The organism is Streptomyces sp. NPDC058231 (assembly GCF_042882275.1).
Lineage (GTDB): Bacteria > Actinomycetota > Actinomycetes > Streptomycetales > Streptomycetaceae > Streptomyces.
Map to the genome: position 1 here is coordinate 1 of NZ_JBHVWN010000021.1, position 97,550 is coordinate 97,550.

A 97,550-nucleotide genomic window follows, 5' to 3' on the forward strand; every position below is an offset into this window, starting at 1 on the left:
TACTGCAGGGGGGACCCTGTGGGAGAGTAGGACGCCGCCGAACAATTATTCCGGGAAAGCCCCGCACCTCTGGTGCGGGGCTTTTCTGCGTTCACGGGCCGTTAACCACCCGGGACTCCTCGTAGAGTGTGTGGTGGGGTTCATCGTTTCAGAGCCGACCGGCTGCTTTGAGAGCAAGATAGGCGTCGGCCAGAGCCGGAGAGAGATTGTCAGGTGTGGCATCGACAACCACCACGCCTTGGCGCTGGAGCTGTTCTGCGGTGCGGAACCGCTGAGCCCGGGTCTGGCTCGCCGCCGCAGCCTCGTAGACCGCGTCCACGGTGCCGCGGGCGTCGGCCATCTTCTCGATGTGTGGATCGGCGACCGCAGCCACCAGCACCGTGTGGCGGTGGGTGAGCTGCGGCAGGACGGGGAGCAGCCCCTCTTCTACCGGGGCCGCGTCCAGACTGGTGAGAAGAACGATCAGAGAGCTCCGAGGGGCGCCGGCCAGGGCGGCGGCGCTGAGACCGCGGGCATCGGTCTCCACCAATTCGGAATCGAGCGGGGCCAGCGCAGCCACCATGGCGGACAGCACCTCACGCGAACCGCGCCCCTGGACCCGGGCTCGGACTCGGCGATCGTAGGCGAGCAGATCCACACGGTCGCCGGCGCGTGTCGCAAGAGCCGTGAGGAGCAGCGTCGCATCCATCGCGGCATCGAGACGGGGTACATCGCCGACCCGGCCCGCTGAGGTGCGTCCGGTGTCGAGAACGACGAGGATGTGGCGATCCCGCTCGGGACGCCACGTACGGACCGCGACGGCCGACTGTCGCGCTGTCGCCCGCCAGTCGATGGAACGGGTGTCGTCACCGGGGACGTAAGGACGCAGACTGTCGAACTCCGTGCCCTCGCCCCGCGTCAGCATGCTGGTACGACCGTCGAGTTCACGGAGCCGGGCAAGCCGCGACGGCAGGTGCTTGCGGCTGGTGAACGGCGGCAGCACCCGCACGGTCCACGGGACCGAGTGATTCCCCTGCCGGGCCGCCAGGCCCAGCGGACCGTACGAGCGGACGGTGACCCGTTCGGCCCGGCGATCGCCGCGGCGGCTGGGACGCAGGAGCGTGGTGAGACGCCGCCGTTCCCCGGCCGGGACGTCCAGCGGGTGGCGGGACGCCGCCTGTTCCGTGCCGGCGGACCAGCTGCTGGGCGGCCAGGCATCGCGGAGTTGCGCACGCAGGCGACGACGAGAGGGATTGGTTACGGTCAGTTGTACCTGTGCCCCTTCGCCGAGTCGAACGGTTGTGTCACCGGATCGAGTGAACTGGAGCTTTCGGACTGGCGCAGCCAGCGCGTAGTCGCACAGAATTGCTAGAGAGAGCGGGGCGTTGACCGCAAGGATCCCTGTCCAGCTCGGGGCCAGGGTGGCTACGGGGAGTGATCCCAGAGCCGCGATGAGCGCTGCTCGTCCGGTGAGAGCCATGGTCGGCTCCTATCGGGGAACGGGGACGTGGGCGAGGACCGCGGTGATGACGGAGTCGGGTGTGACTCCCTCCATCTCCGCCTCGGGCCGCAGTTGGATGCGATGACGGAGCGTGGGAAGGGCCAGCGCTTTCACGTCGTCCGGGATGACGTAGTCACGGCCGGTGAGCCAGGCCCAGGCCCGCGCCGTGGACAGCAGGGCGGTAGCGCCTCGGGGGGAGACACCGAGGGAGAGCGAGGGGGATTCACGCGTGGCACGACAGATATCGACTACGTAGCCGGCGATCGCGGGGGAGACCGTGGTCTTGGCGACGGCGGCGCGCGCGGCCTCCAGGTCGTCAGGTCCGGCAACCGGTCGTACGCCTGCTGACAGCAGATCACGGGGATTGAAGCCGTCCGCGTGGCGGGTCAGGACATCGATCTCCTCGTCGCGCGACGGCAGAGGCACCGTCAGTTTGAGTAGGAACCGGTCCAGTTGGGCCTCGGGGAGCGGGTACGTGCCTTCGTACTCGACGGGATTCTGCGTGGCGGCGACCAGGAAGGGCTCCGGCAGGAGCCGAGGGGTTCCGTCAACGGTGACCTGACGTTCCTCCATCGCTTCGAGGAGAGAGGACTGTGTCTTGGGGGGCGTGCGGTTGATCTCGTCGGCAAGAAGGAGGTTGGTGAAGACCGGGCCGGGCTGGAAGGAGAACTCGGCGGTACGGGCGTCGTAGACCAAGGATCCGGTGACGTCGCTCGGCATCAGGTCGGGGGTGAACTGGACACGTTTGGTGTCGAGTTCGAGTGAGGCGGCGAGAGCGCGGACCAACAGGGTCTTGGCCACTCCGGGGACGCCTTCCAGGAGGACGTGGCCTCGGCAGAGCAGTGCGACGACGAGACCGGTGACGGCCGGGTCCTGACCGACCACTGCCTTGGCGATCTCGGAGCGCAGAGCTTCCAGGGATGCGCGGGCGGCGTCGTCGCTCCCGACGGTCTCGGTTGTCCCGGCGGGCACTGGGGGCGGGGCGCTCATGAAGTGCGTACCTCTCTTTCGAGGATGTCGAGTTGGTCTGCCAGGCGGACGAGGGCGGCGTCATCGGCGGGAGCCGGGCCGAAGAGCAGGGTGCCTGGACTGCCGTCGGTGGTGTTGAGGTGCGTGGCGACGGCGGGCAGGAGCACCGAAGAGACATGGGCGTCGCGGAGGGAGACGCCGACGAGGGGCGCGACACGGGTGCGGGTGGCGGATCGCAATGAGGACGCGGCTCGGTCGCGGGCGTTCGCCCGGCGGTAGAGGCGGGCGCGGCCCTCGGTGGATTCGGAGGCGCGAATGGCCACGGGCAGCTGCTCGGTGACCAGAGGGCCGAGCCGGCGGGCACGCCAGACGGCGGCGAGCACGGCGGCGACGAAGAGCTGCAGAGTTCCCCACAGCCAGCCCGGGGGGATCAGATCGGCGAAGCTCCGGTCGTTGCCCGTTCCGGGCCCACCGGCTTCGCCGTCGCGGGCGGCGGAGGGGTCGTCGAACGAGGGGAGGTACCAGATCAGATGCGGGCGGGAACCGAGGAGTTGCAGGGCCAGCGAAGCGTTGCCCCAGCTGTCGAGCCGGTCGTTGTAGAGGAAGTCGGCGGAGCCCAGGAGGGCCGTGTCACCGGCGCCCTGCTCCCGGATCAGGAGCAGGGTGGGGAGGCCTTCTGCGGGGTAGCAGGCGATGCTGTCGAGGCCGTCCGAGATGTAGCGGAAGCCGCCTGTGTCGGCGTTGCCTGCGCCACGGGCGGCAGCCAGCGAACACCGTGGGGCGCGGGCGGAAACCGGGCCGGGGGACACGGCTCGGACTCCGGGAGCCAGGCGGCCGACGGACGTGGGGCCTGCCGAGAGAAGGACGGTGCGGCCGGCCGAACCGGCGGTCGCGGCGCGGAGCTCACCTTGCTGATGCGGGGTCAGCAGGTCGGGAGAGGTGACGAGCAGAGTGGTGTCGGAACCCGCTGCGGCCCCGGCCTCGTCGAGTGTGGTGACCACCCGTACCGAGACACCGCGGTCCTCGAGGAGTTGCGCGACGGCTCGGCTGCCGTGCTGATCGGCGGAGCGGGGGTCGAGCCGGCCGTGCTGCGCACCGGAGTGGAAGGCGGCCAGAGCGATACCGGCGCCCACGAGAAGGAGCAGGGCGAGCAGCAGACCGCGGATGCGGGTCCAGACCTGGCGACGGGTGAGAGACAGCGAAGCGGGCGACGTCGAGGTGACGGACCCCGGAGGGGAGGTGGCGGTGGGCGTAGTCATTCGGCGGCCGCCCGGACCGAGGTGGTCGGCAGGGGCTTGGCGCTCTCGAGATCGAGGTCGAGCTCCCGCAGGGTCAGATACGCCTGCCGGTCGGCGTTCCGGCCGCCGTATGTGATGCCGTCGAACTCCCTGGCGGCGGCGCGGAGAGGTATTGCGTGTCCGGGCAGCGATCGGCCTGCCTCGGCGGCGGCCTCGTCGGCGGTGCGGCCGGGCCGGGGATCGAGCAGGGCGCGTTCCTCCAGGGAGCGGACGATGGCGCGCATGCGTTCCTGGACGGCGTCGTTCCACCGTTGGGCGGCGGCGTGCGCCTCGGCGGCGGTCCGGTGCTCCGCCGCGCCGCGCGGGCTGTCGTCGAAGAGAGTGCCCGGGGGGCGGGGACTGCGTTGCGGCGTGCCCAGCCGCCACCGGAGTGCGACAGCCAGGCCGATGGCCACCAGCACGAGGACGATCAGCCCGACCGGTCCGCCGGGTGCGGCGTCCGAGGCCGTCGCGAAGAGATCGTCGAGCCATTCCCAGAGCCGGTCGAGGCCGCGCTGGAGCAGGTTCGGGTCGTGCTCGTGGTACATCGGTTTGGACAACTCGTGCTTCGCCGCCTCACGGGCAGGATCGCGTGGAGTGCCCACCGGTATGTCGCCGCCCACGCGGATCATCAGTCGTGCTGCCGGCGTGCCCCCCGCCCCCGACACGGCATCAGCCCCTGGTGTCGTCGTAGCCGGGCAGACCGGCCGCCCGGGCGAGTTCGAGGTCGAGTGCCTCCCGGCGGATGCGCTGGTCCACATAGAGCAGGGCCATCACACCGGCGGAGAGCGGGTAGGTGATCGTCGAGGTGATCACTTCGCCGATACCGGAGACGATCAGGAACGGCCAGCCGAGGTCGGTGGACTCGCCGGAGACGAACGCACCGAGGTCGGCGCCGTCCACGACCATGCCGATGATGCCGAACGGGATCGCGACGATCAGGGTCACGATGAGCGTCAGCAGTCCGGTGAGGAGCAGGATGCCGAACACTCGCCACCAGGCGCCCCGGACCAGCTTGGCGGAGCGGCGCATCGAGGCGGTGATCGACTGCCGTTCCAGCATCAGCGCCGGAGAGGCGAGGCAGAAACGGACCATCAGCCAGACGATCACGACGCAGGCCGCCATGAATCCCAAGAGGGAGAGGGCGACTCCGGCGGCCGATCCGATCAGCGCGCCCGGGAGCACGCCGACGGCCATGATCGCGGCGGTCATCAGCGCCATCAGGAGAGTCAGGCCCAGCAGCCGGAGAAGCCTGGGCCGTGCCTCGGCCCAGGCTTCGGAGAGCGTCACGGGGCGACCCAGTACCGAGCGGCTGATCACAACGGTGAGTACGGAAGTGGTGAAGAGCGTCGCGATCAGGGTGACGAGCGTCGACGGCGCACTGTAGACCGCGCTGGACTGCAGGGAGTCGGCTGTCTGGCGGAGCGCTTCAGTACCGGTCGCGGCCGGATCGACGGCGGCGGGCTCCGGCAGCAGGTAGCGCTGCACGAGGATGATCGCCAGCTGGGCGATCACGGAGACGGCGAGCGTGACACCGAGGACCGTGCGCCAGTGCGCGCGCATCGTGGAGACGGCACCGTCGAGGATCTCGCCCACGCCGAGCGGGCGGAGCGGGATGACACCGGGCTTCGCAGCTGCGGGCGGACGCCCCCAACCGGATACCTGCGGCCCGCCGCCCCAGCCGGGGGCCGGTGGTGGTGCGCCGGGGCCGGGACTGTTCGGTGCGGACCACTGCCCGGCGGGCGGCTGCGCGGAGGACCAGTTGCCCGCCGGCCCGCTGCCGTCGATGGGCTCGGAAGGCCGGGGGATGCCCGTCTCCTGGCCGTCGGAGGGGGCAGATCCGGGCGAGGCCCAGCCCGGAGTGTCGTTCATTGTCGCTCCTTCACGGTCCTGTCCGCTGATCGGGGCGGCAGGTTGGCAGCCATCGTGCCACGCGTTGCCCTGGTACGGGCCGGGTGCTCCATCTCCTTCGTACCTTCATTTGTGGACGGTTCACCGGGCAGACTGGGCGGATGGCTGATCAGGACGCGCAATCGCCGGTGGGCATCGAGCCTTCCGCGCTTCCCTCCATCCGCTGGGCCGAGCCTCCGGAAGGTCCCGCGGTGGTGCTTCTCGACCAGACGCGGCTGCCGGCCGAGGAGGTGGCGCTGGTGTGTACGGATGTGCCCGGGCTGGTGCGGGCGATCCGGACGCTGGCCGTGCGCGGGGCGCCGTTGCTGGGCATCGCAGGGGCGTACGGGGTGGCATTGGCCGCGGCCCGGGGCCACGACGTCGCGGAGGCCGCGGGTCTGCTGGAAGGGGCGCGGCCCACCGCGGTGAACCTCGGGTACGGGGTGCGGCGCGCGGCGGGGGCGTACTGGGCGGCACTGGACAAGGGGGCGGACCCGCGGCAGGCCGCCGCGGTGGCGCTGGCGGAGGCCGAGGCGCTGCATGAGGAGGATGCCGAGGCCAGCCGGCGCATGGCGGGGTACGGTCTCGCGCTGCTGGAGGAACTGCTGCCCGGCGGCGGGCACCAGCTTCTGACCCACTGCAACTCCGGCGCACTCGTCTCGGGCGGCGAGGGAACGGCCTTCGCGGTGGCGCTGGGCGCCCACCGGGCGGGACAGCTGCGACGGCTCTGGGTGGACGAGACCCGTCCGTTGCTGCAGGGGGCCCGGCTGACCGCGTACGAGGCGGCGCGCAACGGGATGGCGTACAGCCTGCTCACGGACAACGCCGCCGGTTCGCTGTTTGCCGCAGGGGAGGTCGATGCCGTGCTGATCGGGGCCGATCGCATCGCTGCGGACGGGTCCGTGGCCAATAAGGTCGGGAGTTATCCGCTGGCGGTGCTGGCGAAGTACCACCACGTACCGTTCATCGTGGTGGCGCCGACCACGACCGTGGACTTGGCGACCGCGGACGGGGCGTCGATCATTGTGGAGCAGCGCTCCGAGAGGGAAGTGACGGAGCTCACACCGCCGCCGCGGGGTGGGGCGGTCGGAGAGGTGGGCGGAGTCCCCGTCGCGCCGCCGGGAACCCAGGCGTACAACCCCGCATTCGACATCACGCCGCCGGAACTGATCACGGCGATCGTCACGGAGGAGGGGGCAGTTTCCCCGGTCACGGGGGTCGGACTGGCAGAGCTGTGTGCCAGGTCATCGCAGATAACGATTAGCTAATGGGATGATGTCGATTATGAAGGGACGCGTCCTTGTCGTCGACGACGACACCGCACTGGCCGAGATGCTCGGGATTGTGCTGCGTGGTGAAGGGTTCGAGCCGTCGTTCGTAGCGGACGGCGACAAGGCACTTGCTGCATTTCGTGAGGCCAAGCCGGACCTGGTCCTGCTGGATCTCATGCTTCCCGGACGGGACGGCATCGAGGTCTGCAGACTGATCAGGGCCGAGTCCGGTGTGCCGATCGTCATGCTCACTGCCAAGAGCGACACGGTCGATGTGGTGGTTGGTCTGGAGTCCGGGGCCGACGACTACATCGTCAAGCCGTTCAAACCTAAGGAGTTGGTTGCCCGGATCAGGGCACGTCTGCGCAGGTCGGAAGAGCCGGCACCGGAGCAGCTGACCATCGGTGACCTGGTCATCGATGTGGCTGGTCACTCGGTGAAGCGGGAGGGGCAGTCGATCGCCCTGACCCCGCTGGAGTTCGACCTGCTGGTCGCGCTCGCCCGCAAGCCGTGGCAGGTCTTCACCCGTGAGGTGTTGCTCGAGCAGGTGTGGGGATACCGCCACGCCGCTGACACCCGGCTGGTGAATGTGCACGTCCAGCGGCTGCGTTCCAAGGTCGAGAAGGACCCGGAGCGGCCGGAGATCGTGGTGACCGTCCGAGGCGTCGGTTACAAGGCCGGACCGAGCTGACATGTCCCTGGGTAGCGCTGCTCCGAAGCCCGGGGAGCCGGGAGTCCACGCGGGGCGGGCTACCGGTCCGGAAAGCATGACGTCCGTGTTCGGGCGTCTTCTGGCGGGCGGCCGGTTGTTCCACGACCGGGCGCCCGGCGGCCCTGTGCCGCGACTGCTGATGCGCTGGGTGCGGCGTCCGCTGCTGCCCGCCGTGCGGCTGTGGCGGCGCAACCTCCAGCTGCGTGTCGTGGCCGGCACGCTGCTCATGTCGCTCGGTGTGGTGCTGCTGCTCGGCCTGGTCGTGATCGGGCAGGTGCGCAACGGCCTGCTCGATGCGAAGGGCAAGGCCGCCCAGACACAGGCCGCCGGTGGTTTCGCGGCGGCTCAGGAGAAGGCGACCCCGCTCACCCCCGGTGGGCAGGGCGGTGACGCCGGGGACGGCACGACCGCCAACAACTCGTGGCGGACCGAGCTCGTCGATCAGCTCGCCAGCGGTGGCAAGAACGCCTTCAACGTCGTGGCGCTCAGTGCCGACGACGGCACCCGTGCGCCGCGCGGCTCGGGCAGCGTGGAGGCGGCCAGCGTCCCGCAGAGCCTGCGGAAGGCGGTGGACAAGGGGCCGGGCGCGTTCCAGACGTACTCCCTGATCCGGTACGCGAACGGGCAGGAGTCGCAGCCCGGACTCGTCGTGGGCAAGCGCCTGTACGACATCGACCACAATCCGTACCAGCTCTACTACCTCTTCCCGCTGACGCAGGAGGAGAAGTCCCTGACCCTGGTCAAGGGCACGCTGGCGACCGCGGGACTCTTCGTGGTCGTGCTGCTCGGGGCCATCGCCTGGTTCGTCGTGCGGCAGGTCGTCACACCCGTACGGATGGCTGCCGGGATCGCCGAACGGCTCTCCGCGGGCAGGCTCCAGGAGCGGATGAAGGTCACCGGCGAGGACGACATCGCCCGGCTCGGTGAAGCCTTCAACAAGATGGCGCAGAGCCTGCAGCTGAAGATCCAGCAGCTGGAGGAGCTCTCCCGGATGCAGCGCCGCTTCGTCTCGGACGTCTCGCACGAGCTGCGCACACCTCTCACCACCGTTCGGATGGCCGCCGATGTCATCCATGAGGCGCGTGTCGACTTCGATCCCGTGACTGCGCGCTCCGCGGAGCTCCTCGGTGATCAGCTCGACCGTTTCGAGTCGCTGCTCTCCGATCTGCTGGAGATCAGCCGCTTCGACGCGGGCGCGGCGGCGCTGGAGGCCGAACCGATCGATCTGCGGCAGGTCGTGCGACGGGTGATCGGCGGCGCCGAACCGCTCGCCGAACGCAAGGGCACCCGGATCCGGGTCGTCGGTGACGAACAGCCGGTGATCGCGGAGGTCGACGCGCGACGGGTCGAGCGTGTTCTGCGCAACCTCGTCGTCAACGCCGTCGAGCACGGCGAGGGCCGGGACGTCGTGGTGCGGATGGGGGTGGCCGGAGGCGCGGTCGCCATAGCCGTCCGGGACTACGGCGTCGGACTCAAGCCCGGTGAGGCGACCCGGGTCTTCAACCGGTTCTGGCGGGCCGACCCGGCGCGGGCGCGAACGACCGGGGGCACCGGCCTCGGGCTGTCGATCGCCGTGGAGGACGCCCGGCTGCACGGCGGCTGGCTGCAGGCGTGGGGCGAGCCGGGGGGCGGGTCGCAGTTCCGGCTCACGCTGCCGCGTACGGCGGACGAACCGCTGCGCGGATCACCGATACCGCTGGAGCCCGAGGACTCACGGCGTAACCGGGAGAGCCGGGATCGGCCCGCGGACACCGGCCGGAGCGGGAGCGAGCACCGGCTGACCACGGTGCCCACCCAGCCGGGCGGCCCGGACCGTCCGACGCTGCCCGTACCGCCGCGAACCTCCGCGGCGCCCCGTACGGCGCCGGCCTCGGTGCATCCGGCGGCTCTGCCGGGCAACGGGGCGCGCGTGGTCGCCCGCCCCGCCGAGGGCCGGTCCGGCGGCGACATCGACCCTGCGACGCAGGACCCGGAGCGGGAGGACACGACTCGTGGGCGCTGACCGCCGACAGGACGGCCGAGGACGTGCGGTGGGGCTGGCCGCGCTGGTGGGATGCGGAGCCGTGCTGCTGTCCGCGTGCGGCTCGATGCCCGTCACCGGCGACGTCAAGGCGGTCGACGCCTCGCAGCCCGGCGACTCCCAGGTGCAGGTGTACGCGGTCGCGCCGCGTGAGAACGCCACCCCCCAGGAGGTGGTCGACGGCTTCCTGGAGTCCATGACCAGTGACGACCCCGAGTTCCGGACGACCCGTAAGTACCTGACGAAGGAAGCGTCGCGTACCTGGAGGCCGAGCGCGTTCACCACGGTGCTCTCCAAGGCGCCGAACCGGAGCGACCGCCCGATCCGCGACAGCGACCGGAACAGCACGGGGCTGAGCTACACACTGACGGGTGAGAAGGTGGCGACGGTCGACGGGCAGAGCGCCTATCAGCCGGTCGCGCCGATGGATTACAGCCGCACCCTGCACCTGGTCCGACAGAACGGCGCCGACGGCAAGGAGTGGCGCATCGACGCCGTGCCGGACGGTCTCCTGCTCGGCCAGTCCGACTTCAAGCGTCTCTACCGCTCCGTCAACAAGTACTACTTCGCCAGCGGGCCGACAGCAGGTCAGTCGACCCTGGTCACCGATCCCGTCTACGTCCGCAACCGGACGGATCCGATCACGGGGATGGACACCGTGACGCAGACGGTCCGCAGTCTCATCAAGGGCCCGACCAACTGGCTGCGCCCGGTGGTCGACTCCCGCTTCCCCACCGGTACGGCCCTGCGCAAGGGCGTCAGCACGCTGGTGCCCGACGACCGCAACGTGCTGAAGGTCCCGCTGAACAAGAAGTCGGACGAAGTGGGGCAGCGGTCCTGCCGCATGATGGCCTCTCAAGTGTTCTACACCGTGCGCGACCTGACGTCCGCCCGCGTCGAGCAGGTCGAACTGCAGCGGTCCGACGGTTCGCCGTTGTGCGTACTGGACGCGGACCAGGCGGAGGAGTTCGCCCCGGACGGTTCGTCGGGCGGACCCGACAGCCAGTACTTCGTCGATGCCAAGGGGCACGTCCAGCGCATCCCCGGCAGTACCAGGGGCAGCGGTGAACCTGAGCCGGTGACCGGCCCGCTGGGCGACGGCCCGGTGCGGATGAGCACGGTCGGCGTGGCCCGTGACGAACAGTCGGCCGCCGCGGTCTCGCAGAACGGCGCGTCCCTCTACGTCTCCTCCATCGCCTCCGAGGACGAGCTGCCGGCGCCCTCCGTGACCAGCAAGGCGAAGAACCCGGAAAACCGCCTCTCGGCGCCCAGCTGGGACGGCCGGGGCGACCTCTGGGTGGCCGACCGGGATCCGGACGACGCCCGGCTCCTGCGGTTCACCGGCGGAACCGGCCAGCCGCTGGAGGTCATGGTGCCGGGACTGGACGGCGCGCGGATCGAGGCGCTGCGGCTGTCCGCCGACGGGGTGCGGATCGCGCTGCTGCTGACGGACGACGGACACACCACGCTGAAGATCGGCCGGATCGAGCGTCAGGGAGCGGGGGAGAAGCAGGAGGTCTCCGTCGTCGAGCTGAGGCAGGCCGCGCCGCAGCTGACCGATGTCACCGCGATGTCCTGGTCGGGCCGGAGCCGCCTCGTGGTGGTCGGTAAGGAGCAGGGCGGTGTGCAGCAGGTGCGTTACGTCCAGGCGGACGGTTCGGCACCGGCATCGGGCGTGCTGCCCGGGGCGAACCAGGTCTCGTCGGTCGCGGCGGCGGACGACGAGCAGCTGCCGCTGATGGCGGACACCGAGGGCGACGGGATAGTGAAGCTGTCGCCGGGGGACAACTGGCAGACGGTGCTCAAGGAGGGCTCGTCGCTGGTCTACCCGGGCTGAGACGCGGCCGGTCCACCTGACGTGCTGAGACCCGACCCGACCCGGAGCCGTTGCCCGGACAGGCCCGGGCTGCCGGGCCTGCCGCGGCAGGTGTCCCGGCCCTGCCCCGGCATGGCCCTGGACCGAGGCTGAGGGGCGTACCGCCTGGTCGCGGGCGCTGCGGCCGGTCCGGGCGTCCGGGTTTTCCACAGGGGTGGCCGGGCGCGCGCGGCAGGGGCACAGTGGAGTCATGCGGGGGTGGTGGCAAGAGATCGCCGGACTGGTCCTGCCGGTGTCCTGCGGTGGCTGCGGCAGGCCGCGGAGCGAGCTGTGCGAGGAGTGCCGGGCGGCGCTGTACGGCGCGGTCCCTCGCCGGGTGAGACCCGAGCCGGAGCCGGCCGGGCTGCCGGTGGTGCATGCCGCCGCCCCGTACGAGAACGCGGTACGGGCGGTGCTCCTGGCCCACAAGGAGCGTGGGGCACTCGGTCTCTCGCGGGGGCTCGGCAGAGCGTTGGCGGGTGCGGTACGGGCCGGGACGGGGCGGACCGGCGGTACGGCACCACTGCTGCTCGTACCCGTGCCGTCGGCCCGGCGGGCGGTGGCGGCACGCGGGCACGACCCGACACGCCGGATCGCGCTGGCCACCGCTGCGGAGTTGCGGCGGACCGGGATGCCGGCCCGGGTGGCCGCGGTGCTGCGGCAACGCCGCCCGGTTGCCGACCAGTCGGGGCTGGGCGCCCGGGAGCGGCAGGAGAATCTGGCGGGCGCGCTGGAGGTGGTGTCCGGTGGTGAACGGCTGGTTGCGGCCGAACGGGTAGTGCTTGTGGACGATCTTCTGACGACCGGGGCCTCACTGGCGGAGGCGGCACGCGCGATCGGCGCCGCGGGACCGCGCGCAGGGAGCGGCTCCGGAACGGGCCAGGCAGCCGTTGTTGCAGCATCTCCGTCCGCCTTCGAAATAAACCGGAACGGGTAGTGAACTTGCATCGCTGCAGGTGGTGGAGGGGTGAAGTCCCCCGAACGGAGGTACGTGCGAGTAGCGGGTGCCGACAGCAGGCCGGGCAGGCTATGTTCGGTTGTGAGGGAAGGTGAATGCCGTACCTCGATGAATGCACCACCAGGTTTCGGGCAGGTAACTCACCGATGGTCCAGAACCCGAAAAGTCGGTGGGGTGGAGTCCTCTCCGATGGGGGAGGAGGAGGTGGAAGTCACCGAGTCCGCGGCTCCGGCGACCACCGGAGCCTGGTGCAAAAGGGAGATGCTCCGCCGCTGAGCGGAGCGATCCGGGAACGGAGTTCTGCGTGGACATCGTCGTCAAGGGCCGCAAAACCGAGGTGCCCGAGCGGTTCCGCAAGCACGTGGCCGAGAAGCTGAAGCTGGACAAGATCCAGAAGATCGACGGCAAGGTGATCAGCCTCGACGTCGAGGTGTCCAAGGAGCCAAACCCCCGTCAGGCCGACCGTTCCGACCGGGTGGAGATCACGCTCCGCTCGCGTGGACCGGTCATTCGTGCGGAAGCGGCCGCAGCCGACCCCTACGCAGCGTTGGACCTGGCCACCGGCAAGCTGGAGGCGAGGCTGCGCAAGCAGCACGACAAGCGCCACAGCCGTCGGGGCAACGGCCGGATTCCCGCCGCCGAAGTCGCTGAGACCGTGGCGGGCGCTGCGTCGTTCAACAGCGAGGGCGACCTGACCGCCGACAGTGCGACACCTTCCGTACCCACCACCAGGATCGGTTCGCTCGAGGTCCAGGGCGAAGGACCGCTGGTGATGCGCGAGAAGACGCACGTCGCCGCACCCATGCTGCTCGACCAGGCGCTCTACGAGATGGAGCTGGTCGGGCACGACTTCTATCTGTTCGTCGACGCCGAGACGAAGGAACCCAGTGTCGTCTACCGGCGGCACGCCTACGACTACGGTGTCATTCACCTGAGGACCGACCCGCTGGCCGCCGACGAGGCGGGCGGCGCGGGCGGTGCACTCGGCGGCTGACGCCTCGCATCGGTGGTGCCCCTGGGAGCGTAATTGCGCCACCAGGGGCACCCGTGTGCGACCACAGGACCACCGCTCTCTCGTCCAGGCATGAAAGCATGGCGGACCAAGCCAATCGGTGCTCTGTGAAATGCCGTTGGCGGACAGTTGTGAACTTCAGGCCATGGCCTTCAGGGGGAGGAACGATGGCGGACACCTTCGGGCCCGTGCGCGACGCGAGTGATGCCTATGACGCTGCCTGTGCCGATACCGGCGCGGACGCGGAGAGCGGTTCCCGGAAGGAGCCGATCCGCGTCCTGGTGGTGGATGACCATGCGCTCTTCCGCAGGGGTCTGGAAATCGTCCTTGCCCAGGAGGAGGACATCCAGGTCGTCGGCGAGGCGGGTGACGGGGCGGAGGCGGTCGACAAAGCGGCCGATCTGCTGCCCGACATCGTGCTGATGGACGTGCGGATGCCGAAGCGCGGCGGCATCGAGGCCTGTACCTCGATCAAGGAGGTGGCCCCGAGTGCGAAGATCATCATGCTGACGATCAGCGACGAGGAGGCCGACCTCTACGACGCGATCAAAGCGGGTGCCACCGGCTATCTCCTCAAGGAGATCTCGACGGACGAGGTGGCCACGGCGATCCGTGCGGTCGCCGACGGACAGTCTCAGATCAGTCCGTCCATGGCGTCCAAACTGCTCACCGAATTCAAGTCGATGATCCAGCGGACCGACGAGCGCAGGCTGGTGCCGGCGCCGCGGCTCACCGACCGGGAGCTCGAAGTCCTCAAACTGGTTGCCACGGGCATGAACAATCGCGATATCGCGAAGGAACTGTTCATTTCCGAGAACACGGTGAAGAACCACGTCCGCAACATTCTGGAGAAGCTCCAGCTGCACTCCAGGATGGAAGCAGTGGTCTATGCCATGCGGGAGAAGATCCTGGAGATCCGGTAAACGGGGATCAGATACACCGCGCAGTGGGTCAGGCGAGTGCGCGGGCGATTTCCCGGGTGAGCGGCTCGCGCAGCTCCGGTGCGTCCACCCTCTCCAGTCGTACGGTGGTGCAGCCGACCCAGGACGCCGCTTCCACCAGCGCCTCGGCCATCGGTACGACGGCCTTCGCGCCCGCCAGGGTCACCTGCCGTGCGACCAGAGTGCTGCCCTCGCGGGCCGGATCGACCCGGCCCTCCAGTTTTCCGCCGGCCAGCAGTGGCATCGCGAAATAGCCGTGCACCCGCTTGGGTTTGGGGACGTAAGCCTCCAGGCGGTGGGTGAAGCCGAAGATCCGCTCCGTGCGGGCCCGCTCCCAGATCAGTGAGTCGAACGGCGACAGCAGCGTCGTCCGGTGCCGTCCGCGCGGTTCCGATCCCAGCGCCGCCGGGTCGGCCCAGGCGGGCTTCGCCCAGCCCTGCACCGTCACCGGCACCAGTCCGGAGTCCGCCACCACCGCGTCGAACTGTTCGGCCTTCAGCCGGTGGTAGTCCGCGATGTCCGCGCGGGTGCCGACCCCCAGGGACCGGCCGGCGAGCGCGACCAGTCGGCGCAGACACTCCGTGTCGTCCAGGTCGTCGTGGAGCACGGCATCGGGCAGCGCCCGCTCCGCGAGGTCGTACACCCGCTTCCAGCCGCGCCGCTCGGTGCACACCACCTCGCCGTACATCAGCGCCCGCTCGACGGCGACCTTCGACGCGGACCAGTCCCACCATTCCCCGCCGTTCTTCGCGCCGCCCAGCTCCGTCGCCGTCAGCGGGCCCTCGGTGCGCAGCTGCTTGATCACGGTGTCGTACGCGCCGTCCGGCAGGTCGTGGTGCCAGTGCGGGCGCGAGCGGTAGGCGCGGCGGCGGAACGCGAAGTGCGGCCACTCCTCGACCGGCAGGATGCACGCCGCGTGCGACCAGTACTCGAAGGCGCGGCCACCCGACCAGTACGCGTCCTCCACCGTGCGACGGCCGACGGCGCCCAGGCGTGCGTACGGGATCAGTTCGTGCGACCGGGCCAGCACCGAGATCGTGTCGAGCTGTACGGCACCGAGGTGCCGCAGTACGCCGGGCACTCCGGCCCGGCGGTCCGGCGCCCCGAGGAAGCCCTGGGCACGCAGGGCGATCCTGCGCGCCTGGTCGGCGGAGAGTTCGGCGGCGGCAGGCGGCACAGGCGTCATGGAGCGAACCCTAGAGGGCGGCACTGACATCGGTCACGGGGCCGTGGGCAGGTCCGTTCGGCCGGCGCCGGGGGCCGTCGCGGCGAGATAGGGGCTGGTCCCCGGCAGGCCGAGGTCGGACGGGAGCAGCGCGCCGACCCAGGTGTCACGCCGCACGCCCTTGTTGAGCAGCCCCGACCGCTGGTCGCCCTCCATGTGGAAGCCCGCCCGCCGCGCCACCGCCCTCGACGGCTCGTTGCCGGCCTCGGCCCGCCATTCCAGCCGGTCCCCGCCGAGCGAGGTGAACGTCCAGTGGGCCGCGGCCCGTACCGCCTCCGTCATGAAGCCGAGACCGCGGTGCTCCTTCGCGGTCCAGAACCCCACCTCGTACGTCCCCGGCAGGCTTCGGCGGTTGATGCCGAGCGCGCCGGTCAGCGCCCCGCTGTCGCGCCGGACCACCGCGAAGTTGTACATCGAGTCGTCCTGCCAGCCACCGGGGGACAGTTTCTCCGTGAAGAGTTCGGCGTCGGCGAGGCCGTACGGGGAGGGGACCACCGTCCAGCGCTGGATGTCGGGGTCCTGGCAGGCGGCGTACACGTCCTCCGCGTCGCCCCGGGCGAAGGGACGCAGCAGCAGGCGTTCGGTGGTGAGTGCGATCGGCTCCATGTACGGATTCTGGTGAGGTGCCGGCCCCGATGCGAGTACTTTTCGGGCTTCCCGGCACCTTCGGAGCCCTCCATCCGTTGATTCGTAAGGGCACAGCGGGTTCAACGCGGCGGCAGCCCTCCCGACGCGGCGGGGTCCTCGCTTACGATGGCCGTTGCGGTGGGGCCCACCTGCCGTGCCCGCGCCAGCGTCCGTAAAACGAACCAGTGCCAGGCCCGACCGGCAAGGAGACCAGCCTCAGTGTCCGTCTTCAACAAGCTCATGCGTGCAGGCGAAGGCAAGATCCTGCGCAAACTGCACCGCATCGCGGACCAGGTCAGCTCCATCGAAGAGGACTTTGTCAACCTCTCCGACGCCGAGCTGCGGGCGCTCACCGACGAGTACAAGGAACGGTACGCGGACGGCGAGAGCCTGGACGACCTGCTCCCCGAGGCATTCGCCACGGTCCGTGAGGCCGCCAAGCGCGTCCTCGGACAGCGCCACTACGACGTCCAGATGATGGGCGGAGCGGCTCTGCACCTCGGCTACGTGGCCGAGATGAAGACCGGTGAGGGGAAGACCCTCGTCGGCACCCTGCCCACGTATCTCAACGCGCTCTCCGGCAAGGGCGTGCACCTGATCACGGTCAACGACTATCTGGCCGAGCGCGACTCCGAGATGATGGGCCGCGTCCACAAGTTCCTGGGCCTGACCGTCGGCTGCATCCTCGCCAACATGACGCCGGCCCAGCGCCGTGAGCAGTACGCCTGCGACATCACGTACGGCACGAACAACGAGTTCGGCTTCGACTACCTCCGCGACAACATGGCGTGGTCCGCGGACGAGCTCGTCCAGCGCGGCCACAACTTCGCGGTGGTCGACGAGGTCGACTCGATCCTCGTCGACGAGGCCCGTACGCCGCTGATCATCTCCGGCCCGGCGGACCAGGCCACGAAGTGGTACGGCGACTTCGCCAAGCTCGTCACGCGCCTCAAGAAGGGCGAGGCGGGCAACCCGCTCAAGGGCATCGAGGAGACCGGCGACTACGAGGTCGACGAGAAGAAGCGGACCGTGGCCATCCACGAGCCCGGCGTCTCGAAGGTCGAGGACTGGCTCGGCATCGACAACCTGTACGAGTCGGTGAACACCCCGCTCGTCGGCTACCTCAACAACGCCATCAAGGCCAAGGAACTCTTCAAGAAGGACAAGGACTACGTCGTCATCGACGGCGAAGTCATGATCGTCGACGAGCACACCGGCCGTATCCTCGCCGGCCGCCGCTACAACGAGGGCATGCACCAGGCGATCGAGGCGAAGGAAGGGGTGGACATCAAGGACGAGAACCAGACCCTCGCCACGATCACCCTGCAGAACTTCTTCCGTCTCTACGGCAAGCTCTCCGGCATGACCGGTACGGCGATGACCGAGGCCGCCGAGTTCCACCAGATCTACAAGCTGGGCGTCGTGCCGATCCCGACGAACCGGCCGATGGTCCGGGCCGACCAGTCGGACCTGATCTACCGCACCGAGGTCGCCAAGTTCGCCGCGGTCGTCGACGACATCGCCGAGAAGCACGAGAAGGGCCAGCCGATCCTGGTCGGCACCACTTCGGTCGAGAAGTCCGAGTACCTCTCGCAGCAGCTCTCCAAGCGCGGCGTGCAGCATGAGGTCCTCAACGCCAAGCAGCACGACCGTGAGGCGACGATCGTCGCCCAGGCCGGACGCAAGGGCGCGGTCACGGTCGCCACGAACATGGCCGGCCGTGGTACGGACATCAAGCTCGGCGGCAACCCCGACGACCTCGCCGAGGCGGAGCTGCGCCAGCGCGGCCTCGACCCGGTCGAGCACGTCGAGGAGTGGGCCGCCGCGCTGCCGGCCGCCCTGGAGAAGGCCGAGCTGGCCGTCAAGGCGGAGTTCGAAGAGGTCAAGGAGCTCGGCGGGCTGTACGTCCTCGGCACCGAGCGGCACGAGTCGCGGCGCATCGACAACCAGCTGCGCGGTCGTTCCGGCCGTCAGGGCGACCCGGGCGAGTCCCGTTTCTACCTGTCGCTCGGCGACGACCTGATGCGGCTGTTCAAGGCGCAGATGGTCGAGCGCGTGATGTCGATGGCGAATGTGCCGGACGACGTGCCGATCGAGAACAAGATGGTGACGCGGGCGATCGCGTCGGCGCAGTCGCAGGTCGAGCAGCAGAACTTCGAGACGCGTAAGAACGTCCTGAAGTACGACGAGGTGCTCAACCGGCAGCGCGAGGTCATCTACGGGGAGCGTCGTCGCGTCCTGGAGGGCGAGGACCTGCAGGAGCAGATCCGCCACTTCATGGACGACACGATCGACGACTACATCCGGCAGGAGACCGCCGAGGGCTTCGCCGAGGAGTGGGACCTCGACCGGCTGTGGGGCGCGTTCAAGCAGCTCTACCCGGTGAAGGTCACCGTCGATGAGCTGGAGGAGGCCGCCGGGGACCGTGCCGGCATCACGGCCGAGTTCATCGGTGAGTCCATCAAGGACGACATCCACGAGCAGTACGACGAGCGTGAGAAGCAGCTCGGCTCGGACATCATGCGTGAGCTGGAGCGACGTGTGGTGCTGTCCGTCCTGGACCGCAAGTGGCGTGAGCACCTCTACGAGATGGACTACCTCCAGGAGGGCATCGGTCTGCGGGCCATGGCGCAGAAGGACCCGCTGGTCGAGTACCAGCGCGAGGGCTTCGACATGTTCAACGCCATGATGGAGGGCATCAAGGAGGAGTCCGTCGGCTACCTGTTCAACCTGGAGGTCCAGGTCGAGCAGCAGGTCGAGGAGGTTCCGGTCCAGGACGGCGCCGAGCAGACGTCCCTGGTCAAGGAGGATGCCGCGGTGTCGGCCTCCCCGCGTCCGGAGATCCGGGCGAAGGGGCTCGACGCTCCGCAGCGCCCGGACCGGCTGCACTTCTCCGCTCCGACCGTGGACGGTGAGGGCGGTGTCGTCGAGGGCGACTTCGCCAACGGTGACGGCGGGGCCGGTCTGGAGTCGGACGGGCTCACCCGCGCGGAGCGGCGCAAGGCGCAGAAGAACGGCGGCGGCGGGCGTCGCCGCAAGAAGTAGCGGGTCCGCTCGCGCCCGGTGGGCGCGGAGGGGCAAGTGAGGCGGCTGGGGCCGGGCACCGACAGGTGTCCGGCCCCAGCCGTGTACGGGGCGGATGCGGCGGGGTTCTTCTCTCCCCGGCCCCTCGGGGCCAGGTGGTGGAGCCCTCCTCAGCCGACGGGCCTGCCCGACGTGGCGCCGCCGAGTTCCACCGCCGCGCAGCGCCAGCGGAGATCGGGGCCCTGTTCCAGGCGGAAGGCCATCGCGCGCACCTGCTCCCCGGCCGCGATGCTCGCGCAGGCCTCCACGACTCCCGGGGCCGGCTGGGCGCCGTGGCACTGGCGCACCACCGGGCGGGCGCCGCGGGCCCTGAGCGGGGTCCCGGGGGCCAGCTCGGCGAGCTGGTCGTACGCCTCACCGATCGTGTGGCCGAGCATCCAGTGCACCGGCCGCTGGCCGCTGAGGACCGCGAGGAGGCGTTCGGCGAACCACTGGTGCGGGCGCATCCGCTGCGGTGTCCGCATCCGCTGCGGCGGCACCGTGCCGGGCCCTCGCCGGTCGTGACGGCCGGCCGGCCGGGTCCTGTTCACGCTCATCGTTCATCGCCCCCGTGGATCCGGGCCCGGTTTTATACCGGGCGGTAACTTCTGTTGTGGATCTTCTACGGCGCCGCGGGGCGAGGCCGCAAGCACCGCCGGGGCACCGGGCGTGGTCGGCGGAGTTCACCTATCCGGGTGACGGAACCGGTGCGGTGGGGCCTGCGGGGAAGGTGCGAGGAGGGTGAATCGTGGTCACCGGGTGGACGGACCGGGGGCCGCACCCGTAACCCCGAAGGGGGACGCCGCACGTATCCTGAGGGCGTCTCCGACTACGAAAGCGGCCAGCCATGCGCGTGTACGTCCCCCTGACCCTCTCCGGTCTCGCAGCGGCGCACGGGGTGGGCGAAGTCGGCCCCGGTCCGCTGACCGCGTACGCGGTCACCCCCGGGCTGCGCGAGTGGTACGTCTCCGACGACCTCGAGGAGCTGGAGTACGCGGCGCTGAGCCGGGCCGCGTCCGCCTCGCTGCGGATGATCGCCGGAAACCCGGACGAGGCGCGCAGGCGTGTGGTCGTCGCCGTCGACGTACCGGACGGGGAAGCCGTAGCCGACCCCGACCACAGCCTCGACCCGTCGTCGCTCGGCGAGGTGCGGATCGCGTCCGCGGTGGCGCTGAGGAAGGCAGCCGCGGTGCACGTGGACGCGGACGAGGCGGAGAAGGACGTCGCGGCCGCCGCGGCGGCGCTCGGCGCGGCGGACCTCGGTGACGACGACGCGCAGTTCACCGTGGACGGAGCCGAGGACCACGAGCTGCTCTGGTTCGGGGTGCAGGAGATCCCCGGCCTGATCGGCTGACCCGGTTGTCGGACCCACCGGGTATTTTTCTCTGCATGGGGACGCACGGGAAACACCGCACGCATCTGGTCTGGGACTGGAACGGCACACTGCTCGACGACAACACCGCGGTCATCGGCGCGACCAACGCCGCGTTCGTCGAGGTCGGCCTGGAGCCGATCACGCTGGAGCAGTACCGCGAGATGTACTGCGTCCCGATCCCCCGCTTCTACGAGCGGCTGATGGGCCGGCTGCCCACCGAGGCCGAGTGGGAGCGGATGGACGGAATCTTCCACCGGTACTACGCAGAGCAGCGGGTCGTCTGCGGACTGACCGAGGGGGCCGCGGATCTGCTGGCGCAGTGGCAGCTCGCCGGGCACAGCCAGTCGCTCCTGAGCATGTACGTCCACGAACAGCTGGTCCCGGTGGTGCGGGGGTACGGGATCGAGCGGCACTTCACCCGGGTCGACGGCCGCACCGGCCCGTCCGGCGGCAGCAAGGCGCTGCACATGGCGCGGCACCTTGCCGCCCTGGACGGCATATCACCGGAGCGCACGGTGGTCATCGGTGACGCGGTGGACGACGCGCTGGCCGCGGCGCACGTCGGCGCCGGAGCGGTGCTCTACACCGGGGGGTCGCACAGCCGGGCCAGCCTGGAGGCGGCCGGGGTGCCGGTCGTGGACAGCCTCTCCGAGGCCGTGGAGCTTGCCGAACAGATGACCGGCTGAGGCCTCCCGACCGGCGGCCCAGGGTTCCTCACCGCCGGCCGGGTGACGAGCGGCTTCAGCTCACCGGGGCCTTGGTGCGCAGGACCTTCAGGAATTCGCGCATCCAGGCCGAGTGGTCCGGCCAGGCGCGGGACGAGACCAGGGTGCCGTCGACGACCGCTTCGGCGTCCTCGAAGGTGGCGCCGGCCGCCTGCATGTCGAGTTCCAGCGCGGGGTACGCCGTGACGCGGCGGCCGCCCAGTTCGCCGATGGCCGCCGTCAGCAGGGGGCCGTGGCAGATCTGGGCCACCGGCCTGTCCGAGTCGAAGAAGGCCTTGAGGAGCTTGCGGAGCTCGGCGTCGTTGCGCAGATACTCCGGCGCGCGCCCGCCGGGGATCACCAGCGCGACGTAGTCACCGGGATCGACCTCGGAGAACGCCAGATCGGCCGGCCACGTGTAGCCCGGCTTCTCGGTGTACGTGTCGAAGCCCGGCTCGAAGTCGTGGACCACGAAGCGGAGCGTCTTGCGGGTGGGAGCCGCGATGTGGACGTCGTACCCCTCCTCGCGCAGCCGCTGGTAGGGGTAGAGGACCTCCAGGGACTCTGCTGCGTCGCCGGTGACGATCAGGATCTTCGGTGCCATGGTGCGGGCTCCCCTCGCGCGGACGTCTCCGGTAAGCGTGCATCCGCCCGTCGCGCGCTGTCCAGAGTGTCAAAGTTCGGGGTCTTCTTTTGTACACATACGGCTCATGACGGTACCGGGTGTGGGGGAGATAGCCTGGACCCGTGATCAGCGCGATATGCCTCGGGGGCAGCGAAGCCCCCGGCCTGCGCCCGGAGTGCCACCGTGCCCGGGCGATGACTGATCCCCTCATCCCGGACCGACTGCCAAAAATGGCCAATATGGTCCCGGGTATCTCTCATAGCGGCATAGCGTCGTCTCGGACCGGAAACCCCGTGTCGTGGCGGTACGCCGTCTTTCTCACCTACGTCACGCAACGGCGCGCGACAGGAGTCAGAGGACATGCAGACCAAGCTGGACGAAGCCAAGGCCGAGCTGCTCGCAAGGGCGGCGAAGGTAGCTGACAACAGTTCGGGCGGTGGTGTAGGCGGCCCGGGCGGAACCTCCCGGGTGAACTTCGCCGTCACCGGGGCCGGCAGCACCGAGGCCGGGCAGGACGGGCGTCCGGACGAGGACGTGCTCCTCTCGTACCTCCAGCGCTACTACTTCCACACCGCCCCCGAGGACCTCGTCGGCCGCGACCCGGTCGATGTCTTCGGTGCCGCGTCCTCGCACTACCGGCTCGCGGAGAACCGTCCGCAGGGCACGGCGAACGTCAGGGTGCACACCCCGACCGTCGAGGAGAACGGCTGGACGAGCAGCCACTCCGTCGTCGAGGTCGTCACCGACGACATGCCGTTCCTGGTCGACTCCGTCACCAATGAGCTGTCCCGGCAGGGCCGCGGCATCCACGTGGTGATCCACCCGCAGGTCGTGGTCCGCCGTGACGTCACCGGCAAGCTCATCGAGGTGCTCGCCGAGGGCAACGGCATCTCGACGGGACCGCAGGGCCACAAGGCCGTGGGCGGGACCAAGGCCGAGCGCGCCCTGCCGCACGACGCGCTCATCGAGTCGTGGATCCACGTCGAGATCGACCGCGAGACCGACCGTTCCGACCTGAAGCAGATCTCCGCGGACCTGCTCCGGGTGCTGTCCGACGTGCGGGAGACCGTCGAGGACTGGGACAAGATGCGCGACGCCGCGCTGCGCATCGCCGACGACCTGCCCGGCGAGCCGCTCGACGAGCTCGCCGACGAAGAGGTGAACGAGGCGCGGGAGCTGCTGCGCTGGCTCGCCGCCGACCACTTCACCTTCCTCGGCTACCGCGAGTACGAGCTGAAGGACAGCGACGCGCTGGCCGCCGTGCCCGGCACCGGCCTCGGCATCCTGCGCTCGGACCCGCACCACAGCGAGGACGAGGCGCACCCGGTCAGCCCGTCCTTCGACCGGCTGCCCGCCGACGCCCGCGCCAAGGCCCGTGAGCACAAGCTGCTCATCCTCACCAAGGCGAACAGCCGGTCGACGGTGCACCGCCCCAGCTACCTCGACTACGTCGGCGTGAAGAAGTTCGACGCCGAGGGCAACGTCATCGGTGAGCGCCGCTTCCTCGGACTGTTCTCGTCCGCCGCCTACACCGAGTCCGTGCGCCGGGTGCCCGTCATCCGCCGCAAGGTCGCCGAGGTGCTGGAGGGCGCAGGCTTCTCGCCGAACAGCCACGACGGCCGCGATCTGGTGCAGATCCTGGAGACGTACCCGCGCGACGAGCTGTTCCAGACGCCCGTCGACCAGCTGCGCTCCATCGTCACCTCGGTGCTGTACCTCCAGGAGCGGCGCAGGCTCCGCCTCTACCTGCGCCAGGACGAGTACGGGCGCTACTACTCCGCGATCGTCTACCTCCCCCGCGACCGCTACACCACCGGTGTGCGGCTCCGGCTGATCGACATCCTCAAGGAGGAGCTCAACGGCACCAGCGTCGACTTCACGGCCTGGAACACCGAGTCGATCCTGTCCCGGCTGCACTTCGTCGTCCGGGTCGCACCCGGCACCGTGCTGCCCTCCCTGACCGACGCCGAGGCGGACCGCATCGAGGCACGTCTCGTCGAGGCCGCCCGCTCCTGGGCCGACGGCTTCCAGGAGGCGCTGAACGCCGAGTGCGGCGAGGAACGCGCCGCCGAGCTGCTGCGTCACTACGGTCACTCGTTCCCCGAGGGCTACAAGGCCGACCACTCGCCGCGCGCCGCCGTCGCCGACCTGGTCCACCTCGAAGCGCTCAAGAAGAACGAGCGGGACTTCGCGCTCAGCCTGTACGAGCCGGTCGGCGCGGCCCCCGGCGAGCGCCGCTTCAAGATCTACCGGACCGGTGAGCAGGTCTCCCTCTCCGCCGTCCTCCCGGCGCTCCAGCGGCTCGGTGTGGAGGTCGTCGACGAGCGTCCCTACGAGCTGCGCTGCGTGGACCGCACGCAAGCCTGGGTCTACGACTTCGGGCTGCGGATGCCGCAGGTCAACGGCAGTGGCACCTACCTCGCCGACGACGCCCGGGACCGCTTCCAGGACGCGTTCGCCGCAGTGTGGACCGGCGAAGCCGAGAACGACGGCTTCAACTCGCTGGTGCTGGGCGCCGGTCTGAACTGGCGGCAGGCGATGGTGCTGCGCGCCTACGCGAAGTACCTCCGGCAGGCCGGTTCGACCTTCAGCCAGGACTACATGGAGGACACCCTCCGTAACAACGTCCACACCACCCGGCTGCTGATCTCCCTCTTCGAGGCGCGGATGTCGCCCAGCCGGCAGAGCGCCGGCACCGAGCTGACCGACGGGCTCCTCGAAGAGCTCGACGGGGCGCTCGACCAGGTGGCCTCGCTCGACGAGGACCGCATCCTGCGATCCTTCCTCACCGTCATCAAGGCGACCCTGCGCACCAACTTCTTCCAGCAGTCGGACAGCGGCAAGCCGCACTCCTACGTCTCGATGAAGTTCGACCCGCAGGCCATCCCGGACCTTCCGGCGCCCCGCCCGGCGTTCGAGATCTGGGTGTACTCGCCGCGCGTCGAGGGCGTCCACCTGCGTTTCGGCAAGGTCGCACGCGGCGGTCTGCGCTGGTCGGACCGGCGGGAGGACTTCCGCACGGAGATCCTCGGCCTGGTCAAGGCGCAGATGGTGAAGAACACCGTGATCGTGCCGGTCGGCGCCAAGGGCGGCTTCGTCGCCAAGCAGCTGCCGGACCCGGCCGCCGACCGTGACGCCTGGATGGCCGAGGGCATCGCCGCCTACCGGACGTTCATCTCGGCGCTGCTCGACATCACCGACAACATGGTGGCCGGCGAGGTCGTGCCGCCCGCCGACGTCGTCCGTCACGACGAGGACGACACGTACCTCGTCGTCGCCGCCGACAAGGGCACCGCGAGCTTCTCCGACATCGCCAACGAGGTCGCCGTCGCGTACGGCTTCTGGCTCGGCGACGCGTTCGCCTCCGGCGGCTCCGCCGGATACGACCACAAGGGCATGGGCATCACCGCCCGCGGCGCCTGGGAGTCCGTGAAGCGGCACTTCCGCGAGCTCGGCCACGACACCCAGACCGAGGACTTCACGGTCGTCGGTGTCGGCGACATGTCCGGTGACGTGTTCGGCAACGGCATGCTGCTCTCCGAGCACATCCGGCTCGTCGCCGCCTTCGACCACCGGCACATCTTCATCGACCCGAATCCGGACGCCGCCACCTCGTACGCCGAGCGGCGCCGCCTCTTCGACCTGCCGCGCAGCTCCTGGGCCGACTACAACAAGGACCTGCTCTCCGCGGGCGGCGGCATCCACCCCCGTACGGCGAAGTCGATCCCGGTCAACGCGCACGTCCGCGAGGCGCTCGGCATCGAGTCGGGTGTCACCAAGATGACCCCCGCCGACCTGATGCAGAGCATCCTGAAGGCCCACGTCGACCTGGTGTGGAACGGCGGTATCGGCACGTACATCAAGTCCACCGCCGAGTCGAACGCGGACGTCGGCGACAAGGCCAACGACGCGATCCGCGTCAACGGCGAGGACCTGCGGGCCAAGGTCGTCGGCGAGGGCGGCAACCTCGGTGCCACCCAGCTCGGCCGGATCGAGTTCGCCCGGACCGGCGGCCGGATCAACACCGACGCGATCGACAACAGCGCCGGTGTGGACACCTCCGACCACGAGGTGAACATCAAGATCCTGCTCAACGGCCTGGTGCGGGACGGTGACATGACCGTCAAGCAGCGCAACAAACTGCTTGCCGAGATGACCGACGAGATCGGCCATCTGGTGCTGCGCAACAACTACGCGCAGAACACCGCTCTGGCCAACTCCGTCGCCCAGTCGGCCTCCCTGCTCCACGCCCAGCAGCGCTTCATGCGCCGTCTCGGCCGCGACGGGCACCTGGACCGGGCGCTGGAGTTCCTGCCCACCGACCGGCAGATCCGCGAGCTGCTGAACAGCAGCAAGGGACTCACCCAGCCCGAACTGGCCGTGCTGATCGCCTACACGAAGATCACCACGTCCGACGAGCTGATCCGGACCAGCCTGCCGGACGACCCGTACCTGCAGAGGCTGCTGTACGCGTACTTCCCCGCACAGCTGCGCGCGCAGTTCCCCGAAGCGGTCGACGGGCACGCGCTGCGCCGCGAGATCATCACCACGGTCCTGGTCAACGACACGGTGAACTCCGGTGGTTCGACCTTCCTGCACCGGATGCGGGAGGAGACCGGCGCCTCCATCGAGGAGATCGTGCGGGCGCAGGCCGCGGCCCGCGAGATCTTCGGCCTGGGCCAGGTGTGGGACGCCGTCGAGGCGCTCGACAACCAGGTCGCCGCCGACGTGCAGACCCGTATCCGGCTGCACTCGCGCCGGCTCGTCGAGCGTGGCTCGCGCTGGCTGCTCGGCAACCGGCCGCAGCCGCTGGAGATCGCCGAGACGATCGACTTCTTCAAGGACGGCGTCGAACAGGTCTGGGCCGAGCTGCCCAAGATGCTGAAGGGTGCCGACCAGGAGTGGTACCAGTCCATCCTGGACGAGCTCACCGAGGCGGGCGTCCCGGACGAACTGGCGCAGCGCGTCGCCGGGTTCTCGTCCGCCTTCCCGGCGCTCGACATCGTGGCCATCGCCGAGCGCACCGGCAAGGACCCGCTCGCCGTGGCCGAGGTCTACTACGACCTCGCGGACCGGCTCGGCGTCACCCAGCTGATGGACCGGATCATCGAGCTGCCGCGGAACGACCGTTGGCAGTCGATGGCCCGTGCCTCCATCCGTGAGGACCTGTACGCCGCGCATGCCGCCCTCACCGCGGACGTGCTGAGCGTGGGCAACGGGGCCTCGACGCCGCAGGAGAGGTTCGCGGCGTGGGAGGAGAAGAACATGGCGATCCTGACCCGTTCGCGCTCCACGCTGGAGGAGATCCAGGGGTCGGACGCGTTCGACCTGGCGAACCTGTCGGTGGCGATGCGGACGATGCGGACGCTGCTGCGCACCCACGGCTGATTCCGAGCCGCCGCACGCGACGGGGCGCCCCGGGACTCGGTTCCCGGGGCGCCCCGCCGCATGTGCGTGTGCGTGACGGGCACGGCGGGCGGGACCGCCGGTGGCGGGCCCACCGCCCGCCGCGGTCCCGGGGCCCGGTGTCAGTACATCCGGGTCTCGGCCGCCGCGCCCGGTGGCGGCGGACGTCGGCGCTGCCATTCCTGGGCGAGCTCGGTCGGGAAGCGGCGGCCGCTGCGGGCCAGGACCACTCCCTCGACGAGCTGGAGTTCGTCCCCGCCGCGGTACTGGCGTTCCGCCCCGCCGAGCTCCTGCCACGGGCCGGGGCCCGACCTGCCGGTGGTGGGCCGCCAGCGCGTCCCGTACGTGCTGCGGTCGCGGACCCGGACGATCCCGCCGGTCACCCGCAGCTCCACGTGCGTGCGGCTGATTCCGGCCATCCGCTCCTTCGGCACGAGACCGAGCAGGGCGATCCCACCCTCGCCCGGCGCCCTCCCCACATTCACCGTCGAGCCGTCCTCCAGCGTGAACCTGCCCCGCAGCTCGCCCTGTACCAGCAGCTTGAGCTGAACCGTCGCCGTCCGCGGACCGTCGTCGATCAGGTGACTCCCGTGGCTCTGGCAGCGGGGCACTCCCGCGATGACGCGGGGGAGCAGGGCAGCGGTGCCCCGGCGGGTGTCGTAGAGGGTGCAACGGTCGTCCGGACAGTGCCAGTTGCGGCTGACCACGTCGAATCGCGGGGTGCGCCGGGGGCCCAGCAGCCCCATCTTCTTGAGTACGTCCTCCTCCGCCTTCCGGGAGATGTCGAGCGCGCTCGGCACTCCCAGGTCGGCCGGGACCAGCTCCACCGTGCCGTGCGCGCCGGGGACGGGTTCGAGGAAGTCGTCGGTGTTGCCCTGGAGCCAGGGGTGTTCGTCGCGGTGGCCGCGGAAGCGGTCGCCCGTGATGACCGGGATGCCGGTGTGCTTGCACAGTTCCAGGAGGCGGTCGTCCGCGTCGGCCAGCTCCTCGACCAGTCCCGCCTCCACCCATCGGCCCAGCAGCCGGACATCGGCCGGATCGGTGAACTCCCGCCGTCCGCCCAGACGCAGGCTGCGGTCGGCGACCAGGTACAGCTGTACGCCGGGGTCGCGGGCGAACCTCTTCGCCGCGTCCACGACGAGCGCCAGCCGGCGCAGCGAGCGGGCGCCCGGATCGCCCAGTCCGCGGTTGCGGACGATGTTCGACAGGTCGACGAGGAAACAGGCTGCTTCGAAGTCCGTGGTCAGGTGCTCTTCCATCGAGAAGACCTCCCGGCAGATCGGGAACGTGAACTGACGGCCTGTGAATAATGTTGTGGGGCAACTATATTGACGTGATCCGAGGCAGAAACGGCGTGGGGGCGTCTGTGTCCGACTGGGGTTCGTTCGTCGACGAGACACCGTCGTCCCCGCCGCCCATGCCCGGATACCCGCCGGAGCCGGCCGCCGATGAGGACTGGGGTGCCTTCGCCGACGCGGGGGACGCCCCCGCGGGACCGGTGTCCGCCGGTCCACCGGTGCCGCCGCCGGGCGTCGCGGTGCCCTCGCCCGAGGCCGTTGCCTCGCTGCTGAAGGCGGGAGAGACGCTCTGGGCGTACGTGGACGGGACCGGTGCCGCCTATCTCGGATCCGGCTGTGCGCTGACCGTCGTCGACGGCGACGCCGACGGATTCGACGGCTGGCGGCCCGTGGTGGTGGTCGATCCGGCCGCACTGACCGTGCGTCCCGTCCCGCTCGCCCTGGCCGAGCCCGCGATCGGCACCGCCACCGCGGTCTCCGAGCTGTACCAGGACCCGGAACCGTCCGAACGCCCCGGTTCGCGGCGGGCTCCGGCGTTCCCGGTCGGTCAGGGGCCCGACCTCGACGCCCTGCTGGCCGAGGCGGTCGCCGAGGAACGGGCCCGGGTCACGACCCGGGCCGACGAGACCGCCCGTCAGGCTCAGCAGTATGCGGAGACGCGGATCAGGGCCGAGCAGGACGCGGCGCGGCAGAGTGTGCGGCACTGGCAGCAGCGGGCGCAGGCGGCCGAGGCGGAAGTGGTCCGGCTGGAAACGGAGTTGCAGCGTGGGGGCTGGCTGCGCCGGCGCGGCGGCGGACCACGCTGAGCGGGCCCGGGCGGGAGACGGACAGGCGGTGCGGCGGCGACGAAGGGGACATGGGAGTGGGGACGCCGGACGAACGTACGGGGTTTGCGCGGCTCGTGCTGCCCGAGGTCAGGGTGGAGTGGCCGGTCGAACTCGCCCCCGTACTGCGTGAGAGCGTGCAGGACCGGCACACCCTGGACGGCGGGAAGCTCTGTGCCGAACTGCCGTCGCTGTGGCGGGCGGTGGACACGGCGCTGGAGCGGGTCGGCCCCGGGTGCCTGGTGCCGGAGTCGATCCGGCACGACCCGTACGAGGGGTGGCAGGTCGCCGCGCTGCCCCGGTACGGGCCGGACGGCGAGCTGCAGCTGAGGGACGGCGCGGAACCGGCCCGGCCACGGGCCAGGGACCGGTCGGCGCTGATACAGGCGCTGGTGGACGCGGTGGCCGAGCGGCCGTCCGCCGACCAGGCGGACGCGCTCGCCCTGCTCGACGTGATGGCGGGCACCTTCCCGCTGGGTCTGGACGCCGTCTGCCGGAGGCTGCTGCTCGACGTGGAGCTGCGGCGCGGCGTGGGTGCGGGGATGGCGCCGCTGCACGAGGCGCTGGAGCGGCGGGCCCCGGGATCGGTGTCCGCGGTCTGCTACCTGGAGAGTGCGGTGGGTTCGCGGAAGGCGAAGGGTGATCCGGAGATGGACAACGAGGACGTCGTCAGAGTGGTGCGCGGGGGCGACGGCGCGCTGAGGATGGCGGTATTCGACGGGGTCACGGGCGACGGCGACGGCAGCGGCGGGCGCGCGGCGCGCGCGGCTGCCGCGCGACTGGTGCAGATGTGGGGGTCCGGGGGCGCGGACCCCGTCGCCGGTCCCGACGCGGCCGCTGCCGACCCGCAGCCGCCCCGCTCCCTTCCCGGGCCCCGTGAGCTCATCGGTGAGCTCGACCGGGCCGCCGCCGGGGCGGACGGCGGCGCCGCCGTCGTGCTGGTCTGCGTCCAGCCGGACGGGACCGCGGAGGTGATCTCCGTGGGTGACGCCGAGGTATGGCTCATCCGGCCGCTGCAGGCCGATGCCGTACGTCCCCGGGAACTCCCGTACACCGCATGGAAGATGACCCCCGCCCACACCGTCTACGCCGAGCGGCTGCGCAGCAGCTCCCAGGCGCACGGCGACACCTCGTCCCTCACCAGCGTGCTCGGGGACGGAACCGCCCGCTGGGCGCACCGCGTCTTCGCCGTCGCGCCCGGCGATCTTCTGCTGCTGGCCTCGGACGGGGCCACCGGAGCGGAGCGAGGGCGCTGGGTCGGCGATGTGCTGGCGGGGACCGCGGCCGATCTGGACGCCTCGGGCCGCCCGGTGGCACCCGCGCTCGCCGCCGCGCTCACGGCGCGTGCGGAGGCACTCGGCGGCTGGGACAACGCGACCGCCGTGGTGTGCGCGATCGACGAGGCATGAGACGTACGAAGCGCAGGAACGTCAAGGGCCAGGGGAGATCAGGCAGATGACGCAGACGGGCCGGCGGGCCGAGGACATCAAGGTCACAGCGGACCGGCAGGACGTCCACCTCGGTGAGGAGTTCGCCGTGCTGATCGCCCCGCGCGAGCTGACCCGGCGGGACCGGTCGGCCGAGGGCGTGGCGTACGTCCTGCTCGTCGACGACAGCTGGTCGATGGAGCTGCGGGCCGACTCCAACAAGGAGTTCCCGGCGGAGGGCAGTGGCCAGGTCAGCCGCAAGGACGTCGCCACGGCCGGGGTGAAGGCACTGGTCGGCTCGCTGCCGCGGAACGCGCAGGTCGAACTCCACACCTTCGCCCAGGAGTCCGGGGTGCGATTCGCCGGGACGGCGGGCGAGCTGCTGCGCAGGGGCCGCTGGAACGGGAACGTCGAGGCCGAACGCCAGTGGACCAACATCGAGGGTGCGCTGCATCGCGCGTACGGCAGCCTGGAACGGCACCGGGCGGCCTCCCGTCGGGTCGTCCTGGTCAGCGACGGTGTCGCCAACTTCGGTGAACAGGACCCCGCGGTGCTCGCCGGGATCGCCCGGCTGGCGGCCGAGCGCGAACTGCACACCGACGCGGTCGGGATCGGCGCGGGCGCCGACTTCGGGCTCCTGGAAGGACTCGCGCCGACCGGCATGGCCCGCCATGTGGCATCCCGCACCAGCGCCGGAGAGGTGATGTCCGAGGTGGTGAGGGAGTTCGCCGCCAACAGCCGTGACGTCGTCACCGGCAGCGGCGAGCTCTCCCTGGAGATCAACCCCAGCTTCCCGGTCCTGGGCGTCTATCAGCTCGACCCGGTCCGCCGCAGGATCGAGGGCGCCGTGCAGGACGGCGGCGGCCAGGCGCCCAGCCGGATGCTGCTCAAGCTCGGTGCCATCCGGGAGGGCGAGGCGGGGCAGCCGCTCTATCTGATCAAGCTGTGCGCACCGAACCGCAGGACCGCCCGCCCGATGCCCGTGCTGCGGGCGACGGGCCGGATCGGCAGCGGTACGGGCGCCCGGCAGCTCGCCGGGGCACAGATCGCGATCAATGTCGTCGACAACCCGATGGCACCGATCCTCCGGCGGGATCTGCTGCGCCAGTCGGAGGGCATCGACCTGGACCGGGAGATCACCGGACGCGCAGGGCGCGCCACGTCGGCCGCCGAGCGCGAAGCGGTCTACCGGGAGGGTGCCGAACGCGCCCGGCGGATCCCGGATGCGGCGCTGGCCGCCGCGTACGACCAGGCGGGCGGCGGACTTCGGGACGGCCTCGACCCGAAGGACGTCGAGAACGAGGCGCGGGCCGCGTCGAGCCGCAGTTCCACAAAGTCCAAGCGGGAGTGGTTCGAGGAGATCCCGGTGGAGATGCCGGACGAGATCCGGGCCCGTCGCGCCCAGCGGTACGCGGACCTCGACGATGACGACGATGACGACGACGGTGACGACGCGGGGGTGGGCGGCGGAGCCGGCGGATACGACGGCTCCGGCTACCGCACGCCGGGCTACGCGGGCTCCGGGTACGGTCCGGCGACGCCACGGGGGACCGGCCCGGACGTGGACGAGGACGAGGAGGACGAGGACGAGCGCGGGGGAGAGGGAGGGGACGACGAGGACGGAGCCACCCGGCCCCCGCAGGGCTGGGGCGGCCGCCGGTGAGTGTGCCCGGCGTCATCATCGACGCGTCCAACGTCGCGCACGGCCGCGCCAGGACCGTGAGTTTCGCGCGGGTCGTCGACGTGCGGGAGGCATGGCTGCGTGAGAACCCCGGCTCCGAGCCGTACGCGGTGCTCGACGGGTCGGTGCGCGGGCGGCTGCAGGACCGCAGCCTCGCCGACCGGGCGCTGCGCGAGCACTGGCTCGAATACCACCAGGGTGACGCCGACGACCGGATCCTCACCCTGGCCGTGCAGTTCGGCGCGGACATCATCAGCGACGACAACTTCCGCTTCGCCCGGCGCGAGCACACCTGGCTGCAGGGCAGCACCGACCGGGTGTGGAGCGCTCGACGCATCCACGGCCGGGTGGTGTTCAGCCGCCGCAGCCTGGGCGTCGCCACCGAGGAGGAGATCGACGCCGACTGGGTGAACAAGCGCGGCAAGTCCGGCACGCTCGACCCGGAGTCCGAGCAGCGCTTCCGGCACGTCGACGAGCCGTCGCCCTGTCGCAGGTCCGGCGCGGTGCTGGGGCCCACCCAGGTGTACGCCGCCGGCGACCGGATGTTCTGCCGCTCCTGCGACCAGCCGGCCGAGGAGATCGTTGCCGCGCCGCCGCTGCTCGGGGCGACGGAGGGGCCGGCGGAGGTCACGGTGCTGCACGGGTACACGGTGCTGCGGACCGTGCGGGTGGCACCGGACGACGGGATCGTCATCGGCCGGGCCTCCCGCTCGCGCCCGTCCACGACGGATGTCACGGCCGGGCTCGGCCCCGACGCGTCCGGCGAGATCAGCCGTGAGCACGTACGGATCTTCCTCGACGACGACGGGAAGCCGATGGCCGAGCACCTGACCGACAACAACGCCTCCTTCCTCAACCCCGAGCTGGATCTGCGCGGCAGGCCGTGCACCGCGCGGCTGGCCACCCGTACCCCGTACGCCCTGGAGCCGGGCGACGAGCTGGTGCTCGGGACCGGCACCGTACGGCTGCGGATCACGGAGGCGGTCGTCGCGGACGGGGAACCGGACGGCGGAAGGGGCGGTCGGTGAGCGGTTTCGAGCCCTTCTGGGCGTACGCCGAGCACGGGGGGAGCGACGACGTCCCCCGGTTGGCCTGGATCGCCGAGGCGTACGGGCAGGACGACCGGTTCCGGACCAAGCGGCTGCTCGCCGGGGCCGGGCAGGGGTACGCGCTGCTCGCCCAGGACAGCTGGTCGGGCGGCGATGTGGTGATCAAGGGGATGTGGTGGTCGCAGGCCACCCTGGACCAGCCGCGCGAGGTCAAGGCGGACCTGGGCGAGCAGCGCAAGCAGCGGGAGAGCGGACTGGTCGCGGCGCGGCGTGCGGCCCAGCTCACCCAGCAGTGCCCCGTCGTGATCTCCCTGGAGTCGCAGCCGTCGCCGACCCTGCGCAGAGCCGGGGTCCCCTTCGACGAGGACGACGAAGAGGGCTTCCTCGTCCAGGAGTTCATCGGCTACCGCAACACCGGCGCCCGGACGCTCCAGGACGAGATCGAGCGGCGCACCCGCCGTTGGGAGCGGTACACCGAGTCGGAACTCCTCGACCTGGCCGAGCAGTTGTGCAACACCCTCGCCGCACTGCACGCCACCCGGCACACCGGGAAGGGCGAGGTGAGGGGCTGGGTGCACGCCGACATCAAGCCGGAGAACATCCTGGTCCTCGGCCCGCCCGACCGGTACGTGCTGATCGACTACGACGCGGCGGTGCAGATCGGTGGCCGGATCACGACCACGACCGCGGCGTACGCCCCGCCCGGCGTGGAGGGCGGTGAGGAGGTCGCCGAGATGGCGCCCGCATCCGAGCGGTACGACATCTACATGCTGGGGGCGACGCTCGCCCACGCGGCCCGGCTCACCCGGCTGACCACCCGGCAGTACCGGGGGCTGTACTACGGCGATCCGGAGACGCAGGGGCGGGTGCGGCGGGAGATCTCCGACCAGCGGTTCGGGCCGATCCTCAACAGCGTCATCTCGACGTGCCTCGCCTCGCAGAAGTACCGCCTGGCCACGGTCGACCGGGTCCGTGCCGACCTGGCCCGGGCGCGCAGCGCGACGGCGCTGCTGGGGGCGCTGCGGGCACTGGAGGGGCGCTCATGACGGACACCGCGGGTGCGGACCCCGTGTACGTGGGGCGCAGCGGCCGGATCTGGGAACCGCGCCCCGCCCTCCCCCGTGCCGGACAGCTCCGCCCCGCCGGCGCCTCGGCACGCTCCACCCGTATGGTCAGGGACGTCCGGACCGACGAGTACGGCGCGCTGCGCACCTTCCCCGACCGGGCCCGGCGTGCCGAGGCCGCCGCGCTGCTCGCCGTCGGGGCCCCGGTCACCCCCGCGCTCTTCGACCTGATCGATCACCCGGGCCTGCCGCCCGCCCTGGTCACCGCCTGGGCGCCGGGCAACGAGACCAAACCGTTCTCCGTCCTGATGGAGCTGGACGATCTCGCGGCCATGCTGGAGAAGGGGCACCGATTCACCCCCGCCGAGGCGCTCCGCGTCCTGGTGCCGCTGGGCCGGGCACTCGACGACATGGCGCGCTCCGGCTACACCCCGGTGGAGCTGTCGCCCGATCATCTCGTCCTCAACTCCGGGGCGTTGACCCTGGTTGGCCTCGGCCGGCACGGCTACATCCCGTCCGTCGGACGGATGCCCGCCCCGCAGGGCATGTCGCTGCCCAGCGCCCTGCTGCTCGGCGACGATCTCCCGTCCGCCCAGGGCAGGGGCCGCCCGGTCGCCTGGCGGGAGACCCAGTTGCGTTCGCTGCTGCGGCTGGCCGGGTGGATGGCGTGCGGGCTGCCGCCCGCCGCCTGGGGGCAGGTGCGCGGGCCCGCCGACCTGGCGGGATACCTCAGCGCGGCCGGATTCCAGCAGGTGCCCTCCCTCCAGCCGGGGAAGCTCGCGAACTCCCTGTCCGTGGCCTCCGCCAAGGAGGAGCGGGACCGCGCCCTGCGTGACATCGCGGACGCCCGCGCCCTGCTGATCTACGACGACGCCGCCCAGCGCACAGGCGACGGGCGGCTCGCCCTCAATCCAGAGTCGCTACGGCTCGGGCTGCTCCACGACCACGGGCCCCAGGTGCTCGCCCTGGCGGCGTTCGAACAGGGCCGGCTCACCTCACGGACGGCGGCGCAGCTCTCCGGTGCGGGCTGGGTGGTGGCCCGGCGCAAGGATCTGATCGGTCACGCCGTACAGGCGGCCGCCGCGGCGCCGCTGGCCCGGCTGATCATCGCGGGCCGGATGGACGGCGAGGCGCTGCGCCGGATCGAGGCGACGCGGGGCGGGCGGGCCGAACGCGTCGATCCCGAGGACCTGAGCGGTGCGACGCCCCGGATCGCGGGCATGAGCGCCGACCGGCTGCCGTACGTCACCGACCGCGACCTGGACCTCTTCCACACCGAGATGCTCGCCGGCCAGGGCGGGCAGGCGCTGCGCCGCCGTACGTTCGCCACCGGCTGGGCGATCCGGCTGGGCGGCGCCGACACGATGTCCCCCAGCGAGCGCGGCATCGTCCTGGAACGGATGCCGGACAGCTTCGGCACGAACACCGAACTCCTGGTCGCCGTCCGCGCCCGGCAGAACGCTCCGGGGCTGCGCAAACAGAACCGGATGCTGGACAGGAACCGGATGGACCGGCTGGTCACCGCCCTGTCCGGGGTGCCCGCCTCGGTGTTCCGGGACTGTCTGATGTCCGCGCTCCTCGGGCCGGCCGAGGAGGACCTCTACGACGAGGCGACCCGCCGGCTGCTGCCCGTGTCCCATCGTCTCGCCGAGGTCTTCGACCCCGAGCTCCCGGCGGACGGCGACGGGATGGCGCTGGAGGACGCGCTCCGCACCCGGCCGGGGATCCGCAGGGCCGGGCTCTTCGGGCGGCTGTGCACCGCGCTGCCGGAGATGGGCGCGCGACGGCTGGCCGGCACGGTCGCCGCGATGGACGACACCGTCGTCGGCGTGCTCTCCGACATTCCCGCGCCCAGCCTGCAGTTCCTCGCCGGAAGGATCGACGACCCGGAACTGCTGACTCTGCTCCGCCCGCACCTGGAGGGCCCCGACCGGGATCTGCTGACCCGCTACACCCCGGAGATGTGGCGCATCCTCCTCGACGGGCTGCGCCAGCCGGAACACCTGGGGCACCTGGGTCTCGGCTGGGTCCAGATCACCGCCCAGGACAAGGACGGAGCGGTCGACGCCCGGGTCCTCCTGCGGATCGCGGCCGATTCCGGGGCGCCCGCCCCCGACGCCGTACGCGCCCTGCTGGCCACGTCGCCGCAGCACTGGCGGACCGTCTGTGCCCATCCGGTCCTCGCCTCCCGATGGCTCGCCGAACAGGGCGACCTGGATTTCGGCGAGATCATCGCCGGTTTCCCCGACCCGGCGGCCGCCCTCGCCGAGCTCGGCACCGACGGGCTGCGGCACGCCCATGAACTCGGCCTGGACCAGCGGGCGATGACCATCCTGCGCGGGTACGCGACCGGCATCGGCCGCCCGCTCGACGAGGTCCTCGTGGTCTTCCAGGAGCGCCGTTACGAGAGCGAGCAGGCCGCGGCGCTCGCCTCCGCCGCCGTGGTCGAATGGTCCAGGGACCGCCTCGCGACGACCGGTCTGACCAAGGTCGTGCGCACCGCGGTGCGGCGCCCGGAGCGGATCCGCGCCTGGGCGGTGGACGGCAGGGGACTGGACCGCCGTGTCGCCGAAGCGGTCCTCGGCACCTCGCCCCCCGGCCGTGAACCCGCCGCGACGGTGGCGGCGCTCGCCAGGACCCCCGCCCTGCTCCCGCTCCTCGCCGGCCTCCCCGATCCGGCCCTGCGCGTCGCGCTGCTCGAGCTGTACGCCGCGGAGCCGGTCGCCGTCCTCGATCCGCGCGCCCGCCACGAGCTGCCGCGGATCCTCGCCGCTCCCGACCCGGCCGGGGCCCTCCGGGTCCTCCTGCGCGACGGCCTCGGAGTGATCGCCCAGCAGGTCGCCGACCGGCTCCGCCTCAGCCCCGAACAGCGCCGCTCACTCGCCGAACTCACCCCGCTCGCAGGGGTGCTGCCCGTACCCGCGCTGGAAGCGGTGCTCACCCTCGGCGTACGGTTCGGCGCCCGGGCGGCGGTCACCGCCGCCGTCGTCGAGCAGCGGCTGCCCGGCACCGCCGACGCGCTCACCACCTGGGGTCCGCGCTGGCTGCCGCTGCTGGCGGGCGGGTCGGGCGCGCGGGTGCTGCGGATGCTGCTGGAGCAGCGCGAGGCGCACGGCGGGCAGAGCGCGCGGCTCACGCCGTGGCTGCTCGCGGCGGGGGAGGACGGGCTCGCCCTCGTGGAGCGCTTCGGTCCGGACGCGCTCCACCTGGTGCTCACCACCGGCGCACCGCCCGCCGACGCCCGGCTGCTCGGAGAAGTGCTGATGCTGCCTGGGCCGTCCGACGTACTGCACCGGCTGATCACCGGTTACGGGCTGCCGCCCGCCACCTGGGCGCGGGCGGCAGCACTGCTGGCGGGCGGTGAACCGGAGGGGCGGGTACTGCTGCGGCTGTGGGCCGGAGCGGCCCGCTGACCGGTCGGCGTCGCTACTTCTTGGCGGTGGTGAACTTCTCGTACGCGGCGACGACCTGCTTCGCCGGGCCGTCCATCCGCAGCGTCCCCGCCTCCAGCCAGATCGCCCGGTCGCAGGTCTCGGTGATCGACTTGTTGCTGTGGCTCACCAGGAAGACCGTGCCCGCCTCCTTGCGCAGCTCCATGATCCGCTCCTTGCTGCGCCGCTGGAACTTGGCGTCACCGGTGGAGAGCGCCTCGTCGATCAGCAGGACGTCGTGGCTCTTGGCGGCGGCGATGGAGAAGCGCAGCCGGGCGCCCATGCCCGAGGAGTACGTGCGCATCGGGAGGGTGATGAAGTCGCCCTTCTCGTTGATGCCGGAGAAGCTGACGATCTGCTCGTAGCGTTCGCGGATCTCGTCGCGGCTCATGCCCATCGCCAGGCCGCCGAGGATGACGTTCCGCTCGCCGGTCAGGTCGCTCATCAGCGCCGCGTTCACGCCGAGCAGCGACGGCTGGCCCTGGGTGTGCACCTGGCCCCTGGACGGCGGCAGCAGGCCCGCGATCGCCTTCAGCAGCGTGGACTTCCCCGATCCGTTCGAGCCGATCAGGCCGATCGCCTCGCCCTTGTAGGCGGCGAAGCTGACGCCCTTCACGGCGTGCACCTCGCGCACCCCCGGCGTCTGCCGGCGCGAGGCGATCCGGCTGAGGGCCGAGGTGGCGCTGCCCTTGCCGGTGCGGGCGCCGTTGACCTTGTACGTGATGTGGACGTCGTCCACGACGACGGTCGGGACACGCTCGTCCCCGGCAGTCGTGCTCCCGGTGGTGTCGGTCATGTGCTCAGCCACGTCCGTACAGCTCCTCTGCCTTCCAGAAGTACACGAAACCGCCCGCCCCGCACACGAGCGCCCAGCCCGCGGCGACGGCCCAGACGTGCGGGGGCAGCTGGGACGCGGAGAAACTGTCGATGAGTGCGAACCGCATCAGGTCGATGAAGACGGCGGCCGGCTGGCACTCCAGCGCGACCTTCACCAGGTGCGGGACCCGGTCGCCCTTGAGCAGCTTGTCGATGCTCCACATGACGCCCGAGGCGTACATCCAGGTGCGCAGGACGAACGGGGTCAGTTGCGCGATGTCCGGGGTCCGCGCGGCCAGCCGCGCCACCACCATCGAGACACCGGTGTTGAACACGGCCTGCAGGAACAGCGCGGGGACCGCCAGCAGCCAGGACGGCTGGGGGAACTGTCCGAACGCGAGAAGGATGACCACCAGCGCGCCCAGCGAGAACAGCAGCTGCTGGAGCTGCTGGAGGGCCAGGGCGATCGGCAGCGAGGCGCGCGGGAAGTGCAGGGCCCGCACCAGGCCGAGGTTGCCGCTGATGGCGCGGGTGCCCGCGGTGATCGAGCTGCTGGTGAAGGTCCAGATGAACACGCCCGTGACGAGGAACGGAACGAAGTCCTCGACGTTCCGCTTCGTGTTCATCAGGACGCCGAAGATGAAGTAGTAGACCGTCGCGTTGAGCAGCGGGGTCATGATCTGCCAGATCTGGCCGAGCTTCGCCTGGCTGTACTGGGCGGTGAGCTTGGCGGTGGCGAATGCGGTGATGAAGTGCCTGCGGCCCCAGAGCTGCCCGATGTACGCCCGCAGCGTCGGCCGGGCGCCGCTCACGGCCAGACCGTGCCGGGCGGCGAGCGCGGCGAGCTCGCCCGGCGCGTACACCGGGTGGAGAGCGTCGGGGGCGTGGAGCGTATCGGTCACCGCTGGGGCCGGCGGGGTCGCTGAGGCTGTTGTCTGGCTCACCACGATCGCTTTCGACGAGAGGGCAGGAGCATCGCGACCGCCGGGACGGCACCGTATCGTCGCAACGTCGAGAGTAGGGCGCCAGTGCGTCGGGACGCAACCGTTTCGTCGTTACGGACTATCATTCACGTCATGACCACCGACCCGGGAACCCGCCGCCGTGTCCCCGCCGGAGCCGCTGTGCTGCGCGAGGACGTCACCGATGCCATCCGCAGCGCCGTCTTCGACGAACTGGCAGCGGTCGGCTTCGCCCGGATGTCGATCGAGGGCATCGCCCGCCGTGCGGGCGTCGGCAAGACCGCCGTCTACCGTCGCTGGAAGTCCAAACTGGCCCTGGTTCTCGACCTGGTCTCCGCCGTAGCGGTCCAGGGCATGCCGGCCCCGGCCACCGGCTCGCTGTACGGGGACGTGCGCGCCGTACTCCAGCTGGCCTCCTACGCGCTGCGCCACCCCGTCGCCTCGCAGGTCATCCCGGATCTGCTGGTCGAGGCGGCCCGCAACCCGGAGATCTCCGAGACGATCAAGGCGGCCCTGCTGGACCCGCAGCAGGGCATCGCCGCCGTCGTCGTCCGGGACGCCGTCGCCCGGGGCGAGCTGCCCGAGGGCAGCGACCCCGACCGCGCGCTCGACCTGATCGTCGGCCCGCTCTACTGGCGGCTCGCGGTGGTCCGCGGTGAGCTGCCCAAGGGGTACCTGGACGACCTGGCCGCCTCGGCGGTCTCCGCCCTCAGGAAGAGCTGACCGCAGGCCGCTCCACGCTCCGCCCGGCCTCCGGTGCCAGCAGCCGGTCCGCGACCCTGGCCGCCGCCCCGCCGTCGTCCAGGTCGCAGAAGTCCCGGCGGAAGCTCTCGTACGCATCCGCGTGCCGCTGCGCGGACGCGGCCAGCGTGCCTGGGTGACGGAGCGCCCGGGCGATCTCGTCCGTGCCGACCAGCAGCGGGCCCGGGGCACGGGTCTCGAAGTCGAGGCAGAAGCCGCGCACCGTGTCGCGGTAGTGCTCCAGGTCGTACGTGTGGAAGAGCATCGGGCGGCCGGTGTGCGCGAAGTCGAACATCAGGCCCGCGTAGTCGGTGACCAGCACGTCGGCGATCAGCAGCAGCTCCGCGGTGTCGGGGTGCGCGGAGACGTCGCGTACGTGCGGGCCGTCCGGCACCGAGCCGGTCACCCGCGGATGCCGGCGCACCAGCACGGTGTGCGTGCCGTCCAGCGCCCGGGCCAGAGCCGCCGGATCGAGCGCGGCGTCCCACCGGTAGCGGTGCGGACCGGAACCGGCGGCGGTGTGGGCCAGCTGGTCCCGGTACGTCGGCGCGTACAGCACCACGCGGTGGTCCGCCGGGACGGCGAGACCGCGCCGGACCCGCTCGGCGGTCTTCTCCCGGTCGGCGGCGAAGAGCAGATCGTTGGCGGGTGAACCGGCCTCCAGGATCTCGCCGTCGTAGCCGAGCGCGCGGCGCAGAACGGGGCCTGCGAAGCGGCTGGGGGAGACCAGCACGGACCACTGGGCCGCGCGGTGCGGGAGGGACGCGAGATCGTGGTGGTCGGCGTAGAGGGAATCCGTCAGATCGGTCCCGAAACGGCCGAGCGGCGCGCCGTGCCAGGTCTGCACGACCGTCTGCCCGGGCCGCCGTTCGAACCACTCGGGGAGCTGGTCGGCGGTGACGATCCGGCGGGCCCGCGCCAGCGCCTCGTACCAGGCGGCACTGTGCTCGACGACCGGCACGGCGGCGGGCGGAACGTGCCCCTGCCGCCCGTCGGTCACCCAGAGATGCTCGGACTCCACGCCCCGGCGCACGAGTTCGCGGTGGACGGCCCGCGGGGAGTCGCCGCCGGTGTACAGCACGGCGTCGCGCAGCGGCAGCCCGCGCTGCGCCGGATAGTAGCTGCTGCGCAGCGCCGCCTGGCGGTACGCGCCCCGCTCGCCGGGCGCGAGGGCCGGCCCGGCGTGCACGGTCAGCCGGTCGCCGTGGCGCCGGTCGAGGATGAACTCACGTACGCCGTCGGTGCGTCCGGTCTCGTGACGGAGCGGCAGGCGGGTGCCGAGCGCGGTCAGTACGCGCACGGGCAGCCCGCCCAGGTACGCGTCCCAGCGGCCCTCGTGGAGGTCCGCCGCGGCCGACGGGGCGAGGAGCGCGGCGAAACGGGCCGTCTCGCCCCCGCCCCCCGGCGGCTGCGGGTAGGTCACCGGGACGGTCACCGTCTCGCGCAGGACGTCGTGCCGCAGGACGAGCTGCGCGGGACCCGCTCCGGCCCCTGCCGTGCCCTCCACCCGCAGCGCCCCGTCCGCCGTCCACCCGGCCCGGTCCACGACCGGCTGCGCGGTCAGGTCCAGCACCAGTTCGCCCGCCGCGTCGGCGAGCGCCGGAAGCGGCAGGTCCGGCGCCGCGCCGAGCGGGACCCGGGAGCCGTCCGCCAGGACCAGCCGTGCCCGCCACCGGCCGCCGGGCTCCGCCTCGACCTCGCGCGGTGCCCGGTGCTGCTGCCGGGGCGCGGCCGCCATCGCGGTGAGGTCCGTGAGCGGGATCCGCACCGCGAAGCGCTCGTCCGCCCGGCACTCGAACGGGTACTGGTACTCGGGCTCCGGCGCCCCTTCGCATGCCAGGGCCAGTGTCCTCGGCCGGACGCCGCCGTACAGCCGCCCGGTCAACTCCAGCTCCGTGCCCGTGCGATGGGACTCGCACCGGGCGGGCAGCCGTGCCACGGTCAACTGCAGCCGCCCGCCCCGGTAGTCGAGCACCGCCCGCCGCCCGTCACCCAGGTCGTGGACGAGGGGCTGGACCGCGGCGGACTCCACGGCCCGTACCGCCGCCCTGCGCGCCACACCGTGCCCGGCGACCATCACCCCGATCAGCCAGTTGCCGGACCCCAGCCGTCGCGGATCGAGCACCATCTCGAATCCGGAGTGGTCGTAACTGTGCAGCTGTTGGCCGGAGTCGACGGTCGCCTCCGGTGCGGGGACGGACCGCACCGGCACGGACCGCAGCCGCCTGCCGTGCGTCGCACGCACCATCCCCATCTTCAGCGAGTGGCGGGGCGCCGCGGCGGACAGATTCCGGATGTACGCGTATCCGCGCAGCCGGAGCCTGCCGTCGTCGCCCCACCGCGCCTGCAGCAGCCTCGCCACCGCCGGGAGATCGGTCCTGGCCAGGCGTGCGCCGTCCGCGACGCCGGGGAAGGCGGCCCGCCGCCGTCCCGGCACCCCCGTGACCGCGAACGTCCCCGCGCCGTTGGCCCGTTCGAAGGCGAGCACCGAGAGCAGCTCGGCCGTCCTGCGCTCCCGTACCAGCTGCCACTTGATCCGCAGCTCCACCGGAAGACCGTCGAGGGCCGCCGGACCCGCACGGTCGAGGAAAGCACCCGCGTCCGCCATGAACGCCTCCCGGTACTCGGGGCCGCCCATCGGCAGCCCCTCCAGGAAGTACACGAAGTCGTCGCGCAGACAGGACGCGTCGTAGCGCTGCCGGGCGCCCCGGTTCCCCTCCCGGTCGCCGAGGAACGCACTGACCCGCTCGCACGCCGAGATCCGGTCCCGTACGCCCTTCACGTCCGTGCGCCGCCGGGTGATCGACCCCTCCCGCACCCGCCAGTAGTAGACGTGCTCGTGCAGCACATCGACGGAGCCGGCGAGGAAGTGCGCGGGGATCATCACCGGGGTGTCCTCGTAGAGCTTCCCCTCCGGGAAGGCGAAGCCGTGACGGTCCCAGAAGGAGCGCCGGAACACCTTGTTCCAGGCGACCCGGTCGGCGAGCAGCCGGGGATCGCGGCTGACGTGGGTGCGGGTGCGGGTCTCCGTCAGCCAGCGGTACTGCCAGGCCTGCTGCCTGCCCTGCTCGGTCAGCCGCCAGACGTTTCCGGTCGCCAGGTCGGAGCCGGTCGACTCCAGTGAGTCCAGCATCCGTTCGTACCCGTCATGGACGACGATGTCGTCGCTGTCGGCGAACGCCAGGTAGGGGACGCCGGGCGTGGTGTGCCGTACGCCCGTGTTGCGCGCCGCGCTCAGCCCCGCGTTGGGCTGGCGGACGTAGCGGAAGCGCCGGTCGCGGGCGGCGAACGCCTCGGCGATCGCCGTGCTGCCGTCCGTCGAACCGTCGTCGACGAGCACCACCTCGACGGCGCCGACGGACTGCTCGGCCACCGACCGCAGACATGGCTCCAGATACTCCTCGACGTTGTGGACGGGGACGACGACACTGAGGCGAGGCTTCATGCCCGGGTCAACCCGGGCGGGCGCCCCGGGTCACCGGCACTGACCCGAACGGGTGAATGCGGGATTCGGCGCACCGTGAGTGCGCGATTACGCTCGGCTGCCATGCTTCTCCCGTCGGTCCGCCTCAGTGTCGTCGTTCCGGTCCACCGCGTTCAGGGATATCTCAGGGCGACCCTGGAGTCCGTGCTCGATGCGCCCGCCACCGGACTCGAAGTGATCGTGGTCGACGACGGCTCGACGGACGGCAGCGCCGCGATCGCCGCCGAGTTCGCCGAACACGACGCACGCGTACGGGTGCTGAGCCTTCCCGAGCACCGCGGCGCGGGGCCGGCGCGCAACGCCGGAGCGGCCCGGGCGCGCGGGACGTACCTGCTCTTCCTCGACGGCGACGACCTGCTGCGACCGGGCGCGCCGGAGGCGATCGCCGACCGGCTGGACCGTGGTGAACCCGATGTGCTGCTCCTCGGCCACGACCACGTCGACTGGTGGGGCGAGACCGCACCCGCCGACGGGCTCCCGTCCGCGCGCAACCGCCTCTTCCGGCGGGAGTTCTGGACCGCGCACGGCCTCCACTTCACCGACGGCCCGTACGAGGACGTCCTCCCCGTCCACCGTGCCGCCCTGCTGGCCGCCGACGCAGGCACCCTCGCCACCCTCGACCTGGTCTGTGTCCGTCACCGCATCCGCCGCGGCGGGACCTTCGCCACCACCCCGGGCCGCCACCACTTCGCGGTCATCGACGCCTACGAACGGCTGCGCACCGAGACCGGCGGCGACCCGCGGATCGAGGAGGCCCGTGCCCGCCATCTGAGCGCCGTGCTCGGCGACCCCGGGCGGATCGCCCCGTCCGACCGTGCCGCCTTCCACCGCGCCGCCGGACTCCCCGGCGGTTACGCCGCGTACCGGGCCCGGCAGGCGGCCCGCGACCGGCGCGCCCGGGCCGCCGCCGCCCTGCGCCGCCGGAAGAAGACGCTGCGCGCCCGTGTCATGCGGGCCGCCTACCGCGCCGACCTGCACCGCCCCCTGGACCCCGGTCTCGCGGTGTACGGGGCCTACTGGAACCGTGGTGTCGCCTGCAATCCGGCCGCCATCCACGCGAAGGCGGCCGAACTCGTCCCGCACATCCGGGGTGTCTGGGTCGTCTCCTCCCGCCACCGGGACCGGATGGAGCCCGGCACCCCGTACGTCATCGAGGGCTCCCGCGCCTACTGGCGGGCCATGGCCACCGCCACGTACCTGATCAACAACTCCAGCTTCCCCGGCGGCTTCACCAAGCGCCCCGGCCAGGTCTACCTCCAGACGCATCACGGCACCCCGCTCAAGACCATGGGCCTCGACCAGCGCGGCTATCCCGCCCTCACCGGCGGCATCAGCTTCGAGAAGATCGTCGCCCATGCCGACCAGTGGGACTTCTCGCTCTCCGCCAACCCGCACACCACCGAGATCTGGGACCGGGTCTACCCGTCCTCGTACGAGCACCTGAACCTCGGTTACCCGCGCAACGACATCTTCTTCACCGCCTCCGCCGCCCGCACCGCGGAACTCCGGGACCGGCTCTCCATCGCCCCCGGTCAGACCGCCCTGCTGTACGCGCCCACCCATCGCGACTACCGCAAGGGCTTCGTCCCGCATCTGGACCTCGAACGCCTGGCCCGCGAACTGGGCCCCGGCCACGTCGTGCTGGCCCGCGCCCACTACTTCTACGGCCGCTCGGCGGGGCTGGACGGTGCCCGGGTGATCGACGTGACCGGGTACCCCTGCGTCGAGGAGCTCTGCCTCGCCTCGGACGCGCTGATCACCGACTACTCGTCGCTGATGTTCGACTACGCCTGCCTGGACCGCCCGATCATCAGCTACGCCCCGGACTGGGCCGCGTACCGGGCCTCGCGCGGCACGTACTTCGACCTGCTCTCCGGCCGCCCCGGAGACACCCCGGGCGCGGTCGCCACCACCGAGGACGGGCTGCTGGAGGTGCTGCGGTCGGGGGAGTGGCGTTCGGAGCACGCGGCCGGGCTCCGCGCCGCGTTCCGGCAGCGCTTCTGCCCGTACGACGACGGGCGCGCCGCCGAGCGCGTGGTGCGACGCGTGTTCCTGGGTGAGGCCACCGATGTCACCCGTTCGAGGCAGTAACCGGTGACCCCCGGCCGTTCACACGGTTGAGCCATACGGACAACCAGGCCCCCGATGAACGGACGTGCTCAACATGCCGCCACGGCTCAGTGTCGTCGTCCCCGTCTACAACGTCGAGCTCTATCTGACGGACTGCCTGAAGTCCCTCGCTGAGCAGACCATGACCGACCTGGAGGTGGTGATGGTCGACGACGGGTCCACCGACGGCAGCGCCGCCCTGGCCGGCTCGTTCGCCGCGCAGGACAGCCGCTTCCGGCTGGTCGCTCAGAAGAACGGCGGTCTCGGGCACGCCCGCAACACCGGTGTCCGCAACTGCGACCCGGGCAGCAGCTTCGTCGCGTTCGTCGACAGCGACGACGTCCTCCCGCCCCGCGCCTACGAACTCCTCGTCGGCGCCCTCGACGAGACGGGCTCCGACCTCGCGTCCGGCAACGTGCTCCGGCTGCGCGCCTCCGGCAAGCTCCAGCAGTCGCCGAACTTCCGCAAGCCCATGGCGACCACCCGGCTACGCACCCACATCTCCCGCGACTGGGACCTGGCCGCCGACCGGATCGCCTGCAACAAGGTCTTCCGCCGGTCCTTCTGGGACGAGCACGCCTTCGCCTTCCCGGTCGGCGCCCTCTACGAGGACATCCCCGTCGTGCTCCCGGCGCACTTCCTGGCCCGCTCCGTCGACGTCGTCAAGGACCCCGTCTACCACTGGCGCGACCGCGCCGGCTCGATCACCACCCGCCGCGCCGTCGTCCGCGGCATCCAGGACCGGGCCTCGCACGTGCTGGGCGTCTCCACCTTCCTGGACGAGCACCGCAGCGCCGCCGAGAAACGCCACTACGAGGCGCATGTCCTGGCCAACGACCTCTGGTACTTCATGGAGGCGCTGCCCGACGGCGACGACCGGTACCGCCGCGCCTTCCTCACGTACGCCAACGAGTTCACCGACCAGGTCGACCCGGCCGTGCTCGACGCGCTGCCGCTGCGGCTGCGCCTGATGTGGCACCTGGTCCGCCAACGGCGGATCGACGAACTGCTGGCGCTGCTCGCCCACGACAAGGCCGAACCGGGTGTCTTCACCGTGCGGGGCGTCCGGCGCCGCAGCGCCTCGTACCCGGCCCTCAGCCGTCCCGTGCCGCGCTCCGTGCTGCGGATCGGCGACCGGGACCTGCCCCTCACCGCCCGGCTGCGCGAGGCACGCTGGCAGGGCGGCAAGCTGCACCTCAAGGGCTACGCGTACATCCGTAACCTGCCGGCCACCGCACGGCACAGCGAATTCCGGGCCGGCTGGCTGCGGGCCGGCCGGCGGCATGTGGTGCCGCTGCGGCTGCGCACGGTCGACGAACCGGAGGCCACCGCCCGCTCCCGGCAGAGCCTGCACGACTACGACCGGTCGGGATTCGAGACGGTCGTCGACCCGGGCAGGCTCCGGATCCGCCCCGAGGGTTCCGTGGAGCGGCTCACCTGGCGCCTCGAGGTCGGCATCGCCGGGCACGGGATGCTGCGCCGCTCCGGCGTCTCCACCGATGAGGCCGCCGCGGCGCCGCCCGTGCACCGGCCGGACGGTGACCACCGGATCGTGCCCGCCTTCGAGAACGGCAGGCTGGTGCTGCACGCCGAGCGGATCGACGCCCGGTTCGAGACGCACCGGGCGGGCGAGACGGCCGACGGGGCGCGCACCGTGGTGATCGACGGCATGATCCGTGACCGCCTCGGCCGGGGACCGCTGCGGATCGGCCTCACCCACCGGCCCTCCGGCACCTCCTTCGACTGCCCGGCAACGGTGCACGAGGGCGGCGCGCCGGCGGCGGCGGGCTGGCGGCGCTTCACCGCCGAGATCCCGCTCGGCGCGGTCGCCGACGCCCGCCCGGACCCGGCCGCGGACACCGTCGCGTACAGCCTCCATCTGGTCGGGCCGGAAGGCCGCAGGACACCGGTCGACGTGCCCGGACCCGTCCGGCCGGGCCGCTACCCGGTCGCCTCCGGCGACGGCAGGCGGGAGCTGGCCCTCACCGCGAGCGCCCGAGGCAATCTGCTGATCAGCGACCGGACCGTGCAGCCCGCCGCGGAGCTGGCGAGCTGGACCGAGGACGGGCTGCTGCTCCTGGAGGGCACCTTTCCCGACGAGCCAGGGTGCCCCGTCGAGCTGGTCGCCCGGCACAGCGGACACCGCGAGGAGGCCGTGTTCCCGGTGGCCCTCGCCGGACCCGCCGAAGCGCGGCGGTTCCGGGCCGTGCTGCGGCCGGACGCCGTGGAGGCACCCGGCGGGGCGCTGCCGCTGGGGGAGGGCCACTGGTACTTCTTCCTCCGCGAGAAAGGCGCCACCGACGACGTCCAGGACATGGCGCTGCGCATCCCGGCCGCCGCCCACCACACCCTGCCCACCGCCCGCACGCTCGCGGGCCGCAGGTACACCGTCGAGCGGCGCCACCACGATCAGCTGCTCGTCAACTGCGCGCCGATGCTCACCGCGGCCGAGCGCGGCGCCCGCGGGAAGCGGCTGCTGCGCGAGGCGTACGGGCAGCAGCGCACCGTGCCGCTGCGCCCCACCGTCCTCTACAGCAGTTTCGACGGCCGGCAGTACTCCGACTCACCGCGCGCGATCTACGAGGAACTCGTTTCCCGCAGCGTCGAGTTCGAGCACCTGTGGGTGGTCCGTGACCAGCAGGCCCGGATCCCGGCCGGCGCCACCGCCGTCGTCCACGGCTCCGCCGCCTGGCACGAGGCGCTCGCCCGCAGCCGCCACATCGTCACCAACACCCAGCTGCCGGAATGGTTCGAGCGGCGCGAGGGCCAGACCGTCGTCCAGACCTGGCACGGCACCCCCCTCAAACGGATCGGTCTCGACCTGGCGGGCACCGCCCAGGCCAACACCGGCTACATCGCCACCATCGAGCGCCGCGCGAGCCAGTGGAGCGTCCTGGTCTCCCCGAACAGCTTCTCCACCCCCGTCCTGCGGCGCTCCTTCGGCTACCGCGGCGAGATGCTGGAGTGCGGTTATCCCCGTAACGACCTCTTCCGCGCATCCGACCGGGTCAAGGTCGCCGCCGCGGTACGGGAGCGGCTCGGGATCCCCGAGGGCAAGCGGGTCGTGCTCTACGCGCCGACCTGGCGCGAGGACCGGCCGCAGGGAGGCGGCAGGTACGCCCTCGACCTGCAGCTCGACCTGGCCGCCGCCGAGCGTGAACTCGGGTCGGACACCGTGCTGCTGGTGCGCCGTCACTACCTGGTGACCGACCGGCTCCCGGACAGCGGCAGCGGCTTCGTACGGGACGTCTCGCGCTACGGGGACGTCGGTGAGCTCATGCTGATCAGCGACGCGCTGGTCACCGACTACTCCTCGCTGATGTTCGACTTCGCGCAGACCGGCCGGCCGATGCTGTTCCATACGTACGACCTCGCCCATTACCGCGACACCCTGCGTGGTTTCTGTTTCGACTTCGAGAACCGCGCCCCCGGCCCCCTGATCCCCGAATCCTCCGACCTCGTCGAGGCGCTGCGTGATCCGGTCCTGGCCACCGCGGGACACGCTCAGGCGTACGAGGCGTTCCGCCGGGACTTCTGCGATCTGGACGACGGTCATGCGGCTCGGCGGGTGGCGGACCGGATGCTCTAGCCCGCGCGGCGCCGTTCGCAGGTGCCGGCTCCCGCACCGCCGCGGGACCGGCACCGGACCCGGTGTCCGAGCGGCGGTGGGCGGGAATCGGCGCGTGGAATGCGAACGGTGTGAACCGTTCGAGTGATGTGCGCCGTCCGTTGTACGTGCAGTTGGGCAGGGAATCGATTCATCTGCCCGCTTAAGTATGTTGATCGGCGAGATGACCCACTTCTGGTTGCTACGTTCTGTTTTCATGGGTAACCCACTGTGGTGCGACATCGGGAGAGTGCGGCGGGCGAGAGTCGGCGTACTCGCCGCCGCGGCCGTCGGACTGCTTGTCAGAATGCTGATCGCGGCCAACACGCAAGGCCCCGCCGATGTGCGCTTTTTTCAAGGCTTCGCAAAGAACATCGCCGTTTACGGTCCTATTCGAATTTATGAGCAGCCGTTGCCGGGGCTACCCGTCTACAACCATCCGCCGCTGGCCGGATGGATGCTTCTCGGGCTGCATGAACTTGCCGCAATCGGAATTCCGTTCGGGACGCTGATCCGGTCACCCGCCTCGATCGCGGACTTCTTCTGCGCACTTCTCGTGTTCGAGATCGTCCGGCGGCGCCGCTCCCTCCGTACGGCCGTCGCCTGCGGGGTCGGTGTGGCCTTCAGCCCCGTACTGATCGCCACGTCCGGGTACCACGGCAACACCGACGCGGTGGCCATCACCTTCGCCCTCGCCGCCGCGTACCTGCTCGTCGACCGGAAGGCGCCGCTGGCCGCCGGGGTGACCGCCGCACTGTCGATCAGCGTGAAGTTCATCCCGGTCGTGGCGGTTCCGGCACTGTTCGCCGTAGCGCTGCGCGGCGGGCGTCCGGTCTTCGTCCGCTTCACCGCGGGGTTCACCGCCCTCGTCGCCCTCGTCTGGGGGCCGGTCCTGGCGACCGTGCCGGAGAACCTCACGAAGAACGTCCTGGAGTACGCGGGCGGCAACTACCGCCTCTGGGGGATCGTCCGGTTCGCGGACGTGCTCGGGCTGCCCGATCCGCTGATCGCCTTCGTCCGCGGCGAGGGCCACTACCTCTTCGTACTGATCTGCGTGGCCGCCGGCGTCTGGCTGGCCCGGGCGCGGCCCTCGCAGCTGCCCGGGGCCGTCGCGGTGACCATGGGCCTGCTGCTCCTTCTCTCCACCGCCTCCGGCCTTCAGTACCTGACCTGGGCGGCGGCCGCGATGTTCGTCGTCGGGTTCTGGCAGGGCCTCGCCTACAACTGCCTGCTCGGCTGGACCGTCGTCCTCGGCTACCAGGGACGCTCCGCCGTGCACTGGAGCGAGACGGTGCTGCTGCTCGGCGCCGCCGGCTGGTTCGTCCTCGCGATCGGCCTGGGCACCGGCGTCCGCAGGATTCTCGCCGCTCCGTCGGGCTCGTCACCGGCACCCCTCGCCGAACAGGTGTCGGTCACCGCGCCCCGCACCTCGCAACCGTCCGGTTCCGCTGCCAACTGACCGCACCGAGCACGACTGGAGAACTCCCCGTGAAGGAAAGCACGAGCCCCAGGATCGGCATCCTGGTGGTCGCGTACAACGCCGAGACGACGCTGGAGAGCACCCTCGACCGGATTCCGGAGGATTTCCGGTCACGGATCTCCGAGGTCCTCATTCTCGACGACGCGAGCCATGACGCGACCTTCACCGCCGGATGCCGTTGGTCGCAGACACAGGGGCTGCCCCGGACCATCGTGATGCGGCACACCAAGAACCTCGGTTACGGCGGAAATCAGAAGGCCGGATACGCGCTGGCCGCCGAACACGGTCTCGACATCATCGTGTTGCTGCACGCCGACGGCCAGTACGCCCCGGAATTCCTTCCCGACATGGTCGCGCCCATCGAACGCGGCGAATGCGAGGCCGTGTTCGGATCACGGATGATGAAGTCCGGCAGCGCCCTCAAGGGCGGTATGCCCGTGTACAAATGGCTCGGCAACCGCATCCTCACCCGGCTGGAGAACGGACTTCTCGATTCGGAGCTCACCGAATTCCATTCCGGCTATCGCGCCTACAGTGTCGCGGCGCTCAAGAAACTGCCGATCGACCGGAACACCGACGCGTTCGACTTCGACACGCAGATCATCGTGCAGCTGCTCCACGAAGGCATGCGGATCAAGGAGATCCCCGTACCGACGTACTACGGCGACGAGATCTGTTACGTCAACGGCGTGAAGTACGCGAAGGACGTCGTGAAGGACGTCCTCGAATACCGTCTCGCCGTCAAAGGGTTCGGCACCTGCGCCTGGATCCCGAAGCCCGTCGAGTACGCCTTCAAGGAGGGCGACGGCTCCTCGCACGCCTTCATCCTGGAGCGGATGCGGACGCTGCCGCCCGGACGGGTCCTCGACCTGGGCTGCTCCGGCGGCCTGTTCGCGCAGCGGCTCGAAGCACTCGGCCACGAGGTGACCGGCGTCGACTTCGTCGAGGTGCCCGGCGTCCGTGAGAAGTGCACGCACTTCCACCTCGCCGATCTGGAGAACGGGCTGCCCGCCGAGATCGGCCGCGGCTTCGACTATGTGGTCGCCGGCGATGTCATCGAGCACCTCTCGCGCCCCGAACGCGTCCTCGCCGAGGTGGCGACCGTGTTGCGGCCGGGCGGCCATGTGCTGCTCTCCGTACCGAACTTCAGCCACTGGTACTCACGGCTGCGGGTCGCACTCGGAATCTTCGACTACGACCGGCGCGGCATCCTCGACGAGACGCATCTGCGTTTCTTCACCCGGGCCAGCCTCCGCCGCACCGTCCGGAACGCGGGCTACGACGTCCTCGACCTCGCCTCCACCGGGGCGCCGTTCTGGACCCTGCTCGGTGGCCGGGGTTTCGTCGCCGCGCTGCTGGGCGGGGTGTCGAAGCTGCTGACCCGGATCCGGCCGACGCTGTTCGGATATCAGCACGTCGCACTGCTGACCCCGCATGCGGCCGAGACGATCATCGCTGGAGAGCACGTCGATGTTCAGGACATCATCAACCGACAGTACGTCCCTGCCGACCGGGTCGAGGTCTGAGAACGAGGCTGTCATCGCCTCCGTGCCCGCCCCCTCACGGCCTGCCGGGCCACCGCCTGCCGTCGCAGTCAGGAGCAACGCCTTGACCCTGCCCAGTCTGATGCTGCTCCTGACCGCCGTGTTCGCCTCGGCGGGCGGGCAGATCATGCTCAAGCACGGAATGAAGGGTGCCGCGGCCACGGCCGGCCGCGAGGGCGGCTCCCTCGCGATGCGCGCCGCGACCAGCCCGTGGGTCGTCCTCGGCCTGGTCGTCTTCGCGGTCTCGGCGGTCGCCTGGATGGCCACGCTGGCCAAGGTGCCGCTGAGCATCGCGTACCCGTTCAACGCGCTCGGCTATCTGCTGATCGTGCTGGCCGGATCGACCGTGCTGCACGAGCGCACCTCGATGTGGACCTGGGGCGGCTCACTGCTCGTGGTCGTCGGGCTCGTCACGGTCATGGCGGGCCAGCAACGCTGAGTCCGCAGCCGGACGGGCGCGGCGGATCAAGCCCGTCCGGCGACCGCGGACCCGGAGCCGGACGACGGGCCCGGACCGGTCCGCTCTCCCAGCAGAACCTTCCGTACCACCCGTTCCGCCGCGTTCCCGTCGTCGTACGGACAGAACCTGCTCCGGAACGCCGCCCGCAGCGCCGCGTTCTCCGGGCTGTCCCAGCTGCCGTCGAGGAAGATCCGGGCCAGCTCCGCCGTACTGTGGGAGACCGCGCCCGGGGTGTCGCCGGGCTTTCCGGACAGCAGGTCGAAGCAGACTCCGCGGACCGTGCGGTACGTCTCCCAGTCCGGGGCGTGCACCACGATCGGGCGGTCCAGCGCCGCGTAGTCGAACATCACCGACGAGTAGTCCGTCACCAGGGCGTCCGCCGCCAGACACAGCTCCTCGATCCGCGGATGGTCGCAGACATCGATGAGCGTCGGACGGTCCGGCAGCCCCGCACCCTCGTAGAAGTAGTGCGCGCGGACCATGATCACGGTCTCCGGTCCGAGTGCCTCGGTGAGTCGTTCCAGGTCGATCCGGCTGGTGAACGACGCCTCGTAGTCGCGGTGCGTGGGCGCGTAAAGGACGGCGCGCTGCCCGGGACGGACACCGAGCCCGGCCCGGATCTCCGCGATCCGCCCGGCTGTCGCCGTGGCGAGGACGTCGTTGCGCGGGTAGCCCGATTCGAGTGAGCGCGCGGCACTCGGATAGGCCCGGGACCACACCTCCGTGGAGTGCGGGTTGGCGGAGACGCTCCAGTCCCAGCGGTCGACCCGCTGCAGCAGCCGGTCGAAGTTCAGCCCCTGTGCCGCCGCCGGATACTCCTGCTGGTCCAGGCCCATGATCTTCAGCGGGGTGCCGTGGTGGGTCATCACGTGGATCTGACCGGGGCGTTTGACCAGGTGGTCGGGGAAGTTGACGTTGTTGAAGAAGTACGTGGCGCGGGCCAGCAGCCTCCAGTAGCGGCGGGTACCCGGCACCACGTGGTCGATGCCGGACGGCAGTGTGGGCACCTGCTTCTTCGACACCACCCACACGCCGCGCACCGAGGGCGCCAGCTCCCGGGCCTTGTGGAAGATCGCCTCCGGATTGCAGCTGACCCCGCGGTTCCAGTACGCGGCGTAGACGGCGAGCTCGCGGTCGAGCGGACGCCTGCGCTGCCACCAGTAGTACCGCGCCGACAGGGTGCGCTTCGCCCGTGCGCGCACTGCGGAGGGCACGGAGCGCACCCCCCGGCGCAGGGCGAGGACCCCGTCGAGGAGCCCGAGCGCCGCGTACCGGCCGGCCCCGAGCAGCCGCGGCCGCAGCCCTCTGGCGCCCGGGGGGAAACGATGCCCCTCGGGCCGGTGCGCGCGGTGGAACGCGGCCACGGCCCGTGCGTACCGCCTGCGCCGCCGCACCGACGGGTATCCGGCCAGGAGTTCCTGGCCGGCCCGTTCGAAGAGCGGGGCGCGCAGCTGGTGCAGGGCCGGCCGGTCCCGGAGGAACATCATCAGCCCGGCGTAGGCCTCGACCAGCTCGTGCGGTGCGGTGCCGTCCGTCGGCTCCGACTCGTCGGCGAGGTCGGGCAGATGGCGCTGCTGACGGTGTTCGACGCAGGCCTCGGCGAGGACGGCGACGGAGGCGGCGGCGGCCAGCGTCTGGAGGGCGTAGATCCGCTCGCCGTGCTGTCCCGGGCCGAAGCTCAGTTTCTCGGACTCGTGGAGGGTGCGGCGTACGGCCCGGTTCCAGGAGACCGGGGCGATGTCGAGGAGTCCCGGCTGCCCGGCGAGCGTGAGCGGGCCTGCGGGCAGCTCGCCCAGCAGCTCCAGCGACCGCGTCGGCCGGGGACGCCCGCGGAACGGCCGTTTGTGATGGCCGAACAGCAGCAGTTCCGGATCGCCGGTGTCATCCAGCCGGTCGGCGACGGCCCGCAGCGCGCCGGGCAGCAGCACGAAGTTTCCCTCCAGGAAGAGGAGGTAGTCGCCGAGCGCCCGTTCCGCCCCGGCGTTGCGCCGGCCGGCGGCGCCCACGCCCTCGCCCGCCGGTAGGTGGATGACCTGCATCCGGCCGTCCCGGGCCGCGAACTCGTCGAGCAGCAGCCCCGAACCGTCCGGTGCCCCGTCGTCGACACCGATCACCTCGATGTCCGCGAACGACTGCGAGAGCACCGACTCCAGGCACTCGCGCAGCTGTCCGCGGGCGCGACGGACGGGGATGATGACACTCAGCCGGGGCATACACGCTCTTTCTCGGTCACTGGCGCACGGCGGCGGACAGCGGGACAGCAGGGGCAGCGGGCGGGGCGGCGGGACGGGGCCGGCGATCAGGTCCCCTTGACGGAGCGCGCCCCGGCCAGGTCCCGGCCGGCGGGCTCCGCCTGCCGGTCCGCCGGCACGACCGCGCCGCCCGCGGCAGCGGCCGGGACGGCGGGGGACGCCGGATCGGTCGCGGGCGCCGGCACGGAGACGGGCGCCGGGCGCGGCTCCGACGCGGACACCTCGACGGCCTCCTCGCCCAGGAAGACCCGGCGCACCACCCGCTCCGCAGCGTGCCCGTCGTCGTACGGACAGAACCGGGCCCGGAACGCGGCCCGCAGCTGCGCGGAGCGGGAGCCGCGCCAGTGACCGGTGGCGAAGATGTCGAGCAGCTCGTCGTCGCTGTGCACGATCGCGCCGGGCGGGCAGGAGCGCAGGTCGAAGTAGGTGCCGCGGGCGGCCTCGTACGCCTCCCGGTCACCGCTGTGGATGACGATGGGCCGGTCCAGGTTGGCGTAGTCGAACATCAGCGACGAGTAGTCGGTGATCAGCGCGTCGGAGGCGAGCGCGACCTCCTCGACCGACGGGTGACCGCTGACGTCGATGATCCGCGGATGCGTCCGGCGGACCGGCGGAGCCCCGTACGAGTAGTGCGCGCGGGTCAGGATCACGAAGTCCGGACCGAGCGATCCGATCAGGCGCTCCAGGTCGAGGACGGGGTGCTGGGTGCGCCGGTAGTCGCGGTGGGTCGGGGCGTACAGCAGGGCGGTGGCACCCACGGGGACGCCGATCGACTCGCGCAGCCGCGCCACGTCGGCGGCGGTGGACCGCCGGAAGAGGTCGTTGCGCGGATGGCCGTACTCGAGCGTCGTGCAGCCGGCGGATGCCGAGGGGTAGGCCTTCTCCCACACGAGCGTGGAATGCCGGTTCGCCGAGAGGGAGAAGTCCCACTTGTCGACATTGGCGAGCAGCTGCTCGAAGTCCATGGCGCGGGCGGCCGCGGGGCGGTCCTGAAGGTCCAGGCCCATGGACTTCAGCGGGGTGCCGTGATGGGTCTGGAGCAGGACCTGGCCGCGCCGCTTCACCAGCCGCCGGTCGAAGTTGACGTTGTTCACCAGGTACTTGGAGCGGGCGAGCGCCTGCCAGTAGCGGTACGTCCCCGGGGTGAGCGGCCGGGTGCCGGCCGGAACGGTGTGGGCGTCCTCGGCACGGCAGATCCAGGAGGTGCGCAGTCCGGGCACCAGTTCGCGGGCCTTCGCCTCGATCGCCGCCGGGTTGCAGGCGTAACCGCGGTGCCAGTACGCAGCGAACACCGCCCGGTCCGCGCGGACCGGCAGCCGCAGCTGAACGCGGTAGTACAGCTGGAGCGAGGCGGCCCGTACCGCCCGGCGCACCGCGCCGGAGAGCCGGCGCAGCCGCCCGCGCACCAGCTGCGCCGACCAAAGGGCGCGGTACGTACGGTGCGCCCCGGCCCGGATCAGTCCGTGACGCAGCCGGGCACGGTGCGGGGCGGGGGCGCCGGGGGCGCGGTAGCGGCCGCAGTGGGCGCGGGCACGGCGGAAGAACTCGGCGTGGCTGCCGCGCGGCAGCCTGCCGCGGGTGGTGAACAGCGTCGAGAAGTGGTCGAGCATCCGGCGGAAGATCACCGGTCGCCAGGCGGCGAGCGCGGGGCGCGCGTCGATGAACGCGAAGACGCGGTCGTACTGGTCGAAGATGTCGAAGTGCTTGCGGCTGGTGGTGGAGAGGATGTTGCCCTGGCGCCGCTGCCGGTAGCCGACGCACACCTGGTCCAGGACGGCGATCGAACCGGCGGCCATCAGGACCGGGTAGGTCCAGGGCGTGTCCTCGTAGTAGCCGGGCGGGAAGGCGAACCCCTCGGCCTCGACGAACCCGCGGCGGTACGCCTTGTTCCAGACGACCATCAGGACCTTCAGCAGCCCGGGCCGGGCGGCGAGCGTGAAGGTGGCCGGGCCGGTCTCGGCGAGGTGCTCGGCGAAGTTGTTGCGCACGCTCTCGCCCGTCCAGTACGTGCGGGCGTAGTCGTAGACCAGGACGTCCGGGTCGCCGGTCTCCGCGATCCGGTCGGCGATGCTGCGCAGGGCGCCGGGAGTGAGTGTGTCGTCGCTGTCCAGGAAGATCAGGTAGTCGCCGGTGGCCTGAGCGATCCCGGCGTTGCGGGCGAGGCCCAGGCCCACGTTCTCCGGCAGGTGCAGGGCGCGCACCCGGCTGTCCCGGGCGGCGAATTCGTCGATGATCGCGCCGCAGGAGTCGGGGGAGCGGTCGTCGACCGCGATGATCTCGAAGTCCTCGTAGGACTGGGTCAGTACGGAGTCCAGGCTCTCGTGCAGATACGCCTGAACCCGGTACGCGGGCACGATGACACTGAACCTGGGCACAACACATCCATGGGTCGTTCGCTGGCGCGGGCGGGTGGTCCGCAAACGGCCGATGGAGTGCGAGGGTTACGCCGAACGTGGCATTCGTGCGAAATGCCAGGTGGGGCGGGTCCCGTTTCGAGTGACGGGACCCGCCCCACGTTGACGCGCGGCCGGTGGACTTCCGGGATGCGGTGACGGCTACTTGACCGCGCCCGCCATCACGCCGGAGACGAACTGGCGCTGGAACGCGAAGAAGACCGCCAGCGGGATCACCATCGACACGAAGGCGCCGGGCGCCAGCACGTCGATGTTGTTGCCGAACTGCCGTACCTGCTGCTGCAGTGCGACGGTGATCGGTGGTGAGTCGGAGTCCGCGAAGATCAGCGCGACCAGCATGTCGTTCCACACCCAGAGGAACTGGAAGATCCCGAGCGAGGCGATCGCGGGACCGCCCAGCGGCATCACCACCCGGGTGAAGAGCCGGATCTCGCCCGCCCCGTCGAGCCGGGCCGCCTCCAGGAGTTCGCGCGGGATCTCCGCGAAGAAATTCCGCAGCAGGAAGGTCGCGAACGGCAGACCGAAGGCGGTGTGGAAGAGGATGACGCCGAAGGTCGTCTCGAAGATCCCTATCTCGCCGAAGAGTTTGGAGACCGGGACGAGGGCGACCTGCACCGGAACCACCAGCAACCCGACGACCAGCAGGAACCACCAGTCGCGGCCCGGGAATTCCATCCAGGCGAAGGCGTACCCGGCGAGCGAGCCGATCACCACGACCAGGACCGTCGCCGGCACGGTGATCAGCACCGTGTTCCACAGGGAGTGGGTGATGGTCGGGTTGTCCAGCAGCCGGCTGTAGTTGGCGAAGGTGAGCTCGGACGGTGCGGTGAAGACCTTCCACCAGCCCGTGGCCGCGATCCGGTCGGCGCTGCGGAGCGAGGAGAGCAGCAGCCCGATGGTCGGCATCAGCCAGAACAGGCCCACCAGGACGAGGAAGACCCGCATCGCGCCGCCGCCCGCGCGGGCCGCGAGGCGTGCTCCGAGGGACTCCCCGGCCTTCGCCGTACCGGTACTCGTGGCGGTGCCGGTGCCCGTGACCGTGGTCGGCGCTGTGGTCATCGGCGCCCCTCCTTCCGTATCCGGCGGATATTGAAGATCATCACCGGGATCACCAGCAGCAGCAGGAGTACGGCGATGGCGCTGCCGATCCCCAGGTCCGCGTCCGTGCCGAACGAGGACCGGTACAGCTGCAGCGCCAGGACGTTCGCATCGTCCTGGGAGGAGCCCGGGGCGATGATGAAGACCAGGTCGAAGATCTTCAGGACATTGATCATCAGGGTGACCAGCACCACCGCGAGGACGGGGGCGAGCATCGGCACCGTGATCCGGCGGAACACCTGCCACTCGTTCGCGCCGTCCACCCGGGCCGCTTCGAGGAGTTCACGCGGCAGACCCGCGAGTCCCGCCGCGATCAGCACCATGGCGAAGCCCGCCCACATCCAGACGTAACTCCCGATGATCCCGGGTGTCACCAGCGTCGGCCCGAGCCAGTCGACCCCGTTGTACGGCTCCTTGAAGTTCGAGGCGGGGAGGGTGAGCCGGGCGCCGTCCGCCGACGCGGGCAGCGTGAACGTACCGTCCGCGGCCGCCGTCGCCGAGGCGACCACCTTGCCGTCCTTGACCGCCTCGACCTTGAGCCCCTTGAGGCCGAGTTCGGTGGTGTCGATGACGTTGGGCTTTCCGCCGCCACCCCTGGTGAAGTCCAGCCACGCCGTCCCGGTGACCTTCCCGGACCGCGCCGGGGCCGCCTTCGCCGGGTCGGCATCGGCCGGCATCTTCGCGGGCGCCACCCCGACCAGCGGCAACTGGACCGGTGTGCCCGCGTGCACCGGCGCCTTGGTGACGAACGACCCGGCGCCGCCCGCCTTCAGCGGGTGGACGGGCAGCGGGTGCGCCTTCGGATACCCGGCCGACTCGGCGAACGTGTCGTGCACGCCCACCCAGACGGCATTGGCGACCCCGCGCTCCGGCGCCTGGTCGTACACCAGCCGGAAGATGATGCCCGCGGCGAGCATGGAGATCGCCATGGGCATGAAGACGACCAGTTTGAACGCCGTGCCCCACCGGATCCGCTCGGTCAGCACCGCGAAGATCAGCCCCAGCGCGGTGGAGACCGTCGGCGCGAAGACGACCCAGATCGCGTTGTTCTCGACCGCGGTCCGGATGGTGTCGTCCGTGAACAGCGCCTTGTAGTTGTCGAGACCGGCGAAGCCCGTCCCCGCCTGGTCGAGGAACGACCGGTAGACGGAGTAGACGATCGGATAGACCACGAGTGCGCCGAGCAGCACCAGTGCGGGCAGCAGGAACAGCGTCGCGATGGTCTTCCTGGTGCCGGTGACGCTCCTGCTCGGGCGCGTTCCGTCAGGGCGCTCGGAGCGCTCAGGGGGATGCTTGCCGGCGGGGGGCGCCGCGTCGGAGCCCCCCGCTGTCGCTGTCGTCATCCCGTCAGCTCTTGTACGCCTTGGCCGCGTCGGACTCCAGCTGGGCTTGAGTCCCCGCGATGTCCTTCGGGTTCTTCAGGAAGTCCTGGAGGGTCTTCCACTCGCCCTTCCCGGGCGTCCCGCCGAACGACTGCGGGGCCTGGTCGGACATGTCGAACCGGACCGCGTCACCGGCGGCGATCAGTGCCTTCGCCATGGTGCGCTGCACATCGTTCGGATACGCGGCAGGGTCCAGGGACTTGTTCGGCGAGATGAACCCGCCCTGCTCGGCCGCGATCTTCGCGGCGTCCGCCGAGGCCAGCCACGTCAGCAGCGCCTGGGCGCCCTTGCTGTCCTTCAGGGCGACCGCCGCGTCGCCGCCCGTCACCACGGGGGACTCGGCGCCGACCGCCGGGAACGGGAACACCTTGGCGTCCGTACCGATCTTCGCCTTGGTCTGCGCGATGTTGACGCCGACGAAGTCGCCCTCGAAGACCATGGCCCCCTTGGGCTGGTCGCCGCCGGTGAAGGTCTGGGTGACCGATGCCGGGAACTCGGTCTGCAGCGCGCCGTCGGCGCCGCCGGAGATCAGGGCCGGCTTGCCGAACAGCTGGGCCAGCGTGGTCAGCGCGTCCTTGACCGAGGGGTCGGTCCACTTGATCCGGTGCTGGGCCAGCTGGTCGTACTTCTCCGGGCCGGCCTGCGAGAGATAGATGTTCTCGAACCAGTCGGTGAGGGTCCAGCCGTCCGCGCCGCCCACCGAGACCGGGGTGACACCCGAGGCGGAGACCGTCTCGGCCGTCGACAGGAAGTCCTTCCAGGTCTTCGGCTCGCTCGCCCCCGCGTTCTCGAACGCCTTGGCGTTGTACCAGATCAGGGACTTGTTGGCGGCCTTGTAGTAGACGCCGTACTGGGTTCCGTCCACCGCACCGAGGTCCTGCCAGACCTTCGAGTAGTTCTTGGCCAGCTGCGCCTTCGCGTCGGCGCCCACCGGCTTGGCCCACTTCTTCTCCGCGGCCTGCTTGATCGCACCGACCTGCGGGATCATCGCGACGTCCGGCGGCTGACCGCCCGCGATCTTGGTGCCGAGGAAGTTGACGATCGGGTCCTGTGCCGGGACGAAGGTGACGGTGGCCCCGGTGCGCTTCTCGAACTCCTTCAGGACCTTGATGAAGTTGGCCTGTTCGGGCCCGGTCCAGACCGCCGCGACCGAGAGCTTCTCGCCGTCCAGCTTGGGTAAGGCGACACCCGAAGGGGTCTCCTTGCCTCCGGTGGAGCCTCCGTTCGCCTTTTCCTTCCCGCCGCCGTCGTCACCGCAGCCGGTGAGGGCCAGTGCGCCGATGGCGGTGAACACCATCGCGGCCCTGCGAATCCGAAGCGTTGTGCGCATCCCTGCCCCGTCTCTTCCGTGCGCGTGCGCGGACGGGCGGACCGCCGGTCCGGCGGTGCCGCTCGCCCTTCAGGTCGTCCTGTGCGCACCAGTCCTACGCCCGGCGCACGAGTGCCGCAATACCGCCATCGGCCCCAACTGATCGATCGTGATGGGCTCGTGACGTGGGCTCAGCCGTCCTGCGGTCGCCGGACGGCCCTCAGGGAGCGGGCCCGTCGCGGGGCGCGGCACCCATGAGACCGGGGGAACGGCCGAGGGCGGTACAGCAGGCCGCGGGGTCTTTCAGGAGGGGTACGGGGTGAGCGGAGCTATCCGTTCGGCGTTCACCGAACGCGCGGCCCGCTCCAGTGCGCTGGCCAGCAGCGCCAGGTCCGTCGGCCCGTTGCCCAGCTCCCGGACCGGGCGGCGGGCCGGTGGATCGCCCATCCGTTCCCACTCCAGCGGGACGACGGTGGGCCGCAGGGTCGCGGTCCGCGGAATGCGCCCCGTGACCCTGCCGCTCTGGAACGGCGTCACCCGCCCGTCCGGATGTCCCAGCCGCCCGCGGCCGGGCACCGGGTGGTCCGGCGAGGGCGGCACGACGGGCGCGTCGAGCACCACCCGCAGCCGTGCTCCACGTACCAGTTCGGTGTCCTCCGTGCGGTCGGCGCGGGCGGACGTCGCTACCAGGTGGACACCCAGCCGGCCGCCGTCCCTGGCGACGGCCTCCAGTGCCCGTACGACGGAACCGGCGGCGGGCCGTCCCGGGCTGCCGAGCGCGGGTGCGACCAGCGCGTCGAAGTCGTCGACCAGTACGACCAGGCGGGGCAGCGGGGACGGGCCGGGATCTGCGGACCGTGCGGTGGCGGGCCGCAGCCGGAGGGTGCCGCTCGTGGCCGGGTCGAGGTCGCCGCGCTGCTCGGCGGCGCTCGGCGTCCGACGGCCGACCGTCCGGTGCGCCACTTCGTGCCGGGCGTGCCAGTCGTCGAAGTCGAGCGGTCCGAGCAGTTCGGCCCGCCGCTTCAGTTCGCCGCCCAGCTCCTGGGCGAACTCGCGCATCCTGACCGGATCTGAGGCCACCAGATAAGTGAAGGCATGCGGGAGTTCCGTACAGGGCCGCAGGCTCTCGCCGCGTTCACCACCGGCTCCGTCGACCAGCAGGATGCCGAGCCGGTCGGGCCGGGCGGCGGCGGCGAGGGACGCGGCCACGGCACGCAGCAACTCGGTACGGCCGCTGCCGGACGGGCCCTCGATCAGGAGATGGGGCCCCTCGTCGGCGAGGTCGACACTGAGCGAACCCCGGGGCCCGGCCCCGAGCACGACGACCGGACGCCCGACCATGGCGGCGGCGGTCGCTTCGGAAGGCGGGGGTGCGGCGGCCTGGGCGGTCGCGGGACCCTCGACGGCCGAGGAGCCGGCCGTACGGGGGTCCGGGGCGCCTCCGGGCGCACCGGTGCGACGCTGCGCGCCGATGAGGGAGGCGGACCCGCCGGGGTACGGCGTGCGGCCGGAACCGTGCGTCTCGGCCCCCGGGTACGGCGTGCGGCCGGAACCGGTCGCGGACAGGCCGTCGCCACGGTCGGACCCGAGCCGTGACGTACCCGCGTGGGTGTCGTCCGCCGTCCCGGGGTACGGCGTGCGCCCCGACTCCGGCGACTCGAAGCCCGGGTAGGCCGTGCGCCCCGACCCGTACCCCTCGTCCGTCCCCCGGGCGTCGTCCCCCGGCGGGCGCGCGCTCGGTACCGCGCCGCTCCGGCCTCCGGGCGTGCGTTGCGCCCCGACGCGGGGACCCGCCCCGTCCGGGTAGGCGGTGCGGGCCGGACCGCGGCCCCCTGAGGCCTCCGTACCGCCGGAGGCACCGGAGGCGCTTATGCCGCCCCAGCTCCCCGACCCGCGCACCGTCGCCCCGGGCTGGATCTCCGACGTCGACGCCCAGCGGGCCATCAGGGAGGCGGGGGTGGCCCTGGCCAGGCCCAGTTCGTCGAGCAGGCGGGCGGAGTGCGGGAGCGCCGCTGCCGGCAGGCGGCCCGGAGCCGTCGTCGAACCCTCCGCACGCAACGGGGCCAGCGCCCGTGCGAACCGCTCCGCCCAGGCGGCCGAGACCGCGTCCACCGCGGCCACCGTGCCGTGACCCGCGGTCTGGCCGCCCGCCGTGCGCAGCAGCCGCAGTGCCGTCGCCACGTCGCCGCTGAGCATGGCCACAGCCCCGCACTCGCGGAAGGCGATGGACGCATGGCAGGCCGCCTCGTACGTCGCCGCGACCGGGGAGGTGGGCGACGCGGCCGGGGTCTCGGCCAGACAGATCAGATGGATGCCCGCCGCGGCGCCCGCGGCGGCCAGCCGTGCCGTGGTCTCGCGCAGCGCCGCGGACCCGGGGTCACCGTCGACGACCACCACGGTGTGCGGGCCCGCATACCGGGCGGCGGCCTCGGCCACCGTGTACCGGTCGACGCTGGCCCAGCCGGTGCCGAGCGGACCGTCGTCCAGCCGGCGAACCAGCTCCGCCGTGCGCGCGGTGGCCTGCTCCCGGTCGTACGCGAGAAGCAGCCGGCAGTCCTGGCCGTGCATGGGCCGCAGATGAGGCAGCCAGCCGAGCCACGCCCACGCGCGCCTGCGTTCGTCCGCGCCGCGGGAGCGGTCCGCGCTGATCAGCACGATCTCCAGGTCGGCCGGTGAGTGCAGCGCGGCGAGCTGCGCCACCGTCGAACGGGCGAGCCCGGCCAGCCGCTCCCGGGGTCCGGCGAGCCCGAGCGACCCGGCCTCCCGCAGCCCCACGGTCACCGGTACCGAGGGCATCCCGGCCCGGTCGGTGGTGCCCAGCCGGACCACCAGCGCCTCGGGGTGCGCACCGTCCCGCTCCCACAGCCGGGGGCCGGGCCCGAGCGCGGTCAGCAGCACGGTCGCCGGATCGGGCCAGGTCCCCGCCGGACGCGACGACGTGTACGGGGAACGCGGTAGTGGCACGGAGCCGGCCGCGCCCGGCGGACCGGCCAGGCCCTCGTCCGGCGCGGCCTCGTGCACCGGCTCGCCCCGGTTCCCCGCCAGCCTGCGCGCCCAGGCCCCTATGCCGCCGCGCCGGGGTGCCCCGTCGTCCGGGAACCGGCCGGACGGCCGCCCGGCCGCCCCCCGCTCGTCCGGCCCGTACGGTGCGCCGCCCTCGTGGACGGCGCCCGGGCCCGGGCCGAAGCCCGCGCTGTAGGTGTGACCGGAGCCGTCCTCCGCCGAGGGGCTCCCGCCCTCGGCGTGGGCCGCCGGCCGCGCCACCCGCAGATGACCCTCGCCGTCCGGTGCCGTCGCCAGCGCCGGTGAACGCGAGCCCGAGGTCAGCCGGAGCGTGGACTCGCCGAGCCGCAGCAGCGCACCGGGCTTCAGCCGCACCGGGCGGCCACCGACATCCGTACCGTCCAGCGAGGTGCCGTTCGTGGAACCCAGGTCGGCGACCGAGACGCTGCCGTCCTCGGAGACCGTCACCGCGCAGTGCAGCCGGGACACGTCGGGGTCGTCGAGCGGGACGTCCGCGTCGGCGGAGCGGCCGATCCGGATCTGTCCGCCGTGCAGCAGGTGGACGCCGCCCGCGTCCGGTCCCGCGACCACATGAAGCTGCGCCGGAGCGGCGTCGTCCACGGTCTCGTCCGCACCGGGTGCCTGGAGCGAGAGCACCGCCCCGTCGACCAGCGGCGGCTCACCGAGCGCGCACCGCTGCCCGTCGAGCCGCTCACGCCCGGCGAACAGCACCACCGCACCGCCGCCGAGCGAGCCGTCGGGCCCGGTGACGGCCGCGGCCAGGTTGGAGGCCACGGTGGCGAGTGCCGTTCCCGCGGGGGCGGTGACGAGCACGTCGCAGGCGCGTGCCGGGGTCTGGCCGCTGCGCGGCGCGAGGACGGTCAGCCGGATCTGCATCGCCGTCAGCGGTCCCTTCTGCGCGGGGTGCCCGGCAGGGGAAACGCCCTGTGATTCCCCCCACCCGGCACGGACGCGTCGTCCGGTACGGAGTCGTCACGTACCGCGAGGATCCCGACCTCACGGTTCCGTGCTGGAGGCATCCTCGCACCTGCCGCTGACAACACGCCCGGGGGCCGCCATGAAGTGATCTTGAAACGTCGGCTGTGGACCCAAAAGTGCCTGCTTGGGGCGTTGTCCGGAGGCATGTACGGGAGTCGGCCAACTGCCCCGAACCTGTCCTGGGCACAGGTGTGCGGCAACCATTCGTCCGGTGGCTGCGTCTTCTTTCGGACACGATGGCTCATACCTCGTCCATGACCGGAGACGACCGGCGGACGACCGACCGGTGCCCCGTTCGAAGGCCGCGGAGCGGCACTAGAGTGGGCCGGAAACTCCCGGGCGGGCCCCGGGGTCCGTAAGCACCACGATCAGCAGGGAGCGCATGACGTGCGGCCGGTAGGCAGCAAGTACCTGCTCGAAGAGCCGCTGGGACGCGGCGCCACGGGCACCGTCTGGCGAGCCCGTCAGCGGGAGACCGCAGGCTCCGAGGCGGCCGTCGCGGGCCAGCCCGGCGAGACCGTGGCGATCAAGGTCCTCAAGGAGGAGCTCGCCAACGACGCGGACGTCGTGATGCGGTTCCTGCGCGAGCGCTCCGTGCTGCTGCGGCTCACTCACGACAACATCGTGCGCACCCGCGACCTGGTGGTCGAGGGCGATCTCCTCGCCCTCGTCATGGACCTGGTCGACGGCCCCGACCTGCACCGCTACCTCCGCGAGAACGGCCCGCTCACCCCGGTCGCGGCCTCGCTCCTCACCGCCCAGATCGCGGACGCACTCGCCGCCAGTCACGCCGACGGCGTCGTCCACCGCGACCTGAAGCCGGCCAACGTCCTGCTCTCCGAGCGCGACGGCCGGATGCACCCGATGCTGACCGACTTCGGCATCGCCCGGCTCGCCGACTCCCCGGGGCTGACCCGGACCCACGAGTTCGTCGGTACGCCCGCCTACGTGGCGCCCGAGTCGGCCGAGGGCCGCCCGCAGACCTCCGCGGTGGACATCTACGGCGCGGGCATCCTGCTCTACGAGCTGGTCACCGGGCGCCCGCCGTTCTCCGGCGGCACCGCCCTCGAAGTCCTGCAGCGGCACCTCAGCGAGGAGCCCCGCCGCCCCACCACCGTCCCGGCGCCGCTGTGGACGGTCATGGAGCGGTGCCTGAGCAAGGACCCGGACCGCCGGCCCAGCGCCGAGAACCTGGCCCGCGCCCTGCGTACCGTCGCGGACGGTATCGGTGTGCACGCCACCTCGGCGCAGATCGCCGCCGCCGACGGCGTGGCCGCCCTGCTCGCCCCCGACCCGGCACCCACGGCCGTCCCGGAGACCCCCGGCGCTGCCGACCCGACGCAGGTGCTGCCCAGCAACGCGGGTGCGTACGACCCGAACGCGGCGACCAGCGTCATGCAGCACGGTCCCGGTCAGGGGCAGGCGTACGGCCAGGGCCAGGGTGGTGCACATGCCGACCCGACGGCGGTCATGCCGCCCGTGCCGCAGCGTCCGGACGGCCCGCCGCAGCCCGAGGGGCCGCACCCGTGGCAGTCCCAGCTGCAGGCGGCCCGTGACCGCAACGAGCAGACGCAGGTCCAGTACCTCGATCCGAGTCAGGACCCGCTGCGTCGCCGCCCCCAGCGCCAGCAGCCGCAACAGCCCCAGCAGCCTCAGCGCTCCCGCCCGCAACAGCAGCAGTACCCGCAGCAGCAGTATCCCCAGCAGCAGCAACAGCAGTACCCCCAGCAACAGCAGTACCCCCAGCAACAGCAGTACCCCCAGCGCCGCCAGCAGCCGCAGCAGCAGCGGCAGCGCGAGCAGTACGCGCCGCCGCAGCAGCCGCCGCCCCAGCAGCCGGCCCCGCGCCAGTCCCGCGAGCCGCGGCAACGCAGCGCCAACCCTATGAAGATCCCGGGCCTCGGCTGCCTCAAGGGCTGCCTGTTCACCGTGGTGCTGCTCTTCGTGGCGGGCTGGCTGATCTGGGAGCTGACGCCGCTGCAGGACTGGATCGGCCAGGGCCAGAGCTACTGGGACGCGATCGGTGACGCGATCGATTCCGTCAGCAAATGGGTCTCGGAACTCGGCGGCGGCAGTGGCGGCAGCGGTAGCGGCACCAACTGAGGGAGCCCGCACCACCAACTCCGTAGCTTTGTCGACTTCTGCGGGTGATTTCGCCCGTAGAAGTGAAGGTTGGCGCCATCCAGGGCACGCAACACCCCGATCGCCGCGTAACTTTGTCGACCGGAGGTCCAACGCCAGCCGCTGAGGGAGCAGTCTTGGCACGGAATATCGGCAGCCGGTACACCGCCCACCAGATCCTGGGGCGCGGCAGCGCCGGCACGGTGTGGCTCGGCGAGGGTCCTGAGGGCCCCGTCGCCATCAAGCTGCTCCGCGAGGACCTCGCGTCCGACCAGGAGCTGGTCGGACGCTTCGTCCAGGAGCGCACCGCGCTGCTGGGGCTCGACCACCCGCACATCGTCGGTGTCCGGGACCTCGTCGTGGACGGCAACGACCTCGCACTCGTCATGAACCTGGTGCGCGGCACGGACCTGCGCACCCGTCTCGACCGGGAGCGCCGCCTCGCCCCCGAGGCCGCGGTGGCGATCACCGCGGACGTCGCCGACGGCCTCGCCGCCGCGCACGCCGCCGGAGTGGTCCACCGCGACGTCAAGCCGGAGAACATCCTGCTCGACATGGAGGGCCCGCTCGGCCCCGGCGGCTCGCACCCCGCGCTGCTCACCGACTTCGGGGTCGCCAAGCTGATCGACACCCCGCGCCGCACCAAGGCCACGAAGATCATCGGCACGCCGGACTACCTGGCCCCCGAGATCGTCGAGGGACTTCCGCCGCGCGCCGCGGTCGACATCTACGCCCTCGCGACGGTGCTGTACGAGCTCCTCGCGGGTTTCACCCCCTTCGGCGGCGGCCACCCCGGCGCGGTGCTGCGCCGCCACGTCACGGAGACGGTGGTCCCGCTGCCCGGCATTCCCGAGGAGCTCTGGCAGCTCCTCGTCCAGTGCCTGGCGAAGGCACCGGCCTCCCGTCTGCGCGCCTCGGAACTCGCGGCACGTCTGCGCGAACAGCTTCCGCACCTCGTCGGCATCCCGCCGCTGGAGGTCGACGAGCCGGGCGCCGAACCGGAGCCGCAGCCGTACGACGAGCAGCAGTACACCCCCGCTCCGCAGGAACCCCGCCGCCGGGGCGCGGTCCCCCTGGTCCCCGGCGCCTCCCCGGACTCCAACCGGGACACCCACACGAGCATGCGGGTCCCGGCCCCCGACGAACTCTCCGGCGGTCCCCGGGGCACGGCCCGCGCCCCCCGCGCCCCCGGCCAGCCCCGGCCCGGCTCGGCCCGCAACAAGTCGGCCGCCGTCCGCAAGCGCCGCATCACGCTGGGCGTGGCGGCCGTGGTGCTGTGCGCGGCCCTGGGAGTGGGCGGCTGGCTGGCCCTCGGCGGCGACGACGCGGACGCGACCCCGCAGGGCCCGGGGAACTCGGCCCCCGCGGCGCCGTGACCACCCGACGGTCCCGGGACGTGCGCGCGGATCCGGCGGAAAGGGCGGCCCGGGGATAGTCCCGGCCGACAGCCGTTACGCTGGACCCGTGGCAGTCGTCGATATTTCCGAAGAGCTGAAGTCCCTCTCCTCGACCATGGGGTCGATCGAGGCCGTCCTGGACCTCGATGCGCTGAGGGCGGACATCGTCGCGCTTGAGGAGCAGGCGGCCGCGCCGTCCCTCTGGGACGACCCGGAGGCGGCGCAGAAGATCACCAGCAAGCTTTCGCACCTCCAGGCCGAGGTCCGCAAGACCGAGGCGCTCCGCGGCCGTATCGACGATCTCGGGGTCCTCTTCGAGCTCGCCGAGGACGAGGGCGACGCGGACGCCCTGGCCGAGGCCGAGACGGAGCTGGAGTCCGTCAGGAAGGCGCTCGACGAGATGGAGGTCCGTACGCTCCTCTCCGGCGAGTACGACTCCCGTGAGGCGCTGGTCAACATCCGTGCCGAGGCCGGTGGTGTCGACGCCGCGGACTTCGCCGAGAAGCTCCAGCGCATGTACATCCGCTGGGCCGAGCGGCACGGCTACAAGACCGAGGTCTACGAGACGTCGTACGCGGAGGAGGCCGGCATCAAGTCGACCACCTTCGCCGTGCAGGTCCCGTACGCCTACGGCACGCTCTCCGTCGAGCAGGGCACCCACCGGCTCGTCCGGATCTCGCCCTTCGACAACCAGGGCCGCCGCCAGACGTCCTTCGCGGGCGTCGAGGTGCTGCCGGTGGTGGAGACGACCGACCACATCGAGATCGACGAGACCGAGCTGCGCGTCGACGTGTACCGCTCCTCGGGCCCCGGTGGCCAGGGCGTCAACACCACGGACTCCGCGGTGCGTCTGACCCACCTGCCGACCGGCATCGTCGTCTCCTGCCAGAACGAGCGCTCGCAGATCCAGAACAAGGCGTCCGCGATGAACGTTCTCCAGGCGAAGCTTCTTGAGCGCCGCCGCCAGGAGGAGCAGGCCAAGATGGACGCCCTCAAGGGCGATGGCGGCAACTCCTGGGGAAACCAGATGCGTTCGTACGTCCTGCACCCGTACCAGATGGTCAAGGACCTGCGTACGGAGTTCGAGATCGGCAACCCGGAAGCGGTCTTCAACGGCGAGATCGACGGCTTCCTGGAGGCGGGCATCCGCTGGCGCAAGCAGCGCGAGAAGTAACCGACGGCGCGTTCGTACGGCGGTGCCTGGGCCTCGAAAGGGCTCCGGCACCGCCGTTTCCGTTGGCCTTCCGGGCCGACCCCGCCTGTCGCGGAATGCCGCTGCCCGAAGGGAAGTTGGGGCCGCGGACCGGGCAGGACCCGTGGCGAGTGCGTCACAGTCGTGATGCTGAATGGTGGTCAACCACTCGCAAAACGGTGCACATTGCACGGAACGGGCTTGACGTAGTCCTTAACTCTGGACAGGCTGCTACCGCAGCATGCGTATGTCTGGGACGGGTGTGGACGGGGAGGGCGGCTTGGCTGCGGCAGAACGTGGCCGGCAGGCCGAGAGCACGACCCCCGGCAGAGCCGTGAGCCCGCATATGGCTGCTCCACTGACGAGAACAGCTACTGGGGGTAGCAGCAGATGACCAAGAAGACGCGAGCCCGCGTCGCGCGGATAGCCGCGGGTGCGGTAATCGCCGCGGGTGCCTCGCTGACCGCTGCCGGTGCGGCGCAGGCCGTCGGCATCGGTGTCAACATCGGCGGTCTCTCCGCCAAGGCCGAGGCCAACCAGGACGGCCTCAACGTCGGCCTGGGTATTCAGGGTGACAGCGACGGCGACAACGGCGCGACGGGCGGCGACCCGGGCGGCGTCGACCAGGGGCAGACCGGCGAGACCTCGACGACCGGTGAGACGTCTGCCACGGGTGAGACGTCCACGACCGGTGAGACGTCTGCCACGGGTGAGACCTCGACGACCGGTGAGACGTCTGCCACGGGTGAGACGTCCACGACCGGTGAGACGTCTGCCACGGGTGAGACGTCCACGACCGGTGAGACGTCCGCCACGGGTGAGACCTCGACGACCGGTGAGACGTCTGCCACGGGTGAGACGTCCACGACCGGTGAGACGTCTGCCACGGGTGAGACCTCGACCACCGGTGGGGACTCGTCCTCGGGTGGCGACTCGTCCTCGGGCGGGAACTCGTCCTCGGGCGGGAACTCCTCCTCGGGCGGGACGTCCACGACGGGTGAGACCTCGTCCACCGGTGGCGACACGGGCACCTGCACCGTCGACCTCGACGGCGCCGAGTGCGCGGACAACACCGACACCGACTCGGTCGGCAACCAGCCGGTCGAGCAGGGCAAGGGTAAGGACGAGCTCGCCGAGACCGGTGCGGCCGAGACCACGTTCCTGCTGATCGGCGCCGCGACGATGATCGCCGGGGGCATCGGCTTCCGGATCCTGCCGCGCCTGGTGAACGGTCGTACGGTCGCCTAAGGCCTTTCGGCCGTCGGGCAACGCCCTAGGACACACGGAAGGGCCCGGGACGCGCGTCCCGGGCCCTTCCACGTACTCTCGCTCCCGCCGTGCGGGGCGGCTACCGTCAGCTACGGGCGGTCACACCGTCTGGTGGGCCAGCAGCGCCAGCGCCCCCACCAGTACCACCAGCAGGGCGAACAGCATCGCCGGGCTCAGCCCCGCGAACGGCCCCTGGCCCTGTTCCTGCTGCTGCAGCCGTGCGCGACTCGCCCGGCATACGGGGCATCGGCCCTCATTGACGGGTGCCGCGCAGTTCGCGCACACCAATCGGTCATAGGTCATGCGCTTTCCTCCTCCCGCGCGGCGGAGCCGCATATGCCTTCTCTCCGCACAACGCTTCCGGAAACGCAACCGTTCCCCCTCCACTCTGCCAGGTCGCGCAGAATTCGGCGCGGCCCGCCGGACATCACCCGGTCCGATCCGGTTCCGGTTGTGCCCCCGGTCGGTTCCGTTCCGCCATAAATCGCCCATCAGGGTACGTGCGCCTGCACGGCTGAGCCCGGTTCGCGTATGGTCACGCACACCTACTCCCGGCCGACCGTGGTGCATCCGTGATCCGATTCGACAACGTCTCCAAGACCTACCCGAAGCAGAGCCGCCCCGCTCTACGGGATGTGTCTCTCGATATCGAGAAGGGCGAGTTCGTCTTCCTGGTGGGCTCCTCCGGCTCCGGCAAGTCCACCTTCATGCGACTCATCCTCCGTGAGGAGCGGGCCAGCCAGGGCATGGTCCACGTCCTCGGTAAGGACCTCGCGCGCATGTCCAACTGGAAGGTGCCGCAGATGCGCCGACAGCTGGGCACGGTCTTCCAGGACTTCCGCCTGCTCCCCAACAAGACCGTCGCGGAGAACGTGGCGTTCGCCCAGGAAGTCATCGGCAAGCCGCGTGGCGAGATCCGCAAGGCGGTGCCACAGGTCCTCGACCTCGTCGGGCTCGGCGGCAAGGAGGACCGGATGCCCGGTGAGCTCTCCGGTGGTGAGCAGCAGCGCGTGGCGATCGCGCGGGCCTTCGTGAACCGGCCCATGCTGCTGATCGCGGACGAGCCGACCGGAAACCTCGACCCCCAGACCTCCGTCGGCATCATGAAGCTGCTGGACCGGATCAACCGGACCGGCACCACCGTGATCATGGCGACGCACGACCAGAACATCGTCGACCAGATGCGCAAGCGCGTCATCGAGCTCGAGCAGGGCCGTCTCGTACGCGACCAGGCCCGCGGCGTCTACGGCTACCAGCACTGAGTGGGTCCGCCCCGCCGCACCCACTGAGCATCGAGTACTGAAAGGACGCCATGCGCGCCCAGTTCGTCCTGTCGGAGATCGGCGTAGGTCTCCGCCGCAACCTCACGATGACCTTCGCCGTCGTCGTCTCCGTCGCCCTCTCGCTCGCCCTGTTCGGCGGCGCGCTGCTCATGCGCGAGCAGGTCAGCACGATGAAGGACTACTGGTACGACAAGGTCAACGTCTCGATCTACCTGTGCGGCAAGAGTGACGCGGAGTCGGTGGCCCAGTGCGCCAAGGGCGCCGTCACCGCGCAGCAGAAGAAGGACATCGAGGTCGACCTCAAGAAGATGAGCGTCGTCCAGACCGTCACCTACGAGTCGTCCGACGAGGCCTACAAGCACTACCAGGACGAGTTCGGCGACTCGCCGATGGCGAGCAACATCACGCCGGACCAGATGCCGGAGTCGTTCCGCGTCAAACTCCACGACCCGACGAAGTACAAGGTCGTGGCCACGGCCTTCGCCGGCCGTGACGGGGTGCAGTCCGTCCAGGACCAGAGAGGCATTCTGGACAACCTCTTCGGGCTGATGAACGGCATGAATGTGGCCGCGCTCTTCGTCATGGCGCTGATGCTGGTGATTGCGCTGATGCTGATCGTGAACACGGTCCGCGTCTCGGCGTTCAGCCGGCGCCGCGAGACGGGCATCATGCGGCTCGTCGGCGCGTCCGGCTTCTACATCCAGATGCCGTTCATCATGGAGGCCGCGTTCGCCGGCCTCATCGGCGGCGTGCTCGCCTGCGTCATGCTGCTGGCCGGGCGTTACTTCCTGATCGACGGCGGCCTGGCGCTCCAGTCGAAACTGAACCTGATCGACTTCATCGGCTGGGACGCGGTCCTCACCAAGCTGCCGCTGGTCCTCGCGATCGGCCTGCTGATGCCCGCCGTTGCCGCGCTGTTCGCGCTCCGCAAGTACCTCAAGGTGTGACATGCGCCCCGTGGGGCGTGCGGCCAACCGGCCGTGCGCCCCACGGGCGTTGTCCTAGACTCGTCGCCATGTCGGGCCCCACGCAAGGTTTTGGGCCCCGCGGTCTCCGCCGCGGGGCGGCCCTGACGTTGGTCTTCGCGAGTGTCCTGGCGACGGCGGCCGCCACCGGCGCGCTGCCGCGGGACGACGAGAAGGGCGGGGACCTGAAGACGCGTGCCGTCGCGTCCACCGTCGACCGTGACACCGTGGCCCACGCCGCGGCCAAGGCGCTCGCGGACGGCAAGTCGGGCACGGAGGCGGCCGAGGAAGTCGTCAGCCGCAGCGGGGACCGCTGGGGCGCGGTGTACGACGAGCGGGAGTACGAGGAGTTCGAGCAGGCCCTCGACGGCACCTACACGGGCGTCGGTCTGGCCGCGAAGCGCTCCGCCGACGGTCTGGTCGCCGTCGCCAGGGTCCAGCGCGGCGGTCCCGCGGACCGGGCCGGTATCGAGCCCGGCGACCTGCTCCGCACGGTCGACGGTCGGCGGATGGACCGGCGGCCCGTCTCCGAGGTCGTCGCCCTGCTCCGCGGAGACCGTACGGGCGCCGCCGCCGGCACCACCGTCGCGCTGGGGGTCCAGCGCGGCGTCACCGGCAGGACCAGGACGCTGACGCTGACCCGGGCCCGGCTCACCACCGAGACCGTCACCGTCCGGACGCTCGGGGCGAAGCAGTCCGGACCGGACCGTTCCAATTCCTCCGCAGCTGTCCTGATCAAGGTCGACTCGTTCACCAAGGGCTCGGGCGCCAGGATCCGCCGAGCGGTCCGGAACGCACCGGCGGGCGCCGGGGTGCTGCTCGATCTGCGCGGCAACTCCGGCGGGCTGGTGTCCGAGGCGGTGGTCGCCGCCTCCACGTTCCTCGACGGCGGACTGGTCGCCACCTACGACGTGCGCGGCGAGCAGCGTGCCCTCTACGCGGAGCCGGGCGGCGACACGGTCCGTCCCCTCGTCGTCCTGGTCGACGGAGGCACCATGAGCGCGGCCGAACTGCTCACCGGCGCGCTCCAGGACCGGGGCCGCGCCGTCACCGTCGGCTCGCGCACCTTCGGCAAGGGCTCCGTGCAGATGCCCAGCAAGCTGCCGGGCGGTTCGGTGGCCGAGCTGACCGTCGGCCACTACCGGACCCCGGCGGGCCGCAAGGTCGACGGCCACGGCATCACCCCCGACCTCGCGGTCTCCTCCCGCGCCCTGCTGCGGGCCGAGACGGTATTGAGTGGCCTCGGGGGTGGGTCGTAGTGCGAAAATGGCCGCACTATGGCTAAGGAAAAGGACACAGGGCGCAAGCTCATCGCGCAGAACAAGAAGGCGCGGCACGACTACCACATCCTCGACACCTACGAGTGCGGTCTCGTGCTCATGGGCACCGAGGTCAAGTCGCTGCGGCTGGGCCGGGCCTCGCTGGTGGACGGCTTCGTCCAGATCGACCGGCACGAGGCGTGGCTGCACAACATCCACGTCCCCGAGTACGTGCAGGGGACCTGGACCAACCACTCGGCCAAGCGCAAGCGCAAGCTGCTGATGCACCGGGCCGAGATCGACAAGCTGGAGTCGAAGTCGCAGGAGACGGGGCACACGATCGTGCCGCTCGCGCTGTACTTCAAGGACGGCCGGGTCAAGGTCGAGATCGCGCTCGCCAAGGGCAAGAAGGAGTTCGACAAGCGGCAGACGCTCCGCGAGAAGCAGGACCTGCGGGAGACGAACCGTGCCATTTCGGCGGTCCGGCGGCGCCAGCGGAGCGCGTGAGCGGGGCCCGCCGGGAATAGGCTGGCACCGTCGCACGTTGGTCACGTACGATGGCAACGCACCTCACAGCGGGTGTGTCTTTGAAAAAACAACATGGGGATGATCGGTTTCGACAGCGGATGTCGAAGCAGGGGAAGCGTGTCGAGGAAGCGGCAATGATCTCGTAAACCATATGTCGCAACCAATAATCGCCAACACCAAGCGCGATTCCTTCGCCCTCGCTGCCTAAGTAGCGACTTGCGAAGTGTCAGCCCGGGGGTGATCCCGACCCGGATCCTGGCATCATCAAGGGATCTAAACTTCTAGACCCGGTCACGGGGCCTGGAAGGAAATCAAACAGTGGCTGAGCCCGTCGGAGACTTGTTCGCGTGATCTCCGGGGCCGAGAAAAGCGCAGCGAACTGCACACGGAGAAGCCCTGATTCTGCACCGTTGGACGCGGGTTCGATTCCCGCCATCTCCACAATTCCCATGTGAACGAGGACCCCGTTGCCCACCGGCAGCGGGGTCTTCGTTCTGTGCGGGGCCGAACGTCATGGGCGGCCGGAGCTCGGTGCGTGGCCGGGGGCTCCCCGCGGTCGACGGTTCAGGCGCCGGTCCCGCGCACGCGGACGCCGGCCGCCGCCACCGCGAACGCCAGCCCCGCCGCGCCCACCGGCGTGACGTACGCCGTGACGGTCCCCGCGTGCTCCACCATCCAGCCGCCGGTCGCCGAACCCGCGGCCACCCCGCCCAGCAGCGCGGTCACGGCGAGTGTCATGCCCTCGTTCAGGCGGCCCTCGGGGGTCAGCCGCTGCACCAGCGTCATGCCGGTGACCATGGTCGGCGCGGTCGCCGCGCCCGCCGGCAGCAGGGCGCCGGCCAGCACGAGCAGCGAACCCGTCGAGGAGGCGGCGAGCAGCGGCAGGGACATCAGCGCCGTCATCGCCGCCAGGCACCACAGCAGCCGCCGCCGGAGGTCCGCTGCCGGGCGCAGCGAGCCGTACACCAGTCCCGCCAGGCACGAGCCGGCCGCCTGGAGTGCCAGCACCGCGCCCCCGGCACGGGCGATCGTGACGACCTCCATCGAGCCGAAGACCGCGCCGGTGGCGAGGAAGGCCGCGAGCACCGCGGGCATGCCGGGAGTGCGCAGCGGGGAGCCCGCCCGGGTGCGGGGTGACACCGGGGGTTCCGTGGCGCGTTGGGCGGTGAAGATCAGCACGCCCGCCATCAGCAGGATCGCGCCGACGAGTGTCCCGGCCTCCGGGAAGAGTGCCGCGCACAGGACGGCGGCGATGACCGGGCCGAGCATGAAGCACAGCTCGTCGACGGCCTGTTCGAAGGAGTTCGCGGTGTGCAGGGCGGCCGGGTCGCCGCGGTGCAGATGGGCCCATCGGGCGCGGGACATGCCCCCGGTGTTGGGGGTGGTGGCGGTCGCGGCGTAGCAGACGAAGAGCGTCCACACCGGGGCGTTCTCATGCACGCAGAGCAGCAGCGCGAGCGATCCGAGCACGGCGGTGGCGGTGGCGGGCACGGCGATCCGGGCCTGGCCGAACCGGTCGACGAGCCGGGCCGTCCAGGGCGCGACCACGGCGGTCGCGGCGAGTCCGGTGGCGGTGACCGCCCCGGCCAGGGCATACGAACCGTGCGCCTCGGCGATCATGACGACGGCGCTGACGCTGAACATCCCCATCGGCAGCCGGGCGATCAGATTGCCCGCGGTGAAGGCGCGGGCGCCGGGGGTGGCGAGCAGCCGCCGGTACGGACCGGGGTGGGGCCGGCGGGCGCCGGCCTCGAAGGGTGGAGCGGTCACCGGCGGAACCCGGGAGCCGGGGCGCGTCGGGGTGGTGGCTGTGTCGTGCGGCATGGTTCCAGCCTCACGGCGCCCCTCCCGCGCGGTCCAACACCTGCTCCCCGCCCATTCACACACCGTTGTTGTAAGTTCGGGCCCGTGACCTCCTCCGACACCGATCCCCGGCTGCTGCGCGCCTTCGTCACCGTCGCCGAGGAGCTGCACTTCACCCGCGCCGCCGCCCGGCTCTACCTCGCCCAGCAGGCGCTCAGCCGCGACATCCGCCGCCTGGAGCGCGAGCTCGGTGCGGAGCTGTTCGTACGGACCACCCGTCAGGTCTCCCTGACCGCCGACGGCGAACGGCTGCTGCCGCACGCCCGCCGGGTGATCGCCGCCCACGAGGACCTGCGCGCCGCCTGGGCGGTGCAGACGCGCCCGCTGCTGGTCGACGTCGGTGCGCCGGTCGGCACCGGCCACCGGCTGCTCGGGCTGGCCCGGGAGGAGGCGCCGGGGGTGGAGTTCGTGGCGCGCTATCTGAGCGGGCTCACCGGGGCGGCGGCCGAGATCCTGGCGGGGCGGCTCGATGTCTCCTTCGGCCGGGTCGCGGGGCTCGATCCGGCGGTGCGGGCGGGTCTGGCGCACCGCCCCGTGTGCTTCGAGCGGCTGACCGTGCTGCTGCGCGAGGACCATCCGCTGGCCCCGCTCGCGCAGGTCCCGATGGCGGCCCTGGCGGGGGAACGGCTGTACGCGGCGGCGGGCAACCCGGCCACCGCGGAGTGGACCGACCTCGCGGAGCGGCTCTTCGCGGGGCGGGGCATCGAACTCGCGGCGCCGTTCCCGGAGATCGTGGGAGCGGACGAATTCGTCCGGGTGGTGCGCAAGCAGGGCTGGTCGGTGCTGGCGAGCACCGAGTTCATCGAGGTTCCGGGGATGGTCGTGCGACCGCTGGTCGATCCGGTGCCGCTGTCCCCGGTGTCACTGGTGTGGCGCAAGGGACTGAACCACCCGGGGGTGGACGCGTTGCGGAATGTCGCGGCGAGGGTGGCGGTGACGGAACGGGGACTGGACGTGCCCGCCGGGAGCTGGCTTCCCGACGGTGATCTGGCGCTGATGTCGCGGGTGTGAGGGCGGCCGCGAGCCGGCCCGTCGTGGTCGGGGCAATCGGCATTGCCGCGCTTTCTGCCCGAATGGGGCCAACGTGAAATGAACATCCGTACGGGTGGGTGACCTAATGGCTGAATGTTGACCAATGGTTGCTCAACTCCAGGACGGACAAAGGTGGATCGTGTACGCGGTTCCGGAGCAACCGCCTGTGCGCATGCTGTGTGAAAGCCGGTGTATCTCGCATCTTGAGCGTCACTCGTTCAGGGGTATTTTCGTCAGCTTCGTGCGCCACATTCATTCTCCGGGTGCACTGTGCTGGGGGGCGCGCGGACAGGGTGGGGGCCCGGTCCGCCGGTACGTAACCGGCTCAAACACGCGCACCCGTTTGTTCTGAGTGGGGGATGTGCCAACACCTGTGGAAAATTGGCGTGAAGGTGCCCGTACGTGGCACACGCACGAGCCGAACGATGTCACCGTCCAACTGGACGGTCTCGGACGTCAGCTCTCCGAACTCCCCGTGCAACCGGGAGCTCCCGAAGGCTCCGACGGTCCGGTCTTCGTGGACGAGAGCGGCCGGCGCAGCAAGACGTTCAGGCGTCTGGGCTGGGTCCTTGCCGCGGTCTGCGCCTGTTACGCGGTGACCCTGGTCGTCGCGCTGCTCGGCGGCAATTCCAGCGCGCCGTGGCTGCCGCTCTCCGTTCAGGAGCAGCACAAGAAGGCGGAAGAGGTGAAGGCGCCGCCGTCTCCGTCGGGCGGCGCGGAAGCGGTCGTGCCCGCCGGTGCGACACCGGGCGTCACCGAGCCGGGACGAGCTGCCGAGGGCGGCCCGACGCCGTCGGGCAGCGCCGCCTCCGGCCCGGAGTCGAAGCCGGCCAAGGGCTCGTCGGCGTCCGCCACCGCAACGCCCAGGAGCGGCGGCACCAAGGGCGGCACCAAGGGAGGCAGCACCGGCGGTGGCACCAAGCCCGACCCGGTGACCTCGGTCTCCGAGCCGCCCGCCGCCACCTCGGCGCCGCCCGTCGACCCCGGCCCCGGTCCGTCGGCCACCCAGCCCGCCGAGACCCCGGCTCCTCCCGTGCAAGAGCAAGAAGGCACCCGGTAAATGACAAACCCCGTCTCGCGGGGCAGGCACAACCGACAGAAGCAGAGGCAGCGGCGCAAACTTCCCATGCGCTATCTGCTGCCGTCCCTGTTTCTCGTCGCCCTGCTCGCCATGCTGATGCTGCGCGGTTACGTGCACAGTGAAATCCTCGCCGACCACCGGATCCAGACCCCGGCGGCCACCGACCGGGTGCCCGACAAGATCCTGGACGGCGGCCCGGTCATCGACGCCCGGAGTGCCACCGAGCCCGCCAAGACGCTGAGGATCCCCGATCACCGGATCGTCCTGACCTTCGACGACGGCCCCGACCCGGTATGGACCCCGCGGGTTCTGGACGCGCTGCGGAAGTACCACGCGCACGGCGTCTTCTTCGTCACCGGAACCATGGCCTCGCGCTATCCGGAACTCGTACGGCGCATGGTCGACGAGGGGCACGAGGTCGGGCTGCACACCTTCAACCACCCGGACCTCTCCTACCAGTCCCACGCCAGGATCGACTGGGAGCTGTCCCAGAACCAGCTGGTGCTGGCGGGCGCGGCCGGTATCCGGACGTCCCTGTTCCGGCCGCCGTACTCCTCGTTCGCCGACGCCATGGACAACAAGTCCTGGCCGGTCACCGAGTACATCGGGACCCGCGGCTACCTCACCGTCGTCAACAACACCGACAGTGAGGACTGGAAGCGCCCCGGCGTCCCCGCGATCATCGAACAGGCGACGCCCGAGGGGGGCAAGGGCGCCGTCATCCTGATGCACGACTCCGGCGGCGACCGGTCCCAGACCGTGGCCGCGCTCGGCGAGTTCCTGCCGCGGATGCAGCAGCAGGGGTACACGTTCACCAACCTCACCACCGCTCTCGGCGCCCCCAGCGCGCACACCCCCGTGACCGGGGTCGCGCTGTGGAAGGGCAAGGCGTTCGTGTACGCCGTCGGTCTCTCGGAGAACCTCACCGATGCGCTGGTGGCGGGGCTCGCCGTCATCGGGGTGCTGGTACTCGTCCGCTTCGGCCTGATGCTGCTGCTGTCCGTCCTGCACGCCCGGAAGGTCCGCAGCCGGGAGTTCAGCTGGGGGCCCGAGTTCACCCGCCCGGTCTCGGTGCTCGTACCCGCGTACAACGAACGCGAATGCATCGCCAACACCGTCCGTTCCCTGGTGGCGAGCGAGCATCCCATCGAGATCATCGTCATCGACGACGGTTCGACGGACGGCACGGCGGACATCGTCGACGCGATGCGGCTGCCGAACGTCCGCGTCGTCCGCCAGCGCAACGCCGGCAAGCCCGCCGCCCTCAACAACGGCATCGCGCACGCCCGCCACGACATCGTCGTGATGATGGACGGCGACACGGTCTTCGAACCGGCCACCGTCCGCGAGCTGGTCCAGCCGTTCGCCGACCCGGCGGTCGGAGCCGTCGCCGGGAACGCCAAGGTCGGCAACCGGGACTCGTTGATCGGCGCCTGGCAGCACATCGAGTACGTGATGGGCTTCAACCTCGACCGCCGGATGTACGACCTCCTGCGCTGCATGCCGACCATCCCCGGCGCGGTCGGCGCCTTCCGCCGCGATGCGCTGGACCGGATCGGCGGTATGAGCGAGGACACCCTCGCCGAGGACACCGACGTCACCATGGCGCTGCACCGCGACGGCTGGCAGGTCGTCTACGCGGAGAACGCCCGCGCCTGGACCGAGGCGCCGGAGACCGTGCAGCAGCTGTGGTCGCAGCGGTACCGCTGGTCGTACGGCACCATGCAGGCGATCTGGAAGCACCGCCGCGCCGTCGTCGAACGCGGCCCCTCCGGCCGCTTCGGCCGCGTCGGACTGCCGTTCGTCGCCCTGTTCATGGTCGTCGCCCCGCTGCTCGCGCCCCTCATCGACGTCTTCCTGCTCTACGGACTGGTCTTCGGCCCCACCGGAAAGACCGTCCTCGCCTGGCTCGGCGTCCTCGCGGTGCAGGCGGTCTGCGCCGCGTACGCCTTCCGGCTCGACCGGGAACGCATGACGCACCTGATCTCGCTGCCCCTCCAGCAGATCCTCTACCGGCAGCTCATGTACGTGGTGCTGCTCCAGTCCTGGATCACCGCGCTCACCGGCGGCCGGCTGCGCTGGCAGAAGCTGCGCCGTACCGGAGTGGTGGAGGCCCCGGGCTCGACGGTGACCCAGCGGCGCAGCAATGATCGGAGGCCCGTCGCATGACCAGCAGCCGCACCCCGGCGTTCCCCTCGTCCGACCCGCGACGGACGGCGCCGGTCCGCGTACCGGCACAGCCCGCCGGGCCGGCGCCGGAGACCGTCCGTGCTCCCGGCCCCGCACCGGTGCCGGAGACCGCCGCGCCCCCGCCCGCCGCGAAGCGGCCGGGCCGCGACCGCTATCTCGACCTGCTGCGCACCATCGCCCTCGTCCGTGTCGTCGTCTTCCACACCTTCGGCTGGGCCTGGCTGACCGTCGTGTTCCCCTCCATGGGCGTCATGTTCGCCCTGGCGGGCTCATTGATGGCACGCTCGCTGGACCGGCCCGCCCCGGCTGTCATCCGCGCCCGCATCCGCCGCCTGCTGCCCCCGATGTGGGCACTGGCCGCAATCGTCGTCCCGGTCATGTTCGTCCTCGGCTGGAAGCCCCTGAAGGCCGAAGGCATCTGGTGGTTCGTCAAGCTGGGCTGCTACCTGCTGCCGCTCGGCGCCCCGCCGTACCCCGCGGAGAGCGGCTCGGCCAGCGGCCTCCTGGAGCAGTCGTGGGCGGACCAGGCCGTCGGCCCGCTCTGGTACATCCGCGCCTATCTCTGGTTCGTGCTCGCCTCGCCGCTGCTGCTGAAGGCCTTCCGCAGACTGCCCTGGGTCACGCTTCTCGCCCCGCTCGGTCTCACCGCCGTGATCGGCACCGGCCTGGTCACCGTTCCCGGTGAGACCGGCGAGGGGCTGGTCGACTTCGCGGTGTTCGGCTCCTGCTGGATCCTCGGCTTCGCCCACCACGACGGACTCCTGAAGAAGATCCCGCGCTATCTGACCGTCTCGACCGCCGCGCTCGTGATGGCGTTCGGACTGTGGTGGGCCTCCGGTCACCTGACGGACGAGGGCTGGAATCTCGACGAGATCCCGCTCACCCAGGCCACCTGGTCGCTCGGCTTCTGCGCGATCCTGCTCCAGTACGCGCCGTCCTGGCAGCGGCTGCCCGGCAGACTGGCCCGGTGGGACGGGCTGATCACGCTCGCCAACAACCGTGCGGTGACGATCTACCTCTGGCACAACGTGCTGATCATGGCGACCTCGCCGTTGATAGACGAGCTGTGGAACGTTCCCTGGGTCGGCGACCACCTCGGTACGTACATCGACTCCTCGTACGCGGTGCTGATGCTGCTCCTGGTCTGGCCGCTGCTCGCGCTGATGATCCTCGCGGTCGGCTGGATCGAGGACGTCGCGGCCAGGCGAAGCCCGAGGCTGTGGCCCTCGGGTTCGGCCAGGAGACGGAAGAACGCGACGGCCGAGCGCTGACGGGAGCCCTCTCCTCACCGGGCCTTTTCCGGCCCGGTGAGAGCAAGGTTGCCCACCGGTCACCTCGTGGCACCGCACCGAAACGCACGCTCCCTAGCGTCGGGACGGACGACCCGACACCCGTGGAACGTGAACCGTGGAGGCGTGATGGCCGGCAGGTGGATCGAGAAGTGGGAGCCGGAGGACGAGATCTTCTGGGAGGAGCAGGGCGAGCGGATCGCCCGGCGCAATCTGTGGTTCTCCGTGCTCTCCGAGCACATCGGGTTCTCGATCTGGACCCTGTGGTCGGTGATGGTCCTGTTCATGGGACCGGAGTACGGGGTCGACCCGGCCGGGAAGTTCTTCCTGATCTCGACGGCGACCCTGGTCGGGGCCCTGGCCAGGATTCCGTACACCTTCGCCGTGGCCCGGTTCGGCGGGCGGAACTGGACGGTGTTCAGCGCGCTGACGCTCCTCGTGCCGACCGTCGCCGCGTACCTCGTGATGGAGCCCGGGACCTCGTACACCACCTTCCTCGCGGTGGCCGCCCTCGCCGGGATCGGCGGCGGGAACTTCGCCTCGTCGATGACGAACATCAACGCCTTCTTCCCGCTCCGCAAGAAGGGCTGGGCACTCGGGCTCAACGCGGGCGGCGGCAACATCGGGGTGCCCGTCGTCCAGCTCGTCGGGCTGCTGGTGATCGGCACGGCGGGCGCCACCCACCCGCGGATCGTGCTCGCCGTGTACCTCCCCCTGATCATCGTCGCCGCCCTGTGCGCCGCGGCTTTCATGGACAACCTGGCGCCCGTGCGGAACGACACCGGGGCCGCGTGGAGCGCCGTGCGCGACCCGCACACCTGGATCATGTCGCTGCTCTACGTCGGCACCTTCGGCTCCTTCATCGGCTACAGCTTCGCCTTCGGACTCGTCCTGCAGACCCAGTTCGGCCGGACCCCGCTGCAGGCCGCGTCACTCACCTTCATCGGTCCGCTCCTCGGCTCGCTGATCCGGCCCGCGGGCGGCCGGCTGGCCGACCGGTACGGCGGCGCCCGCATCACGCTGTGGACCTTCGCCGCGATGGCCGCCGCGACGGGCGTCGTCGTGTATGCCTCCGGCATCGAATCGCTGACCGTGTTCCTCGTCGGATTCATCGCCCTGTTCGTCCTGACCGGACTGGGCAACGGATCGACGTACAAGATGATTCCCGGCATCTTCCACGCCAAGGCGATCGCCCAGGGGCTGCGCGGCGAGGAGGCCGCCGCGCAGGGACGACGGCTCTCCGGTGCGGCGATGGGACTGATCGGCGCGGTCGGCGCGCTCGGTGGGCTCGCGATCAACCTCGCGTTCCGGCAGTCGTTCCGGACCGCGGGCACCGGCACGGCGGCCTTCTGGTCCTTCCTCGTCTTCTACGGGCTCTGTTTCACGGTCACTTGGGCGGTATACCTTCGCCGCGCCGCCGCGGTCACGGCGACGCCGCAGCTCAGCCCCTCCGAGGTGTGATCATGGACACCGGGCGTCGAGTGACGTAACGGGCGGGAAATACAGCTGAACCGAGCCTGTCACGCATCGTTGGCAGGCTCGGCACTCCGCACATCGAGCAGCAGCGGGACGAGAGCCGGGTAGACCACATGCGCGACGACGAACAGCACGGGCCGCTGGCGGGGTTCACGGTCGGGGTGACCGCCGCACGGCGGGCTGACGAGCTCGGCACCCTGCTGCAGCGGCGGGGAGCCACGGTCGTCCACGCGCCGGCCCTGCGTATCGTGCCGCTCGCCGACGACAGCGAACTCCTCGCCGCCACCGAGGAACTCATCGACCACGTCCCCGACGTGGTCGTCGCGACCACCGCGATCGGCTTCCGGGGCTGGATCGAGGCCGCCGACGGCTGGGGTCTCGGCGACCGGCTGGTGGACCGGCTGCGCACCGTGGAGCTGCTGGCCCGCGGTCCGAAGGTCAAGGGGGCGGTCCGCGCCGCCGGACTCGTCGAGGACTGGTCGCCCGGGTCCGAGTCCATGGCCGAGGTCCTGGACCGGCTCCTCGAAGAGGGCGTCGAGGGCCGCCGGATCGCCCTGCAGCTGCACGGCGAACCGCTGCCCGGCTTCGTCGAGTCGCTCCGGGCGGGCGGCGCCGAAGTCGTCGGCGTACCCGTCTACCGCTGGATGGAACCCGAGGATCTCGCCCCGCTGGACCGGCTGCTCGACATCACCGCCGCCCGCGGCCTGGACGCCCTCACCTTCACCAGCGCCCCCGCCGCCGCCTCCTTCCTGAACCGGGCCGACAAGCGCGGCCTGCTCCCGGACGTTCTGGGCGCCCTGCAGGGCGATGTCGTCTCGGCCTGCGTCGGCCCGGTCACCGCACTGCCGTTGCAGGCCCGCGGCATCGACACCATCCAGCCGGAACGCTTCCGGCTCGGCCCGCTCGTCCAGCTGCTCTGCCGCGAACTGCCCGCCGGCGCCCGCACGTTGCCGGTCGCCGGCCATCGGATCGAGATCCGTGGCCACGCCGTCTTCGTCGACGACGAGCTGCGCCCGGTGCCGCCAGCCGGCATGGCGCTGATGCGCACCCTGGCCCGCAGGCCGGGCTGGGTGGTGGCCCGCGCGGAACTGCTGCGCGCCCTGCCGGGCAGCGGTACGGACGAACACGCGGTGGAGACGGCGATGGCCCGGCTCCGTACGGCGCTCGGGGTGCCGCGGCTGATCCAGACGGTCGTCAAGCGCGGCTACCGACTGGCGCTGGACCCGGCGGCGGACGCCAAATACGCGGACTCCTGAGGGCGCGGCCGCGCACACCTGCGGCGTGCGCGGCGCGAGGAGGACGGAGCAGGCGAACGGGCCGGGTCCGAGCCGGGCTACGGTGCAGGGATGATCAACGACATCCACCGGATCGACGCGGAGGTACGACTCCGCCCGGCCACCCCGGACGACGCCGCCTCCCTCGCCGAGTCGCTGACCCGCAGCCGTACGTACATGCGGCCCTGGGAACCCGCACGGCCCGATGACTTCTACACCGAGGAGGGGCAGCGGGAGCGCCTGGCCGACGTGCTGGCGGACCGGGAGGCGGGGCGCGCCATGCGCTGGGTGCTCGCCGACGCCGAGGACCGCGCGGTCGGTTCCTTCACGCTCTCCGGCATCGTGCACGGGGCGTTCTGCAGTGCCGTGCTCGGCTACTGGGTCGATGTCACGTACGCGGGCCGCGGTCTGGCCACCGCGGCCGTCGAGCGGATCTGCGCGGTGGCCAGGGACGGGCTGCGGCTGCACCGGATCGAGGCCGGGACCGTGCTCGACAACGTGGCCTCGCAGCGGGTGCTCGCCAAGTGCGGCTTCGAGGAGTTCGGTACGGCGCCGCGTTTTCTGCACATCGACGGCGAGTGGCGGGACCACCGCCTGTTCCAGCGGATCCTGCACGACGGGCCACCGGCCTGATCCCGAGGGCCGGCGCTACGCCGCCTCACGGACGTGCAGGTGTCCGTCGAGCGGCCACGGCGGGCGGGCCGGCAGGATCTCCGCGAAGGCGTACCCGGCCTTCAGCGCGACCCGGCACGAGGCTTCGTTGTCTTCCTGGTGGATCAGTTCGAGCCGCCGCAGACCGTCCGCGGCGAACGCGGTGAATGCCCAGCCGGTGAGCGCTTCGAGCGCCCGGGGGGCGACTCCGCGGCCGCGGGCCCGCGCCACCGTCCAGTAGCCGACCTCGGCCGAACCGGAGCCGGGCGACGGGTACTTCAGCACCACGTGGCCGACCGGATCGCCGCCGCAGTCCGCGTCGGCCACGGCGAAGCTGATCCGGCTGCCGGACTCCCGGCCTTCGGCCTGCTCCCGCAGCCACCGTTCCGCGTCCGCCTCGTCCGTCACGGCCGCCAGCGGCATGCTGCGCAGTGACCGGTCGTGGAACGCCTCGACCAGCGCCGGGACGTCCTCCCGGCACCAGGGCCGCAGCAGCAAGGGGCCGGCAGCGAGGGTCACCGAGCGGAGATCTTCGTCCATGAGGCCACGGTACGCCGGTACTTCGGCCGTGACCCGGTGTGGCGGGAGGGGTTACGGGCCGGGCCGTCGAGGGGCACTCTGGTGGTGGTTTCCCACCGGTGACCCCAAGGCGGTGACATGCGCATGGCGGCGAGCAGAGGCTCGTGCGACTGGCGGTTCGACTCCGGGCGACTCTGCCTGGACCTGGTGGCGACGGGGACCGGCACCTCCGGCGCATGCGAACTGCTCGACGGGGCCGACCGGCTGGCCGAGTGGCTGGTGGCCAGCGGACTCGTACCGGCGGGCACCGCTCTCGACGGCGTCGACGACACCTGGGTGAGGAGGTTCCGGCGGCTGCGGACGGGGGTCGACCGGCTGCTCACCGCGGAACTCGGCGGCCGTGCAGCCGCCGGCTCGCTGGAGCGGATCAATGAACTCGCCGCCGGTCCGACGCCGGGCCTGCGGGCCGTGCGGGACGGGAACGGCACGCTGGTGCGGGCGCTCAGCGCCCGGCCCGACTGCGGGGCGCTGCTGGCCGCTGTCGCCCGTGACGCGGTGGAACTCGTGACGGATCCCGAGGCGCGGGCCGGCCTGCGCCGCTGCGAGGGCGACAACTGCCGCAGGCTCTACCTCGACACCTCGCGCGGGCGGCGGCGGCGATGGTGCTCCAGCGAGGTGTGCGGGAACCGGGAGCGGGTGGCCCGGCATCGCCGTCGGGCGGCGGCGGTCGCGGTGCCGGCCGACGCCGGAAGGTAGCGACGCGGGAGAACAGCCACGCGTACGGGCGGCGAGCGGAAGGAGGAAGCGGGCACCCGGCGAGCGCGGGCCCGTAAAGAATCTTGGAACTGCTTTGAATGGATCGTGGTCCGCCTCCGTATTCGATGGCCAGGGAGCTCCACAGGGTCTCGACCGGGAGGTTCGGGTGCGCAAGGATGCGGCCGTGGCCGATGACCGTCCGCACAGGGCTCGACATCGCAGTGAGCCGCCCCCGTCGCCCTCGGCCGTCCCGGACGAGGAGCTGATGCGGGCGCTCTACCGCGAACACGCCGGACCGCTGCTCGCGTACGTGCTCCGCCTCGTCGCCGGCGACCGTCAGCGTGCCGAGGACGTGGTGCAGGAAACGCTCATCCGTGCCTGGAAGAACGCCGGTCAGCTCAACCGGGCGACCGGCTCCGTCCGCCCCTGGCTGGTGACGGTCGCCCGGCGCATCGTCATCGACGGCCACCGCAGCCGGCAGGCCCGGCCGCACGAGGTCGATCCGTCGCCGCTGGAGGTCATTCCCGCGGAGGACGAGATTGACAAGGCGTTGTGGTTGATGACGCTCTCGGATGCGCTCGACGATTTGACCCCTGCCCATCGGGAAGCATTGGTCGAGACCTACTTCAAGGGACGTACGGTCAACGAGGCTGCCGAGGTGCTCGGCATACCCAGCGGCACCGTGCGCTCCCGGGTGTTCTACGCACTGCGCTCGATGAAGCTCGCACTCGAAGAGAGGGGGATCACGGCATGAGCGACCACGAGTGGGAGCCTTTCGGGCCCCGGCCGACCGGTCCCTCCGGCCCCGCGGGTCCGGGCGGACGCCCCGGTTTCCCCGGCGGTCCCGGCGACTTCGGCGGTTTCGGCGGCTTCGGTGCGGGCGCCGGTTCCGGCAGTGCCGTGGAAGGTCCCGGGCACGACGCCGCCGGCGCATACGTCCTGGGCATCCTGGACGACGCGGAGGCCTCCGCCTTCGAGGCGCATCTGGCCGGCTGCGCGCTGTGCGCCGCCCATCTGGACGAGTTCGCCGGGATGGAACCCGTGCTCGCGATGCTCGCCGAGGCCCCCGCCGGCGCGCCGGGCGCCCGCCCCGTCCCGTACGTCCCGGAGCCGCCCGCGCCCCGTCTGCTCGACCGGCTGGTCGACGAGGTCGCGGTCAAGCGGGCCCGGCGCAGGCGGCGCGGCATGTACCTGGTGGCGGCGGCAGCGGCGCTGATCATCGGCGGTCCGGTCGTCGCCGTCGTGGCCACCGGCGGCGGCAGCGGCTCGAACCAGGCGGCCGACCCGCATCCGACCAGCCCCGCGGAGGACGCGTTCTTCCACCACATGTCGGAGAAGGTGGAGGCGATCGACCCCACCACCAAGGTCGACGCCACCGTCGGCATGGAGAAGAAGGCGTGGGGCACGCACGCGGTCCTGGAGCTCAAGAACGTCAAGGGCCCGCAGAAGTGCAGCCTGATCGCCGTCTCGAAGTCCGGTGAGGAGGAGGTCGTCACCTCCTGGTCCGTACCGAAGTGGGGCTACGGCATCAAGGACTCCGCGCACCCGGCCGCGCGGTACCCGCTCTACGTCCACGGCGGGGCGGCGATGGACCGCGCCGACATAGACCATTTCGAGGTGCGCACCTTCGACGGCGAACGGCTGGTGGACATCGAGGCATAGCCGCCGGCCGGACCCCGGACACACCCGTGACCGGAGCCCGGTCATTTCCGCGACCGGACCCCGGACACACCTGTGATCGGGGGCCGACGCGCAATCGAGACCTTCGACGCGCACGGTACGGGCCTGTGACAGGTGCGCGAAGGGGTCCCCTTCGCATAGGGTTGACGGCTGCCCAATGCACGTCAGAAGGGGGCCTCGGTGGCCGCGCAGGATGCCGCTGTCGATTCGTTGCGGGACCGGGAAATCGGTGTCGAGCAGGAACATCTCGACCGTGTTTATCACCGCCTTGAGGAGAAGATCCACGAGGCGGAATTCCTCATGGACGACGCCCTCAAGCGCGGCCAGGTGGGTACGCCCGGCGCGCTCGCCGAGCGCGACGCCCAGGTGTTCCGGGCCGGGATCCACCTCAACCGGCTGAACAGCGAGTTCGAGGACTTCCTCTTCGGGAGGATCGATCTGCTGCTGGGCAAGGACGGCGAGCGCGGCCCGGACGGTGCGTTCACCTCCGTCGAGCCGGCCGACGACGCCGTGCGGGAGGACAGCACCGCCGATATCGCGGAGACGCTGCACATCGGCCGGATCGGGGTCCTCGACACCGACTACGCGCCGCTGGTCATCGACTGGCGGGCACCGGCCGCCGCACCGTTCTACCGGTCGACGCCGAAGGACCCGGGCCGGGTGGTGCGCCGCCGGGTCATCCGCTCCAAGGGCCGCAAGGTCCTCGGGGTCGAGGACGACCTGATGCGCCCCGAGCTGACCGCGTACAAGGACGGCGACAGACTGCCCGTCATCGGCGACGGCGCACTGATGGCGGCGCTCGGCCAGGCCCGCAGCCACACCATGCGGGACATCGTCTCGTCCATCCAGGCCGAGCAGGACATGGTGATCCGGGCGCCCGCCGCCTCCGTCACCGAGGTCTCCGGCGGACCCGGCACCGGGAAGACCGCCGTCGCCCTGCACCGGGCCGCGTACCTGCTCTACCAGGACCGGCGGCGGTACGCGGGCGGCATCCTCGTCGTCTCACCGACCCCGCTCCTCGTCGCGTACACCGAAGGTGTGCTGCCCTCGCTCGGCGAGGAGGGGCAGGTCGCGATCCGCGCGGTCGGCTCCCTCTCCGACGAGGCGGCGGGCGTCGAGGGCGCCACCACGTACGACGAACCGGCCGTTGCACGGATCAAGGGTTCGTCCCGCATGCTCCAGGTGCTCCGCAAGGCGGCCCGCGGGGCGCTGGAGCAGCCGCGGTCCCCGGGCGCGCGCAAGGACGAGCAGGACGGCCAGCTGTCCTTCGGGGACCCCGACGACTCGGCGGACGGCGCGGACGCGCCCCTCACCACCCCCACCCGCCTGCGCGTCGTCGCCTTCGGCGTCCGGGTCGAGCTGAACGCCGACGAGCTCCACCGCATCCGGCAGGCCGTCCTCGGCGGCACCGCCCCGGTCAACCTGCTGCGCCCGCGCGCCCGCCGGCTGCTCCTGGACGCACTCTGGAACAAGTCCTCCGGCCGGGGCCGGTACACCGATCCGGAGCTCGCCGCCGAACTCCGCTCCTCCTTCGACGAGGACGTCTCCACCGAGACGCCGTTCCTGGAGTTCCTGAACGCCTGGTGGCCCGAGCTCACCCCGCGCGGGGTGCTCGCCGCGATGGCCGACGAGAGGCGGCTCGGCCGGTGGGCGCGCCGGGTCCTGAACCAGGGCGAGGTGCGCCGCCTCGCCCGTTCGCTGAAGCGGCTCGACAGCGTGGGCCAGGGCCCCCTGTCCGTGCACGACGTGGCGATCCTCGACGAGCTGCACATGCTGCTCGGCACCCCGCACCGGCCGAAGAAGAAGCGCGAGTACGACCCGCTGGACCAGCTCTCCGGGCTGGAGGAGCTGATGCCGCAGCGCGAGGAGACCCAGCGCGAGCGCGCCGAGCGGCTCGCGGCGGAGCGCACGGAGTACGCGCACGTCATCGTCGACGAGGCGCAGGACCTGACGCCCATGCAGTGGCGCATGGTCGGCCGCCGCGGCCGGACGGCCACCTGGACGATCGTCGGCGACCCGGCGCAGTCCTCCTGGTCCGACCCGGACGAGGCGGCGGAGGCGCGTGACGAGGCGCTCGGCAACCGCCCGCGCCGCCGATTCACCCTCACCGTGAACTACCGCAACCCGGCGGAGATCGCCGAGCTGGCTTCGAGGATCCTGACACTCGCGATGCCCGGAATGGAGTCACCGACCGCGGTCCGTTCGACGGGTGTGGAGCCCCGCTTCGAGACCGTGCGCGACGGCGACCTGGCCGGGGCGGTGAGGGAGGAGGCGCGGCGGCTGCTCGGCGAGGTGGACGGCACGGTCGGCGTGGTCGTCGCGATGAACCGGCGCGCGCAGGCCCGCAAGTGGCTCGCGGAGCTCGGCGACCGGGTGGTGGCGCTGGGCAGCCTGGAGGCCAAGGGCCTGGAGTACGACGCCACGGTCGTCGTGTCGCCCGCTGAGATCGCCGACGAGTCACCGGCCGGTCTGCGCGTGCTGTACGTGGCACTCACCCGGGCGACCCAGCAGCTCACCGTGGTGTCGGGGGAGCGGGACCTGCCCGACGAGGACGGTGTGCCGGATCTGCTGAGGGACTGAACGGGGACTCACAGGAAGTCCGGCCCCTCCGGGGGAATCACTTCTGCGGGGTCTTTGTTAGCCTGGTGTCGGCACCGGCTCGATCCAAGCCCCCGGGCCCAACCTTCGTCGCTACGAGCGACCACTTGCCGCGAGGCGAGCATGGCGGGTCGGTGCCGTTGAGTGAAAAGACAGGCCCGCGTCACCTTCTGGTGGCGCGGGTCTGTTCTTGTTTCCGTGGCCGGTCACTGCCGTGGCCCGGCGGGCCGGCACCCGGTCAGGGGTACCGACAGGGCCGCCATATCTCGTATGGTGGAAAATGCTTTCCGAAAGGTGGCAGTCATTACCGGCTACTCGCCGGTAGGTGCGAACATCGGGAAGCGTGTCCGAGGCGAGTGCCCCGGTCGCGTAGCAATGAAGCTAGGGAAAGCGAAGGACTCGGCCATGGCAACGGCGCCCAGCGTCTCGTACTCGATGACGGTCAGGCTGGAGGTGCCCGCGAGCGGCACAGCGGTCTCCCAGCTCACCACGGCCGTGGAGTCCTCCGGCGGGTCGGTCACCGGCCTCGACGTGACCGCTTCCGGTCACGAGAAGCTGCGGATCGACGTCACGATCGCGGCCTCCTCCACCTCGCACGCCGACGAGATCGTCGAAGGCCTGCGCGACATCGAGGGTGTCGTGCTGGGCAAGGTCTCCGACCGTACGTTCCTGATGCACCTCGGCGGCAAGATCGAGATGGCGTCCAAGCACCCCATCCGCAACCGTGACGACCTCTCGATGATCTACACCCCGGGTGTGGCGCGGGTCTGCATGGCGATCGCCGAGAACCCCGAGGACGCCCGGCGTCTCACCATCAAGCGCAATTCCGTCGCAGTTGTGACGGACGGCTCCGCGGTGCTCGGCCTCGGCAACATCGGCCCGATGGCGGCCCTGCCCGTGATGGAGGGCAAGGCGGCCCTCTTCAAGCGGTTCGCCGGCATCGACGCGTGGCCGATCTGCCTGGACACCCAGGACACCGACGCGATCGTCGAGATCGTCAAGGCGATCGCCCCCGGCTTCGCGGGCATCAACCTGGAGGACATCTCCGCCCCCCGCTGCTTCGAGATCGAGGCGCGGCTGCGCGAGGCCCTGGACATCCCGGTCTTCCACGACGACCAGCACGGCACCGCGATCGTGGTCCTGGCCTCGCTGACCAACGCGCTGCGCGTGGTGGGCAAGGGAATCGGGGACGTACGGGTCGTCATGTCCGGCGCCGGAGCAGCCGGTACGGCCATCCTGAAGCTGCTCATCGCCGCAGGCGTCAAGCACGCGGTCGTCGCCGACATCCACGGTGTGGTGCACGCGGGCCGAGAGGACCTGGTCTCCGCCGACGCCGATTCGCCGCTGCGCTGGATCGCCGACAACACCAACCCCGAGTCGGTCACCGGCACCCTCAAGGAGGCTGTCGTGGGTGCCGACGTCTTCATCGGCGTCTCCGCCCCGAACGTGCTCGACGGCGACGACGTCGCGGCGATGGCGGACGGCGCGATCGTGTTCGCGCTCGCGAACCCGGACCCCGAGGTGGACCCGGCAATCGCGCGCCAGACCGCGGCAGTTGTCGCCACCGGCCGCTCCGACTTCCCGAACCAGATCAACAACGTGCTGGTCTTCCCGGGTGTCTTCCGCGGTCTGCTGGACGCCCAGTCCCGGACGGTCAACACGGAGATGATGCTCGCCGCGGCGGGCGCCCTCGCCGACGTCGTCGCCGAGGACGAGCTGAACGCCAACTACATCATCCCGTCGGTCTTCAACGAGAAGGTCGCGGGCGCGGTCGCCGGTGCTGTCCGGACGGCCGCGAAGTCCGCGGGGGCCGCTGTGACGGCCCCCACGTCGGCCTGACCACGGCGCGTCGCGGGTCGCCGCACCCCAAACGCCCCTTTAGGGTGGGCGGGCAGCGAGCCCCGCAGAACCCGCATCCGCTGCGGACCGCTTCAGGGAGTCGACGGAACGTCACCACGGCGAGGCAGTGGCGCTCTTCGTGTGACTCCGGAGGGTGCCGGATTGGCTTTCCCGCCGCAGGTGGGGGCAGGATGCGTATTCGGGCGCGAGGGTCTGACGTTAAGACCCGGGTCCGGGGACTGTCCGAGGGCCCTGGCAGCATCGGCTTCGATCTCACGCCTCACAGGCAAGAAGAACACGGGAGTAACAACATGAACCGCAGTGAGCTGGTGGCCGCCCTGGCCGACCGCGCCGAGGTGACCCGCAAGGACGCCGACGCCGTGCTGGCCGCGCTCGCCGAGACCGTCGGTGAGATCGTCGCCAAGGGCGACGAGAAGGTCACCATCCCCGGCTTCCTGACCTTCGAGCGCACCCACCGTGCCGCTCGCACCGCTCGTAACCCGCAGACCGGCGACCCGATCAACATCCCGGCCGGCTACAGCGTGAAGGTCTCCGCGGGCTCGAAGCTCAAGGAAGCCGCCAAGGGCAAGTAAGCCCCGTAGGCACGACGGAGGGCGGTCACCCCGACCAGGGTGACCGCCCTTCGGCGTACCGGCCGCGCAGGGCCGCAGAACCGGCCCTGAGCCCTTCCGGTGTACGGGAGAGGGCTCAGAAGGGCCTCAGAGGCTCAGGAAGGCATCCTGGAACGGGAACGGGGGCCCGGGGCAGTGCCCCGGACCCCCGGCTCAGCCGTGGGCCGGCCCGTCAGACCAGCGCCCCGCCCGGCAGTTCCACCTTCGCCCCGAGCTTCTCCAGCTTCTCCATGAAGTTCTCGTAGCCGCGGTTGATCAGGTCGATCCCGTGCACCCGCGAGGTGCCCTGCGCCGCCAGCGCCGCGATCAGGTACGAGAACCCGCCCCGCAGGTCCGGGATGACCAGATCCGCGCCCTGGAGCTTCGTCGGCCCGGAGACGACCGCCGAGTGCAGGAAGTTGCGCTGGCCGAAGCGGCAGTCAGAGCCGCCCAGGCACTCGCGGTAGAGCTGGATGTGCGCGCCCATCTGGTTGAGCGCGGAGGTGAAGCCGAGCCGGGACTCGTACACCGTCTCGTGGACGATGGACAGCCCCGTGGCCTGCGTCAGCGCCACGACCAGCGGCTGCTGCCAGTCGGTCTGGAAGCCGGGGTGCACGTCCGTCTCCAGGGCGATGGCGTTCAGCGCGCCGCCCGGGTGCCAGAAACGGATGCCCTCGTCGTCGATCTCGAAGGCACCGCCGACCCGCCGGAAGGTGTTCAGGAACGTCATCATCGAGCGCTGCTGCGCGCCGCGCACGTAGATGTTGCCCTCGGTCGCCAGCGCCGCGGACGCCCAGGAAGCCGCCTCCAGGCGGTCCGGGATCGCCCGGTGGGTGTACCCGTCGAGGCGGTCGACACCGGTGATCCGGATCGTGCGGTCGGTGTCCATCGAGATGATCGCGCCCATCTTCTGCAGTACGCAGATGAGGTCCTCGATCTCCGGCTCCACGGCCGCGTTGGACAGCTCGGTGACACCCTCGGCGAGCACGGCCGTCAGCAGCACCTGCTCGGTGGAGCCCACCGACGGGTACGGCAGCCGGATCTTCGTGCCGCGCAGTCGCTGCGGGGCCTCCAGGTACTGGCCGTCCGCCCGCTTCTCGATGGTCGCGCCGAACTGCCGCAGCACGTCGAAGTGGAAGTCGATCGGGCGTCCGCCGATGTCACAGCCGCCGAGCCCCGGGATGAACGCGTGGCCCAGCCGGTGCAGCAGCGGACCGCAGAAGAGGATCGGGATGCGCGAGGAGCCCGCGTGCGCGTCGATGTCGGCGACGTTCGCGCTCTCGACATGGGTGGGATCCAGGATCAGCTCACCCGGTTCGTCACCGGGGCGGACCGTCACGCCGTGCAGCTGCAGCAGTCCGCGCACGACCCGCACATCGCGGATGTCGGGCACGTTGCGCAGCCGGCTGGGCCCGCTGCCGAGCAGCGCGGCGACCATCGCCTTCGGCACCAGGTTCTTGGCGCCTCGGACGCGGATCTCGCCCTCCAGCGGGGTTCCGCCGTGGACAAGCAGGACATCGTCTGTGCCGGTCATGAATCTCGCGTTCCGGAGTGGTCGGGCAGGGGGCCAATCGAAAGGGTAATGGGCTCCCACCCCCGTTCCATAAGGCGGCGGGGGGTGTGCGAACGTAAGGGATTCGCCACAACACGCTGTGCTCGCCGAGGCTTGCGCAGGGTCACCGCCCGCAACCGCCTCCCGAACCGCGCGCTCCCCGTACACCCGTGCGCCCTGAGCTGCGCTCCGGCCCCGCCGCCCGCCGGGTGCGTCACTTGGTCCCCACGGACGGCGAAGATGCGGGATCATTTCTGCCATGACCGAGGTGTCCTCGCTCACAGGGCGACTGCTCGTGGCCACACCCGCCCTCGCGGACCCGAATTTCGACCGCGCGGTGGTGCTGCTCCTCGACCACGACGAGGAGGGCTCGCTCGGCGTGGTCCTGAACCGCCCGACCCCGGTCGGCGTCGGCGACATCCTCGAGTCCTGGGCCGGCCTGACGGGCGAGCCCGATGTCGTCTTCCAGGGCGGTCCGGTCTCGCTCGACTCGGCGCTCGGCGTCGCGGTGATCCCCGGCGACGAGGGTCCGCTGGGCTGGCGCCGGGTCTACGGGGCGATCGGCCTGGTGGACCTGGAGGCGCCGCCGGAACTGCTGGCAGCGGCGCTCGGCTCGCTGCGGATCTTCGCCGGGTACGCGGGCTGGGGCCCCGGACAGCTGGAGACCGAACTGACCGAGGGCGCCTGGTACGTGGTCGAGTCGGAGCCCGGGGACGTCTCCTCGCCGCGCCCGGAACACCTCTGGCGGGCGGTCCTGCGCCGTCAGCGCAGCGAACTCGCCATGATCGCCACCTATCCGGACGACCCTTCGCTCAACTGAAGGCCAGGGCTTTCAGTACCCTGGCAGTTATGAGCACTCTTGAGCCCGAGCGCGGGGCAGGTACGGGGACCCTCGTAGAGCCGACGCCGCAGGTGTCGAGCGGCGACGGCGACCACGAGCGCTACGCCCATTACGTCCAGAAGGACAAGATCATGGCGAGCGCCCTGGAGGGCACTCCCGTGGTCGCCCTGTGCGGCAAGGTCTGGGTACCGGGGCGCGACCCCAAGAAGTATCCGGTCTGCCCCATGTGCAAGGAGATCTACGAGTCCATGGGCGCCGGTGGCGACAAGGACAAGGGCAAGGGCGGCAAGGACAAGAAGTAGTCCCCGGCAGCGGGCGGCCGTCCGGCCGAGGGGCCCGGGGGTGCCGGCGGGGGGGGCCCCCGGGGCCGTCAGGGCCCCGGGGGCCCCCTCCCCGTGGGTGCGGGGCTGGCTCCCGGGAAGGGTTTTGGGCGGGGGTAA

General features: G+C 71.3%; 69 protein-coding genes and 1 other RNA gene. 47 read left to right on the forward strand and 23 right to left on the reverse strand.

Features of this window, described 5'->3' with window-relative positions:
- Positions 1–148 precede the first annotated feature (148 nt).
- The 5 genes from ACFVXE_RS16835 to ACFVXE_RS16855 are packed head-to-tail and all read right to left on the reverse strand — an operon-like array spanning position 149 to position 5,598.
- Complete coding sequence (locus tag ACFVXE_RS16835; RefSeq protein ID WP_389671891.1) at positions 149–1,459, reverse strand: DUF58 domain-containing protein; 1,311 nt, start codon at positions 1,457–1,459, stop codon at positions 149–151.
- A gap of 9 nt (positions 1,460–1,468) precedes the next feature.
- The gene (locus ACFVXE_RS16840) at positions 1,469–2,470 is read right to left on the reverse strand and encodes an AAA family ATPase (RefSeq protein ID WP_389671892.1); all 1,002 of its coding nucleotides are present in this window, start codon (positions 2,468–2,470) and stop codon (positions 1,469–1,471) included.
- Positions 2,467–3,708 (reverse strand): DUF4350 domain-containing protein, encoded by a 1,242-nt coding sequence (locus tag ACFVXE_RS16845; RefSeq protein WP_389671893.1) that lies wholly within the window; start codon positions 3,706–3,708, stop codon positions 2,467–2,469. The genes ACFVXE_RS16840 and ACFVXE_RS16845 overlap by 4 nt, the downstream gene beginning before the upstream one ends.
- Positions 3,705–4,394 carry a DUF4129 domain-containing protein gene (locus ACFVXE_RS16850; RefSeq protein ID WP_389671894.1) on the reverse strand — a complete coding sequence of 230 codons (690 nt, stop codon included), beginning with the start codon at positions 4,392–4,394 and terminating at the stop codon, positions 3,705–3,707. The genes ACFVXE_RS16845 and ACFVXE_RS16850 overlap by 4 nt, the downstream gene beginning before the upstream one ends.
- A 4-nt stretch (positions 4,395–4,398) precedes the next feature.
- Positions 4,399–5,598 carry a glycerophosphoryl diester phosphodiesterase membrane domain-containing protein gene (locus ACFVXE_RS16855; protein ID WP_389671895.1) on the reverse strand — a complete coding sequence of 400 codons (1,200 nt, stop codon included), beginning with the start codon at positions 5,596–5,598 and terminating at the stop codon, positions 4,399–4,401.
- Positions 5,599–5,738: 140 nt separating this feature from the next.
- Between ACFVXE_RS16855 and mtnA the strand changes: the two genes are divergently transcribed.
- From mtnA to ACFVXE_RS16890, 7 genes are all read left to right on the forward strand, one after another.
- The gene (mtnA, locus tag ACFVXE_RS16860) at positions 5,739–6,884 is read left to right on the forward strand and encodes an S-methyl-5-thioribose-1-phosphate isomerase (protein ID WP_389671896.1); all 1,146 of its coding nucleotides are present in this window, start codon (positions 5,739–5,741) and stop codon (positions 6,882–6,884) included.
- A gap of 4 nt (positions 6,885–6,888) precedes the next feature.
- The gene (gene mtrA, locus ACFVXE_RS16865; protein WP_007448372.1) at positions 6,889–7,578 is read left to right on the forward strand and encodes a two-component system response regulator MtrA; all 690 of its coding nucleotides are present in this window, start codon (positions 6,889–6,891) and stop codon (positions 7,576–7,578) included.
- A gap of 1 nt (position 7,579) precedes the next feature.
- Positions 7,580–9,601, forward strand: coding sequence for an MtrAB system histidine kinase MtrB (gene mtrB, locus ACFVXE_RS16870; RefSeq protein WP_389671897.1), 2,022 nt, complete (start codon positions 7,580–7,582; stop codon positions 9,599–9,601).
- The gene (locus tag ACFVXE_RS16875) at positions 9,591–11,456 is read left to right on the forward strand and encodes an LpqB family beta-propeller domain-containing protein (protein WP_389671898.1); all 1,866 of its coding nucleotides are present in this window, start codon (positions 9,591–9,593) and stop codon (positions 11,454–11,456) included. Before mtrB ends, ACFVXE_RS16875 begins: the two co-directional genes overlap by 11 nt.
- 229 nt (positions 11,457–11,685) lie before the next feature.
- Positions 11,686–12,411, forward strand: coding sequence for a ComF family protein (locus ACFVXE_RS16880; protein WP_389671899.1), 726 nt, complete (start codon positions 11,686–11,688; stop codon positions 12,409–12,411).
- A gap of 325 nt (positions 12,412–12,736) precedes the next feature.
- Positions 12,737–13,426, forward strand: coding sequence for a ribosome hibernation-promoting factor, HPF/YfiA family (hpf, locus tag ACFVXE_RS16885; RefSeq protein WP_389671900.1), 690 nt, complete (start codon positions 12,737–12,739; stop codon positions 13,424–13,426).
- A gap of 185 nt (positions 13,427–13,611) precedes the next feature.
- Entirely contained in the window at positions 13,612–14,367 is a 756-nt protein-coding gene (locus ACFVXE_RS16890) for a response regulator (RefSeq protein ID WP_389671901.1), read from the forward strand.
- A 28-nt stretch (positions 14,368–14,395) separates the two neighbouring features.
- Here ACFVXE_RS16890 and ACFVXE_RS16895 read toward each other — a convergent pair whose 3' ends face one another.
- The gene (locus tag ACFVXE_RS16895) at positions 14,396–15,571 is read right to left on the reverse strand and encodes a winged helix-turn-helix domain-containing protein (RefSeq protein WP_389671902.1); all 1,176 of its coding nucleotides are present in this window, start codon (positions 15,569–15,571) and stop codon (positions 14,396–14,398) included.
- A gap of 33 nt (positions 15,572–15,604) precedes the next feature.
- Positions 15,605–16,216, reverse strand: coding sequence for a GNAT family N-acetyltransferase (locus tag ACFVXE_RS16900; RefSeq protein ID WP_389671903.1), 612 nt, complete (start codon positions 16,214–16,216; stop codon positions 15,605–15,607).
- Positions 16,217–16,456: 240 nt separating this feature from the next.
- Here ACFVXE_RS16900 and secA point away from each other — a divergent pair, with 240 nt between their 5' ends.
- Entirely contained in the window at positions 16,457–19,282 is a 2,826-nt protein-coding gene (secA, locus tag ACFVXE_RS16905) for a preprotein translocase subunit SecA (protein WP_389671904.1), read from the forward strand.
- Positions 19,283–19,431: 149 nt separating this feature from the next.
- On the opposite strand, the gene ACFVXE_RS16910 is transcribed toward secA, so the two are convergent.
- Entirely contained in the window at positions 19,432–19,857 is a 426-nt protein-coding gene (locus ACFVXE_RS16910) for an Rv3235 family protein (RefSeq protein ID WP_389671905.1), read from the reverse strand.
- Between the two features lie 290 nt (positions 19,858–20,147).
- Between ACFVXE_RS16910 and ACFVXE_RS16915 the strand changes: the two genes are divergently transcribed.
- Together ACFVXE_RS16915 and ACFVXE_RS16920 are read left to right on the forward strand one after the other, a co-directional pair.
- Entirely contained in the window at positions 20,148–20,654 is a 507-nt protein-coding gene (locus ACFVXE_RS16915) for a DUF6912 family protein (RefSeq protein WP_389671906.1), read from the forward strand.
- 35 nt (positions 20,655–20,689) lie between these two features.
- Entirely contained in the window at positions 20,690–21,361 is a 672-nt protein-coding gene (locus ACFVXE_RS16920; protein WP_389671907.1) for an HAD family hydrolase, read from the forward strand.
- 55 nt (positions 21,362–21,416) lie between these two features.
- On the opposite strand, the gene ACFVXE_RS16925 is transcribed toward ACFVXE_RS16920, so the two are convergent.
- Positions 21,417–21,983: a DJ-1/PfpI family protein gene (locus ACFVXE_RS16925; protein WP_389671908.1), complete on the reverse strand. Its 567-nt coding sequence runs from the start codon at positions 21,981–21,983 to the stop codon at positions 21,417–21,419.
- A gap of 381 nt (positions 21,984–22,364) precedes the next feature.
- Between ACFVXE_RS16925 and ACFVXE_RS16930 the strand changes: the two genes are divergently transcribed.
- On the forward strand, positions 22,365–27,392 hold the full coding sequence (locus tag ACFVXE_RS16930; RefSeq protein WP_389671909.1) for an NAD-glutamate dehydrogenase: 5,028 nt from the start codon (positions 22,365–22,367) through the stop codon (positions 27,390–27,392).
- A gap of 140 nt (positions 27,393–27,532) precedes the next feature.
- Here ACFVXE_RS16930 and ACFVXE_RS16935 read toward each other — a convergent pair whose 3' ends face one another.
- A complete protein-coding gene (locus ACFVXE_RS16935; RefSeq protein ID WP_389671910.1) occupies positions 27,533–28,669 on the reverse strand; it encodes an FHA domain-containing protein in 1,137 nt (378 codons plus the stop codon).
- A 74-nt stretch (positions 28,670–28,743) separates the two neighbouring features.
- On the opposite strand from ACFVXE_RS16935, the gene ACFVXE_RS16940 reads away from it, so the two are divergent.
- The 6 genes from ACFVXE_RS16940 to ACFVXE_RS16965 are packed head-to-tail and all read left to right on the forward strand — an operon-like array spanning position 28,744 to position 38,166.
- Complete coding sequence (locus tag ACFVXE_RS16940; protein ID WP_389671911.1) at positions 28,744–29,514, forward strand: hypothetical protein; 771 nt, start codon at positions 28,744–28,746, stop codon at positions 29,512–29,514.
- A gap of 56 nt (positions 29,515–29,570) precedes the next feature.
- On the forward strand, positions 29,571–30,941 hold the full coding sequence (locus tag ACFVXE_RS16945; RefSeq protein WP_389671912.1) for a hypothetical protein: 1,371 nt from the start codon (positions 29,571–29,573) through the stop codon (positions 30,939–30,941).
- 46 nt (positions 30,942–30,987) lie between these two features.
- The gene (locus tag ACFVXE_RS16950; RefSeq protein WP_389671913.1) at positions 30,988–32,622 is read left to right on the forward strand and encodes a VWA domain-containing protein; all 1,635 of its coding nucleotides are present in this window, start codon (positions 30,988–30,990) and stop codon (positions 32,620–32,622) included.
- Complete coding sequence (locus tag ACFVXE_RS16955) at positions 32,619–33,668, forward strand: hypothetical protein (protein ID WP_389671914.1); 1,050 nt, start codon at positions 32,619–32,621, stop codon at positions 33,666–33,668. The genes ACFVXE_RS16950 and ACFVXE_RS16955 overlap by 4 nt, the downstream gene beginning before the upstream one ends.
- Positions 33,665–34,735, forward strand: a complete 1,071-nt coding sequence (locus ACFVXE_RS16960) for a phosphotransferase (protein ID WP_389671915.1) — start codon at positions 33,665–33,667, stop codon at positions 34,733–34,735. The genes ACFVXE_RS16955 and ACFVXE_RS16960 overlap by 4 nt, the downstream gene beginning before the upstream one ends.
- Positions 34,732–38,166, forward strand: a complete 3,435-nt coding sequence (locus tag ACFVXE_RS16965) for a hypothetical protein (protein WP_389671916.1) — start codon at positions 34,732–34,734, stop codon at positions 38,164–38,166. Before ACFVXE_RS16960 ends, ACFVXE_RS16965 begins: the two co-directional genes overlap by 4 nt.
- 13 nt (positions 38,167–38,179) lie before the next feature.
- On the opposite strand, the gene ACFVXE_RS16970 is transcribed toward ACFVXE_RS16965, so the two are convergent.
- Positions 38,180–38,980, reverse strand: a complete 801-nt coding sequence (locus ACFVXE_RS16970; protein WP_389671956.1) for an ABC transporter ATP-binding protein — start codon at positions 38,978–38,980, stop codon at positions 38,180–38,182.
- A gap of 4 nt (positions 38,981–38,984) precedes the next feature.
- Positions 38,985–39,902, reverse strand: coding sequence for an ABC transporter permease (locus tag ACFVXE_RS16975; protein ID WP_389671917.1), 918 nt, complete (start codon positions 39,900–39,902; stop codon positions 38,985–38,987).
- 174 nt (positions 39,903–40,076) lie between these two features.
- Between ACFVXE_RS16975 and ACFVXE_RS16980 the strand changes: the two genes are divergently transcribed.
- Positions 40,077–40,685, forward strand: coding sequence for a TetR/AcrR family transcriptional regulator (locus ACFVXE_RS16980; RefSeq protein WP_389671918.1), 609 nt, complete (start codon positions 40,077–40,079; stop codon positions 40,683–40,685).
- Here ACFVXE_RS16980 and ACFVXE_RS16985 read toward each other — a convergent pair.
- A complete protein-coding gene (locus ACFVXE_RS16985) occupies positions 40,672–44,148 on the reverse strand; it encodes a CDP-glycerol glycerophosphotransferase family protein (protein WP_389671919.1) in 3,477 nt (1,158 codons plus the stop codon). The two genes, ACFVXE_RS16980 and ACFVXE_RS16985, sit on opposite strands and share 14 nt — an antisense overlap.
- A gap of 102 nt (positions 44,149–44,250) precedes the next feature.
- Here ACFVXE_RS16985 and ACFVXE_RS16990 point away from each other — a divergent pair, with 102 nt between their 5' ends.
- The 5 genes from ACFVXE_RS16990 (at position 44,251) to ACFVXE_RS17010 (ending at position 53,366) form a co-directional block, all read left to right on the forward strand.
- The gene (locus tag ACFVXE_RS16990) at positions 44,251–46,278 is read left to right on the forward strand and encodes a CDP-glycerol glycerophosphotransferase family protein (RefSeq protein ID WP_389671920.1); all 2,028 of its coding nucleotides are present in this window, start codon (positions 44,251–44,253) and stop codon (positions 46,276–46,278) included.
- Between the two features lie 73 nt (positions 46,279–46,351).
- Entirely contained in the window at positions 46,352–49,885 is a 3,534-nt protein-coding gene (locus ACFVXE_RS16995) for a CDP-glycerol glycerophosphotransferase family protein (RefSeq protein WP_389671957.1), read from the forward strand.
- Positions 49,886–50,120: 235 nt separating this feature from the next.
- Positions 50,121–51,362, forward strand: a complete 1,242-nt coding sequence (locus ACFVXE_RS17000) for a hypothetical protein (RefSeq protein WP_389671921.1) — start codon at positions 50,121–50,123, stop codon at positions 51,360–51,362.
- 29 nt (positions 51,363–51,391) lie between these two features.
- Positions 51,392–52,909: a methyltransferase domain-containing protein gene (locus tag ACFVXE_RS17005; RefSeq protein ID WP_389671922.1), complete on the forward strand. Its 1,518-nt coding sequence runs from the start codon at positions 51,392–51,394 to the stop codon at positions 52,907–52,909.
- A gap of 82 nt (positions 52,910–52,991) precedes the next feature.
- Positions 52,992–53,366 (forward strand): hypothetical protein, encoded by a 375-nt coding sequence (locus ACFVXE_RS17010; RefSeq protein ID WP_389671923.1) that lies wholly within the window; start codon positions 52,992–52,994, stop codon positions 53,364–53,366.
- Between the two features lie 26 nt (positions 53,367–53,392).
- Here the strand turns inward: ACFVXE_RS17010 and ACFVXE_RS17015 are convergent, their stop codons facing one another.
- The 6 genes from ACFVXE_RS17015 to ACFVXE_RS17040 form a co-directional block, all read right to left on the reverse strand.
- On the reverse strand, positions 53,393–55,600 hold the full coding sequence (locus ACFVXE_RS17015) for a CDP-glycerol glycerophosphotransferase family protein (RefSeq protein ID WP_389671924.1): 2,208 nt from the start codon (positions 55,598–55,600) through the stop codon (positions 53,393–53,395).
- Between the two features lie 86 nt (positions 55,601–55,686).
- Positions 55,687–58,014, reverse strand: coding sequence for a CDP-glycerol glycerophosphotransferase family protein (locus tag ACFVXE_RS17020; RefSeq protein WP_389671925.1), 2,328 nt, complete (start codon positions 58,012–58,014; stop codon positions 55,687–55,689).
- A gap of 180 nt (positions 58,015–58,194) precedes the next feature.
- Entirely contained in the window at positions 58,195–59,112 is a 918-nt protein-coding gene (locus ACFVXE_RS17025; protein WP_389671926.1) for a carbohydrate ABC transporter permease, read from the reverse strand.
- A complete protein-coding gene (locus ACFVXE_RS17030) occupies positions 59,109–60,494 on the reverse strand; it encodes a carbohydrate ABC transporter permease (RefSeq protein ID WP_389671927.1) in 1,386 nt (461 codons plus the stop codon). Before ACFVXE_RS17030 ends, ACFVXE_RS17025 begins: the two co-directional genes overlap by 4 nt.
- A 4-nt stretch (positions 60,495–60,498) precedes the next feature.
- Entirely contained in the window at positions 60,499–61,863 is a 1,365-nt protein-coding gene (locus ACFVXE_RS17035) for an ABC transporter substrate-binding protein (RefSeq protein ID WP_389671928.1), read from the reverse strand.
- A 282-nt stretch (positions 61,864–62,145) separates the two neighbouring features.
- Positions 62,146–65,742: an FHA domain-containing protein gene (locus ACFVXE_RS17040; RefSeq protein WP_389671929.1), complete on the reverse strand. Its 3,597-nt coding sequence runs from the start codon at positions 65,740–65,742 to the stop codon at positions 62,146–62,148.
- Between the two features lie 489 nt (positions 65,743–66,231).
- Between ACFVXE_RS17040 and ACFVXE_RS17045 the strand changes: the two genes are divergently transcribed.
- From ACFVXE_RS17045 to ACFVXE_RS17060, 4 genes are all read left to right on the forward strand, one after another.
- Positions 66,232–67,947 (forward strand): protein kinase, encoded by a 1,716-nt coding sequence (locus tag ACFVXE_RS17045; protein WP_389671930.1) that lies wholly within the window; start codon positions 66,232–66,234, stop codon positions 67,945–67,947.
- 155 nt (positions 67,948–68,102) lie between these two features.
- Entirely contained in the window at positions 68,103–69,341 is a 1,239-nt protein-coding gene (locus tag ACFVXE_RS17050) for a protein kinase (RefSeq protein ID WP_389671931.1), read from the forward strand.
- Positions 69,342–69,429: 88 nt separating this feature from the next.
- Positions 69,430–70,536 carry a peptide chain release factor 2 gene (prfB, locus tag ACFVXE_RS17055; RefSeq protein ID WP_389671932.1) on the forward strand — a complete coding sequence of 369 codons (1,107 nt, stop codon included), beginning with the start codon at positions 69,430–69,432 and terminating at the stop codon, positions 70,534–70,536.
- A 408-nt stretch (positions 70,537–70,944) separates the two neighbouring features.
- Positions 70,945–71,802 (forward strand): LPXTG cell wall anchor domain-containing protein, encoded by an 858-nt coding sequence (locus ACFVXE_RS17060; protein ID WP_389671933.1) that lies wholly within the window; start codon positions 70,945–70,947, stop codon positions 71,800–71,802.
- A 120-nt stretch (positions 71,803–71,922) separates the two neighbouring features.
- Here ACFVXE_RS17060 and ACFVXE_RS17065 read toward each other — a convergent pair whose 3' ends face one another.
- Complete coding sequence (locus ACFVXE_RS17065) at positions 71,923–72,126, reverse strand: hypothetical protein (protein WP_389671934.1); 204 nt, start codon at positions 72,124–72,126, stop codon at positions 71,923–71,925.
- Between the two features lie 269 nt (positions 72,127–72,395).
- Between ACFVXE_RS17065 and ftsE the strand changes: the two genes are divergently transcribed.
- The 5 genes from ftsE to ssrA all read left to right on the forward strand — a co-directional run bounded on the left by ftsE (position 72,396) and on the right by ssrA (position 76,302).
- Positions 72,396–73,085, forward strand: a complete 690-nt coding sequence (ftsE, locus tag ACFVXE_RS17070; RefSeq protein WP_382735168.1) for a cell division ATP-binding protein FtsE — start codon at positions 72,396–72,398, stop codon at positions 73,083–73,085.
- A 50-nt stretch (positions 73,086–73,135) separates the two neighbouring features.
- Positions 73,136–74,053 carry a permease-like cell division protein FtsX gene (gene ftsX / locus ACFVXE_RS17075; RefSeq protein WP_389671935.1) on the forward strand — a complete coding sequence of 306 codons (918 nt, stop codon included), beginning with the start codon at positions 73,136–73,138 and terminating at the stop codon, positions 74,051–74,053.
- Positions 74,054–74,121: 68 nt separating this feature from the next.
- On the forward strand, positions 74,122–75,330 hold the full coding sequence (locus ACFVXE_RS17080) for a S41 family peptidase (RefSeq protein WP_389671936.1): 1,209 nt from the start codon (positions 74,122–74,124) through the stop codon (positions 75,328–75,330).
- An 18-nt stretch (positions 75,331–75,348) separates the two neighbouring features.
- Positions 75,349–75,837 (forward strand): SsrA-binding protein SmpB, encoded by a 489-nt coding sequence (gene smpB / locus ACFVXE_RS17085; RefSeq protein WP_356326986.1) that lies wholly within the window; start codon positions 75,349–75,351, stop codon positions 75,835–75,837.
- 95 nt (positions 75,838–75,932) lie between these two features.
- Positions 75,933–76,302, forward strand: a transfer-messenger RNA (tmRNA) gene (ssrA, locus tag ACFVXE_RS17090).
- Between the two features lie 120 nt (positions 76,303–76,422).
- Here the strand turns inward: ssrA and ACFVXE_RS17095 are convergent.
- Entirely contained in the window at positions 76,423–77,682 is a 1,260-nt protein-coding gene (locus ACFVXE_RS17095; protein WP_389671937.1) for an MFS transporter, read from the reverse strand.
- A gap of 84 nt (positions 77,683–77,766) precedes the next feature.
- Here ACFVXE_RS17095 and ACFVXE_RS17100 point away from each other — a divergent pair, with 84 nt between their 5' ends.
- From ACFVXE_RS17100 to ACFVXE_RS17130, 7 genes are all read left to right on the forward strand, one after another.
- On the forward strand, positions 77,767–78,732 hold the full coding sequence (locus tag ACFVXE_RS17100) for a LysR family transcriptional regulator (RefSeq protein WP_389671938.1): 966 nt from the start codon (positions 77,767–77,769) through the stop codon (positions 78,730–78,732).
- Positions 78,733–79,126: 394 nt separating this feature from the next.
- Positions 79,127–79,813 carry a hypothetical protein gene (locus ACFVXE_RS17105; RefSeq protein ID WP_389671939.1) on the forward strand — a complete coding sequence of 229 codons (687 nt, stop codon included), beginning with the start codon at positions 79,127–79,129 and terminating at the stop codon, positions 79,811–79,813.
- A 66-nt stretch (positions 79,814–79,879) separates the two neighbouring features.
- Positions 79,880–82,003: a bifunctional polysaccharide deacetylase/glycosyltransferase family 2 protein gene (locus ACFVXE_RS17110; protein ID WP_389671958.1), complete on the forward strand. Its 2,124-nt coding sequence runs from the start codon at positions 79,880–79,882 to the stop codon at positions 82,001–82,003.
- Positions 82,000–83,295 carry an acyltransferase gene (locus ACFVXE_RS17115; RefSeq protein ID WP_389671940.1) on the forward strand — a complete coding sequence of 432 codons (1,296 nt, stop codon included), beginning with the start codon at positions 82,000–82,002 and terminating at the stop codon, positions 83,293–83,295. Before ACFVXE_RS17110 ends, ACFVXE_RS17115 begins: the two co-directional genes overlap by 4 nt.
- A gap of 147 nt (positions 83,296–83,442) precedes the next feature.
- Positions 83,443–84,774 (forward strand): nitrate/nitrite transporter, encoded by a 1,332-nt coding sequence (locus ACFVXE_RS17120; RefSeq protein ID WP_389671941.1) that lies wholly within the window; start codon positions 83,443–83,445, stop codon positions 84,772–84,774.
- A gap of 128 nt (positions 84,775–84,902) precedes the next feature.
- Entirely contained in the window at positions 84,903–86,045 is a 1,143-nt protein-coding gene (locus ACFVXE_RS17125; protein ID WP_389671942.1) for a uroporphyrinogen-III synthase, read from the forward strand.
- A 90-nt stretch (positions 86,046–86,135) separates the two neighbouring features.
- Entirely contained in the window at positions 86,136–86,696 is a 561-nt protein-coding gene (locus ACFVXE_RS17130; protein ID WP_389671943.1) for a GNAT family N-acetyltransferase, read from the forward strand.
- A 15-nt stretch (positions 86,697–86,711) separates the two neighbouring features.
- Here the strand turns inward: ACFVXE_RS17130 and ACFVXE_RS17135 are convergent, their stop codons facing one another.
- Positions 86,712–87,254, reverse strand: coding sequence for a GNAT family N-acetyltransferase (locus ACFVXE_RS17135; RefSeq protein ID WP_389671944.1), 543 nt, complete (start codon positions 87,252–87,254; stop codon positions 86,712–86,714).
- 123 nt (positions 87,255–87,377) lie between these two features.
- Between ACFVXE_RS17135 and ACFVXE_RS17140 the strand changes: the two genes are divergently transcribed.
- From ACFVXE_RS17140 to ACFVXE_RS17165, 6 genes are all read left to right on the forward strand, one after another.
- Positions 87,378–87,989, forward strand: coding sequence for a CGNR zinc finger domain-containing protein (locus ACFVXE_RS17140; protein WP_389671945.1), 612 nt, complete (start codon positions 87,378–87,380; stop codon positions 87,987–87,989).
- Between the two features lie 166 nt (positions 87,990–88,155).
- A complete protein-coding gene (locus ACFVXE_RS17145) occupies positions 88,156–88,743 on the forward strand; it encodes a sigma-70 family RNA polymerase sigma factor (RefSeq protein WP_093776749.1) in 588 nt (195 codons plus the stop codon).
- Positions 88,740–89,651: a zf-HC2 domain-containing protein gene (locus ACFVXE_RS17150; protein WP_389671946.1), complete on the forward strand. Its 912-nt coding sequence runs from the start codon at positions 88,740–88,742 to the stop codon at positions 89,649–89,651. Before ACFVXE_RS17145 ends, ACFVXE_RS17150 begins: the two co-directional genes overlap by 4 nt.
- Before the next feature lie 198 nt (positions 89,652–89,849).
- On the forward strand, positions 89,850–92,249 hold the full coding sequence (locus tag ACFVXE_RS17155) for a HelD family protein (protein ID WP_389671947.1): 2,400 nt from the start codon (positions 89,850–89,852) through the stop codon (positions 92,247–92,249).
- A gap of 423 nt (positions 92,250–92,672) precedes the next feature.
- Complete coding sequence (locus ACFVXE_RS17160) at positions 92,673–94,106, forward strand: NAD-dependent malic enzyme (RefSeq protein ID WP_389671948.1); 1,434 nt, start codon at positions 92,673–92,675, stop codon at positions 94,104–94,106.
- A 311-nt stretch (positions 94,107–94,417) separates the two neighbouring features.
- A complete protein-coding gene (locus tag ACFVXE_RS17165; RefSeq protein WP_003968811.1) occupies positions 94,418–94,699 on the forward strand; it encodes an HU family DNA-binding protein in 282 nt (93 codons plus the stop codon).
- 211 nt (positions 94,700–94,910) lie between these two features.
- Here ACFVXE_RS17165 and murA read toward each other — a convergent pair whose 3' ends face one another.
- Complete coding sequence (gene murA, locus ACFVXE_RS17170; protein WP_389671949.1) at positions 94,911–96,251, reverse strand: UDP-N-acetylglucosamine 1-carboxyvinyltransferase; 1,341 nt, start codon at positions 96,249–96,251, stop codon at positions 94,911–94,913.
- A gap of 277 nt (positions 96,252–96,528) precedes the next feature.
- On the opposite strand from murA, the gene ACFVXE_RS17175 reads away from it, so the two are divergent.
- Together ACFVXE_RS17175 and ACFVXE_RS17180 are read left to right on the forward strand one after the other, a co-directional pair.
- Complete coding sequence (locus ACFVXE_RS17175) at positions 96,529–97,089, forward strand: YqgE/AlgH family protein (protein WP_266985091.1); 561 nt, start codon at positions 96,529–96,531, stop codon at positions 97,087–97,089.
- 29 nt (positions 97,090–97,118) lie between these two features.
- Complete coding sequence (locus tag ACFVXE_RS17180) at positions 97,119–97,412, forward strand: DUF3039 domain-containing protein (protein WP_063756076.1); 294 nt, start codon at positions 97,119–97,121, stop codon at positions 97,410–97,412.
- Positions 97,413–97,550: the final 138 nt, after the last annotated feature.

What these genes read in the sequence shown, in the direction of transcription:
- ACFVXE_RS16920 (WP_389671907.1), top strand. Translation starts at nt 20,690, where the DNA reads ATGGGGACGCACGGGAAACACCGCACGCATCTGGTCTGGGACTGGAAC.
- ACFVXE_RS16915 (WP_389671906.1), top strand. Translation starts at nt 20,148, where the DNA reads ATGCGCGTGTACGTCCCCCTGACCCTCTCCGGTCTCGCAGCGGCGCAC.
- ACFVXE_RS16835 (WP_389671891.1), bottom strand. Translation starts at nt 1,459, where the DNA reads ATGGCTCTCACCGGACGAGCAGCGCTCATCGCGGCTCTGGGATCACTC.
- ACFVXE_RS17025 (WP_389671926.1), bottom strand. Translation starts at nt 59,112, where the DNA reads ATGACCACAGCGCCGACCACGGTCACGGGCACCGGCACCGCCACGAGT.
- ACFVXE_RS16990 (WP_389671920.1), top strand. Translation starts at nt 44,251, where the DNA reads ATGCTTCTCCCGTCGGTCCGCCTCAGTGTCGTCGTTCCGGTCCACCGC.
- ACFVXE_RS17175 (WP_266985091.1), top strand. Translation starts at nt 96,529, where the DNA reads ATGACCGAGGTGTCCTCGCTCACAGGGCGACTGCTCGTGGCCACACCC.
- ACFVXE_RS17135 (WP_389671944.1), bottom strand. Translation starts at nt 87,254, where the DNA reads ATGGACGAAGATCTCCGCTCGGTGACCCTCGCTGCCGGCCCCTTGCTG.
- ACFVXE_RS17000 (WP_389671921.1), top strand. Translation starts at nt 50,121, where the DNA reads ATGGGTAACCCACTGTGGTGCGACATCGGGAGAGTGCGGCGGGCGAGA.
- mtnA (WP_389671896.1), top strand. Translation starts at nt 5,739, where the DNA reads ATGGCTGATCAGGACGCGCAATCGCCGGTGGGCATCGAGCCTTCCGCG.
- ACFVXE_RS16965 (WP_389671916.1), top strand. Translation starts at nt 34,732, where the DNA reads ATGACGGACACCGCGGGTGCGGACCCCGTGTACGTGGGGCGCAGCGGC.
- ACFVXE_RS17095 (WP_389671937.1), bottom strand. Translation starts at nt 77,682, where the DNA reads ATGCCGCACGACACAGCCACCACCCCGACGCGCCCCGGCTCCCGGGTT.
- mtrA (WP_007448372.1), top strand. Translation starts at nt 6,889, where the DNA reads ATGATGTCGATTATGAAGGGACGCGTCCTTGTCGTCGACGACGACACC.
- ACFVXE_RS16985 (WP_389671919.1), bottom strand. Translation starts at nt 44,148, where the DNA reads ATGAAGCCTCGCCTCAGTGTCGTCGTCCCCGTCCACAACGTCGAGGAG.
- ACFVXE_RS16950 (WP_389671913.1), top strand. Translation starts at nt 30,988, where the DNA reads ATGACGCAGACGGGCCGGCGGGCCGAGGACATCAAGGTCACAGCGGAC.
- ACFVXE_RS17140 (WP_389671945.1), top strand. Translation starts at nt 87,378, where the DNA reads ATGGCGGCGAGCAGAGGCTCGTGCGACTGGCGGTTCGACTCCGGGCGA.
- ACFVXE_RS17125 (WP_389671942.1), top strand. Translation starts at nt 84,903, where the DNA reads ATGCGCGACGACGAACAGCACGGGCCGCTGGCGGGGTTCACGGTCGGG.
- ACFVXE_RS16880 (WP_389671899.1), top strand. Translation starts at nt 11,686, where the DNA reads ATGCGGGGGTGGTGGCAAGAGATCGCCGGACTGGTCCTGCCGGTGTCC.
- ACFVXE_RS17160 (WP_389671948.1), top strand. Translation starts at nt 92,673, where the DNA reads ATGGCAACGGCGCCCAGCGTCTCGTACTCGATGACGGTCAGGCTGGAG.
- ACFVXE_RS17110 (WP_389671958.1), top strand. Translation starts at nt 79,880, where the DNA reads ATGCGCTATCTGCTGCCGTCCCTGTTTCTCGTCGCCCTGCTCGCCATG.
- ACFVXE_RS16845 (WP_389671893.1), bottom strand. Translation starts at nt 3,708, where the DNA reads ATGACTACGCCCACCGCCACCTCCCCTCCGGGGTCCGTCACCTCGACG.
- ACFVXE_RS16970 (WP_389671956.1), bottom strand. Translation starts at nt 38,980, where the DNA reads ATGACCGACACCACCGGGAGCACGACTGCCGGGGACGAGCGTGTCCCG.
- ACFVXE_RS16840 (WP_389671892.1), bottom strand. Translation starts at nt 2,470, where the DNA reads ATGAGCGCCCCGCCCCCAGTGCCCGCCGGGACAACCGAGACCGTCGGG.
- ACFVXE_RS17035 (WP_389671928.1), bottom strand. Translation starts at nt 61,863, where the DNA reads ATGCGCACAACGCTTCGGATTCGCAGGGCCGCGATGGTGTTCACCGCC.
- ACFVXE_RS17080 (WP_389671936.1), top strand. Translation starts at nt 74,122, where the DNA reads ATGTCGGGCCCCACGCAAGGTTTTGGGCCCCGCGGTCTCCGCCGCGGG.
- mtrB (WP_389671897.1), top strand. Translation starts at nt 7,580, where the DNA reads ATGTCCCTGGGTAGCGCTGCTCCGAAGCCCGGGGAGCCGGGAGTCCAC.
- ACFVXE_RS16925 (WP_389671908.1), bottom strand. Translation starts at nt 21,983, where the DNA reads ATGGCACCGAAGATCCTGATCGTCACCGGCGACGCAGCAGAGTCCCTG.
- ACFVXE_RS16995 (WP_389671957.1), top strand. Translation starts at nt 46,352, where the DNA reads ATGCCGCCACGGCTCAGTGTCGTCGTCCCCGTCTACAACGTCGAGCTC.
- ACFVXE_RS16900 (WP_389671903.1), bottom strand. Translation starts at nt 16,216, where the DNA reads ATGGAGCCGATCGCACTCACCACCGAACGCCTGCTGCTGCGTCCCTTC.
- ACFVXE_RS17120 (WP_389671941.1), top strand. Translation starts at nt 83,443, where the DNA reads ATGGCCGGCAGGTGGATCGAGAAGTGGGAGCCGGAGGACGAGATCTTC.
- ACFVXE_RS17040 (WP_389671929.1), bottom strand. Translation starts at nt 65,742, where the DNA reads ATGCAGATCCGGCTGACCGTCCTCGCGCCGCGCAGCGGCCAGACCCCG.
- ACFVXE_RS17015 (WP_389671924.1), bottom strand. Translation starts at nt 55,600, where the DNA reads ATGCCCCGGCTGAGTGTCATCATCCCCGTCCGTCGCGCCCGCGGACAG.
- ACFVXE_RS16980 (WP_389671918.1), top strand. Translation starts at nt 40,077, where the DNA reads ATGACCACCGACCCGGGAACCCGCCGCCGTGTCCCCGCCGGAGCCGCT.
- ACFVXE_RS17165 (WP_003968811.1), top strand. Translation starts at nt 94,418, where the DNA reads ATGAACCGCAGTGAGCTGGTGGCCGCCCTGGCCGACCGCGCCGAGGTG.
- ACFVXE_RS17150 (WP_389671946.1), top strand. Translation starts at nt 88,740, where the DNA reads ATGAGCGACCACGAGTGGGAGCCTTTCGGGCCCCGGCCGACCGGTCCC.
- ACFVXE_RS16895 (WP_389671902.1), bottom strand. Translation starts at nt 15,571, where the DNA reads ATGACGCCTGTGCCGCCTGCCGCCGCCGAACTCTCCGCCGACCAGGCG.
- ACFVXE_RS17065 (WP_389671934.1), bottom strand. Translation starts at nt 72,126, where the DNA reads ATGACCTATGACCGATTGGTGTGCGCGAACTGCGCGGCACCCGTCAAT.
- ACFVXE_RS17180 (WP_063756076.1), top strand. Translation starts at nt 97,119, where the DNA reads ATGAGCACTCTTGAGCCCGAGCGCGGGGCAGGTACGGGGACCCTCGTA.
- ACFVXE_RS17115 (WP_389671940.1), top strand. Translation starts at nt 82,000, where the DNA reads ATGACCAGCAGCCGCACCCCGGCGTTCCCCTCGTCCGACCCGCGACGG.
- ACFVXE_RS16910 (WP_389671905.1), bottom strand. Translation starts at nt 19,857, where the DNA reads ATGAGCGTGAACAGGACCCGGCCGGCCGGCCGTCACGACCGGCGAGGG.
- smpB (WP_356326986.1), top strand. Translation starts at nt 75,349, where the DNA reads ATGGCTAAGGAAAAGGACACAGGGCGCAAGCTCATCGCGCAGAACAAG.
- ACFVXE_RS17060 (WP_389671933.1), top strand. Translation starts at nt 70,945, where the DNA reads ATGACCAAGAAGACGCGAGCCCGCGTCGCGCGGATAGCCGCGGGTGCG.
- murA (WP_389671949.1), bottom strand. Translation starts at nt 96,251, where the DNA reads ATGACCGGCACAGACGATGTCCTGCTTGTCCACGGCGGAACCCCGCTG.
- ACFVXE_RS17030 (WP_389671927.1), bottom strand. Translation starts at nt 60,494, where the DNA reads ATGACGACAGCGACAGCGGGGGGCTCCGACGCGGCGCCCCCCGCCGGC.
- ACFVXE_RS16930 (WP_389671909.1), top strand. Translation starts at nt 22,365, where the DNA reads ATGCAGACCAAGCTGGACGAAGCCAAGGCCGAGCTGCTCGCAAGGGCG.
- ACFVXE_RS16855 (WP_389671895.1), bottom strand. Translation starts at nt 5,598, where the DNA reads ATGAACGACACTCCGGGCTGGGCCTCGCCCGGATCTGCCCCCTCCGAC.
- ACFVXE_RS17130 (WP_389671943.1), top strand. Translation starts at nt 86,136, where the DNA reads ATGATCAACGACATCCACCGGATCGACGCGGAGGTACGACTCCGCCCG.
- ftsX (WP_389671935.1), top strand. Translation starts at nt 73,136, where the DNA reads ATGCGCGCCCAGTTCGTCCTGTCGGAGATCGGCGTAGGTCTCCGCCGC.
- ACFVXE_RS16890 (WP_389671901.1), top strand. Translation starts at nt 13,612, where the DNA reads ATGGCGGACACCTTCGGGCCCGTGCGCGACGCGAGTGATGCCTATGAC.
- ACFVXE_RS16935 (WP_389671910.1), bottom strand. Translation starts at nt 28,669, where the DNA reads ATGGAAGAGCACCTGACCACGGACTTCGAAGCAGCCTGTTTCCTCGTC.